This is a genomic window from Pontibacter amylolyticus, assembly GCF_014638845.1.
Taxonomy (GTDB): Bacteria; Bacteroidota; Bacteroidia; order Cytophagales; family Hymenobacteraceae; genus Pontibacter; species Pontibacter amylolyticus.
On sequence record NZ_BMFP01000008.1, the window covers coordinates 84,907 to 200,249 of the forward strand.

Annotated in this window: 86 protein-coding genes; 51 read left to right on the forward strand and 35 right to left on the reverse strand. The window is 51.3% G+C overall.

Annotation, left to right across the window (positions count from 1 at the left end; all coding sequences use genetic code 11):
- Positions 1 to 414 precede the first annotated feature (414 nt).
- Positions 415 to 3,024 (forward strand): FtsK/SpoIIIE family DNA translocase, encoded by a 2,610-nt coding sequence (locus tag IEV97_RS17965; RefSeq protein ID WP_188502878.1) that lies wholly within the window; start codon positions 415 to 417, stop codon positions 3,022 to 3,024.
- A gap of 30 nt (positions 3,025 to 3,054) precedes the next feature.
- A complete protein-coding gene (gene lolA1 / locus IEV97_RS17970; protein WP_188502879.1) occupies positions 3,055 to 3,699 on the forward strand; it encodes an outer membrane lipoprotein periplasmic chaperone LolA1 in 645 nt (214 codons plus the stop codon).
- A 76-nt stretch (positions 3,700 to 3,775) separates the two neighbouring features.
- On the opposite strand, the gene IEV97_RS17975 is transcribed toward lolA1, so the two are convergent.
- Entirely contained in the window at positions 3,776 to 4,174 is a 399-nt protein-coding gene (locus IEV97_RS17975) for a hypothetical protein (protein WP_188502880.1), read from the reverse strand.
- A 173-nt stretch (positions 4,175 to 4,347) separates the two neighbouring features.
- Between IEV97_RS17975 and pyrF the strand changes: the two genes are divergently transcribed.
- From pyrF to IEV97_RS18005, 6 genes are all read left to right on the forward strand, one after another.
- Positions 4,348 to 5,178, forward strand: a complete 831-nt coding sequence (gene pyrF / locus IEV97_RS17980; RefSeq protein WP_188502881.1) for an orotidine-5'-phosphate decarboxylase — start codon at positions 4,348 to 4,350, stop codon at positions 5,176 to 5,178.
- Positions 5,179 to 5,458: 280 nt separating this feature from the next.
- Positions 5,459 to 6,124 (forward strand): DUF6624 domain-containing protein, encoded by a 666-nt coding sequence (locus tag IEV97_RS17985; RefSeq protein ID WP_188502882.1) that lies wholly within the window; start codon positions 5,459 to 5,461, stop codon positions 6,122 to 6,124.
- A gap of 58 nt (positions 6,125 to 6,182) precedes the next feature.
- Complete coding sequence (locus IEV97_RS17990; RefSeq protein ID WP_188502883.1) at positions 6,183 to 6,695, forward strand: hypothetical protein; 513 nt, start codon at positions 6,183 to 6,185, stop codon at positions 6,693 to 6,695.
- An 88-nt stretch (positions 6,696 to 6,783) separates the two neighbouring features.
- A complete protein-coding gene (locus IEV97_RS17995) occupies positions 6,784 to 7,092 on the forward strand; it encodes a hypothetical protein (RefSeq protein WP_188502884.1) in 309 nt (102 codons plus the stop codon).
- Positions 7,089 to 7,742 (forward strand): ATP-binding cassette domain-containing protein, encoded by a 654-nt coding sequence (locus IEV97_RS18000; RefSeq protein WP_188502885.1) that lies wholly within the window; start codon positions 7,089 to 7,091, stop codon positions 7,740 to 7,742. The genes IEV97_RS17995 and IEV97_RS18000 overlap by 4 nt, the downstream gene beginning before the upstream one ends.
- Positions 7,743 to 7,834: 92 nt before the next feature.
- Positions 7,835 to 8,404, forward strand: coding sequence for a hypothetical protein (locus IEV97_RS18005; protein WP_188502886.1), 570 nt, complete (start codon positions 7,835 to 7,837; stop codon positions 8,402 to 8,404).
- 22 nt (positions 8,405 to 8,426) lie between these two features.
- Here the strand turns inward: IEV97_RS18005 and IEV97_RS18010 are convergent, their stop codons facing one another.
- The 3 genes from IEV97_RS18010 to IEV97_RS18020 all read right to left on the reverse strand — a co-directional run bounded on the left by IEV97_RS18010 (position 8,427) and on the right by IEV97_RS18020 (position 11,729).
- On the reverse strand, positions 8,427 to 9,524 hold the full coding sequence (locus IEV97_RS18010) for an FUSC family protein (protein WP_188502887.1): 1,098 nt from the start codon (positions 9,522 to 9,524) through the stop codon (positions 8,427 to 8,429).
- Between the two features lie 93 nt (positions 9,525 to 9,617).
- Positions 9,618 to 11,261, reverse strand: a complete 1,644-nt coding sequence (locus tag IEV97_RS18015) for an ABC-F family ATP-binding cassette domain-containing protein (RefSeq protein ID WP_188502888.1) — start codon at positions 11,259 to 11,261, stop codon at positions 9,618 to 9,620.
- Positions 11,262 to 11,321: 60 nt separating this feature from the next.
- Entirely contained in the window at positions 11,322 to 11,729 is a 408-nt protein-coding gene (locus tag IEV97_RS18020; RefSeq protein ID WP_188502889.1) for a four helix bundle protein, read from the reverse strand.
- 75 nt (positions 11,730 to 11,804) lie between these two features.
- Here IEV97_RS18020 and IEV97_RS18025 point away from each other — a divergent pair, with 75 nt between their 5' ends.
- From IEV97_RS18025 to IEV97_RS18045, 5 genes are all read left to right on the forward strand, one after another.
- Entirely contained in the window at positions 11,805 to 13,094 is a 1,290-nt protein-coding gene (locus IEV97_RS18025; RefSeq protein WP_188502890.1) for a DUF2851 family protein, read from the forward strand.
- A complete protein-coding gene (locus IEV97_RS18030; protein WP_188502891.1) occupies positions 13,091 to 14,434 on the forward strand; it encodes a hypothetical protein in 1,344 nt (447 codons plus the stop codon). The genes IEV97_RS18025 and IEV97_RS18030 overlap by 4 nt, the downstream gene beginning before the upstream one ends.
- Before the next feature lie 40 nt (positions 14,435 to 14,474).
- On the forward strand, positions 14,475 to 15,110 hold the full coding sequence (locus IEV97_RS18035; protein ID WP_188502892.1) for a NeuD/PglB/VioB family sugar acetyltransferase: 636 nt from the start codon (positions 14,475 to 14,477) through the stop codon (positions 15,108 to 15,110).
- Positions 15,111 to 15,328: 218 nt separating this feature from the next.
- Entirely contained in the window at positions 15,329 to 16,297 is a 969-nt protein-coding gene (gene trhO / locus IEV97_RS18040; RefSeq protein WP_188502893.1) for an oxygen-dependent tRNA uridine(34) hydroxylase TrhO, read from the forward strand.
- A 262-nt stretch (positions 16,298 to 16,559) separates the two neighbouring features.
- Positions 16,560 to 17,414: a nucleoside phosphorylase gene (locus IEV97_RS18045; protein ID WP_188502894.1), complete on the forward strand. Its 855-nt coding sequence runs from the start codon at positions 16,560 to 16,562 to the stop codon at positions 17,412 to 17,414.
- A gap of 216 nt (positions 17,415 to 17,630) precedes the next feature.
- Here IEV97_RS18045 and IEV97_RS18050 read toward each other — a convergent pair whose 3' ends face one another.
- From IEV97_RS18050 to IEV97_RS18065, 4 genes are all read right to left on the reverse strand, one after another.
- The gene (locus tag IEV97_RS18050; RefSeq protein ID WP_188502895.1) at positions 17,631 to 17,930 is read right to left on the reverse strand and encodes a hypothetical protein; all 300 of its coding nucleotides are present in this window, start codon (positions 17,928 to 17,930) and stop codon (positions 17,631 to 17,633) included.
- Between the two features lie 155 nt (positions 17,931 to 18,085).
- Positions 18,086 to 18,235: a hypothetical protein gene (locus IEV97_RS18055; RefSeq protein WP_188502896.1), complete on the reverse strand. Its 150-nt coding sequence runs from the start codon at positions 18,233 to 18,235 to the stop codon at positions 18,086 to 18,088.
- A gap of 106 nt (positions 18,236 to 18,341) precedes the next feature.
- Positions 18,342 to 19,127, reverse strand: a complete 786-nt coding sequence (locus IEV97_RS18060; RefSeq protein WP_188502897.1) for a polysaccharide deacetylase family protein — start codon at positions 19,125 to 19,127, stop codon at positions 18,342 to 18,344.
- A 14-nt stretch (positions 19,128 to 19,141) separates the two neighbouring features.
- Complete coding sequence (locus tag IEV97_RS18065) at positions 19,142 to 20,152, reverse strand: acyl-CoA reductase (protein WP_188502898.1); 1,011 nt, start codon at positions 20,150 to 20,152, stop codon at positions 19,142 to 19,144.
- Between the two features lie 108 nt (positions 20,153 to 20,260).
- Here IEV97_RS18065 and IEV97_RS18070 point away from each other — a divergent pair, with 108 nt between their 5' ends.
- The 3 genes from IEV97_RS18070 to IEV97_RS18080 all read left to right on the forward strand — a co-directional run bounded on the left by IEV97_RS18070 (position 20,261) and on the right by IEV97_RS18080 (position 24,266).
- Positions 20,261 to 20,611 carry a 4Fe-4S dicluster domain-containing protein gene (locus tag IEV97_RS18070; RefSeq protein WP_116542782.1) on the forward strand — a complete coding sequence of 117 codons (351 nt, stop codon included), beginning with the start codon at positions 20,261 to 20,263 and terminating at the stop codon, positions 20,609 to 20,611.
- A gap of 194 nt (positions 20,612 to 20,805) precedes the next feature.
- Positions 20,806 to 21,378 carry a pentapeptide repeat-containing protein gene (locus IEV97_RS18075; RefSeq protein WP_188502899.1) on the forward strand — a complete coding sequence of 191 codons (573 nt, stop codon included), beginning with the start codon at positions 20,806 to 20,808 and terminating at the stop codon, positions 21,376 to 21,378.
- A 260-nt stretch (positions 21,379 to 21,638) separates the two neighbouring features.
- Positions 21,639 to 24,266 carry a valine--tRNA ligase gene (locus tag IEV97_RS18080; RefSeq protein WP_188502900.1) on the forward strand — a complete coding sequence of 876 codons (2,628 nt, stop codon included), beginning with the start codon at positions 21,639 to 21,641 and terminating at the stop codon, positions 24,264 to 24,266.
- A 58-nt stretch (positions 24,267 to 24,324) separates the two neighbouring features.
- On the opposite strand, the gene IEV97_RS18085 is transcribed toward IEV97_RS18080, so the two are convergent.
- The 4 genes from IEV97_RS18085 to IEV97_RS18100 all read right to left on the reverse strand — a co-directional run bounded on the left by IEV97_RS18085 (position 24,325) and on the right by IEV97_RS18100 (position 28,417).
- On the reverse strand, positions 24,325 to 24,921 hold the full coding sequence (locus IEV97_RS18085) for a hypothetical protein (protein ID WP_188502901.1): 597 nt from the start codon (positions 24,919 to 24,921) through the stop codon (positions 24,325 to 24,327).
- 50 nt (positions 24,922 to 24,971) lie between these two features.
- Positions 24,972 to 25,487, reverse strand: coding sequence for a hypothetical protein (locus IEV97_RS18090; RefSeq protein WP_188502902.1), 516 nt, complete (start codon positions 25,485 to 25,487; stop codon positions 24,972 to 24,974).
- A gap of 181 nt (positions 25,488 to 25,668) precedes the next feature.
- A complete protein-coding gene (locus tag IEV97_RS18095; protein ID WP_188502903.1) occupies positions 25,669 to 27,042 on the reverse strand; it encodes a dihydrolipoamide acetyltransferase family protein in 1,374 nt (457 codons plus the stop codon).
- 115 nt (positions 27,043 to 27,157) lie between these two features.
- A complete protein-coding gene (locus IEV97_RS18100; protein ID WP_188502904.1) occupies positions 27,158 to 28,417 on the reverse strand; it encodes a competence/damage-inducible protein A in 1,260 nt (419 codons plus the stop codon).
- A gap of 156 nt (positions 28,418 to 28,573) precedes the next feature.
- On the opposite strand from IEV97_RS18100, the gene IEV97_RS18105 reads away from it, so the two are divergent.
- Positions 28,574 to 29,308, forward strand: coding sequence for a DUF4197 domain-containing protein (locus IEV97_RS18105; RefSeq protein ID WP_188502905.1), 735 nt, complete (start codon positions 28,574 to 28,576; stop codon positions 29,306 to 29,308).
- Positions 29,309 to 29,455: 147 nt separating this feature from the next.
- Positions 29,456 to 30,736, forward strand: coding sequence for an erythromycin esterase family protein (locus IEV97_RS18110; RefSeq protein ID WP_188502906.1), 1,281 nt, complete (start codon positions 29,456 to 29,458; stop codon positions 30,734 to 30,736).
- A 66-nt stretch (positions 30,737 to 30,802) separates the two neighbouring features.
- Here the strand turns inward: IEV97_RS18110 and IEV97_RS18115 are convergent, their stop codons facing one another.
- From IEV97_RS18115 to IEV97_RS18140, 6 genes are all read right to left on the reverse strand, one after another.
- Positions 30,803 to 31,510, reverse strand: a complete 708-nt coding sequence (locus IEV97_RS18115; protein ID WP_188502907.1) for a YebC/PmpR family DNA-binding transcriptional regulator — start codon at positions 31,508 to 31,510, stop codon at positions 30,803 to 30,805.
- A gap of 197 nt (positions 31,511 to 31,707) precedes the next feature.
- Positions 31,708 to 32,358 (reverse strand): ABC transporter ATP-binding protein, encoded by a 651-nt coding sequence (locus tag IEV97_RS18120; protein WP_188502908.1) that lies wholly within the window; start codon positions 32,356 to 32,358, stop codon positions 31,708 to 31,710.
- On the reverse strand, positions 32,348 to 33,139 hold the full coding sequence (gene lpxA / locus IEV97_RS18125) for an acyl-ACP--UDP-N-acetylglucosamine O-acyltransferase (RefSeq protein WP_188502909.1): 792 nt from the start codon (positions 33,137 to 33,139) through the stop codon (positions 32,348 to 32,350). The genes IEV97_RS18120 and lpxA overlap by 11 nt, the downstream gene beginning before the upstream one ends.
- A complete protein-coding gene (locus IEV97_RS18130) occupies positions 33,136 to 34,530 on the reverse strand; it encodes a bifunctional UDP-3-O-[3-hydroxymyristoyl] N-acetylglucosamine deacetylase/3-hydroxyacyl-ACP dehydratase (RefSeq protein ID WP_188502910.1) in 1,395 nt (464 codons plus the stop codon). The genes lpxA and IEV97_RS18130 overlap by 4 nt, the downstream gene beginning before the upstream one ends.
- Positions 34,531 to 34,683: 153 nt before the next feature.
- Positions 34,684 to 35,706, reverse strand: coding sequence for a UDP-3-O-(3-hydroxymyristoyl)glucosamine N-acyltransferase (gene lpxD, locus IEV97_RS18135; RefSeq protein ID WP_188502911.1), 1,023 nt, complete (start codon positions 35,704 to 35,706; stop codon positions 34,684 to 34,686).
- Between the two features lie 139 nt (positions 35,707 to 35,845).
- Complete coding sequence (locus IEV97_RS18140; protein ID WP_188502912.1) at positions 35,846 to 37,078, reverse strand: HD domain-containing protein; 1,233 nt, start codon at positions 37,076 to 37,078, stop codon at positions 35,846 to 35,848.
- 228 nt (positions 37,079 to 37,306) lie between these two features.
- Here IEV97_RS18140 and porX point away from each other — a divergent pair, with 228 nt between their 5' ends.
- The 3 genes from porX to IEV97_RS18155 are packed head-to-tail and all read left to right on the forward strand — an operon-like array spanning position 37,307 to position 40,537.
- Complete coding sequence (gene porX / locus IEV97_RS18145) at positions 37,307 to 38,869, forward strand: T9SS response regulator signal transducer PorX (RefSeq protein WP_188502913.1); 1,563 nt, start codon at positions 37,307 to 37,309, stop codon at positions 38,867 to 38,869.
- Complete coding sequence (tsaE, locus tag IEV97_RS18150) at positions 38,862 to 39,308, forward strand: tRNA (adenosine(37)-N6)-threonylcarbamoyltransferase complex ATPase subunit type 1 TsaE (RefSeq protein WP_229734026.1); 447 nt, start codon at positions 38,862 to 38,864, stop codon at positions 39,306 to 39,308. Before porX ends, tsaE begins: the two co-directional genes overlap by 8 nt.
- A 2-nt stretch (positions 39,309 to 39,310) precedes the next feature.
- Positions 39,311 to 40,537 (forward strand): alanine dehydrogenase, encoded by a 1,227-nt coding sequence (locus tag IEV97_RS18155; RefSeq protein ID WP_188502914.1) that lies wholly within the window; start codon positions 39,311 to 39,313, stop codon positions 40,535 to 40,537.
- A 772-nt stretch (positions 40,538 to 41,309) separates the two neighbouring features.
- Here IEV97_RS18155 and IEV97_RS18160 read toward each other — a convergent pair.
- Positions 41,310 to 42,626 carry a M20/M25/M40 family metallo-hydrolase gene (locus IEV97_RS18160; RefSeq protein ID WP_188502915.1) on the reverse strand — a complete coding sequence of 439 codons (1,317 nt, stop codon included), beginning with the start codon at positions 42,624 to 42,626 and terminating at the stop codon, positions 41,310 to 41,312.
- 112 nt (positions 42,627 to 42,738) lie between these two features.
- Between IEV97_RS18160 and IEV97_RS18165 the strand changes: the two genes are divergently transcribed.
- Positions 42,739 to 43,842: an AI-2E family transporter gene (locus tag IEV97_RS18165; RefSeq protein WP_188502916.1), complete on the forward strand. Its 1,104-nt coding sequence runs from the start codon at positions 42,739 to 42,741 to the stop codon at positions 43,840 to 43,842.
- Here IEV97_RS18165 and IEV97_RS18170 read toward each other — a convergent pair.
- Positions 43,808 to 44,404 (reverse strand): GNAT family N-acetyltransferase, encoded by a 597-nt coding sequence (locus IEV97_RS18170; protein ID WP_188502917.1) that lies wholly within the window; start codon positions 44,402 to 44,404, stop codon positions 43,808 to 43,810. The two genes, IEV97_RS18165 and IEV97_RS18170, sit on opposite strands and share 35 nt — an antisense overlap.
- Before the next feature lie 128 nt (positions 44,405 to 44,532).
- On the opposite strand from IEV97_RS18170, the gene IEV97_RS18175 reads away from it, so the two are divergent.
- Positions 44,533 to 45,132, forward strand: a complete 600-nt coding sequence (locus IEV97_RS18175; protein ID WP_188502918.1) for a porin family protein — start codon at positions 44,533 to 44,535, stop codon at positions 45,130 to 45,132.
- A 100-nt stretch (positions 45,133 to 45,232) separates the two neighbouring features.
- On the opposite strand, the gene IEV97_RS18180 is transcribed toward IEV97_RS18175, so the two are convergent.
- Entirely contained in the window at positions 45,233 to 46,057 is an 825-nt protein-coding gene (locus IEV97_RS18180) for an NYN domain-containing protein (RefSeq protein WP_188502919.1), read from the reverse strand.
- 274 nt (positions 46,058 to 46,331) lie between these two features.
- Here IEV97_RS18180 and IEV97_RS18185 point away from each other — a divergent pair, with 274 nt between their 5' ends.
- The 4 genes from IEV97_RS18185 to IEV97_RS18200 all read left to right on the forward strand — a co-directional run bounded on the left by IEV97_RS18185 (position 46,332) and on the right by IEV97_RS18200 (position 50,710).
- Entirely contained in the window at positions 46,332 to 47,066 is a 735-nt protein-coding gene (locus IEV97_RS18185) for a hypothetical protein (protein WP_188502920.1), read from the forward strand.
- 25 nt (positions 47,067 to 47,091) lie between these two features.
- The gene (locus tag IEV97_RS18190; RefSeq protein WP_188502921.1) at positions 47,092 to 48,129 is read left to right on the forward strand and encodes a hypothetical protein; all 1,038 of its coding nucleotides are present in this window, start codon (positions 47,092 to 47,094) and stop codon (positions 48,127 to 48,129) included.
- Between the two features lie 52 nt (positions 48,130 to 48,181).
- Positions 48,182 to 49,177: a DUF1028 domain-containing protein gene (locus IEV97_RS18195; protein WP_188502922.1), complete on the forward strand. Its 996-nt coding sequence runs from the start codon at positions 48,182 to 48,184 to the stop codon at positions 49,175 to 49,177.
- A gap of 105 nt (positions 49,178 to 49,282) precedes the next feature.
- Positions 49,283 to 50,710 carry a M20/M25/M40 family metallo-hydrolase gene (locus IEV97_RS18200; RefSeq protein WP_188502977.1) on the forward strand — a complete coding sequence of 476 codons (1,428 nt, stop codon included), beginning with the start codon at positions 49,283 to 49,285 and terminating at the stop codon, positions 50,708 to 50,710.
- Positions 50,711 to 50,834: 124 nt separating this feature from the next.
- Here the strand turns inward: IEV97_RS18200 and IEV97_RS18205 are convergent, their stop codons facing one another.
- The 5 genes from IEV97_RS18205 to IEV97_RS18225 all read right to left on the reverse strand — a co-directional run bounded on the left by IEV97_RS18205 (position 50,835) and on the right by IEV97_RS18225 (position 57,063).
- Positions 50,835 to 52,049, reverse strand: a complete 1,215-nt coding sequence (locus tag IEV97_RS18205) for an S-adenosylmethionine:tRNA ribosyltransferase-isomerase (RefSeq protein WP_188502923.1) — start codon at positions 52,047 to 52,049, stop codon at positions 50,835 to 50,837.
- A 152-nt stretch (positions 52,050 to 52,201) separates the two neighbouring features.
- A complete protein-coding gene (locus IEV97_RS18210) occupies positions 52,202 to 53,212 on the reverse strand; it encodes a PorP/SprF family type IX secretion system membrane protein (protein WP_188502924.1) in 1,011 nt (336 codons plus the stop codon).
- Between the two features lie 8 nt (positions 53,213 to 53,220).
- Positions 53,221 to 55,842 carry a T9SS type B sorting domain-containing protein gene (locus IEV97_RS18215; RefSeq protein WP_188502925.1) on the reverse strand — a complete coding sequence of 874 codons (2,622 nt, stop codon included), beginning with the start codon at positions 55,840 to 55,842 and terminating at the stop codon, positions 53,221 to 53,223.
- Positions 55,843 to 56,103: 261 nt separating this feature from the next.
- On the reverse strand, positions 56,104 to 56,502 hold the full coding sequence (locus tag IEV97_RS18220) for a DUF2721 domain-containing protein (RefSeq protein ID WP_188502926.1): 399 nt from the start codon (positions 56,500 to 56,502) through the stop codon (positions 56,104 to 56,106).
- A gap of 21 nt (positions 56,503 to 56,523) precedes the next feature.
- The gene (locus tag IEV97_RS18225; protein WP_188502927.1) at positions 56,524 to 57,063 is read right to left on the reverse strand and encodes a hypothetical protein; all 540 of its coding nucleotides are present in this window, start codon (positions 57,061 to 57,063) and stop codon (positions 56,524 to 56,526) included.
- 836 nt (positions 57,064 to 57,899) lie between these two features.
- Between IEV97_RS18225 and IEV97_RS18230 the strand changes: the two genes are divergently transcribed.
- Both IEV97_RS18230 and IEV97_RS18235 read left to right on the forward strand, forming a co-directional pair.
- Positions 57,900 to 69,356, forward strand: a complete 11,457-nt coding sequence (locus IEV97_RS18230) for a T9SS type B sorting domain-containing protein (protein ID WP_188502928.1) — start codon at positions 57,900 to 57,902, stop codon at positions 69,354 to 69,356.
- Between the two features lie 27 nt (positions 69,357 to 69,383).
- A complete protein-coding gene (locus IEV97_RS18235; RefSeq protein ID WP_188502929.1) occupies positions 69,384 to 70,337 on the forward strand; it encodes a PorP/SprF family type IX secretion system membrane protein in 954 nt (317 codons plus the stop codon).
- A gap of 905 nt (positions 70,338 to 71,242) precedes the next feature.
- Here IEV97_RS18235 and IEV97_RS18240 read toward each other — a convergent pair.
- Both IEV97_RS18240 and IEV97_RS18245 read right to left on the reverse strand, forming a co-directional pair.
- Positions 71,243 to 73,825, reverse strand: coding sequence for a M14 family metallopeptidase (locus tag IEV97_RS18240; protein ID WP_188502930.1), 2,583 nt, complete (start codon positions 73,823 to 73,825; stop codon positions 71,243 to 71,245).
- Positions 73,826 to 73,963: 138 nt separating this feature from the next.
- Positions 73,964 to 74,776: an Ntn hydrolase family protein gene (locus IEV97_RS18245; RefSeq protein WP_188502931.1), complete on the reverse strand. Its 813-nt coding sequence runs from the start codon at positions 74,774 to 74,776 to the stop codon at positions 73,964 to 73,966.
- A 710-nt stretch (positions 74,777 to 75,486) separates the two neighbouring features.
- Between IEV97_RS18245 and IEV97_RS18250 the strand changes: the two genes are divergently transcribed.
- Entirely contained in the window at positions 75,487 to 83,838 is an 8,352-nt protein-coding gene (locus IEV97_RS18250; RefSeq protein WP_188502932.1) for a PKD-like domain-containing protein, read from the forward strand.
- Positions 83,839 to 83,901: 63 nt separating this feature from the next.
- Here IEV97_RS18250 and IEV97_RS18255 read toward each other — a convergent pair whose 3' ends face one another.
- Entirely contained in the window at positions 83,902 to 84,612 is a 711-nt protein-coding gene (locus IEV97_RS18255; RefSeq protein ID WP_188502933.1) for a TIGR02117 family protein, read from the reverse strand.
- 204 nt (positions 84,613 to 84,816) lie between these two features.
- On the opposite strand from IEV97_RS18255, the gene IEV97_RS18260 reads away from it, so the two are divergent.
- The 4 genes from IEV97_RS18260 to IEV97_RS18275 all read left to right on the forward strand — a co-directional run bounded on the left by IEV97_RS18260 (position 84,817) and on the right by IEV97_RS18275 (position 89,819).
- A complete protein-coding gene (locus tag IEV97_RS18260; RefSeq protein WP_188502934.1) occupies positions 84,817 to 87,360 on the forward strand; it encodes a M14 family metallopeptidase in 2,544 nt (847 codons plus the stop codon).
- A 175-nt stretch (positions 87,361 to 87,535) separates the two neighbouring features.
- Complete coding sequence (locus IEV97_RS18265; RefSeq protein WP_188502935.1) at positions 87,536 to 88,060, forward strand: DinB family protein; 525 nt, start codon at positions 87,536 to 87,538, stop codon at positions 88,058 to 88,060.
- Between the two features lie 100 nt (positions 88,061 to 88,160).
- Positions 88,161 to 89,600, forward strand: a complete 1,440-nt coding sequence (locus tag IEV97_RS18270) for an SLC13 family permease (protein ID WP_188502936.1) — start codon at positions 88,161 to 88,163, stop codon at positions 89,598 to 89,600.
- Positions 89,601 to 89,636: 36 nt separating this feature from the next.
- Positions 89,637 to 89,819 carry a hypothetical protein gene (locus tag IEV97_RS18275; RefSeq protein ID WP_188502937.1) on the forward strand — a complete coding sequence of 61 codons (183 nt, stop codon included), beginning with the start codon at positions 89,637 to 89,639 and terminating at the stop codon, positions 89,817 to 89,819.
- 866 nt (positions 89,820 to 90,685) lie between these two features.
- Here IEV97_RS18275 and priA read toward each other — a convergent pair.
- Entirely contained in the window at positions 90,686 to 93,217 is a 2,532-nt protein-coding gene (priA, locus tag IEV97_RS18280) for a replication restart helicase PriA (protein ID WP_188502938.1), read from the reverse strand.
- 345 nt (positions 93,218 to 93,562) lie between these two features.
- Between priA and IEV97_RS18285 the strand changes: the two genes are divergently transcribed.
- Positions 93,563 to 93,955, forward strand: a complete 393-nt coding sequence (locus tag IEV97_RS18285; protein WP_188502939.1) for a hypothetical protein — start codon at positions 93,563 to 93,565, stop codon at positions 93,953 to 93,955.
- Between the two features lie 36 nt (positions 93,956 to 93,991).
- On the opposite strand, the gene IEV97_RS18290 is transcribed toward IEV97_RS18285, so the two are convergent.
- From IEV97_RS18290 to rpsF, 5 genes are all read right to left on the reverse strand, one after another.
- Positions 93,992 to 96,058 carry a thioredoxin domain-containing protein gene (locus tag IEV97_RS18290; protein ID WP_188502940.1) on the reverse strand — a complete coding sequence of 689 codons (2,067 nt, stop codon included), beginning with the start codon at positions 96,056 to 96,058 and terminating at the stop codon, positions 93,992 to 93,994.
- Between the two features lie 123 nt (positions 96,059 to 96,181).
- Complete coding sequence (locus IEV97_RS18295; protein ID WP_188502941.1) at positions 96,182 to 97,162, reverse strand: GSCFA domain-containing protein; 981 nt, start codon at positions 97,160 to 97,162, stop codon at positions 96,182 to 96,184.
- 96 nt (positions 97,163 to 97,258) lie between these two features.
- Entirely contained in the window at positions 97,259 to 97,702 is a 444-nt protein-coding gene (rplI, locus tag IEV97_RS18300) for a 50S ribosomal protein L9 (protein WP_188502942.1), read from the reverse strand.
- A gap of 13 nt (positions 97,703 to 97,715) precedes the next feature.
- Positions 97,716 to 97,967, reverse strand: a complete 252-nt coding sequence (gene rpsR, locus IEV97_RS18305; protein ID WP_068838643.1) for a 30S ribosomal protein S18 — start codon at positions 97,965 to 97,967, stop codon at positions 97,716 to 97,718.
- Entirely contained in the window at positions 97,967 to 98,335 is a 369-nt protein-coding gene (gene rpsF / locus IEV97_RS18310; RefSeq protein ID WP_188502943.1) for a 30S ribosomal protein S6, read from the reverse strand. Before rpsF ends, rpsR begins: the two co-directional genes overlap by 1 nt.
- Positions 98,336 to 98,946: 611 nt before the next feature.
- Here rpsF and IEV97_RS18315 point away from each other — a divergent pair.
- From IEV97_RS18315 to IEV97_RS18390, 16 genes are all read left to right on the forward strand, one after another.
- The gene (locus IEV97_RS18315) at positions 98,947 to 100,179 is read left to right on the forward strand and encodes a c-type cytochrome (RefSeq protein WP_188502944.1); all 1,233 of its coding nucleotides are present in this window, start codon (positions 98,947 to 98,949) and stop codon (positions 100,177 to 100,179) included.
- A 38-nt stretch (positions 100,180 to 100,217) separates the two neighbouring features.
- The gene (locus tag IEV97_RS18320) at positions 100,218 to 103,220 is read left to right on the forward strand and encodes a TAT-variant-translocated molybdopterin oxidoreductase (protein ID WP_188502945.1); all 3,003 of its coding nucleotides are present in this window, start codon (positions 100,218 to 100,220) and stop codon (positions 103,218 to 103,220) included.
- 20 nt (positions 103,221 to 103,240) lie between these two features.
- Complete coding sequence (gene nrfD, locus IEV97_RS18325; protein ID WP_188502946.1) at positions 103,241 to 104,659, forward strand: NrfD/PsrC family molybdoenzyme membrane anchor subunit; 1,419 nt, start codon at positions 103,241 to 103,243, stop codon at positions 104,657 to 104,659.
- A gap of 2 nt (positions 104,660 to 104,661) precedes the next feature.
- Positions 104,662 to 105,186, forward strand: a complete 525-nt coding sequence (locus tag IEV97_RS18330) for a DUF3341 domain-containing protein (RefSeq protein ID WP_188502947.1) — start codon at positions 104,662 to 104,664, stop codon at positions 105,184 to 105,186.
- The gene (locus tag IEV97_RS18335) at positions 105,186 to 105,809 is read left to right on the forward strand and encodes a c-type cytochrome (RefSeq protein ID WP_188502948.1); all 624 of its coding nucleotides are present in this window, start codon (positions 105,186 to 105,188) and stop codon (positions 105,807 to 105,809) included. Before IEV97_RS18330 ends, IEV97_RS18335 begins: the two co-directional genes overlap by 1 nt.
- Positions 105,810 to 105,835: 26 nt before the next feature.
- A complete protein-coding gene (locus IEV97_RS18340; RefSeq protein WP_188502949.1) occupies positions 105,836 to 107,122 on the forward strand; it encodes a quinol:cytochrome C oxidoreductase in 1,287 nt (428 codons plus the stop codon).
- A gap of 21 nt (positions 107,123 to 107,143) precedes the next feature.
- Entirely contained in the window at positions 107,144 to 108,202 is a 1,059-nt protein-coding gene (locus IEV97_RS18345) for a cytochrome c oxidase subunit II (protein WP_229734027.1), read from the forward strand.
- 18 nt (positions 108,203 to 108,220) lie between these two features.
- Positions 108,221 to 110,047 (forward strand): cytochrome c oxidase subunit I, encoded by a 1,827-nt coding sequence (locus IEV97_RS18350; protein WP_188502950.1) that lies wholly within the window; start codon positions 108,221 to 108,223, stop codon positions 110,045 to 110,047.
- Between the two features lie 5 nt (positions 110,048 to 110,052).
- Positions 110,053 to 111,129 (forward strand): COX15/CtaA family protein, encoded by a 1,077-nt coding sequence (locus tag IEV97_RS18355; RefSeq protein WP_188502951.1) that lies wholly within the window; start codon positions 110,053 to 110,055, stop codon positions 111,127 to 111,129.
- A complete protein-coding gene (gene cyoE, locus IEV97_RS18360) occupies positions 111,129 to 112,025 on the forward strand; it encodes a heme o synthase (protein ID WP_188502952.1) in 897 nt (298 codons plus the stop codon). The genes IEV97_RS18355 and cyoE overlap by 1 nt, the downstream gene beginning before the upstream one ends.
- A gap of 3 nt (positions 112,026 to 112,028) precedes the next feature.
- Positions 112,029 to 112,619, forward strand: coding sequence for a cytochrome c oxidase subunit 3 (locus IEV97_RS18365; RefSeq protein ID WP_188502953.1), 591 nt, complete (start codon positions 112,029 to 112,031; stop codon positions 112,617 to 112,619).
- A 24-nt stretch (positions 112,620 to 112,643) separates the two neighbouring features.
- Positions 112,644 to 113,390 (forward strand): cytochrome c oxidase subunit 3, encoded by a 747-nt coding sequence (locus IEV97_RS18370; protein ID WP_188502954.1) that lies wholly within the window; start codon positions 112,644 to 112,646, stop codon positions 113,388 to 113,390.
- 75 nt (positions 113,391 to 113,465) lie between these two features.
- The gene (locus IEV97_RS18375; protein ID WP_188502955.1) at positions 113,466 to 113,813 is read left to right on the forward strand and encodes a cytochrome C oxidase subunit IV family protein; all 348 of its coding nucleotides are present in this window, start codon (positions 113,466 to 113,468) and stop codon (positions 113,811 to 113,813) included.
- 53 nt (positions 113,814 to 113,866) lie between these two features.
- Positions 113,867 to 114,493, forward strand: a complete 627-nt coding sequence (locus tag IEV97_RS18380) for an SCO family protein (protein ID WP_229734028.1) — start codon at positions 113,867 to 113,869, stop codon at positions 114,491 to 114,493.
- Positions 114,471 to 115,025, forward strand: a complete 555-nt coding sequence (locus IEV97_RS18385) for a DUF420 domain-containing protein (protein WP_188502957.1) — start codon at positions 114,471 to 114,473, stop codon at positions 115,023 to 115,025. The genes IEV97_RS18380 and IEV97_RS18385 overlap by 23 nt, the downstream gene beginning before the upstream one ends.
- 32 nt (positions 115,026 to 115,057) lie before the next feature.
- Complete coding sequence (locus tag IEV97_RS18390) at positions 115,058 to 115,327, forward strand: CAMCR motif-containing small membrane protein (protein WP_229734029.1); 270 nt, start codon at positions 115,058 to 115,060, stop codon at positions 115,325 to 115,327.
- Positions 115,328 to 115,343 lie beyond the last annotated feature (16 nt).

Sequence of the window (115,343 nt, forward strand, 5' to 3'; positions counted from 1 at the left end):
CCCGGTATAACAAAACAGAAACAGCATCGCTTATACCTGTAAATTGGCAACGGTTAATTCCCCTCTTAAGAGGGGCAGGGGTGTGTTATAGCAACTGCCTGTTCTCCCTTCAATCAAGATCCTTTCAGGATGACAGATGGAGAACCCAAAGTTACCCTGGGGCAGGGGGATGACGGTCGTGCACTAAAATCCTGTCAAACCACTAATCCTGTCAATCCTGATCCTGACAATTAAAAAACGGCATAGCTTTGCCTTTATCACCCCCTCTCCTGTTTTGGGGGTAGGGGCCCTCGACAAAAGGAGGGGGCCGGGGGGAGGTTCATCTTTTTAGCACATTTCCTGAAAAGCCTTCGGATTTGCTGAGCGGCATGTGCCGAAAAAATGTAAATTTGAAATCTTAATTAGTCGAAGGGTATGGCAAAGAACACTTACAGAAACGATGCGGTGAGCACGGGAAGGGCGAGGAATGAGGTGCGTGGACGTAATGAACCACGCGGGACTGCCCCTGCCACTGAAAAAACCAAGCAGAAGAAACCAAAGAAGCCTTTTTTTAAGCTACCGTCTTTCCGGTTCAACCTGAAGGCACCCGCTTTTCTGACGGACCGCCGCTTCAAGCTGTTCATCGGCTTTACCTTTTTGCTCATAGCCTTCTTCATGACCATCGCGTTCGTGTCTTACCTGTTCACAGGGCAGGCCGACCAAAGTGTGGTGGAGTCGGTGCAGGGGACAGGCCTGAAGGAATCGGGGCAGGAGGCGGAGAATTGGCTGGGCCTGTTCGGGGCCTGGGTTTCCCATTATTTTATCTATGACCTTTTGGGCGTCGGGGCTTTCTTCCTGATCCCGATCGCTTTCTTTGCCGGCAGTCGCATTGTGTTCCGCTGGAAGACTATCTCTATGTCGTACGTGCTGGGCCTCTGCACCTTCTCGATGCTGTGGCTGAGCCTGACGCTGGGGTACATCGTGCTGACTACGAATACGGTAGGTGACCTGGGCTTTTTGGGCGGAGGTATAGGTATAGAAACCGCCACCTGGCTGAGCAGCCTGATCGGTTGGGGCAGTGGCCTGCTGCTGGGCTTCCTGTTGCTTGTCTTCCTGGTGTTCTTTTTCAACATTACGAGCATCAACTGGAGCAAACCTGCTACTGAAGAGGCCGGTGATGTGGAGGTTGAGCGCGGAGGCGCTTCGTCGCTGCGCGATGTGGTGCACGGATCAGCCCGCAACATCAACCACAATGCTGACCCGACCGCTTCGCTTGATGCCGAGGAAGAAGAGGACCTATACCTGGCCGAAGAGGAGGAGGAGGCGATCAACCGTGCCCTGGAAATGGAGCTGAGTGCGCTCAAGCCGGAGCCGCCAAAACCTGCCACACCAATGCCTACTTTGGAGCTCGACATCGAGACAGAGTTTGAGGAAGAACTGGCCGAAGCTGAATTCGATACGGCCGATGGTGAAGATGACGAGCTTGACCTGCAGATCGAAAAGACGCCGGAAGAGGAAGCCGCCGACGTGCTGGCCACCGAAAACTACGATCCGACGCTGGACCTGGCCCGTTACCAGTACCCGACCATCGACCTGCTCAACGACTATGGCGCCTCCAAGGTGTCGGTGACCAAAGAAGAGCTCGAAGCCAACAAAGACAAGATCGTGGCCACGCTCGGTCACTACAACATAGGTATAGCGAGCATCAAAGCCACCATCGGGCCGACCGTGACGCTCTACGAGATTGTGCCGGATGCCGGGGTGCGTATCTCCAAGATCAAGAACCTGGAAGACGATATTGCCCTGAGCCTGGCTGCCCTGGGTATACGCATCATTGCACCTATACCTGGCAAGGGAACGATCGGTATAGAAGTGCCCAACACCAAGAAAGAGATGGTTTCGATCAAGTCGATCCTGTCGACTGAGAAGTTCATGAAGAGTGAGATGGACCTGCCAATCGCTTTCGGTAAAACCATCACCAACGAAGTGTTCATTACGGACCTGGCTAAAATGCCACACTTGCTGATGGCAGGTGCCACCGGTCAGGGTAAGTCCGTTGGCTTGAACGCCATCCTGACCTCGCTACTCTACAAGCGCCACCCTTCGCAGCTCAAGTTTGTGCTCGTGGACCCGAAAAAGGTGGAACTCTCGCTGTTCAACAAGATAGAGCGCCACTTCCTGGCCAAGTTGCCGGATACTGACGAGGCGATCATCACCGATACCAAAAAGGTGGTGAACACGCTCAACTCACTCTGTATGGAGATGGACATGCGCTACGACCTGCTGAAGGACGCCGGCTGCCGTAACCTGAAAGAGTATAACAAGAAGTTTGTAGAGCGTAAGCTGAACCCGAAAAAAGGGCACAAGTTTATGCCCTACATCGTGCTGGTAATTGACGAGCTAGCCGACCTGATGATGACAGCCGGCAAAGAGGTGGAAACGCCGATTGCCCGTCTGGCGCAGCTGGCCCGTGCTATCGGTATACACCTGGTAGTCGCCACGCAGCGACCTTCCGTGAACGTGATCACGGGTATCATCAAAGCGAACTTCCCTGCGCGTATCTCCTTTAAGGTAACTTCTAAGATCGACTCCCGCACCATTCTGGATGCCGGCGGTGCCGACCAGCTGATCGGTCAGGGCGACATGCTCTTCTCGATTGGATCGGACATGATCCGTATTCAGTGCGCCTTTGTGGACACGCCGGAAGTAGACCGCATTTGCGACTTTATTGGCGGACAGCAGGGCTACAGTGATGCCTACTTGTTGCCGGAGTTTGTGGGCGACGAGAGCGGCAACGAGAAAGCTGACTTCGACTCGAGCTCCAAAGACCCTATGTTTGAAGAAGCCGCCCGCATTATTGTGCAGCACCAGCAGGGCAGTACCTCGCTCTTGCAGCGTCGCCTCAAGCTGGGCTACAACCGCGCCGGCCGTCTGATCGACCAGTTGGAGTCCGCAGGTATCGTGGGGCCGTTTGAGGGAAGCAAGGCCCGCGAAGTTTTAATTCCGGACGAGTACAGTTTGGAACAGTTATTGAATACGCTCTAGGAAAGAAAGCCAAGACACTTAACTACTAACATGAAACGAGTATTATCCCTTTTGCTGGCCCTGATGCTATTTGCTAACCTGGCGCATGCGCAGCAGGACCCTAAAGCAGGCAAAATACTGGACCAGATGAGCCAGAAGTACAGAAGTATGAAAGCTTTTAAAGCGACTTTTGCACAGACACTGGAGAATCCTTCTTCCAAGGTAAAAGAGACGATGGAGGGCGACATCCTGGTGAGTGGCCCGAAATACAGACTGGCCGTGAGCGGACAGGAAATCATCAGCGACGGCAAACTGATGTGGACTTACCTGAAAGAAGTGAACGAAGTGACCATAACGGAGACCGACGCGGAAGCCGAGGCCATGGCACCGAGCAAGATCTTCGACATGTATAAGAAAGGCTACAAGTATGCCTACGCCGGTACCGAGAAGCAGGGTGCTGATACCTTCGATGTGATTGAACTGGCTCCGGAAGACCGCAGCAACCCGATTTTCAAGGTGCGCCTGTTCATTAACCAAAAGGACAAATCGCTGAAAAGCTGGCAGATGTTCCGCAACAACGGCAACCGCTATACCTATACTATCAAAAACTTCCAGGCCAACCCTGCGTTGGCTTCCGACGCCTTCAGCTTTAACAAAGCCAAGTACAAAGGCGTGCAGGTGGTGGATTTACGATAACCTAACTAGTTTCGACTAGGAAAAGAGCTGCTCCGATTGGGGTAGCTCTTTTTTTGTTGTTGGATTATAAGGATGCTTAAGGAGTATTGACTTCTATGGTTGCAATTATAAACCCCACTTGAGTGGTGGAGCGGAACTTTAAGGTATAGGTCCCAGCCTCGGTCGGGCGGAAGGTATAAGTGGCTTTTCGGATAGGCAGATCATCGGTGCACATGTTCCCCTTATACTTCGCCACAACCCGTATGGTCATTTCCTTGCCGGAAGAACTTACATCAAAAGAGCCAAATTGGCCGCAGCCGCCATTCACCTGGAAGTAAACATCAACCGTTACGGTTTCACCTGCTTGTGCCGTGGCAGGGGCATCTATGCGTACGATGGGAGCAGGGCGCTCCTGTACGGCAGGTTCGGCTTCCTCCTTAGAGCAGCCGGAGGTGAGCACAAGAATCAGAGCGAAGAGGCACAGGAGTCGTTTCATAGTTTTTATGCTATATGTCTACTTTACCGAGCCCTTTTATGATAAAATGGTTGCAAGGCCTGGTAGATTTGGTAATGCAATTCAATTCATGGCCTGTGCAGGTATAAAAAATTTGTAGCTGCCTCTAAATAAACTAGCTTTGCTATACCTGAACCATAGCTCCTATACCTATCATGACCAGAGAAAAGCTGTTTGAGCAGATACTCCAGAAAAAGTCCTACCTGTGCATTGGCCTCGACACCGACCCCAAGCGCCTGCCCGAGCACCTGCTCGACCACGAAGACCCGGTGTTTGAGTTCAACCGCCAGATCGTGGAAGCAACTGCCGACCTGTGCGTGGCCTACAAGCCAAACATTGCTTTTTATGAAGCCCAGGGACCAAAAGGATGGGTGAGTCTGGAGAAAACCCTGGAAGTGATACCGGAGGAGATTTTCACGATAGCCGACGCCAAGCGCGGCGACATCGGCAATACCTCGGAACTGTACGCCCGCGCCTTTTTCGAGACCATGAATTTCGACTCCATCACAGTGGCCCCTTATATGGGTGCTGATTCGGTGAAGCCGTTCCTGGTGCAGCCGGGCCGTTGGGTTATTTTGCTGGCACTTACGTCTAACCCAGGCAGCAAGGATTTCCAGATGCTGAAGCTGTCGGACGGCAACGAAGAATATTTATTTGAGCAGGTGCTGCGCGAGAGCGCCAACTGGGCCAGCGTAGGGCAGATGATGTATGTGGTAGGTGCCACGCAGGGTGAGTATATTGAACGGGTGCGGGCCATCGTGCCAAACCACTTCCTACTGGTACCGGGTGTGGGCGCGCAAGGCGGCAGCCTCGAAGAAATCTCCCGTCTGGGTATGAACCAGCAGTGCGGCCTTTTGGTAAACTCTTCGCGCGCCATCATCTACGCCTCCTCCGGCCGCGACTTTGCTGACAAAGCCAGAGCAGCCGCCCTGAAAGTTCAGAAAGAAATGGAGCAGTACCTGGAGCAGTATGTGACGCATTTGTAAGACAGCACGATTTGATAAGGGACCGCTATACCTAAGCCATGCAGCTGGGTATAGCGGTTTTTTGTTTTGTGTTGGTACTGAACAGCTTCTAATTCTTCTTAGCTGTTTAAGAGACTCGGATATAATTTGGGAATTATATATATTGAATTAGAAAGTTCGATCTGAGATAAGGTCTTAGAGCTCACGAACTGCAATTGCACTCCAGTAAAAGCTCCACCCATTGTGCAGCTGGTAGGAGTAGGTACTCCTGCTAGCAGATAGTTGAGTAACATTTATAAAAATGAAAATAAAACAATCCCTCATCATCCTCTTTCTATTGGTAGGATGCCAGCCTTCAATTGTAAGCACATCGCACACAGCAATCCAGGAAGAGCAAGCGGATTACGCAGTGCTAGCAAAAGAATTGGAAGAAATCTATGACATTGACCAAAGTATTCGAAGTATAGATTGGGACACCATCAGCAGCCCAGAGGCAAGTGTTGCGTTCTCTATGAAAGTGATGGCCCTCGACTCGGTAAATCAGACCAAGGTTATACCTATACTGGAACAGCACGGGTGGCTGCCGAGGAGCAAGGTGGGCGATAAAGCCGCTAAAGCAATTTTTTATGTGGTGCAGCATTCTAACTTGGCCACTATAGAAAAGTACCTGCCCCAGATGGAGCAACTGGCAAAGCACGGGGAGGCAAGTGCCACGGATGCGGCCAAAATGCGGGACAGGCTACTCATGTTCCAGGGAAAGAAGCAGATTTACGGTACGCAGACAGCGGGTTGGGTACGAGCAGAAGGCGGGCAGGTTATCTGGCCTATAGAAGATGTGAAAAATGTGAACAAGCGAAGGAAAGAAGTGGGATTTACAACCACAGTGGAGGAGGACGCAAAACGGCTAGGTGCTCAATTCGATCCCAACGAAGAACTGCCGAAGAAAAAAACCGATACTCAACAATAGCTTTACGTTAGCTACGCCAACGCAAAGCCCAGCACGTTACCAGTAGATTGAATCAAGAATGAAAAGAATTTTACAACTGAAGCACTGGCAGATTTTTCTAATCTTGTTGGTTTCAATGCTGGTAGGTAATACCACTATAGAAGGCTACCCAGCCGTTAATGATGTATTGGGAGTCATTGGTGCGGTTCTTTTCTTCACAATTCTGATTGCCTACGGACATTACCTATATGACTACCTGCCAAGGAAAGTAGAGTTAAGCTACAATCTGTTTATTATAAATGCTTTTCTGACTACAGCTACGCTAATAGCAGTAGCTGTCCTTACTGAGTCTAATGAAGTAAGTTTTACCGGGATCTATGCTCTGCCAGGCTTCTATATCAGTTATGCTTTTTTACATACAATTGCTTTTCCAGTAAAAGTATTGAAGTCAATCGAGCTTAATAGGGAGGCAAAATTTGGTGAGTACATCGCACTTTTCTTCGGGATAATATTCTGGCCTTTCTGTATCTGGTTTATCCAACCAAGAGTGAACAGAATAGCAAGAGAAGAACAAGCCGTAATTGAAGTATAAAGAACGTTTTCTGCTAACTAAGCAAGGGTTATATGATTGCCTAATGCCTCGCCTATTGGCTTTATGAGCCGTTAGAAGGCTCCATCTAATGAAACTAAATAAAACAGCAAGACTAATCTGGACTTTTTACCGAAGCTTTGTGCTGGCTTCGGTGGTGATCACGATTTGCTGTATCAAGCTACTCTGGGATTACGACTTCATGATATTCGGTTTGCTGTTCTGGTTTAAAGTAGCCACCCTTGGTTTGGTGTTTTACTTTATTAACAGCTATAAGAGCAACCACTACTATTATTACCAGAATTTGGGGGTGTCCAGGGCCGTGCTCTGGGCAACTACCTTGGGCTTCGACCTTTTCCTGTTTATATTTCTCACTGTGCTAGCCTACAAAATCAGATGAGCCACAAACTGGAAGCCGACAGTATTCAGTTGGCGTTTGATGGCAGAAGAATACTTTCCGACATCTACCTGAAATGCGAAACTGGGGGAATAACTGGTCTGTTGGGCAGAAACGGGCAGGGCAAATCCTGCCTGATGAAAATCATCTACGGCAGTCTGAAGTGTGACAAGTCCATCAGGTTCGATAACAAGACTCAGTTCGAAGCTTTCAAGCGTCCCGACTTACTGCTATACCTCCCTCAGTTCAACTTCATACCACCGCATATTAGTCTGAAAAGGGTTTTCAGTGATTTTGAATTGGATTTCCCAGCCTTTGTGCATCAATTCCCGGAGTTCACGACAAGGTATAAGTCATCGGTAGGCAAGCTGTCAGGTGGTGAGCGAAGGCTGGTAGAAATCTACTCCATTGTGAAATCGGCCTCTCAGTTTGCCATGCTCGATGAGCCTTTCACCCACCTGAACCCCATACAGATTGATAAGGTAAAGGACTTCCTGTCGGAGGAAAAGCAGAACAAAGGGCTCATCATTACCGACCACATGTTCAGGCATGTGTTGGATATTTGTGATACTTTATACGTGCTGACGAACGGGAAGACCCATCTGGTAAGTACTGTTGAAGAGATCGAGGAACTTGGCTATGCCAGGGTATAACTCCTGCCAACAGCGCCTAAAACACTCTAGGGCAAGGCTTAGCCGTGACGATTGCAGCAGAATTATACTTTAGAATTTTGAACCGAACATTAATGAAAAGAATAACAGGGAGGATACTTCTTTTCTTAGTACTGGCGCTTCCAGGATTCGGATGCAGCGATGAAGAAAATTCACCAAGCCAGTGCAATCAGACGGAACTCTCGATTAATAGAACTCCTTACGAAACTTCGAGCACGCGTGCTGCTTTCATGGAGCGGGGCAACAGGCTTCGGCTGGATCTGTACAGCCAGGCCGGTCAAGACACGCTATACCTCATCATGTATATGGAGAATTGGAATTTGATCGGTTCGACTCCCGACGCAGCCTTTGTTACCACATTCAAAAAGAAAGCTGAGTATCTAAACTGCAGAACTTCCGATAAAAGCTTTGAGAATTGCGCTGTACAGGCAGGGCACGGGGCTATTATAAGTAAAACGTATACCTATATGATGCTGGAAGATAACCCGGAAGGCCAAATCAGAATACTGCGCTTCAACAGGTCAGAGAAAATAGTGTCTGGGGACTTCAATTTCAAAGCAGTAAAACTCTATCAGAATGGCTTGGGCGATACAGTAGAGGTTGCCGGAAGCTTTACGGATGTATGCTTTATACCTTACCAATGAGCAGGATACTTCCAGCGCTTTATCACTGCCCCCACCGTTCCTTTCTTAAAATAGCTACTCGAGTTTTACGGAGCTGACGAACTGTATTGTGCCGTAGTTTTTGGTGGTACAGGAACACCCCGCCCACAGCCCCGATCAGGCTGCCTAGTACAATGTCCACGAAGCGGGTATAGATGAGCGCATTGGGATCAGCGGTCATGGCACTGCTGGCCTCCGCCAAAAAGAGGGTCATAGGCGTAATAAAAATCACGGCCAATCCATAGTGCCGCACCACGAGCATCTCAATGACAAACTGCAGAGCGATGATTCCAAAGCAAAGTGCCAGCGGCGTGGTGGTGTAAGGAAGCAGCAGCCAGGTAAGCCCCAACCCCAGGAAAGTCCCCACTATACGTTGGAAGCTGCGCTGCCACACGTGGCGTACACTCACCCCCTGCATCACGGCCAGGCAGGAGATCGGTACCCAGTAGGGGTTTTCCAGTTGCAGCAAATGGCCCGTAAGCAGCGATGCCCCCATGAACACACCTACCACCACAGACTCGACCAGGTTGGAGTAAACGCTCTTCCGTACGACCAGCAACTCAGTCACGGGCTTTTGCTTCCGGAGCATGAGCAGGCTGTAGAAAAAAGCCAGCACACAGGCCAGCATCGTACCAATGCCTATCAACCCGATCCGGGTCGGAATGATTTCCAGCTCGAAGGGCATGACGCTGGCAATGGAGGCGATCATGATAAAGAAGAAACTGCCCGGCGGCTTCATGGCGAAATAGTTGGCAATCCAGTGAATCCCGAGCGCAAACAGGCCCAGCATCAGTGAAGAAAGGTAGGGATTGAAGCTGAAGGCTACACCAACCGTGAGCGACACCATAAAACCGAAAGAGCAAGCGATCAGGGTGATCATGCGATGGGCCAGCGTGGCATGGGTCGGCAGGTATAGGATCACGAGGCCGCCAATACAGCCCAGTATCCCAAAGTCGAGGCGCCCGATGGCATAGCCTGCCAGCAGGGGCAGGCCGGTGCACAAAGAGGCCAGCACAGGGATGTGCCAGAGCCGCTCGGTTTTCTTGAGTTCGAACAGCGCCCTCGCCTCTGTGCGTATAATTTGTCTGATCTGCTGCATCATCTGAATTGCATACTGCTGAGCCTTTTAAGAGTTGCCACCAGGTAAAGCGGCGCACGAAAAAGCCCCGGCTTCTCGACCGGGGCTCTTGTTTTTTTATTTGGCTACGGTACGCTCAATCTCCCGCAAGTTTTCCATTTTCTTGTTTTTGAGGAAGCCATTGATGTCCTCGAAGTGTTCGCGCACGCGCTTGTTGCCGAACTCAAATACCTTGTCAGCCAGTCCGTCCAGGAAGTCGCGGTCGTGCGATACGAGTATGATGGTGCCGTCGAAAGCCTTCAGTGCATCTTTCAGGATGTCTTTGGTCTTGATATCGAGGTGGTTGGTCGGTTCGTCGAGGATGAGCAGGTTGACTGGTTGCAGCAACAGCTTGATCATGGCCAGTCGGGTCTTCTCGCCGCCAGAAAGTACTTTCACCTTCTTCTCGATGGTATCGCCGCTGAACATGAAGGCACCCAGCAGGTCCTTTACGCGTGTACGGGCATCGCCCACGGCAATTTCGTCGATGGTCTGGAAAACAGTCAGCTCGCCGTCGAGCAGGGCGGCCTGGTTCTGGGCAAAGTAGCCGATCAGGCAGTTGTGGCCCAGTTGCAGCTTGCCCTCAAAGTCGATCTCGCCCATAATGGCTTTCACCATCGTCGACTTACCCTCGCCGTTCTTGCCCACAAAGGCCACTTTCTCGCCGCGGTTGATGGTCATGGAAGCATCTTTGAACACCATGTAGTCACCGTACTTTTTGGTGAGTTCCTCCACAATAACCGGATAATTGCCTGAGCGCGGCGCTGGTGGGAACTTAACATTCAGAGCGGAGGTATCCACTTCGTCCACCTCCACGATCTCCATCTTCTCGAGCATCTTCACCCGTGACTGCACCTGTAGGGTTTTAGAGTAAGTGCCCTTAAAACGGTCGATGAAAGTCTGGATATCGGCTATTTCTTTCTGCTGGTCGTCAAACTGCTTTTGCTGCTGCTCGCGGCGCTCTTTGCGCAGTTGCAGGTATTGGCTGTAAGTAACCTTGTAGTCGTAAATGCGGCCCATTGTCACCTCAATGGTACGGTTGGTGATGTTGTCCACAAAGGTTTTGTCGTGCGAGATCACGATCACGGCCTTGGCATTGTTCACCAGAAAATCCTCGAGCCACTGGATGGACTCAATGTCGAGGTGGTTGGTCGGTTCGTCGAGCAGGATCAGGTCCGGCTTCTGGAGCAGGATCTTGGCCAGCTCGATGCGCATGCGCCAGCCACCGCTGAACTCAGTGGTAGAGCGGGTGAAGTCTTCGCGGGAGAAGCCCAGGCCTTTGAGGGTTTGCTCTACCTCGGCGTCGAAGTTGATCTCCTCAATAGAATAGTATTTTTCGCCCAGCTCCGATACCTGCTCGATGATCTTGTAGTATTCGTCAGAGTCGTAGTCGGTGCGGGTTTCGAGTTCCGCGTTGAGGGCATCCATCTGCTTTTTCATATCGAGTACTTTGGCAAAAGCCTTGGAAGCCTCCTCGAATACGGTACAGTTGTCTTCGGTGAGCAGGTGCTGCGGCAGGTAGGCGATCACGGCATCCTTTGGGGCCGACACCTTGCCACGGGTAGGCTTGCTGGCGCCCGCTATAATTTTGAGCAGCGTAGACTTACCCGCTCCGTTTTTTCCCATGAGGGCAATGCGGTCGTTTTCGTTGATGTTGAAAGAAACATTGCTGAAAAGGGCTGCACCATTGAACTCCACGCTCACCGCGTCAACTGAAATCATAATCGTTTAATTTTAAGGGGGCAAAGATACAAAAGTTTGGGAGTTTAAGGGTTTGAGAGTTTAGGAGTTGATGCGTTTATAGGATGATTTTCTGATTGTCACTAATATGGCGGTTAGTTCATTGGCCTCCTGCTTTAGAGATGCAAGACGGCTCGCTGTTACTATTTCTGCTTCTTCCAACAGCTCAATCCAGAAAAGCGATTCGTCAGCTTCTTCAAGGGCTATACCTATCTTTGCTACGAACTCAGCGTTGGAGCGTGCCCGGCAAGCAGCGCGGTAATTAGCAGCAACCGATGTGGCTGATCTTAATAACTGTTTCCCCAAAATGTAAGCATCCGCTTGTTTAGGTAGTGCCCTGAACAGACGGATACACCGCAGTGCAAATTCCTTTGTCCGCTGTTTCAGGCTTTCCCCAAAAGCAAAATTGCTAACTCTTTCGATACTCTCTATTCTTAAATCATCATTCATAATTCTCAAACTCCTAAACTCTCAAACTCCCAAACTTATAAACTCGTAAAACTTCCGCAACCACAACCAAGGCGCATGAAAGAAGAGTTCCTGCACTACATCTGGCAGCATCAGTATTTCGACAAATCGGATTTATACACAGTAGAGGGGGAACTGGTACAGGTGCTGCGGGTGGGTATGTACAACACCGACGCCGGGCCTGATTTCAAAGAGGCCATCATCCGGGTGGGTGAGGTGGAGTGGTCAGGGAGTGTGGAGATACACCTGCGCGGCTCGGACTGGCGACGGCACCAGCACCAGCTCGACTTTAAATACAACCAGGTGGTGCTGCATGTGGTATGGGAGGCCGATGAAGCTGTGAAACGGTCTGACGGCACTGCTATACCTACATTGGAGCTAAAAAAAAGGGTAAACCTAGCCGTGCTGCAAACCTACGAGCAACTGCGGCGGGCACCTTACGCTATACCTTGCGCCGGCTTCTGGCCGCAGGTACCGGACATCACCAAGACCATGATGCTGGGCCGCGCCCTTACTGAGCGGCTGGAGCTGAAAGGGGAGGAGGTGCTACAGGTATACAGCCAACTCGGCAACGACTGGGAAGCCATTGCTTTTCAGATGCTTTGCAAGGGCTTCGGCTTCAAGATCAACCAGGAGCCTTTTGAGCGACTGGCCCGGGCGCTGCCCATGCAGGTGCTGCGTAAGCATCAGTACAGTTTATTTCAATTGGAGGCCCTGCTGTTCGGACAGGCCGGCTTTCTGACGGAGCCTGCGGACGATTATAGTACTAAACTGGCCAAAGAACATGCCTATCTCAGCCATAAGTATAACCTGCAGGAACTCACAATGCAGCGGCACCACTGGAACTTCCTGCGCATGCGGCCTGCTAATTTCCCTACAGTGCGATTGGCACAACTGGCGGCACTGTTGCACAAGCACAAAAGCCTCTTTTCCACCATTATCCAAACCGAGGGAGTCAAAAACTACGATGCGCTGTGGCAGGCGCCCGTGTCGGCATATTGGCAAAAACATTATACCTTTGGAGCGGAGTCGAAGGCGGTGCAGGTGCAACTGGGCAAGTCGAGTGCGCAGAATCTGACCATCAATGTGGCTGCGCCGCTGCTGGCGGCCTATGCCGTGCACACTGATCAGCTGGAGCATCTGGGCAAAGCGGTGGATCTGCTGGAAAAGGTGAAAGAGGCTAGCAACCGCATCACGCGGCAATATGAGGAACTGGGCTGGAAAGCCGCCTCGGCCGCCGACAACCAGGCAGCCCTCGGACTCTACAAGCGCTATTGCCAGCCGGTCAATTGCCTGCGCTGCGCCATTGGCAACAAGATTATGAAGCAAAATCTACCAACTACGTGAGTGTACTGATCTACGGCCTGAACCTGCTGGTGCTGGCTGGGCTAATCTGGTGGCTCTGGAAACAGGACTGGAACCCCCGGTTGCGGCCTTTCTTTTTCCCGACGCTGCTGCTCAAACTTGCCTGCGGACTCCTGATCGGGGTGCTGAGCTTTCACGTGTACGATAAAGGCGACACGCAGCTCTACTACCAGCGGGCCCTGATGATGACCGACCTGGCCCACGAGCAAGGTATAGGCACTTACCTGCATTACCTCTTTTTCAACGACCCAACAGGCACACCGCTCCAGGGCTTGCAGAAGCCGTTCTACGAAAGCGCCTGGAACATGCCGCGCCTGCTGAGCGTGCCCCTGCTGCTGACAGACGGAAATTACTACCTCAGTTCGCTCTACCTGTCGCTGTTCAGTTTTGCCGGGCTGTGGTTTTTTGTGAATGCCCTGGCCCGGTATTTCCCAACAACAGCTATACCTGCCGTCGTGGCGTTTCTGGCTTTCCCCTCTGTGATGTACTGGTCGTCAGGCGTGCTCAAAGAGAGCGTACTGATGGGAGGCATGGGGCTGCTGCTGGGCAGTAGTCTATACCTGATGTTCGGGAAACTGAGACGCAAGCCGGTGCTATACCTGTTGCTGGCATTGCTGGGCCTATACCTGATCTGGCTCGTGAAATACTTTGTGGCCGTGGCCATTGCGCTGACGCTGGCCTTGGCCCTGCTCCTGAAGCTGATCTTCTACAATCCGAAGCTGGCGCACATCCACTGGCTGCTGAAAGGAATAGCCTTACTAGCCCTATTCTCAGGTATAGCCTGGCTAGGTACGCAACTCAATCCTAACCTGAACCTGGAGGTACTGCCGGATGTGGTGTACAAGAACTACCAGGTCAGTCTACTGGCCTCGCAGGGCAAACCACGTATTGATTTTCCATTCCTGGAGCCGACTTACCTGAGTTTCGTGCTCCACTCGCAACTGGCCTTCATCGGCATGCTGTTCCGCCCCTTTATCTGGGAAGCATATAATATACGCACCTTTGCAGCGGCACTCGAAAACACCTTGCTGTTGGTGCTGGCCTTCGGTTTTCTGCGCGACCTCTTCGAGGCGGGCCGGGTCAAGTGGCGCTATGGCTATCTGCTCACGGCACTGCTCGTTTTTGTATTTGTGATGGGCGTTTTACTGGCTTACAGCATGCCGAACCTGGGGACACTCAACAGGTATAGGGTGGTGGTGCTACCCTTTGTGGTATACCTGCTGTTGCTCTGCAAAACCAACTCGGAGTTGCTGCGCTACCTGCTTCCCGTTCGAAAGCATCAGCCCGAGGAAGACGAGCCCGTACAAATCGCTGCAGATTAGCGCTAATCTTCGTACCTTTGCACCTTATTTGAAATAGGCTATGCAAAATCCGGTAATCATACTTGGTGCCCAGAAACTGGGTACGGCAGCTCTCGATATCTTCAACAGCAACAACGTGGTGGTGTACTGCTTCCTCGACGACAGCAAGGACCTGCAGCAGCAGGAACTCAACAACGTGTCGGTGATGAGCAGTACTGAAGACAGCGAATTCCTGAAACTGATCGGCAAAAAATGCGACGTGTTTGTAGCCGTAGAGGACTCAGCCGCCCGCAAAGGTCTCATCAAAATGCTCAAAGACGAGTATAAAGTGGTGCCTGTCAATGCCATTCATACATTCAGCGCCGTGTCAGAATTCGCCTGGCTCGGCCACGGCAACATGGTGGGTTCAGGTGCCATTGTGAACAACAATGCGAAAATAGGCAACTACAACATCATCGAATCCCGTGCGCTGGTGGACACCAAAGCCGAGATCGGCGACAACGTGCAGATCGGAGCAGGTGCTATCATCAACTCGGAAGTGGTGGTGGAAGACGGTGCTTTTATCGGCACAGGCGCTGTAATCGTGTCGGGTGTGAAGATCGGTAAGAATGCCCGTGTAGGCGCTGGCTCTGTGGTCGTAGCCAACGTGCCCGCCAAAGCCACTGTGTTCGGCAACCCCGCCGCACCGGTTAAGTAATTTTATACCTGTCCTGTTTTCGAAAACCGAACTGACCAAAGTCATTTTTGGTTAAAAAGAAAAGCAGGAAATTTGAAAAAGTTTTAAAGTTAGAAAGGTATAAGTTAGAAAGTTGAATTGTAGGGAAGGTCGCGATCTGTCTAATCGTGCACAAACAACAATTTAACCATCAACAATTAAACAATTTAAATCAAACACTTAGTTGAACCTAAGCAGTTATGAACAAGCCATACAGCATACTACTGTACTACTGCTACACACCGATAGCAGACCCCGAGGCGTTCCGGGAGGAGCACCATTTACTTTGCCTGGAGCTCAATTTGCTCGGCCGCATCATCATCTCCAAAGAAGGCCTCAACGGCACCGTTTCCGGCCTGAAAGAAGACTGCGACAAGTACATGGAGATTGTAAAAGCCGATCCGCGCTTCGCTAAGGTTGACTTTAAGGTAGACGAGTCCGATAAGCATGCCTTTGCCAAGTTGCATGTGCGCACCAAAGTTGAGATCGTGCACTCCGGCCTGCTGCACATCGACCCGAACGTGCGCACAGGTATACACCTGGAGCCGAGGGAGTTCAAGGAAATGAAAGACCGCGACGACGTGGTGATCATGGACATGCGCTCGGATTACGAGTACAGCGTGGGCCGCTTCAAGAATGCTGTGACGCTGGACATTGAGAATTTCCGTGAGTTTCCGGAGAAGATCGATGCGCTGAAGGAAGAGCTGAAAGGCAAGAAGATCCTGACCTACTGTACTGGCGGTATCAAATGCGAGAAGGCCAGTGCCTTCCTGTTGGAGCAGGGCTTTGAGGACGTGTACCAGCTGCATGGCGGCATCATCAAATACGGCAAAGAGGCCGGCGGCGAAGATTTCGAGGGTAAGTGCTACGTGTTCGACAACCGCGTGGCTGTGGACGTGAACACCGTGAACCCGAAAGTGATCTCTAAATGTCACGTATGCGGCACCGTGGAAGACCGCATGGTGAACTGCGCCAATCCGGTGTGCAACCTGCATGTGCCGATCTGCGAGAAATGTGGCTGGGAACTGGAAGGAGCCTGCTCTACGGAGTGCAAAGAGCACCCGGAAAAGCGTGCTTATGATGGCACAGGCTATTACCAGAAAAACCTGAATGGCTACAATCCGCTAAAAGGATTCAACCGTCGCAAGACTTCTACCGTATCTAACTAAGTATTCTCTAAAGCAAGGAAAAGCGTGCGCTCGTCAGCCACGCTTTTCTTTTTTAAAAACGTATCACGTATTTCGTATCACGTAGCACGATGCCTTCAGAGAGTGCCGGAATAAGGACTGATTGACAAAGGACAAAAGGTTTCTCGGAAACGGTTATACCTTCGGCGCACAGTCCTTTGTCTTTTGTCAAAATATCTTTCGTCTACCTTCCCGAAAGTCGTGCTACGTGATACGTTAAAAGTGATACTCAAAAAACAACCACATGGCAATTCCAGCTTCAGAACTGATCATCAATAAGAACGGCACCATTTACCACCTCAACCTGCAGCCGGAGCATATATCGGATACCATCATCACGGTAGGCGATCCCGACCGCGTGCCGATGGTGAGCAAGTATTTCGACGAGATGGAGGTACAGATCACCAAGCGTGAATTCGTAACCCACACCGGCTACTACAAAGGCAAGCGCCTTACGGTTATCTCCACAGGTATGGGCACCGACAACATCGACATTCTGATGAACGAGCTGGACGCCCTGGTGAACATTGATTTCCAGTCGCGGGAGCCAAATGAAGAGAAGATCGCGTTGAAGATCGTGCGGATTGGCACCTCAGGCTCGCTGCAGTCGGATATTCCGCTGGGCAGTCATTTGGCGTCGCATTTTGGTGTCGGGCTGGACTCGCTGATGGAGTTTTACCCGCTGGAACAGGACGAGAACGAGCAAAGTATCTCCAAAGCCCTGCAAGAACAATTGGGAGTGGGTTTCCGACCTTATGTGGTAAATGGCTCGAAGAGTCTGATCGAGAAAATCGCCTTTGACATGATTCCGGGGAACACACTCACCTGCCCGGGTTTCTATGCACCACAGGGCCGTGTGCTGCGTGGCGGCCTTCGCAACCCGGATTTGCTCCAGGTATACCAAAACTTCCGCGTGTGCGATTTTCAGCTCACCAACTTCGAGATGGAGACAGCCGGCTATTACGCCATGGGCCGTTTGCTGGGCCACGAAATGCTGTCCCTCAACGCCATTGTCGCCAACCGCATTTCACAGGAGTTCGCTACCAATGCGGAGGAGGTGATTGACAGCCTGATTGTGAAGGTGTTGGAGAGAATCTGATCAGTTAGAAAGTTTAGAAGGTAGAAAGTTAAAAAGTCGGGTAAGTCGCAGCCTGTCCGAATCGTGCACGGGTAGCTATTCTTTTAATCTTTTGCTATACCCACAGAACCAAAACAGCCCGCAGCGAAGTTTTACCTTCTGTCGCGGGCTGTTTTGGTTCTGCTACATTTCGTTTAAAAGTATAGCGAAGTGTCAGGTGAGTAGGGTGTTGCGCCATTAGCTGTTCTCAATCTTCAGGATGGATTTCAAGGGCAGAAACATTCCCGATTTCAGCAGGACGAACTTATCGTCGTAGCACCAAACAGTGGTTTCCACTTTCTTCACATCGCCATCGTCGGTGCAAAAGGTAATGGTTGCTTTGTTGCGGTAAGCGTTGCCTAAAATAGTGGCGCGGTTAGCTTCGTAGTAGCGGATACTGCGGGCAGCGGGGTCTTGCAACACATCTTCGGTGCTAAAACGCAGCATCGGGATCCGCTCCTTTTCGATCAGGCTGGCTCTCTTCTCGGTCCTCTTCATAGTCGTAAAATTTTAGTGTTGGCAGGTTTATAACCACAAAACATGCCACACTGTTATTTTGGTTCTAAGAAGAGCGCACTTCAAAAAGAATGTTCTCCGAGTGTAGTCCTAACTTTAAAAGGGATAAATAGTGAAGTAGAGGAACGAGATTAGTTCTACAGGCGCATCTTTTCAGTAGTTTCTGCAGCCTTTTTAGATGCTTCTTCTCTCTGTTCATCGCTCACGAAAAATATGCCTACCGTAATTATAACGATGCATAATACGATAGCAATAAATGACCATTTAACGATTTTGTCTGATTTCATATAAGATAGAGTTAAATAGATTAAATGAATTATATAACAATATACAAATATCAGTATTAACTGCAAATTGGTAAGTTTATTTACCAAAGCTATTGAGGGAGAGGTTTTACAAAATCAGTTCTCTAAAAGTGAAGGAGGTTAGTTTGTGTTTTTGAGCAAGTTGAAAGACAGCTTCAAGTGTTTGAGGGGATAAGCTGTAGCCCGTAGTGTCCTCCGAAATGTTGTGGGCATAAATAAGGATGGCCTCTTTGTTCTGGGCTGCCCGTTTGAAGCCTGCCTCCAAATCCTGCAGCGTAACTCCGCTGTTGCTGTCTATACCCAGGCCATGTACCAAACGGCTGCCATCGTATTGGTAAAAAATTCTGTCCACTTCGTCTATACCTTTTCCTGCCACTTTCCAGGAATCGCCGCGCAAAAGATGGAAGTATTTGGTTAACTCCCTATCAGACGTAAGGGAACGGGCTCCATAAGGATAGGCAAAGGTAGAGGGGGTAAATCCAATTGACTGCATAGCCTGAATGGCAGGCGTGATTTCACGTGCAACATAGGCAGCCATACCATGCTCTTTGATGAATTTAGATGAATTTTCGTGAAGAAAACCATGGGAGGCAATCTCGTGCCCATCTGCCGCTAACTCCTGCAGCATTTGTATTTCAGCTGGAGTAAGCTGATGCGGCATGGTAAGAAAGAAGGTTGCCCTTACCTGATACTTTTTGAACAGCCCTCTGTGTTTATGCCATTCACTGACGTACTTATCATCGAAACTGATTGAGAAAGCAGGTTGAGCAGGACGATTGTAGGTATAAGTAGGCTCAAATAGAAAATATACAGTCCAACTCGAGGCTGTGGCTAATGTAAGCGCAAGTATAGCCCAAAGGATATGTGTCCGCATAAATCAGGTTATACCTACAGCCTCTGCAAAAAAGCCATCGTGTCCACACCATCCGCATAATCCCAGGGCATGGGGCACTGGGCGTCACCGAAAGGTATGGAGCCCTCGAGCCAGCCATGGGCAGAAACCACGCATTGTGTCTTGTTCTTTACCGCAGCCAGTTTCTGGCGCAGGTCCGGCAGGGAAGTAAAGGTTTCAAAGAACAGTACCGAGATAGGGGAGACCAGTTGCTCACTTTTCTGAATTAACAGGAAGCCATTATCGAAGTGCGGCACGCGGTTGACCAGCATGATGGACTTGTTGTAGTCGTAGTTGTTCTGGTACTTGTGGTGGTTGAGAATCGTTTGGTGGTGCTCGTTAGCTTCGTACAGTTTGTCGAAGGTATAGCCCTCGGGCACGAATACCTTGGAAACGTTGCGGCAGCCTAAACCATAATACTGGAAAATATCGTTGCCCAGGGCACGCAGGTCTTCCTCTTCTTCGTGACCCGTCAGGATGCCGATGCTGGTGCGGTTCTTCCGGATGATGTGCGGGCGCTTGGCAAAGTAGTACTCAAAATAGCGGGCCGTATTGTCGGAGCCGGTCGCGATGATGGCGTCAGCTTCTTTGAGCATGTCCACGAACTCAAACTGGTTGGCGAAGGCAGGCTCTATACCTACCAGCATGCTGGCAAGACGGCGCATGAGCACATCGTCGTCGGAGCTCAGCTTGGCCAGCAGGAAGTGGCCACTCAGCAAAACCGACATAAAATCGTGGAAACCGACCATCGGAATGTTGCCCGCCATCACCACGCCAACCTTTTTGGGTGTAACCTGTTTGAGGTGGTACGGGTAAAGCCATTCACGGAGATACTGTTCATCGAGCAGGGTCGTGACGCCCTGCAGGGCCGCCGCAACGTTGTCCTCGTCAAACCACGGATTCTTGGCCTGGGCAATCAGGGACAGCGCCTTGCGCTCTTCCGGCGTCAAATCCTGCAGTTGCTTTCCCAATTTCACGAAAGCTTCGATTCTGTTCTCTAATGTCATGGCAAACCGCTGTGTTAAAAATTATTTGATAAGGATACTTAATGTTCCTAATTTTGTTCGGTAAATAAAGCGATACAAAAGTACTAAAAATATACAGGAGATACGATTATGGCGATAATGATCACGGATGAGTGTATAAACTGTGGCGCCTGCGAACCGGAATGTCCGAACACTGCCATTTACGAGGGCGGTGCGGAGTGGACCTGGGGCGGTGGCACGGCTCTGAAGGAAGTTGAGATTGACGGTGGCGAAATCATACCTGGTGATGCCGCGCAGCCTCCGATTTCGGACGAGTTCTATTACATTGTATCAGATAAGTGTACCGAGTGCATGGGCTTCCACGAAGAGCCTCAGTGTGCCGCTGTCTGCCCGGTGGATTGCTGCGTCGACGACCCGGACTACCGCGAGACAGAAGAGGAGCTATTGGCGAAAAAAGACTGGCTGCACCAGGCCAGCTAAGGTATAGCCTACACCAAAAGCACAAAAAACCTGTCTCTTGCGACAGGTTTTTTATTTTTAGCCTTTTCAACCTTAAAAGAGGATCAGAATTTATTGCGTAGGGAGCTATGGGTACTTGACTTGAAATCAATCCTTCACTATTCAGGCGTCCTTTATCCTTTGTCAAAATTTCTTTTGTCTAAGTACCTATACCCATGGAAGAGCAACTGCACCAGGACAAGACTTTCGAGAAGATCATTTACCCAAGCAAAGCCATCAAAGGGCGTGAGTTCGAGGACTGCGTGTTCAAAAACTGCGATTTCTCAAACGGCGATTTCTCCAGCAACCGCTTCACCGACTGCGAGTTCATTGGCTGCAACCTGGCCATGCTGAAGCTGTGTGGAGCAACCCTGAACACCGTAACCTTCAAAGAGTGCAAGCTAACAGGTATAAACTTCGGAGAGTGCGAGGAGTTTCTGTTCACCGTCGGTTTTGAGGGTTGCCTGATGGACTATACCTCATTCCTGAGACGCAAAATGCCGAAAACGCACTTTATCAATTGTTCTCTAAAGAATGCCGTATTTGAGCAGGCCACCCTCACGAAGGCCAGGTTTGGCAATACCGACCTGGCCGGGGCAGTCTTCGAGCGAACCAACCTGGGCGAAGCTGATCTGGTCACGGCTTACAATTACATCATCGACCCGGAACAGAACATCATCAAAAAAGCGAAGTTCTCGCAAAACGGTCTGTCGGGCTTGCTGGTCAGGTATGATATCCGGATTGAGTAAGGTATAGCAAGGTATAGAGGTAGCTAAAGCTGTTAAGTAAAGTCAAAGCAGCTTACTGTCATTTCGAACGCCAGTGAGAAATCCGGATTATTGAGAAAGTAATTGATTCAGATTTCTCACTGGCGTTCGAAATGACACAGAATACCTGTATGGGGCAACTTCAGGTATAGCCCACAACAATCCACAATTAGCAATAAACAATTAGCACAAAATCCCTAATTTTGCCTTTTGGCGCAAATAGTAGAAATAATCCGTTTAAGATGTCGATTTCAACGAAATATAACCCCAGAGAAGTAGAAGAGAAGTGGTACAGCAGCTGGATGCAGCGCGGCTTCTTCCGTTCTACGCCTAACCCGAAAAAGGAACCTTACACCATCGTGATTCCGCCGCCAAACGTAACGGGCGTGCTGCACATGGGCCACATGCTCAACAACACGATTCAGGATGTGCTGATTCGTCGTGCGCGCATGAAGGGCAAGGAGGCCTGCTGGGTACCGGGCACCGACCACGCCTCTATCGCCACGGAGGCGAAAGTAGTGGCCATGCTCAAGGAAAGAGGCATTGAAAAGAAAGATATTTCCCGCGAGGAGTTCCTGGAGTACGCCTGGGAGTGGAAAGAGAAGTACGGTGGCATCATTCTGGAGCAGCTCAAAAAACTGGGCGCTTCCTGCGACTGGGACCGTACCCGCTTCACGATGGAAGACGACCTGAGCGAAGCCGTGATCGAGGTGTTTGTGGACCTGTACCGCAAAGGCCAGATCTACCGCGGTGTGCGCATGGTGAACTGGGATCCGCTGGGCCGTACAGCCCTTTCGGATGAAGAAGTGGTGCCAAAAGACACCATGGCCAAGATGTACCACCTGAACTACGAAGTAGTGGGTGGCGCAGAGCCGACTTACATCACCGTAGCAACCTCACGTCCGGAGACGATCATGGCCGACGTGGCCGTGGCCGTGAACCCGAACGATGAGCGCTATACCCACCTGCACGGCAAATCAGTACGCATACCTTTGCTGGGCAAAGAGATTCCGGTGATTCTGGATGAGTACGTGTCGATCGAGTTTGGTACGGGTGCCCTGAAAGTGACGCCGGCGCACGACCTGAACGACTACGAACTGGGCCAGAAGCACAACCTGCCGACCATCGACATCCTCAACGACGACGGTACGCTGAATGAAAAGGCGCAGCTATACGTTGGTCAGGACCGTTTCGCGGCCCGTCGCAACATCGTAAAAGACCTGCAGGAAGCTGGTTTGCTGGTGAAAATCGACGAGTATGCGAGCGTGCTGCAGACGTCAGAGCGAACCGGCGCTGTGATTGAGCCACGTTTGTCAATGCAGTGGTGGTGCAAGATGGAGGAGATGGCAAAGCCAGCCCTCGACGCTGTGATGAACGACGAGATTCGCCTGCACCCGCCAAAGTTCAAGAACATGTACCGCTCCTGGATGGAGAACGTGCACGACTGGTGTATTTCGCGACAGCTGTGGTGGGGACAGCGTATACCTGCCTACTACCTGCCAGATGGCTCGTTTGTAGTAGCAACTACGCCTGAAGACGCACTGGAACTGGCCCGCAAGCAAAGCGGCAACGCGAACCTGCAGGCAAGTGAGCTGCGACAGGACGATGACGTGCTCGATACCTGGTTCTCTTCCTGGCTGTGGCCTATTTCTGTTTTCGACGGCTTCAAAGACCCGGATAACAAAGACATCCTATACTATTACCCGACCAACGACCTCGTGACGGCGCCTGAGATTCTGTTCTTCTGGGTAGCGCGTATGATCATGGCGGGCTACGAGTTCCGCAAGGAAGCGCCTTTCCGCAACGTATACCTGACCGGTATCGTGCGCGATGCGCAGGGGCGCAAGATGTCCAAATCGCTGGGCAACTCACCGGACCCGCTCGACCTGATCGACCAGTACGGTGCCGACGGCGTGCGTGCCGGTATGCTGTTCAGCTCCCCGGCCGGTAACGACCTGCTGTTCGACGAGAAACTGGTGGAGCAGGGCCGTAACTTCAGCAACAAGATCTGGAACGCCTACCGCCTGATCAAAGGATGGGAAGTGGACGAGAGCCTGCCGTGCCCGAACGAAACGGCCATGGCTTGGTTTGACTCACGCTTCAACGAGGCCTTTGTACAGTTGGAAGACCACTTCAGCAAATTCCGTATTTCGGATGCCCTGCTGACGGTGTACAAACTGGTATGGGACGACTTCTGCTCGAGCTACCTGGAGATGATCAAGCCGGCCTACCAGCAGCCGATCGACAGGCAGACGCTCGATACGACCATCGTATACCTGGAGAAAATCCTGAAAGTGCTGCATCCGTTCATGCCGTTCATTACAGAGGAGATTTGGCAGGACCTGAAAGAGCGCAAGGACAAAGAATACCTGATTGTGGCAGCCTGGCCAAAGCAGGACAAGTTCGACAAGGAGCTAAACGAGAAAATGGAGGCTGTGCTCAAAATCGTAGCCGCTATCCGCAACATCCGCAACTCGAAGAATATATCACCGAACAAGTCGCTTGATCTGGCCATCAAAGTGATGAACCAGGATGGTTACGATGACTTTATCAGCATCATTCGCAAGCTGGCCAACATCAATGAAGTAACGCTCGTGCAGGAAAGCGTGGAAGGCGCTATCAGCTTCGTAGAGGCCGGCGACGAGTTCTTCATCCCGATGGAGGGCAATATTGATGTGGAAGCCGAGAGGGATCGTCTGCAGAAGGAACTGGAGTACACCAGAGGCTTCCTGAACTCGGTGGTGAAGAAGCTTAGCAACGAGCGCTTTGTGAGCGGCGCCCCGGAAGCGGTCATCGCCAACGAGCGCAAGAAGCAGGCGGATGCCGAAGCGAAGATTCACGCCATTGAGCAGAGTCTGGCCTCGCTTTAAGGTACAGCGACTTATAATGGCAGCGGCCGTTCTCGTGAGGGAACGGCCGCTGTTGTTTTTACTCCTTGCTCAACTCCACTACCAACCTGTCCAATTCATCTTTTACCTTCGGCATGACGTCACTAAGACCTAGCTTTTTCTTCGAATACACAAGTTCCACGTGGCGATCGTCGATTTTGTACTCGAGCAGGCCCTGCTCGTCTTCGGTGAGGTAGTAAAGTTTGATAAGCGCATCGGTGGTGGAAACAGCGTAAGTACGAAACTTGAAGTTGTTCTGAATGCGCTGTTGCGTGGGGGCCCGGTTTTCGAGGTAGCGTTGGGTCACGACTGTGTCAAGTGCTATTGTGGTTTCGATTTGGCGAATGGCTTTGATGTTGCCCTCGCTGAAGCGCCACGTCTGTATATGGTGCCTGCCCTGCTGCCTGGCGCTGTATTTACTTTCTGAAAGGTTGATGCTGGCTATCAAATAGAACAGCTCCAGATCGCTTTCAATCGTCCGCATAGAAGGGCTTAACGTAGCGTTGTCGCTGATAAAGACGGACGTGCTGGCCAGTATCTTAGAATCTTTGCGAAGATCCTGGCCCAACTGCAGATTACTGTCTTGGTTAAATAAGAAAGCGAAGAGTACAGGAAACAGAAGCGAGAGTGGGGTCATAGCATTTGGTTTTATACCTGTTTTCCTATACTCAAATACCGTGCAGAAAGCTACAAAGCGGAGCTATCCACCACCCGCCAGGTAATATTCCCGTTGTTCACTTCGTATTTCAAAATCATGTAGCCCCCGATGTGGCCATCTTCGTAATAGGCCATCGCATAGCGGTCGTTCAAAATGCGGCTGTCACGGATGGCCATGGTGCCGCCCGCTACGCCCTCTCTAGGTATAAGCTGCCTTTGCTTGCGGTTCAGGTCATTCAGCAGGTCCACTTCCGGGTTGCGCAGGCCTTTTTTGCGGAGCTTCTGGATATCGCTCTCGCTGAGGCTGCCCATTTCGTCCACAAACTCCACACCGCCCGGAGGCACCACCGCCATCGTATCAGGTGGCAGCACTATCTCTTCCAGCGAGTCAGTTTCGGCTACTTCCTGATCCAGTTGCTGGCTGGTTTCGGCTATTTTGTTGTCGGCAATACGCAGTCGGCTCTCGGCGTCATTTTTTTGCCAGTAGAAATAAATGGCTGCGAACAGAAAGATGGCGGCTACGATCCAGGCGATGGCACTCTTCATAGTTTTGTAGTTGGGTTATACTTCCTCATTAACGGAAGCGCGTTAAAACAGATAGTCCAATATTAGTAAAAAGGTATATGGAATGCTATACCTGCAAAAAAGCCCGCCCCATTTTCTGAGGCAGGCTTTCTATCTATACCTGAAGTCTTTTGTCTTTCGTCAAAAACTCCTTTGTCAAAAGTTAAATCGACTGGTTCACATCGAAGTTCTCGAGGTAATCCGCTACACGGCGCACGAACATGCCACCCAGCGAGCCGTCCACCACGCGGTGGTCGTACGAGTGCGACAGGAACATGAAGTGACGGATACCGATCAAGTCGCCTTCCGGAGTCTCGATCACGGCAGGCTTCTTCTTGATAGCGCCCACGGCCATGATGGCCACCTGCGGCTGCATGATGATCGGGGTTCCCATCACGTTGCCAAATGAACCTACGTTCGATACGGTATAGGTACCGCCTGCCAGGTCGTCTGGCGTCAGTTTGTTGATACGCCCACGGTTGGCCAGGTCATTTACCTTTTTGGTCAGACCGTTCAAGTTGAGCTGGTCGGCGTTTTTGATGTTCGGCACGATCAGGTTACCGCTTGGCAGGGCCACAGCCATACCGATGTTGATGTCTTTGTGGCGGATGATGTTGCCACCGTCCACCGACACGTTGATCATCGGGAAGTCCTTGATCGCTTTGGCAATCGCGTCGATGAAGATCGGTGTAAAGGTCAGGTTTTCGCCTTCGCGTCTCTTATAGTCGTTCTTCCACTTATTTCTCCAGTTCACGATGTTGGTCACGTCGGCTTCCACGAAAGAAGTTACGTGCGGAGAAATGCGCTTGCTGTCCACCATACGGTCGGCAATCATCTTGCGCATGCGGTCCATCTCGATGATCTCCACATTACCACTGTAAGAGGCGGCTGGCTTCGAAGCGGCAGGGACAGCCTGCGTTTGCGGCTGAGCTGCTGGCGCTGGTGCGGCCTGTGGCTGCGTCGTTGCAACAGGAGCCTGTGCCTGCGGCTGGGCCTGTGGAGCGGCAGCTTGCTGCGGCGCGTTTTTGCGGCCCTCTACATAGGTCAGGATATCTTTTTTGGAAACGCGACCCTCTTTGCCGGTGCCTGGAATGTACTCCAGTTCCTGCATCGAGATGCCTTCTTCGCGGGCAATGTTGAGCACCAGCGGCGAGTAGAAACGGCCGGAGGCTGGCTGGTCGAGTTTAACGACGGCGGCGTCAGCAGAAGCGGCTGCAGGCTGTGCAGCTGCCTGTGGCGCCGGAGCGGCGGCAGGAGCTTCTGTAGCGGCCGGGGCAGGAGCGGCAGTGTCTTCGCCGTTGGTAGAGATAATGGCGATCGGGGCGCCCACGGCTACCACGTCACCTTCCTGTACCAGTATCTCCTTCAGCACGCCGCCCTGAATGGCAGGTACTTCCGTGTCCACTTTGTCTGTAGCTACTTCCAGCACCGACTCATCCTGCTCAATCGTGTCACCCACGTTTTTGAGCCATTTCAGAACGGTACCTTCCATGATACTCTCACCCATTTTGGGCATAATCATTTCTACAAGTGCCATATTTTATTTATTCGTTGTTCTATTAAGGGACAGTTTTTGGGCCGCAGGAAACAGAAAAGCAACGCCACGCTATACCTGGCGACCCGAATTTGCAAACAAAGTTAAGGATTTTAGCCTATTCATCAACGGCTATATTCAAACTTTGGCGTACGAGGTTGAGCACAGCCAAGGCAGTATACTCAATATTGAGCTGTCGGTTTTTGTTGTATTGCAAAAGTTTGGCCTTGGCACCGTGCTGGTCGGCATAGGCGATCCAAATGGTGCCGACCGGCTTTTCGGGTGTGCCGCCATCAGGACCCGCAATGCCGCTGGTGGCCACGCCGATGTCCGTTCCCAGCTTCTGGCGCACGTTTTGGGCCATCTCCAGCACGGTGGCTTCGCTCACGGCACCGTGCCGTTGCAGTGTCTCGGGCTTCACGCCGAGCACCTGCATTTTCACGCTGTTGTCGTAGGCTACCACGCCACCCATAAAATAAGTAGAGCTGCCAGGCACGCTGGTGAAGCGGTGTGCCAGGTAACCGCCCGTGCAGCTTTCGGCAACGGAGATCGTGAGACCGCGCTCTTTCAAGAGTTGTCCCAAGGCTTCTTCCAAAGGCACTTCGCCGTAGGCAAAAATATGCTTCGGTACGAGGGCCGATAGTTTGCCTACTTCCGTTTCCAGTTCCTGTTCCAACTGTTCGGCATGTTCGGCTATACCTGTCAGGCGCAGGCGCACGCCGCCGAGGTGGGGCAGGTAGGCCAGCTTAATGTGCGGCGGCAGATTTGTTTCCCACGCGTCCAGCCTTTCGGCCAGCATCGACTCGGGTATGCCTACCGTCTGGATAACTCTGTGAATGATGTGCGGGGTTTTGAAAAAGGCCTTGAGTTGTGGCAGCACAATGTCGGTCATCATGCGCTTCATCTCGTAGGGCACGCCCGGCATCGACACGTATACCTTGCCTGCGTCCTCAAACCACATGCCCGGTGCCGTACCCAGTACATTGCGCACGGGCTTGCATGAAGCGGGCAGAAAGGCCTGCTGGCGATTCAGCTCCGTCAGTTCGTAGCCCCGGCTTTTGAACAGCTCCGTCACATCGGCCAGCGACTGCGCGTCGAGTTTGAGTTCGGTATGAAAGTAGTCCGTGAGCACGTCTTTGGTGAGGTCGTCTTTGGTGGGGCCGAGGCCTCCGGTCATCAGGATGATGTCGGCGCGGGTTTTGGCACTGTCAAGCGCCTCCACAATGTGGCTCGCCTCATCCGACACCGAGGTGATTTGCTTTACCCGTATACCTATTTTGGCAAGTTCCGTCCCCATCCACGCAGAGTTGGTGTCCACTATCTGCCCGTAAAGAATTTCGTCGCCTATCGTGATGATTTCTGCGTGTACCGCTTTCATGTTAAATTTTTTTGGTCTGATTTGTGTGCTGCAAAGGAAAACCCATTCAAGATAAAGATGTTCGCCTGAATTAGCGCATCGCTGCGGTTATTTTCTGTATTTTCGACCCGGCTGTCAGGTATAGGCCTGCATCTTTGTGAATTTAACTCTAAACCCATGAAAAAATTACTCTACACCTCCCTTGTCGCCCTTTCCCTTGGCGCTTCAGCCTGCACGGTGGCCGACATTCAACGGACTGTTGACGGCGTGATGGCCGGAACCGGAACGGGAGTCGCTGTAACCCGCGAAGAAGTGGCTTCGGGCCTGAAGCAGGCGCTGGAGGTAGGCATCACCAAAGGCTCTAACCAGGCATCCCAGACAGACGGATTTTATAAGAACTCGCTGATCCGCATACCTTTCCCGCCTGATGTGCAGAAGGTGGAGAACACGCTGCGCCAGGTAGGTTTGGGCAAAGAGGTGGACCGCTTCGTGATGACGCTGAACCGAGGTGCCGAAGACGCCGCCAAAAGTGCCGTGCCTATTTTCGTGAATGCCATCAAACAAATGACGATACAGGATGCCTGGGGTATTCTGAAGGGCGACAAAGACGCGGCCACCCAGTACCTCAAGCGCACGACTTCCACGCAACTGCAGGTAGCCTTCATGCCGGTGATACGCCAGTCGTTGGAGAAGACCAACGCTACCCGTTATTATACGGAACTTGTGACGCAGTATAACCAGATTCCTATGGTGCAGAAGGTAAACCCAAACCTGGACGAATACGCCACCCAAAAAGCCATGGACGGTCTTTTCACGCTGGTGGCCCAGGAAGAGGCGAACATACGCGAGAACCCGATTGCCCGCACCACGGAGCTTCTGCGCAGGGTGTTTGCCAAAGAAAACCAGTCCTAAGCTATACCTGTTATACCGCTTCAGAAGCCCGCTGTACCGTTTGGTACGGCGGGCTTTCTTTTTTGCAAAACATTAGCACCGGATTGAAAGTACAATACACAAAATTTTAAGAGTGAGTAAGATACACTTTTTCGCCCCCTGTCACCTATGGAAAACAAACGCTTCAAATACAGTCCGATTACGAAAGAGAAAGACCTGGATATCCTGATTGAGGAAATTGGGGATGCCCGGGTCGTGATGCTGGGAGAGGCCTCGCACGGTACATCGGAGTACTATACCTGGCGCACGGCCATCTCGAAGCGTTTGATCGAGGACAAGGGCTTTGGCTTTATAGCCGTAGAGGGCGACTGGCCGGAGTGCTACGCAGTGAACCGCTTCGTGAAGGGCTACCAGAATTCGGGCCGCCGGATTGCCGAGGTGCTGGAGGTATACCGCCGATGGCCTACCTGGATGTGGGCCAACTGGGAGGTAGCGGCCCTGGTGGAGTGGATCCGGGACTTCAACCACCTGCGGCAGGTACAGGACAAGGTAGGCTTTTACGGACTGGACGTGTACAGTCTGTGGGAGTCGCTGGAGCAGGTGCTCAAGTACATGGAGCAGCGCAACGGCAAAGCCGCTGAGGCCGCCCGTGCCGCAGTCCGTTGTTTCGAGCCCTTCCACCGCGACCCGCAAACCTATGCCCAGGCCACCGCCTTCGTGCCCACCGACTGCCAAGACGAAGTGGTGCAGATGCTCGAGCAGGTTTCGCGCCGCCCCGTATACCCCGATGACCCCGAGCACGAGTTCAGCACGACCCAAAACGCGCTGGTGGCGGTCAATGCCGAGAAGTACTACCGCGCCATGATCAGGGGAGGAGCAGGCTCCTGGAACGTGCGCGACACGCACATGATGGAAACCCTGGACCGCCTGCTCGAATTCCACGGACCGAATGCTAAAGCGATTGTATGGGAGCACAATACCCACATTGGCGACGCCCGGTACACTGACATGGCGGACGACGGCATGTTTAACATCGGGCAGCTGGCCCGCGAGCGATACGGCCGGGACCAGGTGAAATTAGTCGGTTTCGGTAGCTACCAGGGCAACGTGATCGCGAGCCGCTCCTGGGGGGCGCCCATGCAGAAAATGGACATGCCGCCTGCCCGCGAGGGGAGTTGGGAGCACATGCTGCACGGGATCAGCACCGACGACAAGATCATCCTCTCCAAAGACCTGAAAGCTATACCTGAACTGCAGCAAACTATCCCGCACCGGGCCATTGGCGTGGTATACGACCCCAAAATGGAACACTTCGGCAACTACGTACCCACCGTTATACCTGATCGGTACGACGCTTTCCTGTACTTCGACGAAACAGAAGGAGTGCACCCACTGCACATGAAAGTGCGCGGTGGCAGAGAGCCGGAGCTATACCCGTGGAATTATTGAGTACAAAAAAGGCTGCCTGCATTTAAACAGACAGCCTTCCGCTATACCTTAAGAATTTGTGAGGGGTTATGCCATATTGTGGTAAACCGCCTGCACATCGTCGTCTTCTTCAATCTTTTCGATCAGGTTTTCAATTTCCTCGGCCTGCTCGTCGGTCAGCTCCATACGGGTGTTCGGCACACGCTGCAGCTCGGCGCTGATCACGTTCAAGCCCTTCTCCTCCAACGCTTTCTGCATGGCTCCGAAGTCAGTAAAGGCAGTCTCCACAATGATCTCGCCCTCGTGCTCGTAGATGTCTTCCGCACCGGCGTCGATCAGTTCCAGCTCCAGTTCCTCGATGTCGAGGCCCTCGGCGGCTATTTTGAAAATGCCCTTGCGGGTGAAGATGAAATCCAGGGAACCGGTTTTACCTACAGCGCCGCCCGCACGCGAGAAGTATACGCGCATGTTGGCGATGGTACGGTTCAGGTTGTCAGTGGCAGTTTCTACCAGTATGGCGATTCCGTGCGGACCGTAGCCCTCGTATACCACTTCCTCGTAGTCTTTCTCTTCTTTGGAAGAGGCACGCTTGATGGCCGCTTCTACGCGGTCTTTGGGCATGTTCACGCCTTTGGCGTTATTGATGGCCGTACGCAGTCGGGAGTTTGTTTCCGGGTTAGGGCCAGCCTCCTTCACTGCCATCACGATCTCTTTGCCGAGGCGCGTAAAGGCCTTCGACATCTTGTCCCAACGCTTAAACTTACGGGCTTTTCTAAATTCAAATGCTCTTCCCATGGTATTTGATTACGTGTATCTATTACAAATTTAGGGAGCTAAACTGTAATTCGGTAATATTTTCGCTGTTCGTTGTCTGTTAATCGTTTTTCGCAGTTTAAGTCACACCAATTGGGGTTTTTTTCAAGGCAAGCACCTGAAAAACTCCTGATTTGAACTTTGCCGAGAAAGGGGATGGCGTATCGGTTGACGAACTATTAAGGCCTCACTGACTTTGGCTGCCTGGCCTGGGCGTGGTAGTCGGTGATGTAGAGGTGCTGGTCGCAAAAACTATACTCGTGCACAATGTTGGACCCCACGATGATGAGCCTGCCCTCTTTATTAGCCGCCACGTGCTCCTGGTACCAGCTCACGCCTTCCTGATCGAGGTTGGTAGTGGGCTCGTCGAGCACCAAAAGTTTGGTGTCAGAGTAGATGGCCAGTCCCAGCTTGAGGCGCTGTTTCATACCCGACGAGAAATCCTTCACATACTTGTTACGGGATTTCTGCAGGCCCATCCGCTCTATCAGGTCATCGTGCGACAGGTTATGGCGCAATGGCTTAAAACGGGTATGAAAAGCAATCATCTCCAGAAGCGTTAACTCCTCCACCAACTCCAGGTAGGGCGCCGTAAGCGAGAGTTGGCGATAAGCTTTGTCCGGCTCGACCGCTTTGCCATCGACCAGGTACGTGATCTCACCTTCGGAGTGCAGGTTGTGGCCGGCTATAACAGTAAGAAGAGTGGATTTACCGGACCCGTTATGCCCCAATATGGCATATGAGGTGCCTGACTCCAGGGTATAGGTCAGGTTCCGGAAAATCCATTCGTAATTGTAGCGTTTACCTAAGTCGCTTAGGTTAATTTGCATCTTTTGAGAAGTAGCTCTTAATGATACCACGGCCCGAGTCACGCACAAAATTGATGATCTCGTCACGCTCCCGGCTAGGGGCCATCTCCAGTTCAATCTTGTCCAGGGCTTCCGTGGTGTTGATGCCGCTCATGAACAGGATGCGGTAGATCTGCTGCACCTCGTTGATCTGCTCGCTGTTGAACCCTCTGCGGCGCAGGCCGATGGAGTTGATGCCGGCATAGGTAAGCGGCTCGCGCGCTGCCTTCACAAAAGGAGGCACGTCTTTGCGAACCAGCGACCCGCCCGAGATCATGGCATGGGCACCGATCTTCACGAACTGGTGCACGGCGCTTGAGCCCCCGATGATAGCGTAGTCGCCCATTTCTACGTGGCCGGCCATCTGCACGGCGTTCACCACGATGCAGTTGTTGCCCACGATGCAATCATGCGCTATGTGCGCGTAGGACATGATCAGGCAGTTGCTGCCTACCACGGTCTTCATCTTGTCGATGGTGCCGCGGCTGATGGTCACGCACTCTCTGATGACGGTATTGTCTCCGATGATGGCGGTTGTCTCCTCGCCGGCGAACTTCAGGTCCTGTGGCACAGAGGAGATAACGGCACCGGGGTATATTTTGCAGTTCTTGCCAATGCGGGCGCCTTCCATGATGGTCACGTTGGGACCAATCCAGGTGCCTTCTCCGATCTCTACATTCTTGTAGATGGTGGAAAAAGGCTCTACGACCACATTCTGGGCAATTCTAGCCTCTGGGTGGATGTATGCTAACGGCTGATTCATGCGTCTTTCTTTACTATACTTGCCGACATCTCTGCCTCCATTACCAGTTGGCCGCCCACGAAGGCCTGACCAGACATTTTGGCAATACCCCGTTTCACAGGGGCAAGCAATTCACATTTAAAAATGATGGTATCGCCAGGAATGACCTTGCGCTTGAAGCGGCAGCGGTCTATGCCCAGGAAATAAGTCCAGTAGTCTTCCGGGTTTTCCACCGTGTTCAGCACCAGGATCCCGCCCGTCTGGGCCATCGCCTCGATCTGAATCACGCCTGGCAGCACGGGGTTGCCCGGGAAGTGACCCTGGAAGAAAGGTTCGTTCATGGTCACGTTCTTAACGCCCGTTACCGTGGTTTCGTCTAAGTGGATGATCTTGTCTATCAGCAGGAAGGGGTAACGGTGCGGCAAGGTGGCCGCAATCTGGTTGATGTCCATTACCGGTGGCTTCTTCGGGTCGTAGGTTGGTACGTTCTTGATCGAAGCTTCCTGTATGAGTTTCTTTACACGGCGTGCAAAAGCGATGTTGGCGGCATGACCCGGTCTTGCAGCCAGGATCTGTCCTTTGATCGGGCGACCGATCAGGGCGAGGTCACCCATCAGGTCGAGCAGCTTGTGGCGGGCCATCTCGTTTTTGAAGCGGAGCTCTGTGTTGTTCAGAATGCCCTCTTCCTCTACCTTCACCTTTTTCTTGCCCAGCAGGTCAGCCAGGTACTCCAGCTCGCCTTCCTCTACCACGCGGTCCACGATCACAATCGCGTTGTCCAGGTCACCGCCTTTGATCAGGTTTTGCTTGTAGAGCGCCTCCAGCTCGTGCAGGAAGCAGAATGTGCGGCAAGGCGCCACCTGCTCCTCAAACTGGCTCATGTCCGTAATGGAGGCATGCTGGCTGCCCAGTACAGGCGAATTATAGTCCACCATCACGGTCAGGCGGTAGTCGTCGAGCGGGAGGGCGGCTATTTCAACGCCACGGTTCTCGTCTTTGTAGCTCACGCCTTCGGTTATCTCAAAGTAGTTGCGCAGGGCGTTCTGCTCCTGCAGTCCTACTTCCAGCAGCGCTTTTACGAACTCGATGGAAGAGCCGTCCATGATCGGAGGTTCCGGGCCGTCGAGCTCAATCAGCACATTGTCAATCTGCAGGCCTACCAGCGCGGCCAGGGTATGCTCCACTGTGTTCACGCGCGCGCCATTCTGTTCGATGGTCGTGCCACGCGAAAGGTCCACCACATTGTCCACGTCCACATTCACAGTCGGCTGACCCTCCAGGTCGATGCGCTGGAATTTGTAGCCATGGTTTGCAGGGGCGGGCTTGAAGGTCATATTCGATACAACGCCCGTATGCAATCCAATGCCCGATACAGTTACCGGACCCTTGATAGTGTGCTGTTTATAATTCATTTAATGTTTCGTTGTTAACTTGTAGCGATACTTTCGCTGCTGTAGCGCACAGAGTATGAGCGGATTTACAGCGGAGGGAGCATTGCGAGTGCAAACTTAAGATTTTATACACTGCCTGCCAATTTTAATTGCTGGCACGGGACAGCGGAAATCTTAATTCTTCTCTTTCAGTTCGTCTAATACGCGCTGTAATTCCGGCAACTTGCGGAACACGGTGATGGCTTTGAGGTTCTGTTTGTAGTCGAAGGCGGGAGAGCCCTGGATGACAGTGCCCGACTCTTTCACGGACTTGGACACGCCTGACTGCGCGCCAATGGTAGTTTTGTCGGCGATGCTGATGTGGCCCACGATGCCTACCTGCCCGGCAATCACACAGTTGTTACCTATCTTGGTAGATCCGGATATACCTGTTTGCGAGGCGATGACGGTGTGCTGACCAACTTCCACATTGTGGGCAACCTGCACGAGGTTGTCGATTTTGGTGCCTTTGCGGATAATGGTAGAGCCCATGGTGGCACAGTCGATGGTGGTGTTGGCGCCGATGTTCACGTCGTCTTCCAGTACCACATTGCCGATTTGCGGCACATTTTTGTAAGTACCGTCAGCCTGTGGCGCGAAGCCGAAGCCGTCGCTGCCCAGCACCACGCCGGCATGCAGGGTACAGTTGGCGCCCACCACGGTGTTGGCGTACAGCTTTGCTCCTGCGAAAATAGTGGTGTTGTCGCCGATAGTCACATTGTCGCCGATGTATACCTGCGGGTAAATGCGCACATTCTGGCCGATTTTGCAATTGTTGCCAATGTAAGAGAAAGCGCCCCGGTAATGGCCTTCGCCTATTTCGCTGCCGGCTCCGATAAAGCAGGGCTCTTCCACGCCTACCTTGGCGGCCAGCACAGCCTGCTGGTAATAAGCCAACAGGGTTGAGAAACTGGAATAGGGATCTGCTACACGGATAAGTGAGGCGGAAACAGGCTTTTTTAGCTCCAGTTTATCCGATACGATCACCGCACTTGCTCCGGTTGTGTAAAGAAATGGTTCATATTTTAGGTTAGACAAAAACGCGAGCGCCCCTGTTTGGGCCTCTTCAATTTTGGCTAATGTGCTGACCTTTACTGTATTGTCTCCTTCAACTTCTCCCTTCAAAAGGTCTGCAATCTGTTGAATAGTGAATTCCATCTTGTAAAATTAGAGCAAATAATAAATTGTGCTAAGCTTCGGGGGCGCAAAATTAACAAAAACTTAACGCTGCATGGCATATTCTGCCGTAGATTATGGAGAGGACAAGCAAATCCCGTGCAAATCCTATAGCCGGTTTCTATAAAGCTGCCACTTCCTTTGGATAACAGACAAAGTATTTCTCCACTTTGTTGCTCAGCGCCTGTATGTTGGGCAGGTCCGAGGCGTCGGCCACGTTTACGACATAGCCTGTTTTGGTCAGCACATCAATCGACTGCCCCTCGGCCTGGTAGGCGTTATTGCTGATGCGGCCCGAGATCATCAGGTATTTCACGTCTTCCGGGTGCACCTGGAAGCGGTCCATCACCAGTTCGCTTATACCCAGCATCATCTCTTCGTCAATCGGTTTGCTGGAGATGTATACCTTGAACAGCTTGCGGTTGAGGATGCTTTTGGAAAGATAGGAGATGACCGGGTCGGGGTGGGAGGACCACTCTTTTATACCGCTCCATACGTCGTGGTCGTCCAGCGAAACAAAGCGCTCCAGGATACTGCCGTCTCTCTGGAAGTCTTCCAGAGTAAGGTTGGAGGACAAAAAGAACTTGAGGCAGGGGCTGGCCGGCACGTCTATGCCTTGCTGCAGGAGCTCGCGGGCACGCTGCACGGTGCGTAACACCATGTGCTCGGCGCTGATCACGGTTTTGTGCAGGTATACCTGCCAGTACATCAGGCGGCGGCTCACCAGGAAGTTCTCGATGCTGTAAATGGCCTTTTCCTCCACCACCAGTTTGTCGTTGGCCACGTCGAGCATTTTGATCAGACGGTCGGCACCGATCTTTCCTTCGTATACACCTGTATAGAAACTGTCGCGGTTCAGGTAATCGAGGCGGTCCACGTCGAGCTGGCTTGAAACCAGCTGGTGGAAGAAGCGACGCTCATAAGTATCCGTGAAAATTTTGATGGCAAGGCTCAATCTGCCGCCAAACTCTTCGTTAAGCAAGTGCATGATGTGCAGTGAGAGGTGCTCGTGGTGCACTTCCTGGAAAATAGCCGTCTCCAGCGCATGCGAAAAAGGTCCATGCCCCACATCGTGCAGCAGGATGGCAATCAGCGAGGCCTCAAACTCGGCATCGGAAATCTCGTTATTCTTGCCGCGCAGCGTGTTCAGGGCCAAGTTCATGAGGTGCATGGCCCCCAGGGCATGGTGAAAACGGGTATGCAGAGCGCCCGGGTATACCATCTCGGTCAGTCCCAGTTGCTTGATCCGGCGCAGGCGCTGAAAGTAGGGGTGGTCGATGATGTCGAACAGCAATTCAGACGGCACCGTGATGAAACCGTATACAGGGTCGTTTAATATTTTTTTCTTATTCACAAAAACCGAGGTTTTTAATTGTTAAATTGCTAATCGTTAATCGGTTGCCCGGGCAGTAGCCGGATCAGCCTAATGCCTCAACCGCCATCTGCACCCTTATGTTTGTGTGCAGGCAATCGGTAACTTTCGGGTGCAGGTATAGTAAACAAATTATACCTGCTGAGGTCTTACTGCTTTGTAACCGATTAAAACCAAGCTATTTAGTAACAGCGCGCAACAAATAAAACTATGCAAAGATATACGATTTTATGGGCCGATGACGAAATCGACCTACTCAAGCCACACATTCTTTTCCTCGAAGAAAGAGGCTACGACATTACCCCCGTGAACAGCGGAACTGACGCCATCGAGAAAGTGCAGGAACAATCCTACGACGTGGTGTTCCTCGACGAAAACATGCCCGGCATCAGCGGTTTGGAGACGCTGAACGAGATCAAAACCATCCGTCCGGCCATGCCCGTGATCATGATCACGAAGAGTGAGGAGGAGCACATCATGGAGGAGGCCATCGGCTCCAAAATATCCGATTACCTGATCAAGCCGCTGAACCCAAGCCAGATTTTGCTTTCTGTGAAAAAGACGCTGGAAAACAAGCGTCTGGTGTCTGAGAAAACCAACATGAGCTACCAGCGCGACTTCCGCCAGCTGGGTATGGCCTTTGGCGAGCGCCTGAGCCCGGGCGAGTGGGCTGATATCTACAAAAAACTCGTGTACTGGGAGCTGGAGATCGACGAGACCGAGAACAAAAGCATGGCCGATGTGATCAACATGCAGAAGGACGAGGCCAACTCCAACTTCGCCAAGTTCATCATGGACAACTACGAAGACTGGATCAACAAAGAATCGGACGACGCGCCGATGATGTCGCACCAGCTGTTCCGGGAGCGGGTTTTCCCGATGATGAAGGAGTCGGACAAGCCCGTTTACTTCGTGCTGATCGATAACCTGCGCTACGACCAGTGGAAGGTGTTGGAGCCTCTTATCTCCGAATACTTCACGGTGGACACAGAGGAGATGTTTTATTCCATTCTGCCTACCACCACGGCCTACGCCCGTAACGCAATCTTTTCAGGTATGATGCCGACCGAGATCATGAAAAAATACCCGAACCTGTGGGTGAGCGATGACGAGGAGGAAGGTAAAAACCTGAACGAGCCGGATTTCCTGGAAATTCAACTGCAGCAAAACCGCATAACGGACAAGCACAGTTACCATAAAATTACGAACCCGGCGGCTGGCAAGGACCTGAACAGCAAGTTCAACAACCTCGACAACAACAAGCTGAACGTGATCGTGTACAACTTCGTGGATATGCTCTCGCATGCCCGCACGGACAGCAACATGGTGCGCGAACTGGCGCCGGATGAGTCGGCCTACCGCTCCATCACGCGCTCATGGTTCATCCACTCACCACTGTTCGAGATGCTGAAGCTGATCGCCGACCGCAAGGCCCGCCTAATCATCACGACTGACCACGGCACGATCCGGGTGAAGCGTCCTTTCAAGATCATCGGCGACCGCCAGACCAACACCAACCTCAGGTATAAGCATGGTAAGAACCTCGGCTACACCGACAAAGATGTGTTCACGGTGCGCAAGCCCGAACGATTTTTCTTGCCAAAGGCCAACGTTTCCACTACGTTTGTATTTGCGATCGAAGATTACTTCTTCGCCTACCCGAACAATTATAACTATTACGTGAATTACTACAAAGACACTTTCCAGCACGGAGGGGTGTCGCTGGAGGAGTGTATTATACCTTTTATTACGCTGACGCCTAAGAATGCATAACATAGGAGTGGAGAAGGCAAGTATCAAGATGTCGTCGTTGGCTGATTTGCCGGCGGCGGCTTCTGTGCTTTTGGAGGAGTCCCGCGAAGAGCCCATTATTTTGTTTGAAGGCCCGATGGGAGCCGGAAAGACAACGCTCATAAAAGAACTCTGCCGCCAGATGGGCGTGCAGGAGAACGTGAGTAGCCCGACCTTCGCGCTTGTGAACGAGTACGAAACGGCCAAAGGGAACCTAATTTACCATTTTGACTTTTATAGGATTAACGAGGAGCGTGAGGCGCTCGGCATCGGGGCGCTGGAGTACTTTGACTCTGGCCGTACCTGCCTGATCGAGTGGCCGTCTATGATCCCAAACCTGTTGCCGGAGCATTACCTGCTGGTAAAGCTGCAGCCCGCCGCTGAAGGCGAGGAGCGCACCATGACCATAAACCGCGTATGAGCATGACGGAGAGATTCGCCGTTGAATTAGGAAAGCTGGCGGCCAGTCAGGCCCTTTACCCAAAGGAGTCGATGCTGGCTGTGGAGGAGCGATACAAGAGCCTGTTTATCGGGCTCCCGAAAGAGTCGTCGTTCCAGGAGAACCGCATTGGCCTCACTCCGAACGCCGTAAAACAGCTCACCGACCAGGGGCACGAAATCTGGGTCGAAACCGGCGCCGGCAGTCCATCCAAGTACTCCGACAACGACTATTCTGAAGCGGGTGCCCGTATTGTGTACTCTGTAAAAGAGGTATACGAAGCCGGCATTATCCTTAAGATCGCACCGCCCACTTATGACGAGATCGAGTACCTGCGCCCCGGCCAGACGCTAATCTCCGCCCTGCATTTCGGCAACCTGACCTCTGAGTACATCAACGCCCTTCTCCGCAAAAAGATAAACGCCATTTCCTTCGAGCTGATCCGCGACAAGTCGGAGTCGAAGCCAGTGGTGCGTGCCATGAGCGAGATTGCCGGCAGTTCTTCCATGCTGATTGCGGCCGAGTATTTGAGTAGTAGCAACGATGGCAAGGGCATTATTCTGGGAGGTATAACCGGTGTGGCCCCGTCCAAAGTGGTGATCATGGGTGCCGGTACCGTAGCCGAATACGCCGCCCGCGCCGCCCTGGGACTGGGTGCAGAAGTGAAGGTGTTCGATAACCACATCTACAAGCTGCGCCGCCTGAAGCATAACATCGGCCAGCCGATCTTTACTTCTACACTCGACAAGACCATCCTGCACAACGAGCTCAAAAACGCGGATGTCGTGATTGGTGCGCTCGTAGCAGAAGAAGGACGCATGGCCTGCATGGTCGAGGAGGAGGTAGTCGCCCAGATGAACCCAGGTTCCATCATCATCGACGTGTGCATTGACCAGGGAGGCTGTTTTGAGACTTCCGAGCTGACTTCGCACAGCCGCCCGATCTTCCGCAAATACGACATCATCCATTATTGCGTGCCGAATATTGCCTCGCGCGTACCTCGCACCGCTTCTACTGCCCTTAGCAATATCTTCACGCCAATCTTCACGGAGATCTCCAAATTCGGAGGCATCAACGAAGTGCTGTTTATGAACGAGCATTACCGCAGCGGCGTGTACATCTACAAAGGCAGTCTGACGAATTCGCAGATCGCTAAGAAGTTCGGGATGCGGTACAAGGAGCTGGGGTTGATGATTGCAGTGAGGAATTAAGGTATAGCGTATAGCTATTAGGTATAACAGAACAGGTCCCGTCTAGGTATAGGCGGGACCTGTTTTGCTTTGTAGCAATTGCTGCCGTTGCAGGTATAGCTTGTATAGCGCGAGCGTCCTCGCTCGTGTCTGCTATGGAGGGGCCTCTGGCCCAGGTATAGCAAGCTACGTTGCTTTGTAGCTTCGCCTGTGCGGCGGGCACTCACTTTTTTCCTTGATGAAAAGAAAGAGGGCCCCTACCCCCAGTAAGCAAAAAAATCAAGACGATTTTAAACTCGCTGACCGCTCAAACACAAAATCGTCAAGAGTGCACCGTGAACTGCTTTCTGCTTCGTAGTGGACGTGCGAGTTAGCCTGCTATACCTGCCAGTGGTGCGAGTGGTATGTGATAGAAACTACAACGCTTATACCTGACACTGGCAACGGTGGGAAAGTCCCCCTTCGAAGGGGACAGGGGGATGACAATCGTGCCCATGAAACTGCTGCTATGAAGCTACACCATTGAACTGGCGGTTACAGACTCCCCTCCTTGGATAAGGAGGGGCAGGGGTGGTTGGACCCGATATTGCAATATAACTGCTAAAGCCACAGAAATTATACCTGTGATTGGGTAGTAGAAAATTCCCTTCTCGAGAGGTGAAGGGGTGTGTTATTGCAGCTGCTTGACCTCCATTCAACCAAGATACTTTCAGGATGACAGACTGGATAGAAGTAGAAAAAAAATCCCCTCCTGTTTTTAAGAGGGGATTAGGGGGAGGTTAATTCAACATCCTTACTTCACCAACGCCTTATCAACCCGCATCGGTGTATCTTCCCCAGAAACAACACCCTGCGCGGCAAGCGCAATGGCGCGGATCATGCTGGTGAAGTGCGGCATATCGAGTAGCTCGAACTCGTCTTTCACAGTGTGGTAGGTTTTATCCTGATCAATCTGCACCGACGAGATGGTATGCGCCGGCACGCCTAAACGGGCAAGCGTGGCATTGTCGGAGCGGTAGAAGAGGTTTTGCTCCGGGTAGGGGTCGGGGTGGATGCTGTAGGTGGTGCCTTCGAGGCGCTTCTGCATCATTTTGCCCAGGTCAGACTTCTCATAACCGGTGAGGTAGGCGCTGTTCGGGCCGAACTTGGAGGGCTTGCCCACCATTTCGATGTTGAACATGGCCATAATCTGGTCGGGGTTGAGCTGCTCGGAGAAGTAGCGGGAGCCGTGGCCACCGATCTCTTCGGCTGTGAAAGCGGCGAAGATCAGGGTGCGCTCCGGTTGCGGCTGCTCTTTGTAGTAGCGGGCCAGCATCATCATGGCCGTAGTGCCGGAGGCGTCGTCGTCGGCGCCGTTGGCAATGCTGTCGCCATCGATGGAATGGTGGAAACCGATGTGATCATAATGGCCGGAGAAGACCACAAACTCGTTTTTGCGCTTGCCTTCGATCATGCCCACCACGTTGGAAAGCGGCAGTTTTTCTACTTTGTTTGCAAACTTCACCTCATACTTCTTCGGGGCTGCCTGGTCAGTGAGCACGTATACCTTGCTGGCCCCGGTCCCTACTTCTTTCTTCACGCCACCTCTTGCAAAGTAGCCTCTGTAGTTGGCGAAAGCTTCGGCATGACTCGGATGCACGAGCACGATTGCGTCCTGCTCTCCTGCGTTCGCTTTTGCGAAAGCGGCTCTGAAATTTTCACCTTCAGGTATAGAAATGATGTTGACCTTGTTTTTGTGTTTCCAGCTGAATGCTTCGTGCGCCGTGTTGACGAACAGGTGCTCTGGCGCAATTGTCTTCTTGCCCAGTTTTACCTCTGTCTGGCTGGGCGTGAGGCGGTGCACATAGAAGGTCTGGCGGTAGGACGGTGCCTGGCTGGAACTGTTGCCATTGAGCGGCACAAGCCCGGCCGCGTGAAACTCTTCCTCAATAAAATCAGCGGCTTTTTCTATACCTGCCGTAAAGGTGGCGCGGCCCTGCATATTGTCGTGGCTGAGGGTTTGCAGCATGCGGGTGGCCTCCTGTTGGTTTATAACGGAGAGATCCTGCGCGGAGAGTGAAGCTCCGAGTAAGAGGGAAAAGGCAGTAGCAAATAGCTTTTGGCGTGTCATGGGTATAGCGGTGTATACGATTAGGATTTTGATGTTTTTTTGGGAATATTGTCGGGGTAATCGCTGTCGCTGCATGCAATTGTACGGAAACAGCAACCCAATATAGCGAAATATGGAAAAGAGCTCCAAAGTAAACTGGCTAAAGTTGCTGCAATACATTTTGCTGGTGGCGGCCTTGCTATACTTCGGACGTACACTTTTTGTTCCGCTCAGCTTTTCGCTCCTGATCAGCTTTATCCTTTACCCGATCGTCAAGTGGCTGGAAGTCCGTGGCTGGAACCGTTGGGGCGCCATCCTGTTTTGTCTGCTGACCCTGCTCGTGGTGATGGGCGGGCTGACCTGGCTGCTGGTGCGACAAATGATCAGCTTTGGGCAGGAATGGCCTATGCTGCAGGAGAAGCTGCTGCAGGCCTGGCAGCAGTTCGGGCTATACCTGGAGCGAGAGTTTGGCGTGGACGATGTGCAGCGCAGCAACTGGATGGAAGGGCTCGTAAAAGACGCGACCTCCACCGTACTCAACGTAGGGCGGGGAGTGCTGTACGCTTCGGTCACCACGGTGGTGCTTTTCCTGCTGATCCCACTCTATGCGGCCCTTATCCTTTACAACCGCGAACAATTGGCGGCCGCGCTTTTCTCCATGTTCCCGCATGCAGAGCACCGCAAGATCCGCAGCATTCTGCAGGAAACCATTACGACTTATTACAACTTCATCAAAGGGATGATCATCGTGTATGCGGTGGTGGGGGTGCTGAACAGTATCGGACTTTTGCTGTTGGGTATACCGCATGCCGTCTTCTTTGGCATTGTGGCCTCCATTCTCACGTTTATACCTTACGTGGGCATCTCCATCGGGGCTATTCTGCCCATGGCCGTGGCCTGGATCACCTACGACTCGGTGTGGTACCCGGTTGGGGTGATCATCGTGTTTTCGGTGGTGCAGTACCTGGAGGCCAATCTGATTTTCCCGCTGGCCGTGAGCTTCCGGCTGCAGGTGAACATGCTCTTCACTTTGCTGGCCATTGTGGCGGGCGGCATCCTTTGGGGAGCGTCCGGCATGATCCTGTTCGTGCCTTTTGTGGCCATTCTGAAACTGATCGCCGACAAGCACGAGGAACTGCGGCCAGTTTCGCTGCTGCTGGGCACAGGGATGCGGCCTACTAAACCTAAGCCAAAGCCGAAGCTTAAGATCGGTCGTTTCCGCCGAAGCCAGGACTAGCTTCGTTCTCCAGCCACTCCCGTTTCAGCAAACTGTATACCTCCAGGTCGATGAACCGGCCCTGCAGCCATTCGCCGTCCCGCTCTATACCTTCCTGTTTGAAGCCCAGCTGCTGCGGAATGCGGCTGCTTTTGTGGTTGCCCACGCCCACCTTTATCTGGATGCGGTTCATGCGCATCTGCTCAAACGCCTGTGCAATCAGGGCGGCGCAGCATCGGATCATGATGCCCTTCTTCTGAAATCCTTCGCCCAGCCAGTAGCCGATCTCCAGTTTCCTGTTCATGCGGTCGATGGTTTTGTAGCCAATAATACCCGCCACTTTGCCCTGAAACCGGATGGTGTATACCTGGTCCTGCAGGTTGCCGGGTGTGGTGACGCTGCGCAGGTATAGCTCGGTGTCGGCGGCGGATTGGCTGAAGTCGATGAAGGGCAGCCACTCCCGTAGGTATAGCCGGCCGCTGTCGATGAGTTGGAAGAGGGCCGTGGCGTCGCTCACCTGCGCTTCTTGCAGGGTTATCTCCGGGGATACGAGCAGTGGTTGTGAAGTTGGAGCAAATCTCATGGTATGGCGGGGCGCTATTGTAAATTTCTAAAAAAGAGTGTGCTAAACATAATGATCTATAAATCAGTTAAATATATTAAGGCTATCGCTGCCACTCTTTTATGAACGCATATATTTATCGCAAGACTATGAAAAAAACGCTACTACTTCTGCTTTTTTTTAGCTTCATTTTTACGGCTTCCGCACAGGACAACAACATTGATCTGGGCGCCAAGCTGGGGTTTAATATCTCCAACATCAGCAAAGATCCGACTTTGGTGGAGGAATCAGCCGGAGTGGGGACAGAATTCGGGGTTTTCGCCCGTATCGGTGAGCGCTTCTATGTGCAGCCGGGCATCGATTTTGTGAACAACAAGCTCACCATTCAGCGCACGGTGCAGCCGCGCTCCGGCGAGCGTGACGAGGTGCGCTTCCGCTATTTCCGGGCGCCGGTGCTGTTGGGTTGGGAGAGTGACTATCAAAAACGTAGCGGCGGCTCCATCCCTTTTCGGATGATGGCGGGCCCGTCTTTTGCCTATAACATTGGGGTGAGCGACAACAACCTGGATGTTCGCCGCCGCCATGTACGCAATGCCCAGTTTGCGCTGCACGGCGGAATAGGTATCAAACTCCTCCGCTTGATCGAGCTGGACCTGATGTACGCCCATGGACTCACCAGTGTGTTCAATGATGACGCTGCCGACGGAAAGTTCAGGAATTTCTCGCTGACCGTGGGCTTTAGTATTTAGCAACCTGCACGAACATCTATAAGATGCCGGAAAAACAAAAGCCTGAAAGAGCTGCTACTGACTCTTTCAGGCTTTTGGATTATTAGGTATAGCTAATGGTTTAGTTGCGCTCGGTGCGTTCTTCTCTGGCTGGCACAGTCTCTTTTGCTTTGGCGGGTTTGCGTCTTTTCTCCGGGCTGCGTCGCTTCACGTATACCGCTGATGAGCCTTTGTCGTCTTCCTTGCGGATCGTGAACAGGTCTTTGTGCGCCTTGATCAATTGTATCAGCTGGCTATACCCGAAGGTACGCGGGTCGAAAGCAGGGTCCAGGGTGCGCAGGCTGGTGCCTATACCTCCCAAATGCGCCCAGCCGTCTTCGCCTACCGCCATTTCAAAAGCCTCTTTCAGCATGGGCACCGGGTTAGGCCGTGGGTTTTCCTTGCCGTTTGGCGTGGATTTGTCTGCCGCCGCTATTTGCTTCTCGCTAATGTCGTCGGTCAGGTTTTCGGTGTAGATGAAGATGTTACAGGCGTTTACAAAGGGCTTGGGCGTCTTGCGCTGCCCGATGCCCATCACAAAAATGCCGGCCTCTCGTATTCGCGTCGCCAGTCGGGTATAGTCGCTGTCCGACGACACGATGCAGAAGCCGTCCACCAGATGACTGTGCAGCAGGTCCATCGCGTCGATGATCATGGCGCTGTCGGTGGCGTTTTTGCCCACGGTATAGCGGAACTGCTGGATGGGCTGTATGGCGTGGTTGTTCAGGCACTCTTTCCAGCCGTTCATCTGCGGAGTGGTCCAGTCGCCGTAAATACGGCGGATGGTGGTTTGACCGTATTTGCCGGCTTCGGCCAGTATTTTGACGATGAGGGTCGGTTGCGCATTGTCGCCATCTATCAGCATGGCCATGCGCTGTTGTTTTTTCTCGTTGAAGGGTCTGCTCATAAAATGATTTGCGCCGGGGTCTTGTTACCCTGTCAGCACTGAATTTGGTATGTTATACTTCTGAAATGAAGATGGGTTGTAAGAAGGTAGGGAATTCCCTATATAAGAGGAGATTGAGTATATTGTGATGTAATTTAAGGATTTTAAATTCAAATGGATAGGGATAAAGCGATTACTTTTGGTTTTTAGCATTGAGTGAAAAACAAATTATCAGAAAACCCACTTTTCAAAGTAATATTTTAAAACGTTTGTATTAGCTGTATACTACTATCTGATGCTTAATAAGTTTGAATTAGAGAAAAGAGTAACTGATGCTTTTTTAAGAAGCAAAGGGTTAATACAATTCAAGCTAATTAAACCGGAGGGAGACCCTCCAGATATTATTGCGCAAATCGGTGATAAGTTGATTGGTATAGAAGTAACACTAATTCATAGCAATCAGTCACAATTAAGATTAGAAAAGAACTATAGTAAAATCTTCATCAGAGTTAAAGAACTATTAGCTAAATCGGGTGTAAATAACTTAGTTATAAGAGTTGAGCCAGAAATAATCAAGGGATTACACAGGGAAAAGTGTAGCGAAGTAATTGCTAATGCTTGTTTAGGTAATTTAGATAAGATTGGGTTTAACAGAACCGAATTAGTGATGAACCCTTTTCTCGGAATAAAGAAGATTGTAGCATTTAGGGCAGTAGAAGAGGGAATAATCATAACATTTGACTCAAGAAGTAATTCATATGGTCCATTACGAAGCAGCAGAATAGAATCTGTTATTGAGGGTAAAATCAATAAGCTAAATAAAGCAAAACAAGAAGCCCCAAAACAACATAGCCTCTTGAATGAAAATTGGCTTTTGATGACTATTGAAGGGACATTTTATTCTAACTATGCTGGAGTAGCTGACGATAGAATCTCAATTGGATTGAAAAACTGTTATGACAGAGTCTTTGTCTATCATGAAAGAAAGAATTGGATTCAAGAACTAGAAGTGATGCTAAATGCTGTGTAAACTTTGACCTCATATCCTAAAACTAATGTATCGACTAATCTTACTTTTGCTGGGGATAGCAGCATTCTCCTGCACTCAAAAACTGGTTAGTCCGGAGCAATTAGTGTTTGACAGGATAGCCTATGTATTCGGTCTCAAACCGGCCATAGCACAAGATATCTGGCCGGGCTTCGATGACAAGCAGTATGACGTTCCCTTGATCTACTACACCGACTCCTCCTCCTTTTTAGCCAATCCCACCAGCAAGTTTTTAAAGATTCATAACCCAAGGCAAGTTTTCCAGAACAGCGATATAGCGGTGTACAAAACGGCTACTCGCCTTGACAGCATTCCCTTTCATATGGCAGTGAACTTCACATTTGGTGATTCCAGTGCGTATGATAACTATGCACCCTTTATGCATTGCAGTAGTCTGGAGGAAACAGGTAAAGTCGTGCAGGATGTGGCTTCAACCGAAACCTGGGTGACCATGGTCGTGCATGAGTATTTTCACGGGTTCCAATTTCAGCACAAGGACTATCTACAGTACTTTGCCGATAGCATCGCTACTTTTCAGAAAGGTAAATTAAAAGATCTTTACAAGGAGCATGTTTGGTATAAAGAAAAAGTGGACAAAGAAAACGGATTCCTGCTGCAGGCTTTAGCTTCTGATGATCGGGATGAGATCAAAGAACTGCTTGCAGCCTTCCTCAAAGAAAGGGGAACTCGCAGAGGTGAAACAAAGCGGAGACTCGAACTTGACATTGAAGCTGTTGAAAAAACATACGAGACACTGGAGGGTACAGCCAGGTATGTAGAGCAGAAGCTATACGAAAAGTTTTCGCAGAAGCTGCCCGATGCTCAATTGCAAAAGTCAGATTCAGCGTATCATGAATACAATGCTTTCAAAGATTACGAATTAGAGAAGGACGAATGGCTATACCTGACGCCAAAGTCCGGAGTGTATTTTTACGCTACGGGCTTTAACATGACAAGGCTCTTCGACAAGCTGAACGTTGGGTATAAAGACAGGCTGTTTAAAGAAAGCCAGCTGTCATTAGAAGATATACTTAGGACGATTTAAGCAGAATAGCGGCTTCAGCTAAAACTCAACCCACTTAAACACTGTACTCCCTATGAAAAAATTATTCTCCATCTTAACCCTCCTTCTCACCGTGACACATTTTTCAGCACAGGCGCAGGTGTTTAAAAGTGAAGAGCCCCTGGCCCATACCTATTCGATTGTAGCCCGCGACGCAAAGACCGGCGAGATGGCCGTTGGCGTGCAAAGCCACTGGTTTTCGGTGGGCACCGCCGTGCCCTGGGTAGAGGCAGGCGTGGGCGTGGTGGCGACGCAGTCTTTTACCAACAAGTCGTTTGGCTTGCGCGGTCTTGCTTTACTGAAAGAAGGCAAGTCGCCGCAGGAGGCGCTGGATATTTTGCTGGCCGATGACGAGGGACGGGAAGTGCGCCAGTTGTCGATACTGGATGCGCAGGGCCGGGTGGCGACCCATACCGGCAAACAGTGCATTCGCTATGCGGGGCACACCATCGGTACCAATTTTTCGGTGCAGGCCAACATGATGCTTACCAACAAGGTATGGCCGGCCATGGCGAAGGCTTTTGAAACGAGCACCGGCAAGCCGCTGGCCGAGCGGGTGTTGCTGGCCATGCAGGCAGCTGAGCGTGAGGGAGGCGATATCCGAGGCAAGCAGTCGGCGGTGCTGGTGGTGGTGCGCGGCAAGGCCACCGAGCAGCCATGGGACGACAAGACCATCGATCTGCGGGTGGATGACCACGAGAAACCGCTGGATGAACTGGACCGCCTCCTGAAGGTATACCGCGCCTACGAGCACATGAATAACGGCGACCTGGCTGTGGAAAAAGGGCAGATGGAAAAGGCTATGCAAGAGTATGGCAAAGCTCAGGCCATGTACCCGAACAACCTCGAAATGAAGTACTGGCACGCCATCGCACTGGCCAACAACGGTGACATCAACGGGGCCACCAAGATCCTGCAGGAGGTATACAAAAAAGACAAAAACTGGAAGGAACTCACCGAGCGTTTGCCTGAAGTAGGCTTGCTCACACTCAGTCCGCAGAATTTGCAGAAGGTGTTGCAGGTGAAGTAGGTATAGCGGGAATTATACCGGATGTTGTTTGTACTTCGAAATGATTTCCTAACTTAAAGCCCCAAACAAATCTACGCTAACCTTTCACGTATTATTCACCTGATGATGTTACTTAAACACAAACTACGTGCCTTTGTGGCCGGGGCAGCTATGCTAGCCGCTATACCTGCCATGGCGCAGCAGAACACCTACAAGTCCGACTCCACCGTCATCCGCAAATTTTACGACGACGCCCTCACCAGCTACGAGAGCTACGAGAACCTGCGCTACCTCACCAAGAACATCGGTGCCCGCCTGAGTGGCTCACCGCAGGCCGCTGCCGCCGTGGAGTGGAGCCGCCAGGTGATGGAGAAGATGGGCCTCGACCGCGTATACCTGCAGGAGGTGATGGTGCCGCACTGGGTGCGCGGCGACAAAGAAGTGGGCCGTATCCTGAGCGGACGCAACGGCAGTCAGGACGTGAACATCCTGGCGCTGGGCAGCTCGGTAGGCACCGGCACGCAAGGCTTGAGCGCGCAGGTAATCGAGGTGCAGAACTTCGAGGAGCTCGAGAAACTGGGTAAGAAGAAAGTGAAAGGCAAAATCGTGTTCTTCAACCGCCCATTTGATAACAAACACGTGCATACCATGGCAGCCTATAGCGGCGCGGTAGACCAGCGTGGCGGCGGCCCCGTGGCAGCCGCTAAACTCGGTGCCGTGGGGGTACTCGTACGCTCCATGGCCAACGATATCCAGGACGTGGCGCACACCGGCAACACCCGCTATGCCGAGGACGTGGAAAAAATACCTGCTGCTTCCATCAGCACCAAAGGTGCCGACGAACTGAGCGCGATGCTGAAAAGCGATCCGGAGTTGAAATTCTACATGCGCATGACCTGCGAAACCCGTCCGGATGTGCTCTCTTATAACGTGATCGGTGAGATCAAAGGCTCCGAGAAACCCGAAGAGATTGTCGTAGTAGGCGGTCACCTTGACTCCTGGGACGTAGGCGAAGGAGCGCATGACGACGGCACCGGTTGTGTGCAGTCCATCGAGGTGCTGCGTCTGCTTAAAGAGCAGGGGATACGTCCGAAGCGCACGGTGCGAGCCGTGATGTTTATGAATGAAGAGAACGGTTTGCGCGGCGGCCGCAAGTATGCCGAAGAAGCCAAAGCGAAAGGTGAGAAGCACGTAGCGGCCATCGAGTCTGACGCAGGCGGCTTTACCCCGCGCGGTTTCGGTTTCGATGCCAATGACGAGCAGTACGCCAAAATACTTTCCTGGAAAGACCTGTTGGCCCCTTACGGCCTGCACGAATTGAACCGTGGCGGCGGCGGTGCCGACATTGGTCCGCTCAAAGGACAGAACAACGTGGTCCTGATCGGTCTGCGCCCCGACTCACAGCGCTACTTCGACTACCACCACACCGAAATCGACACCTTCGAGACTGTAAGCCGCCGCGAAATGCAGCTGGGCTCAGCAGGTATGGCCGCCCTGGTATACCTGATTTCAGAGCACGGCCTGAATGGAGGTACTGCCAAGGCAGGCAGGTAAACAGCTTAAGCTCAGCGAAAAAGCCAGCTCTATACCTAGATAGAGCTGGCTTTTTTATGTCAATGCAAGGGCGCTGCTCAAAAGACCTCGCGGCTCTGAAAGACACCGCTAGGTCATGGCGGGCTTATGGGAGCAGGAGCGAGCTGTCGCCGTAGCTGAGGAAGCGGTAATCATGGTCCAGTGCGTGGCGGTATACCTTTTTCCAATCCTCGCCGATCAGGGCGGCTACTAACAGCAGTAGTGTGCTTTCAGGTTGGTGGAAGTTGGTGACCAGTCCGTTGCACAGCTTAAAGGTATAACCCGGCGCGATGATAATCTGCGTGCTGGCGTGCAGGTGCTCTGTCTGGTGCCGGTCCATGTAGTCGAGCAAGGTTTGCAGCGCTTCTGTGGCGGCAGGTGGGGTTTTGGTATCGTATGGAAGCCATTGGGTGATGTGTAGTTCTTCGGGTCTCAGGTCTGGTTGCAGCAACAGCAAGGCACCCAGCCAGTACAGGCTCTCCAGACTGCGCATCGAAGTGGTGCCCACAGGTATAAGCGGCCGGCCCAGGTGCTGCTGCAGTTGCGCCACCACTTGCCTCGACACCATCAACTGCTCGGCGTGCATTTCATGGGCTTCCATGGTGTCGGCCTTCACCGGTTTGAACGTGCCGGCGCCCACGTGCAGCGTCAGGTAAGTGCTGGCTATACCTCTGGTCTGCAAGGCATTCATCACATTGTCGGTAAAATGCAGTCCGGCGGTGGGGGCAGCCACAGCGCCTTCGTTGCGGGCGTAGATGGTCTGGTATCGGGTGCGGTCTTCTGGCGTAAGCTCGCGGTTCAGGTAGGGAGGTAACGGCAATCGTCCGCAGCGCTCCAGCACCTCGGCGAAGGTCAGTTCGGCAGGCGTCCACGTGAAACGGATCAGGAAGTGTCCGTCCTGCTGCGCATCGCGCTCGGCTGTTACCACGCCTCCCTCAAAGAATATTTTCAGCGGACCCTCTTTCCAGCGCTTGTTGTTGCCCACCAGGCATTTCCAGGTGCAACTGCGTGTCTGTTGCATGGCCAACTGCACCTCGCGGTGCGGCTTCACCGGCTCGAGGCAGAAAATCTCCACTTCGCCACCGGTTGGTTTGCGGAAGATCAACCTTGCCTGTACCACCTTGGTATTATTGAATACCAGCAAACTGCCCGCAGGCAACAGCTCCGGCAAATCCTGGAAGGTATGGTCGGCTATGGTGTGATTCCTACAATAAAGCAGCCTGGACTGGTCACGCTCCGGCAGCGGAAACTTGGCAATGCGCTCATCTGGCAGCTCGTACACAAAATCCTTTATGGCCAGATTTTTCGGGTTGGTATGCATTGTAATTGAGGTAAGAGCTAAACGTTAGAAGCAGGGCGTTTTTTTGTTGTATTTACTTACCCCTAACCTTTAACTTATAACTGATTGGGCACAAAGGTACGCAATCCCGAAAAATATTTACTGCCTTCAGTATTTATCCTCCCTATAGCTTCTTACCAGAGCCATCTTGGACAAATTATCCGGTAAGGATTGTTCAGCTTCAGTCCCAAAACCACTTCGTGGGTGTTAGCACTCACTCGTCTCATATCGGTGGTAGGAATGTCGTGTGAGTAACTGATATCTATTAGGTGATTGACATAGATTCCCACCATAACGGCTACGGCATCCTGGTGCCGGTAGGATGCCCCACCCCAGAACTGTTGCCTGTAGGTAGCTTTTAGGTTTCCATCGAGTGCGACTTTGCCTCCTAAAACTGTTTTTGCCATGAAAGATGGGGTAAGGGATATATCCCTGGAAGCCTGCAGGCGTAGTCCACCGGTCAGATAGTAGTGGGGTAGCATTTTAAGGAATGGCCTGTCAGGATGCTGCTGTATGCCTTTGTCATTCATAAGTAATTGCTTACCTGATGCTCCCAGATAGAAATTCTCACCATAGAGCCATAGGCCCAGGCCCAGGTCGAACTTAAGCATGTTGCTGAAATCAGCATTCAGGAACGGGTCATCGGGATTTTGCAGCACTGCACTGTTTTGGTCCAGGTTAAATTGGGCGATACCGGCCGATGCGCCTGCTGACAAATTGATACCATCTGTCATGGGAAGATGGTAGGCATAGTTCAGATTGAGGGATGAGGCGCGCAGCAGTCCCGCTTTGTCGGTTTGCACAATGGCACCCAGTCCGTGGTGCGAACGGTTATAGAAGCGGTTATTCTTGTTGGCATTGCTACTGTTGCCAAGTGCTCCCGGCAGTCTGTTTAAGGGGAGGGTATTGCGGTCGCCTTTGCCCAATGCAGCATGCACAGTAGCGTAATATGAAACCGGGGCCCCGTCTACACCCACCCACTGGCTGCGGTAACCTGCCCGCACATCCGCATATGGCTCTATACCTGCCACCGCCGGATTCACCAGAAAGCTGTTCTGCATATACTGGGTATAGTTCGGATGAAACTGGGCGATACCTTTCAGGGCCGTGAGACAAAGTAGCAGGATGAGTAAAAGTCTGGCCATAGCTTATACTATTTGATGAGGGTTATACTGCCCGTAATGGGCTTCTCTTTGTCGTCGAGCTCAATGATATAGTAATAGGCTGCCATGGGCAGTTGTTTCCCCTGGTGGGTGCCATCCCAGGGAATACTATAGCCGGTGGATTCAAAAATTTTTGCACCCCAGCGCGTGAACACCTGGATACGGCATTTCGGATAGTGCTCTATATTCTCGATATACCAGGTCTCATTTAGCCCGTCGCCGTTCAGGGTAATGGCGTTCGATGGCTTGATGCGGGGAATAACTTCAACCGTTACCTCGTCGGTGTCGGTGCAGCCGTATTGCGTAGTCACGGTTAGGGTATAGGTAGTCGTTTTATCAGGGCGGGCAATCGGGGTAGCGCTGGTGGGGTCCGACAGGCTTTCGGCTGGTGACCATTGGTAGTTCACGCCGCCTCTGGCGATCAATCCGGCATTGCCACCTTCAATAATGGATACGTCCTCCCCGGCATCGGCTTTCGCTTCCTGCACTCGCACGGTAACTGTTTTTCTTGCCACACTTTGGCACCCTCTGCTACTCGTTGCCTGTACATAGTAATTAGTAGTCTCCTGAAGCACAGGCGTTGTAAAGCTGTTGCCACTACCCAGCGGTCTGCCTCCGGTCGGCTGGCTGTACCATTCAAGTACGGTGTCTGATGTATAGGCCTCTGCATGAAGGGTAGCCTTCCCGCCCCGGCAAATGTCAGCACTGGGTATGTGGCGGACGAGGGGCTGTGGGTCCACCGTGATTACTATTGCTTCGCTCACTTGCTGGTTGCACGGCCCAGACATAGCACGCCTGCGAAACCAGGAGGTTTGTTGAAGCTCCCCGGAGTAGTAGTGCTGTTTGTTGTTTTCACCAGGAGCTGCAGAAAATCCTTGAATGCCATTGAGCGTGCTGATCTCCCAGGTATAGGTATAGGTACCATTGCCACCAGTAGGAACAGAACCAGCAAGGGTGTTGGGTTGGGTGCCGTAGCAGAGCCGTTGGTCCCCTGTTATCTTGTTGTTTAGAATAGGTTTATACCTGGGCCTTATTTCAATAATATCAGTGGCGGTGTACTCCTGTCCGCAACGGGTGGAGGTCACTTTAAAAGCAATCTGGTAGACCTCACGCTCCATGGCCTTGCAATCGATGGGCCAGCTGAAGCTCCCTGTCGAGGTTCCCTGACTGGTGTCGGCGCTGAAAGAAATTGTATGGTCTGTGAGGTTAAATCCTATACCTTCGGCAGAGAGTGAGACCAGGTCATTGTCAGGGTCTCGGCCCGTTACCTCGAATTGCAGCGTTTGGGCTTCAAAGGTTTCCAGCACTTTCGTGCGGGTAGAGAAGGCGATGGTCGGTGGTCGGTCAGGTATAGGCTCGGACCGGAAACTCACACGGACCGTATCCTGTTTCGGTTGTCCGCAGCCCCGGTCCCCATAGTCGCTCACAATCACGTCAATCATATAAACCTGGCCATTTGTATCCATGCACGCATCCAGGCACAGAGCGGCTTTGAGTACATCGGTTGACGAGCCCGTGTTGATGCTGCCAGTAGTCATGCCTGACAGGGAGAAGTAATTACCACTGAAGTTAACTGGTTTTGCTGTAAAGGTAAGCACTTCGTTTCGGTCAGGATCTGTAGCGAACAGATCGATGCATCGTGGACCTGTCTGAGGGATGGTAATTACCTGCCCCGGCTTGTATACCTCTGTCTTACCTTTTTCCCTGACTGTGAGGACGGGGGGCCTGTTTAGAGTGCATTCCTTAACCAGGATGATCATATCACGCCGTACTTCACCTATTTTAACCCCGTTCCGGAACTCCTGGCAACGCACCGTAAAAGTGAACAAGCCTTTTTGGGAGGGACGCACCGTAAGCCTACCGGTGCGGCTGTCGATGGAAAGCGGAACAGTGGCCGGAACAGCGTTGTCTTTGCTGTAGCCTGCCAGCCACTGTATCTCCGGGTACGGACCGGGCCTGGGGGTGGGAATTTCATTAGAGGATGAGCCATTCCCATTGAGCGGGGTCACCAGGTCATACACCAGCTGGTCACCGTCCACGTCTGTAGCCTGAAAATCGTAGGTAAAGGTCTCATCCAGACAGGTATAGTCACTTAAGGGCAGGGCGAGCACCGGAGAAGAGTTTTTAAACAAAGCCCCGTTTCTGACCACAGCCGGAAACTCCAAGTAGTAAACATTGCCAGCCTCCTGCGGTGTGGCAATATTGGCTACGCTCTGGTTGCGGCAGCAGCGATCCCATACGGCGTAATATCCTTGCGGGTGTGTGAACAGGGCCGGGTCCAGGTAGATGTCCTGGTAGTAGAGGAGTTTTGATGTTTTAAGTTCTTCCGAGGCGCAGTCAACGATGGAGTACTTTATTAGCTTCTCTTCCCGCAGCGGCATCGTAACGGTCATCATCACCTTGTTGGTCCCCTTCTCGAAGATGGTTACTTTAATGTCATTGTCTTTGTACTCGGGCAGACCGTGGATCTCATCAAAGTATAGGTTCAGAAACAAGCGGAAGTGGTAGCCATTGCGATGCCTGATCTCCATGTCGCCGCCTGCCAGGTGCAGGGCAGAGGCAGACGTACAGATACACAGGAGTGTAAAAAGTATGGGTAAACGGTATCGCATACTGGGATAGATCCGCAAAGTGTCTGTAAAGTTATAATGGAGAGTATAGTGTTTGTTTTATACTATACATATTTTTTTTATAAATGTTTCTTTTTAAAACTGATTATTGAGAGGAAATTGGGCACAAAAAAAGGCAATGGCGCTACCGTGCCATTGCAGGAACCAAGATGTTAGTTTGAGGGGGTAGGGGGTGGCTAAAGCCGCTGGAATTACTGTGATCTTATGATGCAACTGGCTTGAACACTATTTGAGAAAAGCTGGCTATGCAACATTCTCCTCCAAATCATTCAACTCAAGCTCCAGCGCCTTTACCGATATCAGAATCTCCCGCAAAGCCAGGGCCAGCGAGATCATGAGTAGCAAAAGGCTGAGGCCGAAGGTATACTTGCCTGCTGTGCTATACCCTGCAAAGAGGATGAACATGCAGAACACGCAACCGAACATACTGGCAATGCCGAATGCCTGCATGTTGCGGATCAGGACTAGGCGAATGCGCAGGTTCTCGATCTGTCCGTACACCAGTTGGCTCTGCGTGGAGGCATATCGGGTTTTGAGGCTGCGGATCAGGTTGGCAAGCGCCAAAAAGCGGTTGGTGTAAGCCAGCAGCAACAGCGAGATGGCCGGAAACAGGAGGGCAGGAGTAGTTAGGGTGATTTCCATGGACCCAAAAGGGATGTGGGTTTACTGAATGCTTTTCAGAAAGTCCTCGTCGAGGGGTTCATCATCGTCTTCGTCAGGCTGTGGGGCATCAAAGTCGATGTCCTGCAACGCTTCCAGACCTTCCAGTATCAGGTCGTCCAGTTCTTCTTTAGACGTGGCGTCCAGTGTTTGTTCAAACAGGGCCAGCAGGTGCTCCCGTTCCTCGTTCACAAATATTTCGTGGTACAGGTTGTCGAACAGCCCGATCTTCTTTTGGATGATCTTGTCAATTTCGCGGGTGTTTTTCGCCTTGACAGCTTCCAGCAATAAATGCAGTACATCTTTAGCACCCTCGTTGTCGGCCAGGCGGGCATAGGCCTTGATCAGCGCAATCGCTACACCCAGCCGCAGGCGCTCAAACCGAAAGCCTACTTCCTCCGCCGCTTTTCCTCCCTGGGTGCGCGAATTCCGCAAAGCCTGCTCCAATTGCTGGTACACAGCCGTGGCAGGCCCCTCAAATACATGCGGGTTTTCTGGTGCAAAGGCAGTCTGGAGTAATAGCTCGAAGCTCTTGGCGCTCATATACAATCTATCTTAAAATGGGAGATGTGCAAAGGTAATGGATTGTAGCAGGTTTTGCTAAAAACATGCCGCAACAGGCCCGCTCATAACAAGTAATGAACTATTGACATTTGTAGAAGGCATTCAAATATCGAAAGATATATATACTTCAGTATAAACTTCGAAAAAGTATAGTTACCTTTTGAATGTTTATTCCTTTCTATTAAATAAATTTTGCATAGTTTTGATTTGCCAATTGTTTGAAATTAGATCTGGCTCAAATATAAACACATGTCTGGTAAGCAATAGAAGCTTTTACAGGCATTTCAATTTCGAGATTGGGACTTTCGGATGTGTAACAGTTTTTTAATAGAATATATTTAATTTATTTTTTATATAATTCAATAAGTTCTTTTGCATTTAAAAGATATAATGCTAAAGTGATATTTTAAGATTAGGGTTTAGCCCTAAGTGATGTGTTACTTTATGCGGTTTAACCTATTTTTCCGAATTATGAAGACCCTTAAATCAGTTGGAACATTAACCCTGCCTATATGGAGATAAACTTTACTCAAAAAATTTCCCACTTTCTTGCGATTTTACTCTTAGGGATGTTACAGTTGGTGGCATCCCCTGATGTGTTTGCGCAAAGAACTACACCTATTATTGATGTGGATTTATCAGGAGACCCAAATGCCGTTTGGGATTCCAGGTTTGATACCCAGGATGTAAGCAGATTTGGGCAGCTTTGCGGTGCCGCGAAACAGGAAAACTGTATTCAGTTTCGCGTAAAGTTGCATCCTAACTCAGGCGGTTTAGCTTTGGCTATTGTGGCAGGGCCTAAGCCGGACGGTTCTATGACCTATCGTTTGAACAACGGCAACGATGCCTGTAATGGACGCGTAGCGACCATCGGTGAGCCTATCTGTGCCGAGGGGATTGGACCGCATATCATCACGCTCTGTATGCCAGGTCAGGCAGATCACCAATATAAGCTGATTTCAACAGCCGCGTTTGTTCCAATTGACGATGCTTCTGTAACATTAGGGTGTTCGGCTGTCCTTAACGCACCGGCTTCTTTTTTGGCAGGCACTGTTACCTGGCGAGACAAATCAGGGCAGGGTTACGAGAAGTTTTTGAGCGACCCTACGGCGACCAATCCAACTGTCACCCCTGATGCAACTGCGCCAGCGTATGTGGATTATATTGTAAGTGGTAATTCAAACGCCTCTGAGTGTACGAATATCCCCTATTTTGACGAAGTCAGAGTATACTTCTATCCCGAACCCGTCGTCACCGTCGGGCCACAACCGGCCATTATCTGTCCGGGAGGGAGCAGTGTACAGCTTACTGGGAGTGTAACCGGAGGCGATCAGGCAACGGGTTTTGACTACTTCTGGTACGGGCCAGGCGGAAGCGTGGTCGGTCGTGATATTACGTACACGGCAAACGCTGTTGGAACCTACAAATTCGCAGCGGTTCCGAAAAACTCCTTTAACTGTAAAGAGTTCTCGGCCACGGTCAATGTGGTGACGAACCTCACCGCGAACGCAGGCGCAGATCAGCTGGCGTGTTCTTCGGGCACAGTGCAACTGGCCGGTACTGTAACAGCCGCCCTCGGAGGCCGGTGGAGCACGAGTGGTAGCGGTACTTTCTCTAACAGAGACGACCTGAACGCTGTTTACACGCCTTCGGCAGCAGATATCACTGCCGGGGCTGTTACGCTTACGCTGGAGTCAACCGGAAATGGTAACTGTTCGCCGGTGCGCAGCACAACGCGCATCACCTTCTACAAAATGGAGGTGAACCTGACGGGAACACCCGTTATTTGTAACGGTACATTGGGTACCATTACGGCAAACGTAACAGGCGCGCAGGGTGCCTTGCGCTACCGCTGGAGCAACGGTGCGACAACAGCTACTATAAATGGTCTTTCGGCTGGCACTTACTCAGTGACTGTAACGGATGAAAAAGGCTGTGCTATTACGCAGTCATTTACAGTGACGCAGGTGAATGGCCCGGCTGACTTCACGGCCACGCCAACCAACACCACTTGCGGCAATACCAATGGGCAGATTGTTGTCAATAATGTGACAGGCGGAACGGCCAACTATACCTACAGCAAGGACGGAACGAACTTCCAGACGAGCAATACCTTTACAGGACTTGCAGTGGGCAACCACACCATTACGGTGCGCGATGCCAACGGCTGTACAGTTGCCAAATCCTTCACGCTGACCAATACACCTGGACCGACTGCAGTTGCGGCCACGTCAAATCCTGCCAGCTGTCTTAACAACGACGGCTCCATTACAGCGGGAGAAGTAACTGGTGGTACAGGTACCAAAACCTACTCCATCAACGGCACCAATTTCCAGGCAGGTACAACCTTCACGGGCCTTGCTTCCGGTGACTATACCCTGACGGCAAAGGATGCCAATGGCTGTACCGTAACTACTTCGGTAACAGTGGCGCAGGCTTCCATTACCAACTTTACAGCTACACCAGCCTCCTCTACCTGCGGCAATCCGAACGGTACTGTAACGATCTCCGGTGTAGTAGGAGGTGTAGGCGCACTGGAGTACAGTAAGAATGGACAAACCTACCAGTCATCTACGCTCCTCACCGGCTTTGCTGCCGGTACGCACACGGTTTGGGTGAGAGATTCGAAAGGCTGCGTACTGAGCAAATCAGTGACTGTGCAGAACGTGCCAGGCCCGACCAACTTCACCGCTACGCCAACTTCTTCTACTTGTGGCAACAGCAACGGGCAGATCGTGGTAAGCGACGTGGTTTCCAGCGGAAACAAAACCTTCACTTATTCTATTAACGGTGGAGCTTACCAGTCATCAGCTACCTTTACAGGCCTGATTGCGGGTACTTATAATGTGTCGGTACAGGATGCCAATGGTTGTACTTTCTCCAAGTCTGTTACACTGACGAATGTGGCCGGTCCTACAGCAGTAGCAGCTACTTCCACTTCTGCCAGCTGCCGCAACAACGACGGTACCATTACAGCAGGAGCTGTGACAGGCGGTACTGGTACGAAGGAATACTCCATCAATGGCACTACCTTCCAGGCAGGCACTACTTTCACAGGTCTGGCTTCCGGAAACTATACCCTGACGGCACGTGATGCCAATGGCTGTACTGTAACTACTTCAGTACGAGTAGAGCAGGTAATGCCGACAGACTTCACAATCACACCGACTGCAGCCACTTGCGGCAACCCGAATGGTAGTGTGCAGGTGAGCAATATTGTGGGCGGTGTGTCTCCTTATAAGTATAGCAGAAACGGCACTACTTTCCAGGACAATGCAATCCTGACTGGTTTTGCAGCCGGAACCTATACTATCACGGTGCAGGATGCGCGTGGCTGTACGTTCGCCAAGCAAATCGCCATTACCAACGTACCAGGCCCATCTGATTTTGCTTTCACAGCGGCATCTTCTACCTGCGGCGGCACAAACGGTAGCATTACAGTAGGAACTGTAACAGGCGGCACGGGCACCAAGACCTACGCCATTAACGGCGGTAGCTTCCAGAACTCCAATGTCTTCTCTGGTCTGCTTGCCGACAAGTATAGCATCACCGTAAAAGACGCTAACGGCTGTACGTTCACAAAAGAAGTAACAGTAGGCGATGTGGCTGGCCCTAGCAACTTTGCCGCCACTGTGGACAACACCACCTGTGGTGCTGCGAATGGACAGATCACTGTAACCGGTGTGACAGGCGGAACGGGCACCTATACCTACAGCAAAGACGGTGTGAACTTCCAGAACTCAGCTGTTTTCTCTGGCCTGGCTATAGGCAACCATACCATTACCGTAAAAGACGCCAACAACTGCCGTTTCTCCAGAACCTTCACGCTTACGAATGTGGCCGGTCCAACGGCGGTAACGGCCACCACACAGGCGGCAAGCTGCCAAAATAACGACGGTACCATTACGGTAGGAACCGTGACAGGCGGTACCGGCACTATGAGCTACTCCATCAACGGCAGTACTTTCCAGGCTGGTAAGGTGTTTAGCGGACTTGCTGCAGGACCTTATACTGTAACAGCGAAGGATGCCAATGGCTGTATCGTGACCAGATCGGTGACGGTGGGTACGAACGTGCCAACAAACTTTGCCTTCACCACCAATCCATCTACCTGCGGCAACAGCAACGGTACGATCACGGTGGGTACGGTAACAGGCGGTTCAGGTACCTATACCTATAGTAAAGACAATGTAACCTATCAGACCAGCCCGACTCTAACCGGCTTCTCCGCCACGACGCATACTGTTTGGGTGAAAGATTCAAAGGGCTGTGTGGTATCGCGTCAGATAGCGGTTAGTAACGAAGCAGGTCCTACTGACCTGGTAGCGTCTGCAACGGCATCGAGCTGCGGTAATCCGGATGGTGCACTGACGGTAACGGGTGTAACCGGTGGAAAAGAAGGCTATACCTATAGTATAGACGGCACCAACTTCCAGGCATCAGCTACTTTCACGGCACTGACTGCCAGAACCTACAATGTAACGGTGAAAGATGCCAATGGCTGTACGTACACCGAAGCAGTAGTAGTGACGGATGTAGCAGGCCCTTCTGATTTTACGGCTTCAGTGACTACAACCTCTTGCGGTCGCAACAATGGCAGTATCCGGGTAACAGCTGTAACAGGCGGTACTTCAGGTTATACCTATAGCATCAATGGCGGAACGTTCCAGACGTCTAACAACTTCGGAACGCTGAGAGCGGGTACTTACAATATCGCTGTGAAGGATGCGAAGGGTTGTACTTTCGCGAAAGATGTGGTAGTAGAAGACGTAGCCGGACCAACAGATTTTGTGCTGACAGCGAATACCGCTACTTGTGGTGGCAGCAATGGCTCCATCGTAGTAGGTGCTGTAACGGGTGGTACTTCCGGCTATACCTATAGCAAGGACGGCACGAACTTCCAGGCCTCTGCTACTTTCACAGGTTTGGCAGAAGGCACGTACACCATCACAGTAAAAGACAACAACGGCTGTACTGTTGCGAAACAGATAGCTGTTGCCAACATTGCCGGCCCAACTGATTTCACGGCCACGCTGAAGGCGACCACTTGCGGCGCGGCGAACGGAGAAATCACGGTGACTGGCGTGACGGGCAACACCACGAGCTATACCTATAGCAAAGACGGTGTGAACTTCCAGGCCTCCGCCACTTTCACAGGTTTGACGGCAGGTGCCCACAGCATTACGGTGAAGGATGCGAATGGCTGTACGTTCGCCAAGTCGTTTACGCTGACCAACGTGGCCGGTCCAACAGCGGTGGCAGCCACCTCGGCTGCGGCGAGCTGCGCCAATAACGACGGCTCCATCACGGCTGGTGCAGTTACAGGCGGCACTTCTCCTTATACCTACAGCATCAACGGCACCACCTTCCAGAGCGAAACGGCTTTCACCGGCCTGGCTTCTGGTAACTATACCTTGACAGCGAAAGATGCTAACGGCTGTATTGTGACTAGAGCAGTTACGATCAACAAGAACATCCCGACCAACTTTGCCACTACCACGACAGCCTCCACTTGCGGAAGCAACAACGGCTCGATCACGGTAGGCGCAGTAACGGGAGGTTTCGCTCCTTATACCTACAGCAAAGACGGTGTGAACTTCCAGACGGCCTCTACGCTGACCGGCTTTGTGGCCGGAACGCACACCATCACGGTGAAGGACGCGAAAGGCTGTACCATCACCCGCCAGATTGCGGTAAGCGACGTGGCCGGACCTTCTAACCTGACTGCCTCTGCCAATTCATCGACTTGCGGTAACCCGAACGGACAAGTGGCGGTGACGAACGTGAGCGGTGGCGTGGAGCCTTATACCTACAGCATCAACGGCGGCACTTTCCAGACTTCGGCGACATTCACTGGCCTGGCGGAAGGAACCTACAGCATCTCGGTGCGCGACGCCAACGGCTGTACCTTTGCCAAAGACGTGGCGGTAAGTAACATCGCCGGTCCGAACTTTACGGCAACAGCGCAGGCCTCTACCTGCGGCGCCAGCAACGGACGCATCAGCGTGAGCGAGGTAAACGGCGGCACGACCCCTTATACCTACAGCATCAACGGCGGTACTTTCCAGAGCGGCACAGGCTTTACAAATCTGGCGGCCGGCACTTACACGATTGCCGTGAAAGATGCGAACGGCTGTACAGCTACCCGTGAGGTGGAAGTGACCGATATCGCCGGTCCATCTGACCTGACGCTTGCTTCGAAAGCCTCTACCTGCGGCAGCGCGAACGGTTCTGTTTCTGTGAACAATGTAGCAGGCGGCACGGCTCCTTATACTTATAGTATAGACGGCACCAACTTCCAGGCTACAGCTTCTTTCGGAACGGTGCTGGCGGGAACTTATACCATCACGGTAAAAGATGCCAACGGCTGTACTTTCAGCAAAGCGATTGTAGTGGAAGATGTCGCCGGACCAACCGACCTGACTGCCACAACCAAAGCGACTACCTGCGGCACCAGCAATGGTGAGATTACAGTGACAGGGGTAACAGGCGGAGCGACAGGCTATACCTACAGCAAGGACGGTGTGAACTTCCAGGCTGAAACCACCCTGACTGGCTTTGCAGCAGGCACGCATTCGATCACCGTGCGCGACGCCAACGGCTGTACTTTCACCAAGTCAGTTACGGTAGCCAACATCGGCGGCCCAACGGCAGTTGCAGCTTCAGCTACACCGGCCAGCTGTAACGACAACGACGGCTCGATCACCGCTGGAACGGTAACAGGTGGCACAGCTCCTTATACCTACAGCATCAACGGTACAAACTTCCAGAGCACAACAGCCTTTACAGGACTTGCCTCTGGTAGCTATACCTTGACAGCGAAAGACGCCAACGGCTGTATCGTGACACGCACGGTGACGGTAGGCGAGAACGTGCCAACTAACTTTGCTCACACGACAGTGCCATCTACCTGTGGTCGCAGCGACGGCAGCATCACGGTGGGCACGGTTACAGGTGGTACGGGTACCTATACCTATAGCATCAACAACGGCAGCTTCCAGACGGGCACTACTTTCACCGGACTGGCAGCAGGCGCGCACCGCATCACGGTACGCGATACAAAAGGCTGTACCTTCACCAAGTCAGTTACGCTGGAAAATGTGGCAGGACCACAGTTCACAGCCTCGACCAAAGCCACTACCTGCGGTGCCAGCAACGGCAGCATTATGGTAGGAACAGTTACAGGCGGCGTAGCCCCTTATACCTACAGCATCAACGGCACGACCTACCAGAGTACGACTACTTTTGCCAATGTAAGGGCAGGGGAGTACTTTGTTTCGGTGAAAGACGCCAACGGCTGTATCGGTACGGTAACAGTTGAAGTACAGGATATCGCCGGACCAACTGACTTCACACTGGCTGATGCTTCCTCGACCTGCGGTAACAGCAATGCGAGCATCAGCATTAGCAATGTGGTAGGCGGCACGGCTCCTTATACCTACAGCATTGACGGCAATAACTTCCAGACTTCAGCCAACTTCGGTTCGCTGGCAGCAGGGGAGTACACCATCACGGTGAAGGACGCCAACGGTTGCTTGATTACTAAGACCATCGAAGTAACGGACATTCCGGGACCAGGCGAACTGACACTGGCCAGCACGGCCTCTACCTGCGGCAGCGCCAACGGTGTGGTAACCGTAAACGGCGTGACCGGTGGAACAGCCCCGTATACTTACTCGATCAACGGTACAACTTACCAGGCCGGAACCCGCTTTGAGTCTGTGCTGGCAGGGAAGTATACCGTGACGGTGAAGGACGCGAATGGCTGTACCCTGAGCAGAGAGATCACCGTGACCGATATCGCTGGTCCATCTGATCTGGTAGCCACTGCCAAAGCCTCTACTTGCGGCGCGGCAAACGGCGAACTGACCATCACAGGCACAACAGGCGGAACAGCTCCTTATACCTACAGCAAAGACGGTGTGAACTTCCAATCGGAGCTGACACTCACTGGGTTTGCAGCGGGTTCGCACACCATCACCGTGCGCGACGCCAACGGCTGTACTTTCGAGAAGGCTTTTGATGTGACCAACATTGGCGGACCTACTGCAGTGGCGGCAACGTCAGGTGCAGCAAGCTGCGCCGACAACGATGGTTCCATCACGGCCGGTGCGGTAACGGGCGGTGTAGCTCCTTATACCTACTCAATTAACGGCACCACCTTCCAGAGCGGAACGGCTTTCACAGGCCTCGCCTCCGGAAGCTATACCCTGACGGTGCGTGACGCCAACGGCTGTACAGTGACCCGAGCCGTGACCATCAACAAGAACATCCCAACCAACTTCGCTACTACCACGACAGCCTCTACTTGCGGAAGCAACAACGGCACGATCACAGTGGGTGAAGTTACCGGTGGATTTGCTCCTTATACCTACAGCAAGGACGGTACGACCTTCCAGACCTCGGCTACGCTGACTGGCTTTGTGGCCGGAACGCACACCATCACGGTGAAGGATGCCAAAGGCTGTACTTATACTGCACAGGTGCAGGTGAGCGATATCGCGGGTCCGTCGGCACTGGCGATTGCGCCAAGAGCAAGCACCTGTGGCAATGCAAACGCTTCGTTCGCCATCAATGGCGTGACTGGCGGAACGGCTCCGTATACCTTCAGCATCGATGGTACCAACTTCCAGAGCGCGACTACTTTTGCTTCTCTGGCTGCCGGTACCTACCAGGTGACGGTGAAGGATGCGAACGGCTGTACCTATACCCAGGCAGTAACGCTGGAGAACATCCCGGGTCCGTCTGACTTCGTAGCTTCGGCCCAGTCTTCGAGCTGCGGTCGTGCGAACGGAAGCATCACGGTAAGTAACGTAAATCCGGGCACAGCGCCTTATACCTACAGCGTCGATGGTACCAACTTCCAGACTTCAGCCACGCTGACAGGTCTGCTGGCCGGTAAGCACACCATCACCGTGAAAGATGCCAACGGCTGCGTGGTTTCGAAAGAAGTGACGATAGAGAATGTGCCTGGTCCGAGCAACATGACGCTGGCCAGTACGGCTTCTACCTGCGGCAGCGCGAACGGTGCCATTACGGTAACAGGTGTGACAGGCGGAACAGCCGGCTATACCTACTCCATCAACGGTAACAGCTTCCAGGCAGGCACCAGCTTCGAGGCTGTATTGGCAGGAACCTATACCATGACAGTGAAAGATGCCAACGGCTGTACCTTCAGCAAGGAGATCGTGGTGACGAACATCGCCGGACCTTCCGACCTGATCGCTTCTGCCAAAGCATCTACTTGCGGCGCGGCAAACGGTGAGCTGACCCTGACGAATGTTTCAGGTGGAACCGCTCCTTACAGCTACTCCATCGACGGTAAGAACTTCCAGGCGGCAGCTACCTTTACAGGTCTACTGGCCGGAAGCCACAACATCACGGTGAAAGATGCCAATGGATGTACGTTTGCCAAAGCCTTCACGGTAACGGATATCGCAGGTCCTTCTGCGGTAGCGGCGAGTGCGCAAGCGGCAACCTGTGCTGACAACGACGGCCGCATTACGGCTGGCGCAGTAACGGGGGGCACGGCTCCTTATACCTACAGCCTGAACGGCGGCGCTTTCCAGTCCGGCACAGCCTTCACGGCACTGGCCTCAGGAGAGTATACCCTGACGGTGCGCGATGCCAACGGTTGCGAAATGACGACCACAGTGAAAGTTGAGAAAGACGGTCCGGGCAGCTTTGTTGCCTCAACCAGCAGCTCAACCTGCGGCAGCGACAATGGCAGCATCCGGGTTGCTTCGGTGAACGGCGGCGTGGCTCCTTATACCTACAGCCTGAATGGTGGTGCCTTCCAAAGCGCAGCCAGCTTCTCAGGTCTGATGGCAGGGGCGTACACGGTGACTGTAAAAGACGCCAACAACTGTACGCACACCGAGACCATCACGATCAACAACGTGGCCGGTCCATCTGACCTCACTGCTTCAGCTCAGAACACCACGTGCGGCAACAGCAACGGACAGATCAGCGTGAGCAACGTGACGGGCGGAACAGCCCCTTATACCTACAGCATCAACGGTACCAACTTCCAGACGTCAGCCAGCTTCACGGGCCTGGCGGCTGGCGAGTACCAGGTGACGGTGAAAGATGCCAACGGCTGTACGTTCGCCAAAGCGGTGACGGTAACGAACACTAACGGTCCGTCAGCATTTGCGACTACAACCAAAGCCTCTACCTGCGGCGCCAGCAACGGCAGCGTGACGATTGGTGCGGTAACCGGCGGCAAAGCTCCTTATACCTACAGCAAGGACGGATCAACTTACCAGCCTACAGCTGAACTGACAGGTATGGCGGCAGGCAACCACACGGTATACATCAAAGACGCCAACGGCTGTACCTTCAGCAAAGCAGTAGTCATTGAGAACATTGCCGGCCCGACGGAATTTGCGCTGACGGCCTCTACAGCAACCTGTGGCGAAGCCAACGGTGGCATCGTGGCAAGCGGCGTGAAAGGCGGAACAGCTCCTTATACCTACAGGCTGAACGACGGTGCCTTCCAGAGCGACGCGGCCTTTACTTCAGTAGCGGCAGGTGAGCATACCATCACCGTGCGCGATGCCAACGGCTGTACAATCGAGAAGAAAGTAGTGGTAGATAACGTAGCGGGTCCTTCGGCCCTGACTGCAACTGCAACTGCTGCCTCTTGCGACGCGAATGATGGTAAGATCACAGTAAGCCAGGTAACTGGCGGTGTGGCACCTTATACCTACTCTATCAACGGCGCTGCTTTCCAGGCTTCCACTGCCTTCGCGGCACTTGCTCCGGGTGAGTACGAAGTGATGGTGAAAGACGCTAACGGCTGTACCACTTCTACGACGGTAACAGTTGGTCAGAAAGGTCCGAAAGAAGCGACCGTAGCGGCCAAACAAGCGGCCTGCGGCGAGGCAAACGGTTCTATCACGGTAACGGCAGTAAACGGTGGCACAGCCCCTTATGCCTACAGCCTGAACGGTGGCAGCTTCCAGGCTTCGGCTACTTTTGCTAACCTGGCGGCAGGTGCTTATACCATTACCATCAAAGACGCCGAGGGTTGTGCCATCAGAGTAGAGCAAGCGGTGACAACGAGCGGTGGTGTGGAAAGCTTTACAGCGACTGGCACCGATGCCAGCTGCGGTGAACGCAACGGACGCATCGCCATCAGCGCGATCGTAGGCGGCACGGCTCCTTATACCTACAGCATCGACGGAACTAACTTTGTGACTGATGCCACCTTCACCGGTCTGGCCGAAGGCGACTATACAGTAACGGTGAAAGATGCCAGTGGCTGTATCCAGATCCAGAAAGTGACCCTTCAGAATAGCCCGATGCTGACCGATGTGAAGTTCACCGTATCGGCTGCCACTTGTGGCGATAAAGCCGGTGAAGTGAAAGTAACCGAGGTAAAAGGCGGTACGGCTCCTTACAGCTACTCACTGGATGGTGCTAACTTCTCTGCTTCAGCCACACTGGCGAACGTAGCGGCCGGAAGCTATACCTTGATCGTGAAAGACGCCAAAGGCTGTACCTTCTCTGTGCCGGTAACAGTAGCTGGCCTGTCGAGCAAAGTGGCCAATGTTAGTCACATCAGCTGCTTCGGCGAGAAGAACGGTACGATCCTGATCGAGGCGACCGGCGGCGATGCGAACACAGAGTACAGCATTGACAACGGCAAGACCTTCCAGAAAAAACCAGAGTTCACGGGACTGGCCAAAGGAACCTACCAGGTAGTAACCCGCTTCTCTTCTACTTGCACCATTACACTGGGTGCCGTGGAAATTAAGGAGCCGGCTGCCCTGCAAGTGGAGATGGCTGTGACGGATGGCAAACCAGGCAAGCCAAACTCAGGCAGCGCCAAAGTAAGCGCGATCAGCGGAGGAACGGCACCATACGTCTACTCACTGAACGGTGGAGATTTTGTAGCCGAGTCAGAGTTCCTGAACCTGCGCGGTGGCAAGCACTACCTGAAAGTGCGCGATGCCAATGGCTGTATCACCGAAGTTGAGTTTGATGTGACAAGCTTAGGCGAGTTGGACATCCCGAATGGTTTCACACCGAACGGCGACGGCATCAACGACACCTGGGTGATCCGCAACCTGCCGGAAACCTACCCTAACTGCAGAGTAACGGTTTACAACCGCTGGGGCAGCCCGGTATTCGAATCGAAAGGATATGGCAACGAGTGGGACGGTACGAACAAAGGCAAACGACTGCCTGACGGTACTTACTACGCCATCATTGAGTTCGGTGACGATACGCCGGCTGTCAAGACATCAGTGACCATCATGCGTTAAGTTTCGCCATTTTAGAAAGAGACCGTTATGAAAAATAATATATTAATTCTCTGCTTCCTGCTGATCGCCTTCACAGCTTCGGCCCAGCAGAAAGCCCTTTACTCGCAGTACATGACCAATTACTTCATTCTCAACCCGGCCGTAGCCGGGTTTGAGAAGGATGTAAGCATCAAAATGGGCTACCGCAATCAGTGGGTTGGCTTCGAGGGGGCTCCCAAAACCTTTTACCTGAGTGGAGAAGGCGCTTTGTTTAACAGGCAGCTGAAGCGCAGTCGCAAAGCACAGGGCTTCCATGGGGCTGGCGGTATGGTCTATACTGACCAGACTGGTCCAACCACTCGTACCGGTGCCCTGGCTTCCTACGCTTACCACGTGCCTTTGAACCGAAGCATCTTTCTGTCCTCTGGCTTCTCTGCCGGCTTCCAGCAGTTCCGCTTCGACCCGGCCAAGGTGCGCCTGGCAGACGGTTCCAACGAGCGTGACCCCGTGACCAACCACGGCCGCGTGGACGCTTTTATGCCCGACCTGACGCTTGGCACGTTCATGCACTCAGAAGACTTCTACTTCGGTATTTCTCTGTTTCAGGTGCTGGGTAATAAGATACACGAAGTGGATGGGGGAGAAGAAGTGAGCCGCCTTTCGCGCCACTTGTTTGTATCCGGTGGATATAACTTTGATGTGCACGACAAGATCCGCCTGATGCCTTCGGCTTTGCTCAAGTATGTGCAGGGTGCCCCGATTCAGGCTGACTTTAACCTGAAAGGCGCCTACCACATGAGCAAGCGCCGTCAGAAGTCAGTGTACGATGACCAGGTATGGGCAGGCATCTCTTACCGCACCCAGGACGCCATCGTAGGTCTAGTGGGTGTACAGTTCCAGGAGCAGTTCCAGCTGAGCTATACCTACGACATCACCGTGTCGCCTGTGCGCCACCACAGTGCAGGTTCTCACGAAATCGTACTAGGTTACCGCTTCAAATAAGATCCAAGTCCATCGTTCACAAAGCAGAAAGGCCAGCGCATTTGCGCTGGCCTTTCTGCTTTATAGGAGCTCGTTTACTGCCATGAAGTTTGCCTTTTGATGGCAGGTATAGCGAAGCATGATGGCGCGAGCGTCCTCGCTCGTGTCTGGTATCGTGGGTCTGGCCCAGGTATAAGGTATAGCAGGTATAGCAACTTCTTTTATTTTATAGCTTGCCCTGGCCGGGCGGGCCCTACTTTTTTACTTGATAAAAAAAGTAGGCAAAAAAATCAAGACGCTCCAAACTCGCTGAACGCTCGAACAGTGGAGCGTCGTAAAGTGCACCTGGTTAGTGTGATTTGTTTCATAGCCTCCGGGGCAAGTTAGTCTTGCTATACCTTTCAGTGTTTGTCATTTCGAACGCTAGTGAGAAATCTGAATCTTGAAGCTAGCTTAACTTCGAAGCTATACCTGAGAAGTGCAGTTACAGACTCCCCTCCTTAGACAAGGAGGGGCAGGGGTGGTTGGACCCGGTACGGCAAAAGAATTACTGCAGCTACAGCACATATACCTTTAAAGAAGTAGATGTATAAGATTCCCCTCTAGGGAGGGGCAGGGGTGTGTCATAGCAACTGCCTGACCTCCCTTCAACCAAGATCCTTTCAGGATGACAGGTAGCAGGGGGATGTCAATCGATCCTAGTTTCCCCTCTGGGAGTAGAGGCCCTCTAAAAAGAAATGGGCAGGGGATGTATTTAAATGAGCTGAACAACCGACTGAAACTACGCAGCTATACCTGAAAAATGGCTATGGCGGAAATGCTCTCTTTTGCGAAGAATGGAGTGGACACCGCGTCATCTCAGGCATCCCCAATGAAAAAGGCCGATGCATGTTCATCGGCCTTTTTCATTGGGGATTTATACCTTATTAATGGGCAGCTTCCTCGGCACGGGCAGAGCCTCCGCTGATGATCTGGCCGAAGAAGATACTATTGAGGAATAACTTGTTGGTGCCGAACCAGAAGGCGCGGAAGTTTGGATTGTCCGTCATGCCGATCACTTTGCCGCCTCCCAAAGCTGATACTGAAATGGCAGCCGTGTTGCCAAGCTGCTTCAGGTTTGGCTTCGAAATGTAGCCGCTCAGCAGCGGATTGGCGGTATATATCACCGGGTTGGCATAAGGGCTTTTGGAAGGCTCCATAAACAAGCGATTGTCGCGGAACACGGGCAGTTTACTGTTGTAGTAGCCATAGCCCAGCGGGTGCGTCAGGTCGAGGTTGGTTTCAAAGATGGCACCGCCGATCACCTGCGCACCGGTTGTGTTGCTCATGCTGGCGTATGGCAGTCGGGTAGTGTCCGCCTTCTCGCCCTGCTTAAAGCTGAAGTTACCGATCTTGTTATCCGCTAGCCAACGGGTGGCATTGCCCATACCTATCAGCGTACCGCCCTGCTGCACCCAGGTGCGCAGTCTCGTTTTTCCGATCTCCGAAATGCTGCCATAAGAGCCATCTGCCATCACGATCACATTGTAACGGCTCAGGTCAATGCGGTTCACAGACTCCGCATTCACCAGGCTGGTGTTAATATTGAAACGGTGGTCGAGCAGGTGCCAGGCCTCGCCGGCATCGTTGCTGTTCACGCCATCTCCGATCAGCATCGCCACCTTAGGTTGCTGCAAGGTATAGATGCCCGGACTCCCAAGGTTGATGCCTTCGGTGAAGCCAGTGCTGATGGCGTGTACGGTGATGCCGTTATCTTTCGCTATCTGAGCCATCAACTCGTGTATGCGATCGGCACTGACTGGCTGCCCCATCACAGGTATAAGAATCGTACCGTAGTCGAACTGTTTTCCATCACCTGTAAACTTATTCGTAGCCACCCGGGCCTGCAAGCCGTGGTTGAAAAGCGTGTTCAGGGCTCTCGGGGCATAGTAGCCGTGCCACTCAAAAGCGTAGGCATAGGCGCTGTTGCCACCCACTACCTGACCCATAGGAAAATCAACGGATGCGATTTTCTGGCCCAGCATGTTGCGTTTGAACTGGCCGGACTTCAGGTTAGCATGCTCCAGGTTAAAGGCAAGCGGCAGCGTCCAGGACGATACGTCGTAGAAGAGGCTGTCCTGGAAGGAAGTGCGGCGCTCGAACATCCCTTCGATCAGTTTGTACTGCGGCTGGTTCGTGGGCACGATGTAGCTGTTCTCCGGGGTATAGGTCACGTTGTTGACCGTGAATTTTTCCTGCGGACGGTAAATGTCGATCTGGTGCTGGTGGATGATCTCAGCCAGGTGGTAGGCACGGGCCGGGTCTTTTTCAGCACTGAACACATAGGCACCGAACGGAGCCTTCGCGGACTCTTTCAGGGCATCGCGGTAAAAATCACGCTGATGGGCCAGCAGTTCTTCGCGCATGTTCTGCGCGGCCTCTAAAGTGGAAAGGGTAGTCGTGAACTGGTTGCGGATGGTAAAAGGAAAAGTCAGCACGCCGTTCACGCTCTCCTGCGCATGGCCTCTGGAACTGGCCTGCTCAAACAAGATGCCGATGGCACCATTCACATCCGGGTAAGTGGAGCCTTTGCCGTAGTAAAAGTCATCGAAACTCTCCTCGGTATAGTAGAACGAACCGATCTTGTCGAGGGCCTTGGCATGGAAGCCGGCGATCTTTTTGGTCAGGTCGTAGTTGCGGGCCGGCGTGAGCGGGTGGTTGCGGCTCGGTATACCTGGCTGGAAAAAGAAAGTAGAATTGGTGCCCATTTCGTGGTGATCGGTCAGCACGTTCGGTTTCCACTCATGGAACTTCACCAGCCTACCTCTTGATTCCGGGTGCTGGAGCGGCAACCAGTCGCGGTTCAGGTCGAACCAGTAGTGGTTGGTACGGCCCCGTGGCCAGGCCTCGGCAAACTCCTCGCTGTTCGGGTCCGTTACCAGGTTTTTGCCCCGGTGCGTGTTCACCCAGCTTGCAAAACGGTTCAGCCCATCCGGGTTGATGGAAGGGTCAACCAAAATCACTGTTTCGCTGAGCAGCTTGTCGATCTCTGGTCCCTGCGCGGCGGCCAGGTGGTATACGGCCAGCAATGAGGCATTGCTGCCGCTCGGTTCGTTGCCGTGCACGCTGTAGCCCATCCACACCACGCCCGGCATGTTCTTGATGTCGAGCTTGCCGGATGCATTTGGGTCGGTCAGCTGCCGGTGCTGCTCCTTGATGCGCTGGATGTTTTTGTGGTTTTCGGGGGAGGTGATGGTGAGCAGGTATAGCGGACGGTTTTCGTGGGTGCGCGCATACTCCTCGATGGTGATGCGGTCGGATAGCTCTGCCATTTGCCGCATGTACATGGCCAGCTGGTCATGGCTCACGTGCCACTCGCCTACGTTGTAGCCCAGAATGTCTTTGGGTGTCGGAAACTCTTTGTTGTAGGTTACATCCTGCGGAAGGTAGTAGGAGAGGTCTGCCTGCGCCATGGTCCACTGGCTCAGGAAGAGCAGGGCCGCCGTGGCGAGCGCATAGATTTTTCGCATAAGTAAGGTGGCTTTAAGGGTGATCGTGAATTAAGGTTAGGTATGCAATTTCCCCTTTTGCTTCGCCTTTTCCAAAAATAAAAGCCCTGCCGGCAAGGGCAGGGCTCGGGTAGTGAAGGTATAGCAAGCTGTTGCAGCTTATCCGATAACTGGTCGCCTCCGATCGTGTGGTCTCACCTTGTTTTTGCGGGATGCGCCGTTGCTCACAAAAAAGAGCGCAAAACCAGACAGGATCGTCACGATACCGGCGATGGAAAACACCCGAAGCAGCAGATTGCCGAAGTTGTCACGGCCTTGGTAGTCCATTGTGTGCAGCATCCAGAGGAAGTCGAACACACGCCACTTGTCGTTCCGGAACTTCGTAACCACGCCTTGCTCAGCGGCCACATACACGGTGGTTTGGGTAGGGTGCTCCATGGTGACGGCCCAAGCGGGCAGTGCGCTGCCCCGGTATTCATGGTGCCCGGTCATGTTCTCCTGCGTGATATACTCCACTCTGGCTACTCCAACCGAATCCACGAAACTCTGGCGGGCGAGTTCGGTCGCCTCTTCTTCGCTGAGGGCAGGGCGCAGTTCGCCGGAAGCTGCAACAGCGAGTTGTGTACGGGCCGCCGCCTGGCCTTGGTCGTGTCCGCTCCCGTGCGCAGCGTGGTCATCCGACGCATGATACGTGATCTGGTAATGCGGCGTGCCCAGGATGTCTATCAGTTTGAGCGACGTAATCATGGCGGTGCCAGGCAGTTGAGTCATCACCTCAGCAGGAGAAACCAGTTCCAGATTGCTCTCAAGTGCCATGCCGCCCGGCTTGCGCTGATGGTCACCGTGAATCTCATCTATGTCGCTGAAGCTGAAATAGATGCCGCCGACGGTCCACATAACAAATTGTATACCTGTGACAAGGCCCAGATAGCGGTGCGTTTTTCGGATGCGGAGATGGGTCGTTCTCTTCATAAAGTAGGTTTTACCGGCTATTAATTTACAGCATGAAATCTCTTGTTGCAAGAGCCACTTGTGTCAGGATTCATGAGATTTTTGATTTAGTGTGAGTTTTAAGTAGTGTACCCATCCTGAAGTGCTTGAGCGTATTGTCAGGGAAAACAGTGCAATTTTAAACTTAAGCTATCCTATATATAAGTATTTATATTTAAGGTTGTTTGACTCACAGAGGCCTGCTTTGCGAATTTCCTTAAGAAATCAACATTTAACACGGGGTATACAATAGTGCAATTTGTTAGATTATTATTTTAATAAATTAAACTATTTTTATTAAAATTTATTAATATTATACCTAAAGTATGAAACTTTTATATTTAATAAAGGTATCATAAGTTCAGTACGCTACCCTAAATAGTAAAGCCTGTGAGTAATTTAGCCGAAAGTTTGCCAGGGCCATGCCTGTTCAAAGCAGCTGGTCTATGCGAGTCAGCGTTACCTGGCTCATCAGTGCCCTTCATTCCCCCACCACAATGACAAAGCCCGGCTAACTGCGCCTGCTGGGACAGTACAAGCCTTTTTCTTTCCAGGTAATTCCATTTAGGAATCCTATACCACCCCCGAAGCTCCTGCTGAGCCTTCGCACGATCCCTATTGCCTTTTGTAGCCAGAAAACAAGCACCGAAACCCTAATAGCGTGCTCGCATCTCACCTTAACCTTTGAGTATATGAGAAAGAATTTTACACGATTGATTAGTAGTGTCACACGCACTAAAAGCTTTGTAATCGCCCTCACCAGCCTGATGATTCTGGCTGGTTCTGTGTATTTGATGGCGGCGGTAGGGATTAGTATTACAGGTCAGGCAACCTATACACTAAATGCTGATTTAGCTACCACAACATTTACCCCTCTAACAAATACCAGCATTAAAGTTACGGAAGGTTTGACTGGTGACTTTGCAAGTGGGCAGACTTATCGCATTAGATTAACAGCCCCTACAGGCTGGATTTTCTCAAATAGTGGAGCGAATGCAGTAAGGAATAGTGGCGGTGAGGTAAATTTAAATACCACACCAACTTACACTACAGATGCCTTAGGTGTCAGGTATATAGAATTCAGCTTAACCGCTGGAGGAGGCAACCAAAATAAATCGGATGAAATTACAATTACAGGTCTGAGCGTCAAGTCAACAAATGGAGTCATAAACCCTGCACAGCCGAGTTATATTAACGTTCAAGTACTTTCGGGAACTACTGGTACTACGGAAGTTATTTCTTCCGCACCAATAGCACTTTCTCAAAGTCCTGGCACCGCTCGTAAGTTAGGCTTCAGCCAACAGCCTAGCGCCACAAACATATTCACTTCTATCTCACCTGCTCCTACTATTCTCATACAAGACCAGTTCGGTAATACAGTAACAGGTGCCTCTAGTAATGTATCAATTGCATTAAATAAGAATGCTAACATTGGAGAATTAGCAGGAACCAGGACGGTGGCTGCGGTTGGAGGTGTAGCCACATTTCCTGATTTACAGGTTGATGCATCAGGATCAGGGTATACCTTATCAGCATCAAGTGTCTCATTGACTCCTGTGACCAGTAATAACTTCAATGTTACCAGCACAGCGCCAGTGTTAGATGAAATTATTGCGGGGTGTCTTACAATCGGATCGGGTGAGCAAACTATTACGCTACGAGGTTCCAACTTTGCACGGAATGCTACGGGTCGAATTGGATCCACTGCAAGACCTACCACCTTTATAAGTTCAACCGAACTGAGAATGACATTGCTAGCATCTGATGTAGCGGTAGCTGGGAATAAATCAGTTAGTGTTCTCAATCTTGCCCCTTCTGCTGCAGCTTCAGGAAGTCAAACAGTTGTAGTTCATAATATAATTGAAAACCTTACTATTGGCGGTAGCACTGTTAGTCCAATGTGTACCGGAAGTAGTAGAACATATAGTGGACCTGCGGATTATACTGATTATGAATGGACTGTGTCTGCTGGTGCTACTATAGTATCAGAAAATCCGAATTCTAACACTTTTAGAGTAACATATGACGCTGTTGCGCCAACTTCAGGGAAGGTAACCATTACTGTCAAAGCTAAGAATCCATGTGGAATACTTAGTTCCCAATCATTTGATATCCAAGTTAACCAAACTCCTCCTGATCTCATCACCTATGATACACCCACTACATTCTGTGAGGGAGGTTCTGTGATTCTTAAGGCTCCTGTGGCTGCATCAGGTGAGCCTGCCTATGGTTATCAGTGGCTGCTCAATGGAGCTGCGATTCCCGATGCAACTTCCTCAACGTATAAAGCAGAGGCAGCAGGAGGCTATAGAGTTACTGTTAGGGCAGCCGACCCAAATGTCTGTAGCAATACATCCACTACAGTTACTGTATCCATCACATCGCCGCTTACACAGGGAGCTATAACGGGCGGTACAGCCTATTGTCAACTTGCTACTGTTACATCAGCAACCGCACTTACCGCATCAATTGAAGGGGGCGTTACAAATACGGGTGCAACTCCCGGAAGAACTTACCAGTGGCAGCAGAGCTCTTCAGCTAGCGGGCCCTGGACAAATGCGACAGGTACGACAAGCATCGCGGCAAATTACCTCCCTTCCACAGAAGAAACTGGCACAACATACTATAGAAGAATCGTGTATGCGGGCGGCTGCGAAAACGCTTCTGATCCAATAGCGGTTACTGTAAAGCCAAATCCTATAATTGAAGTCGAGACAAATAAAGCTGCGATTTGCCAGGGTGAAACCGTTGAACTGACTGCATCCGGTGCCGATAGCTATATCTGGTCTGGAACAGGAATACCCGTGGAAGCTACTGGAGCCAAAGTTACAGTTACACCAACTGCCACAACAACATACACTGTAAGAGGAATAACCAATGACTGCCAGTCAGCGCCGCAAACGGTTACCATTACAGTAACACCAACTCTTACACAAGGTGCTGTAACCGGTGCCACTCAGTACTGCCAGACGCCTGGTGGTATAGGAACAGCATTAAGTAGCACAGTAGGTGGTGGCGTATCAGCTAAATCATACCGCTGGGAGCAAAGCGAGGATGCTAATGGCTCTTGGGAAGACGCAGTCGGTACGAACACTTCGGCGACATATACTCCTTCTATCGCTACTGCGGGTACTACATACTACAGAAGAGTGGTAGAGTCAGGTAGCTGTGTTTCTCTTGGGGAACCGGTTGCTGTAACGGTGACGCCAGCTATCACCAACACCATTACGACAGCTGACCAGATAGTATGCTCTAATGAGACGATCAATCAACTGACCGGTGTTGTTTCCGGGGGAAATCCAGGCGATGTAAGCTATCAGTGGGAGCAGAGTCCTACTGGCACAGGCAACTGGACAAATGCGCCGGGAGCAAGCACTGCAATCAATTATTCTCCAGAAGCTGAACCAACTATAGCCACTTCTAAAACCACCTATTACAGACGCAAAGTAACTTCTGGTAACTGCATCAGCTTTACCGAACCGGTAAGTGTCAGAATCGTGGCAATGCCACTGGCTGTTATTACGGATGGTCCGAACGATTACTTCTGTCCGCCAGCCTATGCTACGCTAACCGCCCGCACAGGTGCAGGTTACAGCTATACCTGGTTTAGAGTTGTGCCAGGAGGAAACGATGAACAAGTTGGGACAGACCAGAATACCTATACGACTAATGAAGAAGGCTCTTACTATGTCGTAGTAAAGGGTGAGAATGACTGTACATCCACGTCTGCTCCTACACAGGTGAAGTCAACCATCATGTACACCAATATCATTTCTGGTGAGCAAACGATCTGCTATAACACTGTACCCGCTACTCTGGAAGGGGAGGAGTCAACTTCCGATTTGGGAACGGTGACATACCAATGGCAGGTTAGTACCAATGGAACTGACTTCTCCAACATATCCAGTACCAATGTTCAGAACCTGACTCTGACAACTGCACTGACGGCTGACCGTTGGTACCGCAGAATCGCCAGAGTTGGTTCAGGATGCTCTATTACCAGTGATCCGGTTAAGGTGACAGTTAAGCCGTTGCTGCGTGTTACGAATCTGCCAGGTACAGTACCGGCCATCTGCAACAACACAGCTTATACCTTTACTCCAGAGGGAAGCGAAGGAAGCCAGACAATAAGTTGGACACGTGCTGAAGTTGCAGGCATCAGCAATGATGCCGCCAGCGGCACAGGTGCTATCAACGAAACATTGGTTAACACGACCACTGCACCAATAAACGTAACCTATGTATATACCACTAGTGATGATGAAGGATGTACCGGGCCTACACAAAACCTGATAGTACGCGTCAACCCAACTCCTGTATTAAATACCTCCCTAACACCTCCAGCTATTTGCGGAGGGTCTGAATTTGACTATACTGCTCGAAGTGCTACTTCTGGTACAACATTTAGCTGGGTACGGCAACCTGCTGCAGGTATAACAACAACCGCAGATGCTAGTGGCACCGGAGCGAGAGTAGAACATGTGCTAACGAACACTACTGCAGATCCAATAGATGTAACCTATACCTATACCCTGACAGCGAACGGTTGCTCCAATACGCAGGATGTAGTTGTACGGGTTAACCCAAGACCACAACTGAGTAGCACGCTTTCTCCTGCTGCCATCTGCAGCGGAGCCACCTTCAACTACATACCAGCCAGCGCTACAGATGATGCCGCTTTCTCCTGGACCAGGTTAACAGCCACAGGAATAACAAGCGATGGCGGGACAACAGGAGTCGGGACTATCAACCAATCGCTCACGAACAGTGGCACTGCTCCCGTAAATGTGACTTACCGCATCACGACCACTGCAAACGGCTGCGCCGGCGCTGCCCAGGATGTTGTGGTAACCGTTAACCCAAGTCCAAAATTAAGCACACCACTTACAAGGAGCGTATGTAGTGGCAGTAGATTCATATACGAACCTGCCAGTGCGACTACTGGAGCTACGTTCACCTGGACTAGGGCAGCTTTTGGAGGTAATGCGGCTTCAAGCGGAACTGGCGATATCAGTGAAGTGCTCACCAACACGACCACAGCGCCGATTACAGTAACTTACGAAATCACTACAAGGGCCAATGGCTGCAACGGGGAGAGACAGGACTTGGTAGTAACCATTAATCCGAGACCACAACTGAGCAGTCCACTTACCGCCACAGTTTGTAGTGGTGTGGCCTTCAGCTATACGCCTGCAAGCGCTACAACAGGAGCAACCTATACCTGGACAAGAGCTGCTGTAGCAGGTATATCCAATGCTGCCGTAACAAACGGAACCGGTGCAGTAAACGAAACGCTGGTGAACATAACTGCTAATCCGGTTGATGTTACATACGTTTATACAACAACGGCTAATGGCTGTGCAGGAAACTCAACTCAAAATGTTGTGGTAACTGTTAACCCAAGACCGTCACTTAGTAGTACTCTCACACCTACTGCTGTGTGTAGTGGTACACCGTTTAGCTATGAACCTGCAAGTGCTACATCGGGTGCCACATTCTCCTGGACTAGAGCGGCTGTAACAAACATCAGCAATCCAGCTGTAACTACGCCGGTAGCAGGCGCTGTAAATGAAACATTGGTGAATACTGGCACTGATCCTGTTACCGTAACTTACCGTTATACCACTACTTATGCATCGAATGGTAACTCATGTGCAGGTAATGTGCAAGAAGTTAAAGTAGTTGTGAACCCTTCGCCAAGACTGAGCAGCACATTAACGCCAACAGCAGTGTGCAGTGGTTCAACCTTTAGCTATACTCCTCAAAGCGCTACATCAGGCGCTACCTATACCTGGACCAGAGCAGCGGTACTGGGCATTAGCAACACGGCCGTCACAACGCCGGTAGCAGGAGGTGTGAGTGAAGTGCTAGAGAACACTACTGCTAGTGCAATCGATGTAACTTATGTATTCAACACTACAGCCAATGGTTGTACAGGCGCTTCACAGAACGTAACTGTAAAAGTGAATCCAAAACCTGTAGCAACTTTCAATGGTGTTACAGATGGCCAGATAGTGTACTCAGACGGTGGAACTATCACTCTTACACCAACAGTAGCAGGAGGAACTTTCTCAATCGTATCCCCATCAGGCAATGCCGGCCTGTCTACAGGTGGTGTTTTGACTCCTTGTACTGCACTGGGCTCAGCAACTGAAAAGGAAATCACCATCCGCTATACCATAACTCCATCCTCTAATGGCATTACTTGTACAGCTTCCGAGGAAAAGAAAGTACTTCTGAAGCGGTCAAGATACGTTGTTGTAATCGAAGCAAACCCTTTCCCAACTTGTAGAGGTCAGAATACAACTTATAGAGCGGTAGTTTACAAAGATCCTGTATCTGTTATGTATCCTTATTTGGTTAACAGTGAAGGCCAACCTGTAGATAGAAATGGAAGTTTATTGGGCGCCAAGACCTATCCTATACCCAATCCAGCTTACCCTTACCCAGCAAATGCTCCTCAGATTCTAAAGGATAATGCCTACAGATATTACCAACCCATTGTAGTGGGCGGTGAGAGAGTGAACGATGGAGCAGATGCAGCGAAGTTTACTTACCGCTGGACCAAAAACTTTGATGTTTATCCATTTGGCAACACGGTTGAAGCCGGAAACGCAGGCCTTTCATCTGAAGACTATTATGCAGTTTCTATAACTGCCGGTCCTGCAAATAGCTGTATTTCCTCTATTCCAACGGGTCCAGAGGGTCCAGCGAACGGCATATGGTCAAACAGAACCTATACTGCGGCTCCGATAAACTACGTGGTTAATCTGGGTACAGATAAAACTACTATTTGTCAGGGAGGGGAGATAACCATGTCTGCTAATCTTGACGCAGCCTTTGCTTTCTGGAAAGACATCGAATTGACGCTTTATTGGATGGTGCAACGTCCTGGTGTACAAACTCCGATAGAGTTAGGCTCTACGAAATATACAACAGGAAATATTGTGACATATAGTACTACTGGACCCGATGGAGGATTCCGTGACGGTGATATAGTTTATGTTGAATTCAGTTCTGTAATAGACAGGCAAAACAATGTGAGCAGTAAGTGTTCCAGAGGCTTTACAACAAATCAGATTCCGATTACTGTAGTTGGTACTCAGACAATGGCCGGTGGCGGTGCATTCTGTGCGGGTGGTACGGGAGTACCTGTAAGCCTTGCCAGTTCACAGCTAAATGTGTTCTACCAACTGATGCGTGATGGTCAACCTGTTGGCAGCCCTGTAGCGGGTACGGGTAACGCACTGCCCTTTGGTAACCAAACAGTGGCTGGTTCTTATACCGTACAGGCATTAGCTACCACTACTGCAACAGCTTGCCTCACTTACGGACCTGTGAATGTGTATGTCACACCACAGCCTGTAGCTCAGACATTGACAGCAGCCAACAATGGGGAATATTGCGCAGGAGGTGCTGGCGTAGCAATTACGCTTAACGGGTCTCAAAGTGGTGTGAAATACCAGTTGCAGCGCACAGTGAGTGGTTCAACCTCAAATGTAGGCCAGGAAGTTTTAGGCGATGGACAGCCAATTGTTTTTCCAAATCAGACCGTTGCCGGTGAATATCGTGTATTGGCTACCACAGTTGCACAGGATGGCACAGTAGCTGCCTGTCCGCTACCGATGGGCAGAGCGACTATCACCATCAATCCTATACCTACCGTTGCCGTAAACAGCCCGTCAACCTGTGCGGGAACACCAGTGCAGGTTACTGCTACTCCAGTAGTGGGTACTGCGCCGTTCACCTATACCTGGACCGTACCATCGGGTTGGACAGGACCTGCTCCGACTACTGCCAGCTTTATGACAACGGTACCGGGCACCTATACGGTAGCGGTGAGAGACGCTAAATCCTGCGCCATGAGTACGCCTGTCAGCACTACAGTGGTTGTGAAAGAACTGCCAACTGTAACTGTGAACGACGTGACAGTATGTGCCGGTACAGCTGCCACAGTAACAGCTACGCCAGTTGATGGAGTAGGACCATACCGCTATACCTGGACAGTACCAGCCGGAGCCACTAATCCTGGTAACGTAGCAAGCTTCCCAACTACAGTCGCAGGTCAATACAGTGTGCGCATCCAGGATAGCCAGTCCTGCTCGAACAGTGAAGCCGCAGTAAGTACTGTTACTGTTAACCCAATTCAACAGGTTACCGGTAGAATCCTAATATTCGATGAAACAGACACTCAGATTGAGGATGAATCCAAAATGGAGTTCGGTATGAAATATACCTTTAAAGTCGAATCGAATATGATTGATCTTGATGGAGCAGACATTGCCTCTATTAAATGGTGGATGGGCGATGGTACAGACGGTAGTTGGGAAATGGTTGAGGAGGGAGTAACCGAGTTCACTATGAAAGAACCGATGGGAGCACTTCGCGTGTCCATTAGATGTGATATCCCAGCCAAGGAGGGAACATGCTTTGCATTGGACGCAAGCAACATATTCTCTCTTGCAACCGATCCTATCATTCCTCTCCCAGTAGAACTCCTCTACTTCAACGCCACCAAACGCGGCAACGACGTAGTCCTCGATTGGGCGACGGCTTCCGAGTTGGACAACAAGGGCTTCGAGGTGCAGGTTTCCAGTGATGCGAAAAACTTCAGGGTGCTGGGCTTTGTGGAGTCGAAGGTGAATACGACCAGCCTGAAGCAACTCTATACCTTCGTGGACAAAGAGAACGGCAAGCAGGGCGTGCGCTACTACCGACTGAAGCAAGTGGACCTGGATGGTAAGTCTGAGATCTTCAACATCAAGGCGGTGCACTTCGATGTAGTGTCAGCCAACAAGGTGAAGGCTTATCCGAACCCATTCCACTCTGAAGTGGAGCTGAGCATCGATGCGGAACTGGACGGTGAACTGCAGATTACGGTGACAACGGCTACTGGTCAGCAACTGCTACAGCGAACTGTGCAGGTGGCGAAGGGCACCAACATCGAGAAACTCACGCTTGATCCGAACCTGCCGCGCGGGGTGTACATCATCTCCACCCGCATGGGCGATTTCAACAGTCATTTCAAATTACTCAAACAATAGACTATTAGGGTTTAACAGAAAACCCCGGGTATCTTACCCGGGGCTTTTATTTTTATACCTGGTTCATTCCCGTACCTGCCGCATCACCATAAATGAAAAGGGAGCCCAGAGAGCGGCCCGGTGTCCCATGGCTTTGAGTCCGCCGTTTACCCAGCTGTTGCAGGTCTTGAAGAGGTGGAACTTGCCGTTGGCTTCATAGAAATTGTCGCGGGTATGGTAGCCTTTGCCCTCAATCAACAGGAACTCACCGTTGGGTTGTTGTTGGAAGGTGTCCAGGATGTACTGCACCAATGCCCGGTACTGCGCCTCGGTTATGATAACGGGTTGCTGGTACTTGTTTTGCCGCAGCGGCTGTGCGATGTACTCCACATGCATGGCCGTGCGGGTGGGCCAAAAGAGCGAGGTGATGGCGGTGGTGAGCGTGAGGTCTTTCCATTCAGGCGTTTCCATGTAAAACTGCCGGTCGCCCCAGCCGAAGCCCACATGGGTAAAAGAGCTGTCGGCACCGGCGTAATCCCTCAGGTATAGCTTGTCACGCCAATCAATAATATCGGTTTTGACAGGCAGCACCAGGTCCGTGTGCACGCCATTATCGGTCACGAAGATCTCAATGCCTTCCGTAGTTTGGGCATAGCTGCTGTTGACAGGTATACTGCCCAGTATAAGTCCGGCCAGTACGTAGAGCACAGTCATCAGGGCCAGCCCTGTTAAAAATGCCAGAAGGCCTTTGCCAGTCTTTCGCCAGAACAGATACATCGCTATAGGTACGCACATAAGCGGATTGATGGCAGGTATAAAAAATAAACCGAAGGCTGGCTACTAAAATTCCACACTGATTTCGCTGTTCGTTTTCTTATTCAGGTATAGCAAGCTTTACAGGCATAAAATTGTCAGATTCAGCTTTTTTGCGCAGATTGTGCCTTTATTTCCTATACCCTCAACATACCCTCTCTAAAGAGATACATCATGCAAAACACCATGAAGCGATTACTCGCTTTTGCCCTCGTGTTGCTGAGTATGCAGACCGCCCTGGCGCAACAGGCTTTGCAGACTCCAGCGCAGTTCCTGGGCTATACCCTGGGCGAAGAATTTACCACGCATGCCCGCATCACAGACTATGTGCTATACCTGGCAAAGCAGGCCCCGAACCGTATCCGGGTGCAGGAGTACGGCAAAACCTACGAAGGCAGACCCTTGCTGCTGGTTTATGTAGCCAGCGACGAGAACATGCCGCGTCTCGAGCAGATCCGGGAGAACAACCTGCGCCAGGCAGGTATAGCCAAGGGACAGGTACAAGGCAAGCAGCCCGCCATCCTCTGGATGAGCTACAACATCCACGGCAACGAGTCGGTGAGCAGCGAGGCGGTGCTGCAGGTGCTCTACGACCTGGTAGACCCCAACAACCAGCAGACCAAAAAGTGGCTGGAGAACACCGTGGTAATCCTTGACCCGTGTGTGAACCCCGATGGACGCGAGCGATACGTGCAGTGGTATAAGCAAACCCAGAACCAGGGCGGCAATGCCTCGCCGTATGCCTGGGAGCACTACGAGCCCTGGCCGGGCGGCAGGCCCAACCACTACTACTTCGACCTGAACCGCGACTGGGCCTGGCAGACACAGATCGAGTCGAAGCAGCGCATGGCGCAGTACAACCAGTGGCTGCCGCAGGTACACGCCGACTTTCACGAGATGGGGCCGGAGCAGCCTTACTATTTCTCGCCGGCCGCCAAGCCGCTGCACGAGAGCATCACGCCCTGGCAGCGTGATTTTCAGTACACCATCGGCGACTACAACCGCCAGTACTTCGACCAGAACAACTGGCTCTACTTCACCCGCGAAAACTTCGACCTGTTCTACCCAAGCTACGGCGACACCTGGCCTACCTTTAACGGCGCCATTGGCATGACCTACGAGCAGGGAGGCTCCGGCCGTGCCGGTCTGGCTTATAAGAAACAGGACGGCGATACACTCACGCTGACTGACCGCATCGCCCACCACCACATCGCCAGTCTGGCCACGCTACAGGCTACGGCTGAGAAAGCCGATCAATTGACGCAGGAATTCCGCAAGTACTACGACAACAACCTGAAAAAGCCGGGCGGCGATTACAAGACCTTCGTGTTCCGGGCCGATGACCGCAGTGCCGGTAACCTGAAGGCGCTCACGAACTACCTGGACCAGCAGCAGATCCAGTATGGCTATGCCGGCAAGAGCAGTTCAGGCAAAGGCTTTAACTATGCGACTGGCAAAGAAGAAAACGTGCGGGTGAACCAGAATGACCTGGTGGTGAGCATGTACCAGCCGAAGTCCACGCTCGTGAAAGTGCTGTTTGAGCCGAACTCGAACCTCGAAGACTCGCTTACCTACGACATCACTTCCTGGGCCATGCCTTACGCATTTGGACTGCAGGCCTACGCCCTGAAAAGCCGTCTGGAGCCAGGCAACCAAAAGCCAGCCAAAGCAGCCAATGCCATTAAAGTAGAGCGGCCGTTTGCCTACCTGGCCCGCTGGAACAGTCTGCAGGACGTGAAATTCCTGACAGAACTGATGGCCCAGAAAGTAAAAGTGCGCATGTCGGAGAAGCCCTTTGAGATGGATAACCGCCAGTACGATGCCGGGACCCTGATCATCACCCGAACCGGGAACGAAGGAATGGGCGACAAGCTGGATAGCGTGGTACGTGCCACCGCCGAAAAACATGGCGTTACGCTACAGGCTTCCACAACGGGCTTTGTGAGCAGCGGTGCAGATTTCGGTTCGGGCAGTGTGCGCTTCCTCAAAATGCCGAAGGTGGCTGTGCTGTCCGGTGAGGGCGTGTCGCCTTACGCTTTCGGGGAGATCTGGCACTACTTTGAGCAGCAGATTGGTTATCCGGTGACGGTGCTGGGTACTGGGTATTTTGGCAGTGTGCCGCTGCACGAATTCGATGTGCTGATTCTACCAGCCGGCTCTTATGGCCGCGTGTTGAACGATCAGGCACTGGAGCAGGTGAAGAACTGGGTGCGCGGTGGCGGCAAGCTGATCGCGCTGGAGAGTGCCGCCGGCTTCCTGGCCGGTAAGAAGGATTTCAATCTGCAAAAGAAAAACGGCGACGAAGCAGCTGAAAAGGAGAAGGCCAAGGAAACGAAGGAAGACCCTTACAAGCTACTGCGTGCCTACGGCGACCGCGAACGTGACGCGATTTCGGAGGATGTGCAGGGCAGCGTGTTCCGTGTAAACCTCGACAAAACACACCCGCTGGCCTTCGGCTACGGTGATACGTACTACGCGCTGGTGCGTACCTCCGACACTTTCAGCTTCATGAAAGATGGCTGGAACGTGGGCGTGCTCAAAAAAGACAACTATGCCACCGGCTTTGTGGGTACCAAGGCAAAAGAGCGACTCAAAGACGCCCTGATACTGGGTGCGCAGCCGATGGGCAGGGGACAGGTGGTATACCTGGCCGACAACCCCCTTTTCCGTGGTTTCTGGCACAACGGCAAGCTGCTCTTCGGCAATGCCGTGTTCCTGGTAGGGCAGTAAGGGTTTTGCTGATTTATCCCTACATACAGTTTCTACGATAGCACATCACATGACAACAGCAGGGTCCTGGCTACTCAAAGCCAGGACCCTGCTTTTTATCGTGACTGCTTATCTGTGTACGCGTATAATTTGTACCTTCACGTATACCTATCATCCTACCACAAAACTTAAAACTATGGATAGAATCATCGGCGCGCCTAATCCGGCTGAATACGACGAGTTTTTTAACAGCTACATTGGCAACGCCAAAACCGACGATCTGCTGTCGGCACTGGCGGCAAGCGAAGAGTACATTGTCAACTTCATGCTCTCGCTCAAAGAGCAACAGCTGAGCTACCGCTACCAGCCCGGCAAGTGGACTATTAAACAAATGCTGGTGCACATGGCCGACACAGAGCGCATTTTCGCCTACCGTGCCCTCTGCTTTGCCCGCAACGATAAAACGGAGTTGCCCGGCTTCGACGAGAACGCTTACGCAGAGCACAGCAAAGCGGATGCAAGACCGATCACGTCCATACTGGCCGAATACGCCGCCGCCCGCCAGGCTACTATCGAGCTATTCAAAGGTTTTGACGACGAAATGCTCAGCCACACAGGTATAGCCAGTGGTCGAAGCGTGTCTGTCAGGGCTTTGGGCTTTGCCATTCTGGGCCACGAGATCCATCACCTGAACATCATCCGGGAGCGTTACCTGGTTTAGCATAGTCTGATAAGTCTGTGACAGGTATAGCAATCACAAATTGCTGCATGCTATACCTTGGTTTGGCAGTTTATTCTGGTTTATAGCTATATTTATATCCATGACTTTAACCAGAAGAAACATTGGCTTGCTGCTGGCCCCTTTGCTGGCCGTGATGATGTGGGGCCTGACGGACGGGCTTGAACCTCAGGCGCGCAAGGTGGCGGCCATTATGGTTTTTTGCCTGGTCTTCTGGATGACGGAGGTGATCCCGCTCTCCATGACAGCCTTCCTGGGGGTGGTGATGGCGATCCTGACAGGTATAGCCGATGTCAACACGGCTTTCCAGAACCTGGGACACCCGATTATTCTGCTCTTTATCGGCAGTTTTCTGCTGGCCCGCTCCATGACCCGCCACGGCCTCGACAAGCGTCTTGCGCTCTTTATCCTGGCCCGGCCGTTTTTCCAGAAGAGCCTGTTCAGTATGTTCCTGGGTTTCTCGCTGGTTTCGTATGTGCTGTCGATGTGGGTGAGTAACTCGGTGACGGTGGCCATGCTGCTGCCGCTCACGATTGGGGTGCTGCAGTTGATACCTGATCCTGCCGCACGCAAAAGTTCGGCTCCCTTTTTCCTACTAGGTATAGCGTATAGTGCCTCCATCGGGGGTGTTAGTACGATCATCGGGTCGCCCCCCAACCTGATCGGAGTGAATTACCTGGCCAAGGAAGGCATCAGCATTGATTTCCTGCAATGGATGATAATGGCCCTCCCCATTTCGCTCTGCATCTATGCCTTTATGCTGGTGTACGTGCGCTGGTACTTCAAAAAATTTAACTTCAGTCCCGAAGGTATAAGGACATACGTCGAAACCCAAAGTCGTGAGCAGCCACCCATTTCGAAAGGTGAGCGGATCACGATGGGCGTGTTTTTGCTGGCGGTGGTGCTGTGGCTGAGTCCGGGCGTGTTTAACCTGTTGGGGATGGAAGCGGCCTATACCTTTATGAGTACCTATTTCGCCGAGAGCACAGTCGCTGTACTGGCCGCGCTGCTGCTGTTCCTGATTCCGCCGGGGCAGGAGAACGAAGGAGAGGGGACGCTCACAACCGCTGACCTGGTGCGCATCGACTGGGACACGATCCTTTTGTTTGGCGGAGGTATGGCGCTGGGGCAGTTGGTGGTCAGTTCTGGCCTGGCCGACGTAATAGGCGCCAGCATTACCACTTTCGTTAATCCGGACCAACTGCTTCTACTGGTGTTTGTGCTGGTAGGCGGTGTGATCATGGTAACTGAGGTAAGTTCCAATACAGCCATTGCGATCACTTTCGTGCCGATCGTCATCGGGATTCTCAATCAGTTGCACTTGCCGGAGCTATACCCTGTGCTGGGTGTCGTGATAGCGTGCAGCATGGCATTCATGCTGCCTGTGGCAACACCTCCAAATGCCATTGTGTACGGTAGTAAACAAGTGCCCATCGGTACCATGATGCGGACAGGTATGTTCCTGAACGTGGTCAGTACTGTTATCATTACCGCCTGGATTGTTTTCTACATGTCACGCTAATTTTATACTTTGTAATTTGCACCTTAATTGACACATATGGCTAACCGACGATTATTCAGAATTTTGCTCGCCATCGCCTGCTTTGTATTTGCAGGGGTAAAAGGCTGGCAGATATGGCAGGGAGAGTACGAATGGATAGATGTCTTTATCCTGGTTGCTTTTCTGGCCTTTGGGATTATGTATGTAGTGATACTGACCAAGAACACACCGCAGGAATAGGCTAAAAAGAGAAAAGCCTGAAAATTAAAAAATATCTTGGCAGACATTCTCAACTTTCAGGCTTTCAACTTTTAGCCAAAGGTACTCATTATACGCCCCTGTTTTTGATAGGGTTACGATTGCTCCGGAAAAGCGAAATAATTTTTAGCATGCTTCGTTAGGAGAAGTTTTGCCAGAAAAAAATTGCACTGATTTTCTGGTGTTTCGGGTGAAGCTCAGAAAGGAGAGGGGGCAGTAGCTAGGGACTTTTTTGGCAAGGGTCGCTACCCCTGAGGTGAATTACCTCCCCTAGCTCCTCCTTTTTTCGAGGGCCCCTACCCCCAGAGGGGAGTTCCTGCTACTGCTCTTGCAGGGTATAGCTTTGTAGCTACAGCAGCTTCATTGCGGTACCGGGTCCAACCACCCCTGCCCCTCCTTATCCAAGGAGGGGAGTCTGTAACCGCTAGTTCAATGGTGTAGCTTTGTAGCTGCAGTTTCATGTGCATGATCGACATCCCCCTACCCCCTTCAAAGGGGGAGTTCAGCCATTACCTGTATCAGGTATAATCCCTGATGAGAGTATCACGGACCACTGGCAGGTATAGCAAGACTTACTTGCACTTGGGCTACAAAGCAGAAAGCGGTGCACGGTGCACAAAACGACTACCCACTGTTTGAGCGTTCAGCGAGTTTGGGGAGTCTTGATTTTTTTGCTTACTTTTTTCATCAAGGAAAAAAGTAAGGCCCGCCCGGCCAGGGTATACGGTGCCCGCTGCACAGGCGAAGCAATGAAACAAAATCATTTGCTATACCTACGAACCAGCCACGCCGGCCAGGCAAAAAGCCCTGGCTATACCTACAAAAACCAGAATTAAGCTAGCATCAAATCAAGCCGGATCCACATCCGCAACTACCCGTATCCCCTTAAAATCGGGCAACAGGTACAGCTGCTGTATCACCTTGGAGATGGCCTGTTTGGCGGCGCGAAGGTTCACATTCTCACGCGGGAGCTTCACATGGATCTCGTTCAGGAAAAGATTCCGGATCTTGAAAATGTACGGCACTTCCGGCCCGAGCACCAGTTGCGTACCTAGCTGATCCGTCAGATCCTTGGCCAGCACGATGGCGGCATTTTCGGATATTTTTTCGTCAGGGTGCTTCACCGTGATGCGGATCATGCGGGCGAAAGGCGGGTAGCCGAAGCGCATGCGTTCCTCGATCTCATGCTCGTAAAGCGAGGTATAGTCGTTACTATGCACCTTCCGGAAGATCGGCTGCAGCGGGTCGCGGGTTTGGATCAGTACCGTGCCAGGCTTGCCTTTGCGACCGGCGCGCCCGCTCACCTGCACAAACAGCTGATAGGCCCGCTCGTGTGCCCGGAAATCAGGGAAGTGGATGATGCTGTCGGCGTTGAGTATACCTACCAGACTTACATTCTCGAAGTCCAAACCCTTGGTGACCATCTGGGTGCCGATCAGCACATTGGTTTTGCCACTCTCAAAGTCGGCGATGATTTGCTGGTAGCTGTTTTTCTTCTTGGTCGTGTCCAGGTCCATGCGCTGTACCTCGGCGTTAGGCAGCATCAGTTTCAGGTCGTCCTCCACCTTTTCGGTGCCGAAGCCCATGCTCCGGAGCGTAGTTGCGCCGCAAGCGGGGCAGTCGTGCGGCATGCGCTCGTGGTAGCCGCAGTAGTGACAGCGCAGCTCGTTGTTATACTTGTGGTAGGAGAGGCTCACGGCACAATGCTGGCACTTGGGAATCCAGGAGCATTCGTCGCAGCTGATGAAAGGCGCGTAGCCGCGGCGGTTCTGGAACAGGATCACCTGCTCGTTTCGTGCCAGCCGCTCTTCGATGGCCGTCACCAGTTTGCCCGAAAAGTGGTTGTGCATGTTCTTCCGCTGCTGCTCTTCCCGCACGTTTATCAATTCGATGGTAGGCATCTGCGCCTCACCGAAGCGCTTGTGCATGTTCACCAGGCCCCAGCGGTCGGTCTTGCAGTTGTAGTAGGTCTCGATGGAAGGCGTGGCAGAGCCGAGCAGGGTTTTTGCCCCCTGCAGGTGCGCCATCATCAGGGCCGTTTCGCGGGCGTTATACCGGGGGGCTGGTTCGTATTGCTTGTAGCTGGGCTCATGCTCCTCATCTACTATCACCAGCGACAGGTTATGGAAAGGCAGGAACACCGCCGAACGTACGCCCACCACCATTTGAAAACGACCCGAAAGCACGCCCTGCCATACCTCTGCCCGCTCGTTGTCGGAGAACTTGGAGTGGTAGATTCCCAGCTTATCGCCAAACACTTTGATCAGACGGGTTACGATCTGGGCCGTGAGCGCAATTTCGGGTAGCAGGTATAGCACCTGCCCGCCAGCCTCCAGCGCATGCTTGATCAGGTCGATGTATACCTCTGTCTTGCCACTTCCCGTCACGCCATGCAGCAGCACGGTGTCTTTCTCTTTGAAGAGGCCCAGTATTTCGTCTTTGGCCTGTTCCTGGTGTTCCGACAGCTTCATGGGCTGCAGCGACACCGTGTTGTCAACGGGGAATCGCGAAATGATCTGGTCAAACTGCTCGAACACGCCTTTTTTGATCAGCGAGTCGATGGAGGATTTGGAAAGGTGCGGGTTATTGGCCAGCACACTCTTCTCTATACCTGCACTGTTGAGGTGGATGTTCTGGTGCACTGGTACCTTTTGCAGGTAGTTGAGCAGAATGTCGAGCTGCTTGGGCTTGGTGGCCAGCTGGTTGAAGAGCTCCTCCAGCATACCTTCCTCCTGTACGAAATGCTCCGTCAGGCGAATCTTCTTGACCACTTTAGGCGAAAAGCGGTCGCTCACCTGCTCAAATATGATGATCGCCTCTTTCTGGATTAGGGATTTGATGTACTTGTGATAACTCTTCAGCTGCAGCAGGTTGCCCACTTCCGTAAAGGTAAGGGCGGGGTTTTGCTGCAGGGCGTAGATGATTTTGACTTCCTGCGACGCCAACGGGATGTCGTCTTCTTCGGGGTTGAAGTGCGGGTGCAGCTGTATGCGCGACTCGCTGCTGAGTTTGAGCGCCGAGGGCAGGGCCGCATTGATCACCTCACCGATGGTGCACATGTAGTAGTCGGCAATCCAGCGGAAAAGCTTGAGCTGTGGGGCCGTTACGATCGGCTTATCATCCAGCACATCCAGAATATACTTGGCCTGGTAGTCTGCAGGAGCGTTTTCGTGGATATCGGCCACGATGCAGCTGAGTACCCGCTTGGCGCCGAACTGCACAATTACCCGTGCGCCCACCAGCACCTCGTCGTTCATCTCGAAGGGGATGCGGTAGGTATACAGCTTCGGGAGCGGCAGGGGCAGGATCACGTCGGCAAAAAGCGTGACGCGGTCCACGGCCGGCTCCGGTGGGTAATTGAAATTGAGTAACTCAGACAAGGGCGCAGGTATAGGTTGTACATGCAAAGGTCGCAAAAAAGCGTGTAAATCCCGAAAGTATAGCCATACCCGTTAACTCACTTTTTCATGGGGTATAGCTTTTGCCTTGGTGCCTGCATCAAAACAAACCTGGCTCTTTGGAAAGGTATGGCGGTATGCTTATACATGTCTGGCATGGTGTGCTTTGTGCCTGCATTCCTAGGCGGTTTCTCTTTTTCTCCTTAATATTGGTTACTAGTCGGTTCCTTGCTGGGAGAGGGGCTTGAGGACAATTTGAAAGATGTGCTGGAGAAGCGGCTACATAAGAGATGCACAGAGCATAACGAGAAACAATAAGACTCTTTTATGAAGACAACTGCTATGATCACGATTGCCCGGGTGCTGCTGGGCGCCATCTTCACCTTTGCCGGGCTCAACGGCTTCCTCTTCTTGTTTGACATCGATCCGATCGGCGCCACCTCGCTGCACGTGCCTTTCATGCAGGTGCTGGTGAGCACGCCTTTCGTGTTTATACCTCTAAAAGCGCTGGAGCTCGTGGCAGGTGTAATGCTGCTGGCAAACCGCTATGTGTTGCTGGCCCTGCTTGTTTTGCTGCCACTAGGGGTAAATATTCTTCTTTTTCACTTATTTGCTGACCCATCGCTTCTGATCAATGGCATCGTGGTGATGCTCCTCCTTGGGCTGCTGCTTTTCCACTACAGAAAGCATTACGCCGGTTTACTGGTGCGCAAGTTGTAGGTATACTGTTCCCTACGGGTGGTCGAGGCGGCAAAGTTAGAGGGCCGGGAAATTGGGATTTTGGCCAGTGCGGTTTTGCAACTGCTCGAGTGCCTCGGCAGCCGTTTGCACCGGTAGCTGACAGGTCCTGTTATAGCATACATAAACGGTGGTTTTGCCGTTTATGGCGCTGCGATCCTGTAGTAAGGGCAGCTCACTTTGGCCTTCAGTGCCAGCCAGCAGCATGTTGGGGATGTAAAACGAGCTGAGCTCGGAGCGCATCTCCGGTGCCTGATGCCCCACAATGGCCACCTCGGCGGTGGGCTGCAGCTTGTGGTAATACAGAGTGGCCCAGTTGCCCATGTGGCCGGGTTCTCTCACCACAAGCTCTTTCACCTGCGCGAGCATGGCATCTGCAAGTTGCTGGTAACGCTCCTCATCAAAGTAAAGCCCCAGCAGGTATAGGTTGGTGGCCATCACCGAGTTGGAGGACGGAATCACATTGTCGAGTAGCTCTTTTTTGCGGGCCACCAGCTTTTCTGCGCTCTGGTCTGTGAAGAAGAACAATTGCTCCTGTTCATCCAGGAAGTTAGCCAAGGTATAGTCCGTCAGCTGCCTGGCCTCCTGCAGGTATTTTTCGTCAAATGTGATCTCGTATACCCGGATCAGTGCTCGGATCAGCAAGGCATAGTCTTCCAGAAAACCGTCTATGGAAGCCTTTCCTTCCTTATAATTATGGTATAGCCTATCGCCCTGCTTGAAGTGCCGGAGTATAAAGTCTGCATTGCGGACGGCCAGGTGCAGGAAGCGCTTGTTGCCGAAGGTATAGTAGGCATCTGCCAGGCCTTTGAGCATGATGGCGTTCCACGAGCAAAGGATCTTTTCGTCCAGACCCGGACGAATGCGCTGTGACCGGACTTCCATCAGCTTGTCTTTCCAGGTCTTCACCATCTCCTCCAGCACCTCCAGTTCCAGCTCGTTTTCCTTGGCAAAATGCGCATCGCTAATGCGGCGGTGCAGGATGTTCTGCCCATGCTCAAAATTACCGGTCGTGGTCACGTGGTAGTATTTCGACAGGATGGGCTCTTCTGCCCCGAACAGGTCCTGCAGTTCCTGACGGGTGAATACATAGAACTTGCCCTCCACGCCTTCGCTGTCTGCATCGAGCGACGAGTAAAAGCCGCCTTCTTCGCTCATCAGCTCACGCTCCGCAAACGCGATCGTTTCGTGTACCACGTCTTTGTAAAGTGTTTCTTTTGTGAGCAGATACGCTTCTGCGTATAAACTGATCAGCTGCCCGTTGTCGTAGAGCATCTTCTCAAAGTGCGGTGCCAGCCATTTTTCATCGACAGAATAACGGGCAAATCCGCCTCCGATCTGGTCGTAAATGCCGCCATAAGCCATCTCGTGTAGCGTGAGGTTGATGTGTTTCAGGGCGGCTGCATTTTCGGTGTGGGCGTAATAGCGTAGCAAAAACAGCAGATTGGCTGGCATCGGAAACTTGGGGGCAGCACCAAAGCCGCCGTGCTTCTTGTCGAACTGCCGGGCCAGGTTGCGGTATAGCTCCTCAAACTCCTCTTCACTCACTTCCGTCTGGCTTTGCTGAATCCCGAATCTTTTCAGTTCGCTCAGGTTGAGGTGCTTCACGAACTGCTCCGCCGATTGGTCGAGTTTCTGCCTGTCCTTCGCGTAGGCTTCCGCGATGTTAAGGAGGAGTTTTACCCACTGTTGGGGTGTGAAGTAGGTGCCGCCATAAAACGGCTTGGCCTCCGAGTTCAGGAAGACATTCAGCGGCCAGCCTCCCTGCACACCCATGGCCTGCAAAGCTTCCATGTGCACGGCATCCACATCCGGTCGCTCCTCCCGGTCCACCTTGATGCACACAAAATGCTCGTTCATGACGCTGGCAATCTTTTCGTTCTCAAACGACTGATGCTCCATGACGTGGCACCAATGGCAGGCCGCGTAGCCAATACTCACCAATATAGGTTTGTCCTCCTGTCTGGCCTTTTGCAAAGCTTCCTCTCCCCACGGGTACCAGTCCACCGGGTTGTAGGCGTGCTGCAACAGGTAAGGGCTGCTTTCGTTGATCAGTTTGTTCGGTGTCTTCTTGTTTTGGGCCATGGTCGTCGTGTTGCGGGCTTCTGGAACTCTATACCTACGGACAAGGCAGGTAAAAGTATGTTGACGACGGGCTGTTCGGAAGAATTAAGAGAGCAGTAGAGAAGCAATGAGCTATACCTGAATTTACTTAACCAGCTGTTGCTTCAGGGCCTTTTCTTCTTCTGAAACATCCAGTTTATACCTGTCAGCGAGCTGCTGTAGCTGTTGGAGGGTGGTTTTCAGGAAGCTTTGGTGTGCATCAGACCCGGGATGAAAGGGCCGGTGGGCAATGGCCCGTCGCATTTTCTCCCACACTGTCAGAAAACCCCTGAAATCCTCGCCCAGGTAGGTGTTCACAAACTTGTTCCAGATGTAATCCTCTGCCACTTCCGTCGGGTGCACCATGTCACGTCCATAGAAACGGTAGTCGCGCAAGTCGTCCATCATGATCTCGAAGGCGGGAAAGTAGTGCGCCTGCCTGTTGTTAGTAGTAATTTCATGGCATAGGAGCCGCAAAATGGATTTGCTGACGCTGTTTACCTCAATCGTTTCCTTGATGTGGCGCACGGGGCTTACCGTGAGCAAGACCTGCAGTGCGGGGTTGAAGCGCCACAGTTCCTCTAAGGTCTGCTGCATATCGGCACGCAAGATGTCAAAGGAGAGGAGTTCGCGGCTAAACTGGCGGGCGGGCAGTTTATGACAGTTGGCCACTACCTCGCCGGAGCTCTGCAAACGGTAACCCACCGCCGTGCCGAGCGTCATGACCAGTAGGTTGGCCTGCTGCAAGGTATGGTGGGTCAGAAAAAGCCGCTCTTCGATGTTCTGCAGCAAGGTATCGCGGGAAGGGGAGGAGAGGGAGGAGTGCAGGTCATAGCCATACCAGATGTTCTGGTGTTGCACCAGGTTATCAGCAATCGGATGTGAGTCGCCGATGGAGGCCCGAAGCAGCTTGCCTACGGATAGCGGGTTAAAGATCGTTCCGAAAGGGTTCACTAATACCTGCGCCTTGTTTTCCTGCAGCTTGCGGCCAATTACCTCGGCAAAGCAGGAACCAATGGTCACGATGCCACTCGCCAGACTCAGGTCAAGGCCACTGGCAGGTATGTTGAGTTCAGTCCGGAACATAGGTATAGGTATAGCGCAAATTAACCCGAAGCGGGAAATAAAAAAAGCGCCCTGCTTTTAGGGCAGGGCGCTTTGTATGCTTGGTAGCGGCTAAGATTACTCAGCTACTACATTGAAGCGGATCTGGTGCTTCACTTCTTTGTGCAGGTTCAGCGTGGCAGTGTACTCACCAGCTGTTTTCACGTCCTGATCGAAAGAAATGCGCTTGCGGTCTACATCGTGACCTTTAGCCTTAAGGGCCTCAGAAAGCTGGTTAGTGGTAACAGAACCGAAGATCTTACCGGTCTCACCTACCTTAGCAGGGATTTCCAGTGTGATATCACCGATCTTGTTGGCCAGTTCCTGCGCATCGCTCTGGATTTTCTCCAGTTTGTGGGCAGCCTGACGCACGTTCTCAGCTACGATCTTCTTGTTGGTTTTGTCAGCCAGCACTGCCAGACCCTGTGGGATCAGGTAGTTACGGCCATATCCTGGCTTTACAGTAACGATATCGTTCTTGTAACCAAGGTTCTTAACGTCATCTTTAAGTATTACTTCCATGTTCGTTCCCTCCTTATTTTAAAGAATCAGTTACATAAGGTAAGATAGCCAGGTGACGTGCGCGGGCAACAGCCTGGGCAACTTTACGCTGGAACTTCAGGCTGGTGCCTGTCAATCTTCTTGGAAGGATCTTGCCCTGCTCGTTTACAAACTTAAGCAGGAAGTTGCCGTCCTTATAGTCGATATACTTGATACCGCTCTTTTTGAAGCGGCAGTATTTCTGACGATTTTCTTGTTTGTGTACTCTTTCGTTAACTAGGCTCATTATGCTTTAACCTCCTCTTTTTTAGCCTGTGATTTGAATTCACCTTTTCTTCTGCGCTCGTTATAAGCAATAGCATGCTTATCAAGTGCAGTGGTCAGGAAGCGAACAACTTTTTCGTCGCGGCGATAAGCCAGCTCAAGCACGTCTACTACAGAAGTAGGGGCCATAAACTCGATGAGGTGGTAGAAACCAGTAGATTTCTTCTGGATTGGGTAAGCAAGCTTACGCAGGCCCCAGTTCTCTTCGTGGATAATGTCGGCGCTATTTTCCTTAAGCACCTGTCTGAACTTCTCGACCGTTTCCTGCATCTGCGTCTCGTTCAACAGAGGCGTCAGAATGAAGACCGTTTCGTAATTTTTTAATTCCATTTGGTTATGAGAATTTTTTTGTTTTAGGGTGCAAATATACGCCAATGATTCTGTATTCCAAAAACTTGCACCAAAATAAATGCGTGATCCTTCAGAGGGTAGGCTACAGGGCTTCAGCATTGGAGGGTTGCTCTACTGATGATAACACCAGATAGCGGATGCGCTTCATAATTCCGCGGTTTCTATATATATAATAAAGAGTGCAAAAAATCGGTGGGCGCGAGTGTGGCAACCAAAAAAACGGTGCCAAAAATAAAAAGAAGCTAACGACAACAAAATCAGGATTTTATAAGTTCAAGTGTGGGTGCGTCCGTGCAGGGGGTTAAAGCAAGATGAAAGTGGATAATTTTGTGCAGAAAACACTGAGCATTCACGTGCTTATTTAGAATAATTTTAAATAAAATAGCCGATTCCGTTAAAAAAAAGCAGAAAGTGTTCCCTAAGTGATTGTACTTAAGGGGATATTGTCTATAGGGGTAAAAATAAGCACATAATATTTGATTAATGGGTTTCAGGTAGTAGATTTGTGCCCGTAAAGTAAATTCACCATTATACTAAACACAAGCGTCCTGGCTATGATTAGCTGTATACAAAGAGCAAAAACCAAATTCTTGATTGCCTTCTTGTTTACCCTGGCGGCCTCTTTCGGAGTGTCGACTACAGGGTTTGCACAAGGCGCAAGTCTGCCTGTTGATGATGCAGGTATTGTAAGTGCAGGCGAGTCCCTGTATAAGAACAACTGCGTGGTTTGCCACTCTGTGGGAAGCGATGTAGTGGTTGGCCCTGGTATGAAGGGTGTAAACGAACGCAGAACGCAGCCCTGGCTACTCAGCTGGATCAAAAACTCGCAGGCTTTGATCGCTTCCGGCGATAAGGACGCTGTGGCTATTTACAACCAGTTCAACAAGCAGGCGATGCCTTCCTTCGCTTTCTCAGACGAGGAGATTGTGTCTATCCTGACCTACATCAAGTCTGCTGAGTCTGCCGCTGCCGAGGCTCCTGCCGCCGGCGCTACAGCCGCTGCCGCTCCAGGTGAAAACGTGGGTACAGATGCTATCGGTGCAGTTGGAGGTTATCTGGATATTATACTGGTAGTGCTGATCGTAGTGTTGATCGTGCTGGTTGTGACGCTTCTTTTGATCACATCGGTACTGAAAAACTACCTGAACAAGAACAAACAGCTGGATGAATACGACAATGAAATCGTAAACCAGCGCTTCGATTTCTCTAAGATATACAAGTCCAAGGCCGTAAGAACGTTGGTGGTGCTTATCTTCGTGGTAGTGCTCATCGACCTGACGCTGGACAAAGCGATGGGTATTGGTATACAGCAGGGATATGCTCCTACGCAGCCAATTGCCTTCTCACACAAACTGCACGCTGGTGAACACCAGATCGACTGTAACTATTGCCACACAACAGTATACGAGAGCAAGAGCGCCAGTATCCCTTCGGCTAACATCTGTATGAACTGCCATAGCCAGATCAAAGCAGAGTCGCCTGAAATTCAGAAGATTTACAAAGCGATTGAGCGTAATAAGCCAATTGAATGGGTGCGTATCCACAACCTGCCTGACCTGGCGTACTTTAACCACTCTCAGCACACGCAGGTGGGTGGCGTAGAGTGCCAGACCTGTCACGGTCCTATTCAGGAAATGGAAGTAGTGTCTCAGTACGCACCGCTCACAATGGCCTGGTGTATCGACTGTCACCGCGAAACTCCTCTTAACACAGAAGGAAATGCCTATTATGACAATCTGGTGAAACTGCACGAGTCAACTACGAAGAGTGCCTTCACAGTGTCGTCAAACGGTGGTGCAGAGTGTTCTAAGTGCCACTATTAATCAGTTATAATTAAGGGTTCGAGTTTTCTAGATATAACATGCAAGACAGAATAAAATACTGGAAAGGAATAGAGGAGCTTGAGAATACTCCTGAATTCGCGAAACATGCTCACAATGAGTTTCCAGAATTCCTGCCGATAAACGAAGCCAGAGGCGAGAGCGCATCCACAGGTTTGGCAGCTCCGCGCAGAGACTTCCTGAAACTGCTGGGCTTTGGCCTGGCTGCCGCTACATTGGCCTCATGCGAGGCCCCTGTAAGAAAGGCCATCCCATACCTGAACAAACCGGTTGATGTGGAGCCTGGCGTAGCAAACTGGTACGCTTCTACTTATTTCAACAACGGCGACTTCAACAGCATCCTTGTAAAGACACGCGAAGGTCGTCCTATTAAAGTAGAGCCAAACCCTAGCTCAACGCTTACGCCGATGGGTACAAGCCCGAAGGCGCAGGCTTCTGTGCTAAGCCTGTACGATAATAACAGACTTCGTACGCCGCTTATCAAAGGCAAAGAGGCTAAGTGGGAGCAGGTTGACAGCGAAATCCGCTCAGCACTTGCCAGAGTAAACGGCAAAGTTGCTTTTGTTTCCTCTACTGTAATCAGCCCATCCACCAAGCAACTGATCAATGAGTTCGGCGCAGGACTTGGTAGCTTTGAGCACGTAACCTACGATCCGAACTCGGCTTCAGCCCTGATCGGCGCCAATGGTGGTGTTGTACCCGGCTACGACTTCAGCAAAGCCAACATTATTGTAGGCATCAGCGCTGACTTCCTGGGAACATGGGTTGCTCCAATTCCATTTGCAAGCCAGTACATTCAGAAAAGAAAAATCACGGCTGAGAACTCCGACATGTCTCGTCACTACCAGTTTGAGACGATCATGTCGCTTACAGGTGCCAACGCTGACGTGCGTGTTCCTATCAAGCCGTCCGAAGAGCTGGCGATCGCGACAGCGATTTACAATGGCCTGTCTGGTCAGGGTGTAAACGCTCCAGCTAACGTTGACAAGAAGGCCCTAGAGAACGCTATTAGAGACCTGCGTGCCAACAACGGCCGCGCTTTGGTAGTATCCGGCTCTAACGACCCAGCTGTACAAACACTGGTAACAGCTATTAACAAAACGATCGGTGCAGAGGGCACAACCATCGATACCGCTTCTCCATACCTGGTGAAGCAGGGTAACGATGCCCAGATGCTGCGTCTGATCGAGGAAATGAACAATGGTAGCGTAGGTGCAGTGTTCTTCTACAATGCCAACCCTGTTTATGACCATCCGCTGGCAGACCGCGTGAAGACCGGTTTAGCGAAAGTGGCCCTGAAAGTTTCTTTTGCCGATAGAGTAGAAGAGACTGCCGCGCTTGCAGACTACGTAGCACCGGACAGCCACTACCTGGAGTCCTGGAACGACTACGAGCCGAAAAGAGGCTTCCTGAGCCTGGCACAGCCAGTGATCAGCCCAATCTTCATGACGCGCCAGGCACAGGACAGCTTGCTGACTTGGAGCGGTAACAAAACGACATTCTACGATTACATCCGCAATAACTGGAAGAAAGGCGCAGCAGGTACTGATGCGCAGTGGGAGAAAGTCGTTCACGACGGTGTACTGGAGAATGGAACCAGCATGCTGGCCCTGAGCCCGGCTAATGCCAGCACGATGACTGCTGCCGATGCTGCAGGCAGAGCCCCTAGAGCTGTTGCTGGTGGTAGTATAGAGGCTGTAGTTTATGAAAAAGTGGGTATCGGTACAGGTTCAGAATCCAACAACCCATGGTTGCAGGAAATGGCTGACCCGATTACGAAAGCAACCTGGGACAACTACATTACGATGCCACGCAAGATGGCTGAGGAGATGGGTGTTTCTCAAGGTAACGTGCTGAAAGTAACTTATGCCAATGGCAAGACACTGGAGCTTCCGGCGCTGGTACAGCCAGGCCAGGCACAAGGCACTGTAGGTATCGCCATGGGCTATGGCCGTCAGCTGGACTCTATGCCAACTGCTAAAGGACGTGGCGCTAATGCTTTCCCAATAGCGACTGTAGCTGACAACAGCATCCTGTTCACAGGTGCTGTAAAGCTAGAGAAAACAGGTTCTACAGTAGAGATTGCACAGACACAAACGCACCATACCATCATGGACCGTATTGTGGTACAGGAAAACACACTGGCGAACTACAAGGCCAATCCGAAAGAGGTAACTACATATGTGCGTATCGCTACGCACGAAGGTCCTGCTAAACCTTCTGCTATCTCGCTTTGGGATGACTATGAGTACAAGAACCACCATTGGGGTATGGTCGTTGACCTGAACTCTTGCATTGGTTGCGGTGCTTGTACCGTAAGCTGCCAGGCTGAGAACAATATTCCGGTAGTAGGTAAGGAAGAAGTGCTGATGCGTCGTGAGATGCACTGGATGCGTATAGACCGTTACTACAGCGCGGTTGAGCACGAGCCGAAAGATTACAAGACAATGGAAGATCCGGCGGAGAATCCAAGTGTCATCTTCCAGCCGATGATGTGCCAGCACTGTAACCACGCTCCATGCGAGACAGTATGCCCGGTTGCCGCTACCATGCACAGCTCAGAAGGCCTCAACCAGATGGCTTACAACCGTTGCGTAGGTACTCGCTACTGCGCAAACAACTGCCCTTACAAAGTGCGTCGTTTCAACTGGTTCGCTTACGCCAACAACGACAAGTTCGACTTCAACATGAACAACGACCTTGGCAAGATGGTGTTGAACCCGGATGTAACGGTTCGTTCAAGAGGCGTTATGGAGAAATGCTCTTTCTGCGTACAGCGTATTCAGTTAGGCAAGCTCGAAGCGAAGCGTGAAAGCAGAAGACCGGTTGACGGTGAGATCGTGACAGCCTGCGCGCAGTCATGCCCTACCAATGCAATCATCTTCGGTGACATGCTGGATCCGGAAAGCCGCATCTCAAAAACACTGGCACGCGAGAAAGGCGAAAGGGCCTTCCACGTACTGGAGGAAATGAACGCGCAGCCGAACGTGACGTACCTGACAAAAATTAGAAACTTAGCTTAATTTATAAAATAGATAGCGCTATGCAGCACGTATCTCCGATAAGAGAGCCTCTGGTAACGGGGGGTAAAACATACCACGATGTCACTGAAGATGTCTGCAGACAGGTGGAGGCCAAGCCCAACGCACGTTGGGCCGCAGCCCTTGCTGTAGCTCTTGTAGGTCTGGCTATTTTCATTTATTCCACTTACCGCACGCTGTGGTACGGTATAGGTGAGTGGGGACTTAACAAAACTGTGGGTTGGGCCTGGGACATCACCAACTTCGTGTGGTGGGTGGGTATCGGTCACGCCGGTACACTGATCTCAGCCATCCTTCTCCTGTTCCGTCAGAAATGGAGAACTTCCATTAACCGCGCAGCAGAGGCGATGACGATCTTCGCCGTAATATGCGCCGCTATGTTCCCGGTTCTGCACATGGGCCGTCCCTGGCTGGCATACTGGGTACTCCCGCTGCCAAACACCTTCGGCTCGCTGTGGGTTAACTTTAACTCACCGCTCCTTTGGGACGTATTCGCGATCTCTACTTACTTCTCTGTTTCGCTCGTTTTCTGGTACATCGGCCTGATTCCTGACTTTGCTACCATCCGGGACAGAGCAACAGGTCCAATTGCCCGTAGAGCCTACGCCGTTCTTTCCATGGGCTGGACTGGCTCCGCAAAAGCATGGTCTCGTCATGAAACTATCTCCTTGATCCTTGCTGGTCTCTGTACACCGCTGGTACTTTCTGTACACACCATCGTATCCATGGACTTTGCAACGTCAGTGATTCCAGGCTGGCACACCACTATCTTCCCTCCATATTTCGTAGCTGGTGCGATCTTCTCTGGTTTTGCAATGGTACTGACGCTGATGATCATCACGCGTAAAGTATTCAAACTAGAGGATTACATTACACTGGAGCACGTGGAATCCATGAACAAGGTAATCATCCTGACCGGTTCTATCGTGGGTGTGGCTTACATTACAGAGTTCTTCATCGCTTGGTACTCAGGTGTGGAGTATGAGCAGTATGCCTTCATCAACCGTGCTACCGGTCCTTACTGGTGGGCTTACTGGTCCATGATGACCTGTAACGTAATTACGCCGCAGCTTTTCTGGTTCAGAAGCATCAGAAGAAGCCTGACAGCTACTTTCATTATCTCCATCTTCGTGAACATCGGTATGTGGTTCGAGCGATTCGTAATCATCGTGACCTCACTGCACAGAGACTTCCTGCCGTCTTCCTGGGCTATGTTCTCTCCGACCATCATCGACATTGGTGTTTATGTAGGAACGATCGGTCTGTTCTTCACCCTGTTCCTGTTGTTTGCCAAGTTCTTCCCAGTAATCAACATGTTTGAGGTGAAATCAATTCTGAAGTCTTCATCTGAAGTGAAGCACCACCCGAATGGTGCGATGCACGGTACTAATAAGGATTCGCACACTAATACACATCCATAGCAATGACTAAAAAATTCGTTCTAGGTATCTACGATGATGAGGATGTCCTGCTGCAGGCCATCGAGAACGTCCGGGCTGCCGGTACTAAAATTTACGAAGTTTTTTCGCCGTACCCAATTCACGGAATCGATGATGTATTAGGTATCAAGCGTTCAAGACTTCCAATCGTAGCGTTCTTCTGCGGTCTGTTCGGAATGTCTTTCGCGCTCTGGATGCAGATCTGGATGCTGGGTTTCGACTGGCCGATGATCATCGGTGGTAAGCCGCACATCGCCTTACCTGCATTCATCCCGGTAACATTCGAACTGACCGTTCTATGCTCCGCATTCGGTATGGTAATCACTTTCTTTATTGTTACTAAACTGAAGCCTTCCCTAAAGGTGAACGTTTTTGACAAGCGCTCTACAGACGACAAGTATGTGATGGCGATAGAGGTAAAAGAAGGTGTAACTGATATTTCAGCCCTTAACAACCTGCTTCGTTCCAACGGTGCTATCGAAGTAAATGAGAAGGAGGTAACAAAATAATGAAAGGTTTACTAAAACTAGGCATCAAAGCCTCTGCCGTATTATTCTCAGGTGCCATGCTGGTAGCCTGCAGCAATGAGAAAGACCCAGGTCTTGAGTATGCTCCGGATATGTATCACTCTGTGGCACTGGACCCTTACTCTCAGGTAAAGGAGAACTTATACAACCCAGGCGGCATGAACATGCGTGAGCCGGCTCCAGGCACAGTAGCGCGCGGTAAAATGGGCTACAACATGTACCTGTCCAAAGACGAGGCTGAAGTAGCAGGAGTTGAGCTGAAAAACCCGCTGGAAAAGAATGAGCTTAATCTGGCAGAAGGACAGGTGCTTTACACCAGGTTCTGTGCTCCTTGCCATGGTGATCAGGGCGACGGACAAGGTCTTGTTGGTCAGAAGTTCAAAGGCGTTCCTTCATACTCCGCTGGCCGGGTGGCAACTCTTCCGGAAGGTCACATCTACCATGTCATTACAAATGGACGTGGCCGTATGTTACCGCACGGTTCACAGGTTAACCCGACGGAGCGTTGGAAAATTGTGATGTATGTGCAGCAGTTACAGGGTGGCGAAGTGCCAGCTCCTGCAGCGGCAGATACGACAGCAACAGGTACTACACCTACTAACTAAGTCTAAGGCATAATATCAAAAGGATAATGACAGAAGAAAGACTCATCATTTCCAGAAAAACGAATAATAAGTTTTTCTTGATGATAGCTATAGGTGTTGTATTGCTTATAGCCGGTATAATCATAGCTGCGCTGAGCGGTGGCCACCAAGCTGAAGGGCATGGTGAAGCGGCCGCCGCCGGACACGAGGCAGCTCATTGGTCCAAAAGGCTCTACATGAACCTTTGGCTGAATAACGTTTACTTTACTGGTATTGCGCTGGTAGGCGTGTTCTTCGTAGCCGTACAATATGTGGCTTACGCAGGATGGTCTGTTCTGATCAAGCGTATACCTGAAGCCATGGGTTACTACCTGCCAATAGGTGGTGCCGTGATGCTGATCACATTCCTTTTAGGTGGTCATGACATTTTCCACTGGACACACGATTACCTGTACAACCAGTTCCTGGAGGATGGTGTGACGCCGAACCCTCAGTACGATCCGATCATCGCCGGTAAGGCCCCTTACCTGAACTTCTGGTTCTTCCTGATCAGAATGGTGGCTTACTTCGTGCTGTGGATCTTATTCTTCAACTGGTTGAGAAGAAACTCTCTTAACGAGGACCTGAACGGAGGCACTAACTACTACCACAAGAGCATCAGAATCTCTGCCATGTTCCTGGTGGTTTTCGGTGTGACTTCTTCTACTTCTGCCTGGGACTGGGTGCTTTCTATTGACACGCACTGGTTCTCCACCATGTTTGGCTGGTACGTATTCGCCAGCTGGTGGGTGTCTGGCCTGGCAGTGATAACGCTGGCTGTGATCATACTAAAGCAGAACGGCTACCTGAAAATGGTAAATGCGAACCATTTACATGACCTGGGTAAATTCGTATTCGCTTTCTCCATCTTCTGGACATACATCTGGTTCTCTCAGTTCATGCTGGTATGGTATGCCAACATTCCGGAAGAGTCAATTTACTTTATCGAACGCCTGGGTGGAAACGGCGGCCATTTCAAGTGGATATTCTTCGTTAATCTTTTAATTAACTTTGCATTCCCTTTCCTTGTTCTAATGACAAGAGATGCAAAACGTCAAATGATTATGTTGAAGATCGTTACAATCGCAATCCTGATTGGCCACTGGCTGGACTTCTACCTGATGATGATGCCGGGTACATTGCGTACAGATGCGGGTATCGGATTTATTGAGATTGGCACCACATTGATCTTCCTGGGAGTTTTCCTGATTACATTCACAAAAGGGTTGACAAAAGCCTCTCTTGTGCCAGTAAATCACCCTTTCCTGGAGGAGAGTGTTCACCATCATGTTTAGTCATACTAAAAGCATTATACAATGATTACGTTAGCCATAGGTTTATCCATCGTCCTGTTACTAGTAATACTGTTCCTGCTATTCAGGATCGGGACGCTAGCCTCCATTTTCAGAGGATCGACACAGCGCGCTGCAGGAACCACCAAGACAAGTAACAAAGTAAACAGCATTCTGATGCTCCTCTTCCTGATAGTGGGAGGGGCGGCATTTGCCTGGTCCTTTGCTGATGCATGGGATGATATGAATCAGCCTATTGCCTCTGTACATGGTGCCTGGACAGATAGTCTTTTCTGGACTACGATGATTGTGATCGGTATTGTGTTCGTGATCACACAGATTCTACTTTTCTGGTATTCTTACAAATACCAGCATAAGGATGAAAAGCGTGCTTATTACTACCCGCATAATAACAAACTGGAGATTGTTTGGACCATGATCCCTGCTGTGGTGATGGCGCTCCTGGTGTTTGCCGGTTGGAAAACATGGACGAACATCACTAGTGCTGCACCTGCCGACTCTGTGGTTATAGAGGTGATGGGTAAGCAATTCAGCTGGTTGGTGCGTTACCCAGGTCCAGATGGAAAATTAGGAGAAGCCAATGTGCATCTCATTGACGCTACCAACGAAATTGGCGTCGACTTCAGTGATCCAAACTCAATGGACGACTTTATGCCACGTGAGATCCATGTGCCAAAAGGTAAGCCCGTGCATTTGAAGATTCGCTCACGAGACGTTATTCACAGCGTGTTCCTGCCGCATTTCCGTGTTAAAATGGACGCCGTGCCAGGTATGCCGACTAAATTCTGGTTTGTGCCTACTAAAACAACTGCTGAAGTACGCACCGAAACCGGAAACCCTGATTTCAACTTTGAATTGGCTTGTACTGAAATCTGCGGACGTGGCCACTTTGCGATGCGTTTTATCTTAGTTGTTGATGAACCTGAGGAATATGAGGAGTGGTTAGCTTCGCAGACGCCTTTTATCGAGCAGAACCCACAGCTTCTTACAAAGTTCACCCAAGATTCAAAAGATCAGGTGGTACTGGAGAAGAGTACAGAAGAAGTAAAAACAGAGTTGTAGCATTAACTAAAATCAACAATGTCGAGTACAGATATCTCTCTAAATAAGGATGTACATCATGCTCACGACGAGCATGATCATCATCACGACCAAAACTTCTTTGAGAAGTACATCTTTAGCCAGGACCATAAAGTAATTGCAAAACAGTTCCTTTTTGCAGGCATCTTCTGGGGCTTTATTGGTGGTTTCCTGTCTATTATCTTCCGTTTACAACTTGGTTGGCCTGAAGCTACCTTTACATTCCTGGAGCCTATTATGGGTAACTGGATTGTGAATGGCAAAATTGATCCGGAGTTTTACCTGGCACTCGTTACCATGCACGGTACGATCATGGTGTTCTTCGTACTGACAGCGGGTCTGAGCGGTACGTTCAGTAACTTCCTGATTCCGCTGCAGATCGGTGCACGCGACATGGCGTCTGGCTTCATGAACATGCTTTCTTTCTGGGTATTCTTCCTGGCAAGTGTGATCATGTTCTGGTCTCTGTTTATCGAAACGGGTCCTGCCGGTGGTGGCTGGACGGTTTATCCGCCACTAAGTGCATTGCCACAAGCTATCTCTGGCTCAGGTCTGGGTATGACACTATGGTTGATAAGCATGGCATTGTTCATTGTATCGCAGTTGCTGGGTGGTGTAAACTACATTACCACTGTGATCAACCTGAGAACAAGAGGTATGTCGATGACGAAGCTGCCTTTGACAATCTGGTCTTTCTTCCTGACTGCCATATTGGGTCTGCTTTCTTTCCCGGTTCTATTGTCAGCTGCACTGCTTCTGATCTTTGACCGTAGCTTCGGTACAAGCTTCTTCCTTTCTGATATCTACATTGCAGGAGAGGCTCTTTCAAATACTGGTGGTAGCGCCATCCTGTTCCAGCACTTGTTCTGGTTCCTTGGTCACCCAGAGGTATACATCGTTATCCTTCCAACTTTCGGTATTGTTTCCGAAGTAATAGCCACCAACGCCCGTAAGCCAATCTTCGGTTACAGAGCGATGATCGGTTCCATGTTGGGTATTGCGGTGCTATCGTTCGTAGTGTGGGCGCACCACATGTTCGTGACAGGTATGAACCCGTTCCTAGGATCAGTCTTCATGTTCCTGACCCTCATTATTGCAGTTCCGTCTGCGGTGAAGGTGTTTAACTGGATCGCTACCCTGTGGAGAGGTAATATCCGCTTCACGACGGCCATGATGTTTGCGGTTGCTTTCGTATCGCTCTTCATCTCGGGTGGTTTGACTGGTATCATCCTGGGTAACTCTGCACTGGACATTCAGCTGCACGATACATATTTCGTAATCGCTCACTTCCACCTTGTGATGGGAGCTGCAGCCTTCTTCGGTATGTTCTGCGGTATCTACCACTGGTTCCCTAAGATGTTCGGCCGCATGATGGACGAGAAACTGGGAGCCGTTCATTTCTGGTTGACATTCCTGTCTGCTTACCTGGTGTTTATGCCAATGCACTACATTGGTATCGCTGGTTTCCCAAGAAGATATTATTCCTGGACAGGTTTTGATGCGTTCAACACCTTTACTGACTTGAACAGCTTCATCAGTATTGCGGCCATCCTGGGCTTCAGTGCCCAGTTGATCTTCTTGTTTAACTTCGTCTACAGCATTTTCAAAGGTCGTCGTGCTACTGCTAACCCATGGCACTCTAACACATTGGAGTGGACGACCCCTGTTAATCCGGGGCACGGCAACTGGCCAGGTGAGATCCCAGCTGTTTACAGATGGCCTTACGATTATAGCAAACCAGGTGCTCCTGAGGATTATATTCCACAGAACGTACCTTTCTCTCAGACGCAGTCTTCAAACCTGCCTTACGAGAGAGATTTAGAATAGCTTAAATGACAGATAAATCTTTTCCATACAAAAGGTTTAGGAATATTGGAGTACTAACAGTATTAGCTGTTTACTTTCTAATATTGGTTGGAGGAATCGTGCGGAGCACGGGCTCAGGAATGGGATGTCCGGACTGGCCCAAGTGTTTTGGCAGTTGGGTTCCTCCAACTGATGTTAGCCAATTACCAGATGATTATCTGGAAGTCTACAAGGAACAACGTGTAGAAAAGAATCAGAGGCTAGCCGGGTTTCTGGATAAGGTAGGTTTGGACAAAGCGGCAGGCGAATTACGCGATCACCCACTGCAGCACATTGAAACGGATTTCAATGTGACAAAGACATGGATAGAATATATCAACCGTCTGGTAGGGGCCGTGATCGGGATTCTGATATTCCTGACGGTGCTGTATGCTATACCTTACCTGAAAACTGACAAGTCTGTTTTCTATCTCTCACTGCTAAGTTTTGTGCTGGTAGGTTTCCAGGGTTGGCTGGGCTCTATTGTGGTGTCTACAAACCTGCTGCCGGTTACTATTACGATACACATGGCACTGGCCCTTGTGCTGGTAGCATTGCTGCAGTATGCGGTTATTCGTTCACAGGCTGCTTTTATTACACCACGGTTTAAAGCTTCGGGACACCTGTTTTTTGTCATCGGACTCGTAGCCGCCGCTACCTTTGTTCAGATACTGATCGGAACGCAGGTGCGTGAAGAAGTGGATGTCGTAGCTTTTGAAATGAATGGAAGTAACAGAGATCTTTGGGTAGATCAGCTCGGGCTGAGTTTCTATATCCATCGCTCTTTCTCTATCCTGTTACTGGCGATGCATGTTTACATGGCTTATTTGATTTATAAGCTAAAAGACCGCCAGTTGAATATGATGGTAAACTGGATGATGGTGCTGCTCGTTGCTGAGATCGCATTTGGGGTAATCATGGCTTATTTTGCTATCCCTGCATTTCTGCAACCACTGCACCTGACGATTGCTACCCTGCTATTCGGCGTTCAGTTTCTGATATTGATTTTTTATTACTACGCCTCTAAAAAGGCGGTCGAAAAACCGGTAGTGGTTCTTAATTAATGATTACAGATAGATCAGAATCGGTAGTGACTCTAGCTAGTACGGCAGAAAAGGCTTCAGCATACTTTAAACTCCTCAAGTTTAGACTGAGTTTTACGGTGGCTTTCTCCAGTGCCATAGGCTATATACTAGGTCACCCGGGTGGAAGTTGGGTAAAGATTGCATTGGTGATGCTGGGTGGGTTAATGGTCACAGGTGCCGCCAACATTGTGAACCAGATCCTGGAGAAGGACCTCGACAAGTTGATGAAGCGCACGGCAAACAGACCGCTTCCAACAAGTACGCTGAGTGTGGCGGAAGCCGCCACTTTCGGTGTGCTGATAGGAGTAGGGGGTTTGTTGATCCTCGCTGGTTTCTTTAATACGCTGACGGCAGCCATTGCGCTGTTGTCGCTCATTCTTTACGGATTCATTTACACGCCACTGAAGCGTATCAGCCCCATCAATGTTTTTGTAGGGGCCATACCTGGCGCATTGCCTCCACTGATTGGTTGGGTGGCTGCAACTGGAGTTGTGAGCGTGGAAGCCTGGATTCTTTTCGGGATACAGTTTATCTGGCAATTCCCGCATTTCTGGGCGATTGCCTGGGTGCTGGACGAAGATTACAAAAGAGCAGGATTCAAAATGCTTCCAATGGAAGGAGGAAAGAATCTGAAGACTGCGATCCAGATCATGATCTATACCTTGCTTCTGATTCCGCTTAGCTTGTTGCCTTTGCAGTTTGGCATGACAGGCACTACCTCAGCGCTGATCGCTGTGATCTGTGGCGTCTTGTTTTTGGCTCAGACTTTTCATTTGATGCGCACTTGTACCAACAAGGCAGCTATGAACATTATGTTTGGGTCCTTTTTGTATTTGCCTATCGTACAGATAGCTTTCGTTTTAGATAAAATTTAGGGTATGGATATGGTTGCCAAATCATTGGGGGAAGAGAACAACACAGGAGGAATTCATCCATTAAAATTCACACTGTCGTTGCTTATTATTAGTATAATTATGATGTTTGCAGCCTTTACGAGCGCATATTTAGTGCGTCGTGCGGAAGGCAACTGGTTAGAATTTGACCTGCCGAACATCCTGTTGATTAACACGGTGGTTATCGCCCTGAGCAGCGTTACCATGCAGCTCGCCCATAACGCTGCCGCTCAGGACAATATAGCCAGGCTGCGTCTTATGTTGTACTTAACGTTCGGGTTAGGCATCACATTTCTGATCGGACAATGGAACGGATGGGCTGAACTGGTGAGCAATAATGTGTACTTCGGAGGAGAGGCAAGTAACCCTTCCGGTTCATTCATGTATGTATTAACAGGTGTACACGGTTTTCACCTGATCACTGGCCTTATTTATGTGGCGGTGGTAATAATGTCAAGTTTGCGTTACAAGGTCCACTCCAAGAACATGCTGCGTATTCAGCTATGCACCATTTACTGGCACTTCCTGGGTGGCCTTTGGCTATACTTGTATATATTTTTGAGATTAAATCACTAAACACGTTTTTTTCAATACTAAACTATGTCTACATCAACTACGCTGGAAGAACCTAAAACAGGTACATGGGACGGTGGCAATGAACCACTAAAAGCGAGCTATGGAAAACTCATGATGTGGTTTTTCCTGCTCTCTGACGCATTTACTTTTGGGGCATTCCTGATCGTTTATGGTTTGTCGCGTCACAGTCACCTGCCTTACACAGGACGTCCGGAAGACTTTCAATTCTCAACGGAATGGTGGCCTATACCTGAGAAAGTGTTCAATGCTTTCCCTGGTTTTCATGGTGTAGACCTGCCGCTGGCATTCGTGGCCTTGATGACCATGATCCTCATCTTGAGTTCCGTAACAATGGTACTGGCTGTGGAAGCCGGTCACCGCATGGACAAAAATGATGTTCAGAAGTGGTTGCTTTGGACAATCTTGTTTGGTGGTACTTTCCTTGGCTGCCAAGCCTGGGAGTGGACACACTTTATCACCGGTACTGACGAAGGCATGCTATTGGCTGACGGCACCAGGGTTTTTGGTGCTAACATGACCATGAACCAATACGGCCCGCCCTTGTTCGCCAACCTGTTCTTTTTTATCACTGGTTTCCACGGCTTCCACGTAACCATTGGATGGGTACTTCTGGTTATTGCCTTCATCAGCACGGTAAACGGCGTATACCATAAACGTGGCCATTATGAGATGGTAGAGAAGATCGGTCTGTACTGGCACTTTGTAGACCTGGTATGGGTATTCGTATTTACTTTCTTCTACCTGATCTAATTAATAAGTCAAACTTTAAAACAGATGCAGTATCCGTGAAAAACCGGATACTGCCTTATAAAAATAAAGCATACTATGGCAGCTCACTCGGATCACTCCAACGATTTTCACCAGACAGGTGAAATCCCTAAAGCGCAGACAAAGGTTATCTGGAAAACATTCTTTATCCTGGTAGCCTTGACAGCGGTTGAGTTTCTTTTCGCTTTTACAATGGATGCAGGTACACTGCGTAATGCTATCTTCATTGTGTTGACCATTTTTAAAGCATTCTACATTGTAGCAGAGTTTATGCACTTAAAGCATGAAACGAAGGCGCTGATCTGGTCTATCATTATACCTCTGGCCCTTATCATGTGGCTCATGGTAGCACTTATTTCGGAAGGAAGCTATTACTTCGATTCCATTACAAACTACTTCAACTAAGTACACTGATTATGAGTAACTCAAAGGCACTAATATTAGGGATCCTACTATTAGTGCCTCTTCTTATTTTTATATTTATCGGTAGTTTTGGTGAACACCACTACACGCTCCGTAAATATTTTCCGCAGGTCACCGCTACCGGCGATGTTGTTCGGGATGCACAGGGGGATACCCTTTTCAAGCAGGTACCTGTCTTCGAGTTCACTTCCCAGCAAGGGCAGGCAATCTCTCAAAACGAGCTGGATGGCAATATCTATGTAGCTGACTTCTTCTTTGCGACCTGTCCGGATATTTGCAAGGAAATGTCGTCGCAGATGGTTCGAGTGCAGGAGGCCTTCCATGATGAAGAGCAGGTAAAACTGGTATCCTTTTCTGTTAACCCGGAGCACGACACCCCGGAAGTGCTGCGTGAGTACGGCGAGCGCTACAACGCCGATCCTGCCAAATGGTACTTCCTGACCGGGGACCGCGAAAAAATTTACAACCTGGCACAGAAAGGTTTTTACTTGCCTGTGATGAAGGTGGAAGGTCAACAAGACTTTATTCACAGCGAGAAGTTCATGCTGGTGGATAAAGACAGGTATGTGAGAGGTATCTATGATGGTACCGACAAGGAGGATGTGGATCGCCTGATACTAGAAATTAAAGTTCTTTTAGATGAATACAGCAAATCAAAATAGCCCTGCTGCTGGCAATGACAAAAAGTTTTTAGTAGTAATAGCTATTTTGTCGATTGCTATACCTGTGGTGGTGGCCATGCTTTTCTTTATGCCAAAGGAGGGTTCAGATGCAGTTGATGTGTCGTTCCTGCCAACGCTGCATGCCATTTTGAATTCTCTCACAGCCATTCTTCTGGTGATAGGTTACTACAATATCAGAAAAGGCAATGTAAGAGTCCATCGCACGGCCATGGGCACCGCTTTCGGTCTATCTGCTATTTTCCTGATATCATACGTTACCTACCATTTTCTGGGTGAGCGCACGATATACGGCGGAGATGGTATACTGAAGCTCTTCTACTACTTTATACTGCTCACACATATTGTGCTTGCCGTGGTGATCGTCCCATTGGTACTCCTCTCGGTGTACTTTGCCTTGTCTGAGCAGTTTGCACGTCACCGTCGTATATCAAAGTGGACGTTCCCGATCTGGTTGTATGTGGCCGTGACGGGTGTACTTGTCTACATGTTGATTTCTCCGTATTATAGTTAGAACTAGGAACATTAAACGCTTGTTTTAAGATTATGAAACGTCACTCATTCAGAATACTTTTTGCGGGCCTGCTGATGCTTACGCTGAGTTTTGTGTCCACTGAGGCCTATAGCCAATGTGCCATGTGCCGTGCCACGGTAGAGTCTAACGTTGGAACCGGCAAAACAGACTCTGATTCACAGGTAGGAGCGGGGTTGAACACAGGCATCCTATACCTCATGCTGATTCCTTACTTACTGGTTGGTACAGTAGGATTTATGTGGTATAAGAGTAACCGCATGAAAAAAGCGAAAGCCGCTTAGGGGAAAACTTCTCACA

Coding starts and splice junctions, on each gene's coding strand:
- IEV97_RS17965 (WP_188502878.1), top strand. CDS start 415: ATGGCAAAGAACACTTACAGAAACGATGCGGTGAGCACGGGAAGGGCG.
- lolA1 (WP_188502879.1), top strand. CDS start 3,055: ATGAAACGAGTATTATCCCTTTTGCTGGCCCTGATGCTATTTGCTAAC.
- IEV97_RS17975 (WP_188502880.1), bottom strand. CDS start 4,174: ATGAAACGACTCCTGTGCCTCTTCGCTCTGATTCTTGTGCTCACCTCC.
- pyrF (WP_188502881.1), top strand. CDS start 4,348: ATGACCAGAGAAAAGCTGTTTGAGCAGATACTCCAGAAAAAGTCCTAC.
- IEV97_RS17985 (WP_188502882.1), top strand. CDS start 5,459: ATGAAAATAAAACAATCCCTCATCATCCTCTTTCTATTGGTAGGATGC.
- IEV97_RS17990 (WP_188502883.1), top strand. CDS start 6,183: ATGAAAAGAATTTTACAACTGAAGCACTGGCAGATTTTTCTAATCTTG.
- IEV97_RS17995 (WP_188502884.1), top strand. CDS start 6,784: ATGAAACTAAATAAAACAGCAAGACTAATCTGGACTTTTTACCGAAGC.
- IEV97_RS18000 (WP_188502885.1), top strand. CDS start 7,089: ATGAGCCACAAACTGGAAGCCGACAGTATTCAGTTGGCGTTTGATGGC.
- IEV97_RS18005 (WP_188502886.1), top strand. CDS start 7,835: ATGAAAAGAATAACAGGGAGGATACTTCTTTTCTTAGTACTGGCGCTT.
- IEV97_RS18010 (WP_188502887.1), bottom strand. CDS start 9,524: ATGATGCAGCAGATCAGACAAATTATACGCACAGAGGCGAGGGCGCTG.
- IEV97_RS18015 (WP_188502888.1), bottom strand. CDS start 11,261: ATGATTTCAGTTGACGCGGTGAGCGTGGAGTTCAATGGTGCAGCCCTT.
- IEV97_RS18020 (WP_188502889.1), bottom strand. CDS start 11,729: ATGAATGATGATTTAAGAATAGAGAGTATCGAAAGAGTTAGCAATTTT.
- IEV97_RS18025 (WP_188502890.1), top strand. CDS start 11,805: ATGAAAGAAGAGTTCCTGCACTACATCTGGCAGCATCAGTATTTCGAC.
- IEV97_RS18035 (WP_188502892.1), top strand. CDS start 14,475: ATGCAAAATCCGGTAATCATACTTGGTGCCCAGAAACTGGGTACGGCA.
- trhO (WP_188502893.1), top strand. CDS start 15,329: ATGAACAAGCCATACAGCATACTACTGTACTACTGCTACACACCGATA.
- IEV97_RS18045 (WP_188502894.1), top strand. CDS start 16,560: ATGGCAATTCCAGCTTCAGAACTGATCATCAATAAGAACGGCACCATT.
- IEV97_RS18050 (WP_188502895.1), bottom strand. CDS start 17,930: ATGAAGAGGACCGAGAAGAGAGCCAGCCTGATCGAAAAGGAGCGGATC.
- IEV97_RS18055 (WP_188502896.1), bottom strand. CDS start 18,235: ATGAAATCAGACAAAATCGTTAAATGGTCATTTATTGCTATCGTATTA.
- IEV97_RS18060 (WP_188502897.1), bottom strand. CDS start 19,127: ATGCGGACACATATCCTTTGGGCTATACTTGCGCTTACATTAGCCACA.
- IEV97_RS18065 (WP_188502898.1), bottom strand. CDS start 20,152: ATGACATTAGAGAACAGAATCGAAGCTTTCGTGAAATTGGGAAAGCAA.
- IEV97_RS18070 (WP_116542782.1), top strand. CDS start 20,261: ATGGCGATAATGATCACGGATGAGTGTATAAACTGTGGCGCCTGCGAA.
- IEV97_RS18075 (WP_188502899.1), top strand. CDS start 20,806: ATGGAAGAGCAACTGCACCAGGACAAGACTTTCGAGAAGATCATTTAC.
- IEV97_RS18080 (WP_188502900.1), top strand. CDS start 21,639: ATGTCGATTTCAACGAAATATAACCCCAGAGAAGTAGAAGAGAAGTGG.
- IEV97_RS18085 (WP_188502901.1), bottom strand. CDS start 24,921: ATGACCCCACTCTCGCTTCTGTTTCCTGTACTCTTCGCTTTCTTATTT.
- IEV97_RS18090 (WP_188502902.1), bottom strand. CDS start 25,487: ATGAAGAGTGCCATCGCCTGGATCGTAGCCGCCATCTTTCTGTTCGCA.
- IEV97_RS18095 (WP_188502903.1), bottom strand. CDS start 27,042: ATGGCACTTGTAGAAATGATTATGCCCAAAATGGGTGAGAGTATCATG.
- IEV97_RS18100 (WP_188502904.1), bottom strand. CDS start 28,417: ATGAAAGCGGTACACGCAGAAATCATCACGATAGGCGACGAAATTCTT.
- IEV97_RS18105 (WP_188502905.1), top strand. CDS start 28,574: ATGAAAAAATTACTCTACACCTCCCTTGTCGCCCTTTCCCTTGGCGCT.
- IEV97_RS18110 (WP_188502906.1), top strand. CDS start 29,456: ATGGAAAACAAACGCTTCAAATACAGTCCGATTACGAAAGAGAAAGAC.
- IEV97_RS18115 (WP_188502907.1), bottom strand. CDS start 31,510: ATGGGAAGAGCATTTGAATTTAGAAAAGCCCGTAAGTTTAAGCGTTGG.
- IEV97_RS18120 (WP_188502908.1), bottom strand. CDS start 32,358: ATGCAAATTAACCTAAGCGACTTAGGTAAACGCTACAATTACGAATGG.
- lpxA (WP_188502909.1), bottom strand. CDS start 33,139: ATGAATCAGCCGTTAGCATACATCCACCCAGAGGCTAGAATTGCCCAG.
- IEV97_RS18130 (WP_188502910.1), bottom strand. CDS start 34,530: ATGAATTATAAACAGCACACTATCAAGGGTCCGGTAACTGTATCGGGC.
- lpxD (WP_188502911.1), bottom strand. CDS start 35,706: ATGGAATTCACTATTCAACAGATTGCAGACCTTTTGAAGGGAGAAGTT.
- porX (WP_188502913.1), top strand. CDS start 37,307: ATGCAAAGATATACGATTTTATGGGCCGATGACGAAATCGACCTACTC.
- tsaE (WP_229734026.1), top strand. CDS start 38,862: ATGCATAACATAGGAGTGGAGAAGGCAAGTATCAAGATGTCGTCGTTG.
- IEV97_RS18155 (WP_188502914.1), top strand. CDS start 39,311: ATGACGGAGAGATTCGCCGTTGAATTAGGAAAGCTGGCGGCCAGTCAG.
- IEV97_RS18160 (WP_188502915.1), bottom strand. CDS start 42,626: ATGACACGCCAAAAGCTATTTGCTACTGCCTTTTCCCTCTTACTCGGA.
- IEV97_RS18165 (WP_188502916.1), top strand. CDS start 42,739: ATGGAAAAGAGCTCCAAAGTAAACTGGCTAAAGTTGCTGCAATACATT.
- IEV97_RS18170 (WP_188502917.1), bottom strand. CDS start 44,404: ATGAGATTTGCTCCAACTTCACAACCACTGCTCGTATCCCCGGAGATA.
- IEV97_RS18175 (WP_188502918.1), top strand. CDS start 44,533: ATGAAAAAAACGCTACTACTTCTGCTTTTTTTTAGCTTCATTTTTACG.
- IEV97_RS18180 (WP_188502919.1), bottom strand. CDS start 46,057: ATGAGCAGACCCTTCAACGAGAAAAAACAACAGCGCATGGCCATGCTG.
- IEV97_RS18185 (WP_188502920.1), top strand. CDS start 46,332: ATGCTTAATAAGTTTGAATTAGAGAAAAGAGTAACTGATGCTTTTTTA.
- IEV97_RS18190 (WP_188502921.1), top strand. CDS start 47,092: ATGTATCGACTAATCTTACTTTTGCTGGGGATAGCAGCATTCTCCTGC.
- IEV97_RS18195 (WP_188502922.1), top strand. CDS start 48,182: ATGAAAAAATTATTCTCCATCTTAACCCTCCTTCTCACCGTGACACAT.
- IEV97_RS18200 (WP_188502977.1), top strand. CDS start 49,283: ATGTTACTTAAACACAAACTACGTGCCTTTGTGGCCGGGGCAGCTATG.
- IEV97_RS18205 (WP_188502923.1), bottom strand. CDS start 52,049: ATGCATACCAACCCGAAAAATCTGGCCATAAAGGATTTTGTGTACGAG.
- IEV97_RS18210 (WP_188502924.1), bottom strand. CDS start 53,212: ATGGCCAGACTTTTACTCATCCTGCTACTTTGTCTCACGGCCCTGAAA.
- IEV97_RS18215 (WP_188502925.1), bottom strand. CDS start 55,842: ATGCGATACCGTTTACCCATACTTTTTACACTCCTGTGTATCTGTACG.
- IEV97_RS18220 (WP_188502926.1), bottom strand. CDS start 56,502: ATGGAAATCACCCTAACTACTCCTGCCCTCCTGTTTCCGGCCATCTCG.
- IEV97_RS18225 (WP_188502927.1), bottom strand. CDS start 57,063: ATGAGCGCCAAGAGCTTCGAGCTATTACTCCAGACTGCCTTTGCACCA.
- IEV97_RS18230 (WP_188502928.1), top strand. CDS start 57,900: ATGACCTATCGTTTGAACAACGGCAACGATGCCTGTAATGGACGCGTA.
- IEV97_RS18235 (WP_188502929.1), top strand. CDS start 69,384: ATGAAAAATAATATATTAATTCTCTGCTTCCTGCTGATCGCCTTCACA.
- IEV97_RS18240 (WP_188502930.1), bottom strand. CDS start 73,825: ATGCGAAAAATCTATGCGCTCGCCACGGCGGCCCTGCTCTTCCTGAGC.
- IEV97_RS18245 (WP_188502931.1), bottom strand. CDS start 74,776: ATGAAGAGAACGACCCATCTCCGCATCCGAAAAACGCACCGCTATCTG.
- IEV97_RS18250 (WP_188502932.1), top strand. CDS start 75,487: ATGAGAAAGAATTTTACACGATTGATTAGTAGTGTCACACGCACTAAA.
- IEV97_RS18255 (WP_188502933.1), bottom strand. CDS start 84,612: ATGTGCGTACCTATAGCGATGTATCTGTTCTGGCGAAAGACTGGCAAA.
- IEV97_RS18260 (WP_188502934.1), top strand. CDS start 84,817: ATGAAGCGATTACTCGCTTTTGCCCTCGTGTTGCTGAGTATGCAGACC.
- IEV97_RS18265 (WP_188502935.1), top strand. CDS start 87,536: ATGGATAGAATCATCGGCGCGCCTAATCCGGCTGAATACGACGAGTTT.
- IEV97_RS18270 (WP_188502936.1), top strand. CDS start 88,161: ATGACTTTAACCAGAAGAAACATTGGCTTGCTGCTGGCCCCTTTGCTG.
- IEV97_RS18275 (WP_188502937.1), top strand. CDS start 89,637: ATGGCTAACCGACGATTATTCAGAATTTTGCTCGCCATCGCCTGCTTT.
- IEV97_RS18285 (WP_188502939.1), top strand. CDS start 93,563: ATGAAGACAACTGCTATGATCACGATTGCCCGGGTGCTGCTGGGCGCC.
- IEV97_RS18290 (WP_188502940.1), bottom strand. CDS start 96,058: ATGGCCCAAAACAAGAAGACACCGAACAAACTGATCAACGAAAGCAGC.
- IEV97_RS18295 (WP_188502941.1), bottom strand. CDS start 97,162: ATGTTCCGGACTGAACTCAACATACCTGCCAGTGGCCTTGACCTGAGT.
- rplI (WP_188502942.1), bottom strand. CDS start 97,702: ATGGAAGTAATACTTAAAGATGACGTTAAGAACCTTGGTTACAAGAAC.
- rpsR (WP_068838643.1), bottom strand. CDS start 97,967: ATGAGCCTAGTTAACGAAAGAGTACACAAACAAGAAAATCGTCAGAAA.
- rpsF (WP_188502943.1), bottom strand. CDS start 98,335: ATGGAATTAAAAAATTACGAAACGGTCTTCATTCTGACGCCTCTGTTG.
- IEV97_RS18320 (WP_188502945.1), top strand. CDS start 100,218: ATGCAAGACAGAATAAAATACTGGAAAGGAATAGAGGAGCTTGAGAAT.
- nrfD (WP_188502946.1), top strand. CDS start 103,241: ATGCAGCACGTATCTCCGATAAGAGAGCCTCTGGTAACGGGGGGTAAA.
- IEV97_RS18330 (WP_188502947.1), top strand. CDS start 104,662: ATGACTAAAAAATTCGTTCTAGGTATCTACGATGATGAGGATGTCCTG.
- IEV97_RS18335 (WP_188502948.1), top strand. CDS start 105,186: ATGAAAGGTTTACTAAAACTAGGCATCAAAGCCTCTGCCGTATTATTC.
- IEV97_RS18340 (WP_188502949.1), top strand. CDS start 105,836: ATGACAGAAGAAAGACTCATCATTTCCAGAAAAACGAATAATAAGTTT.
- IEV97_RS18345 (WP_229734027.1), top strand. CDS start 107,144: ATGATTACGTTAGCCATAGGTTTATCCATCGTCCTGTTACTAGTAATA.
- IEV97_RS18350 (WP_188502950.1), top strand. CDS start 108,221: ATGTCGAGTACAGATATCTCTCTAAATAAGGATGTACATCATGCTCAC.
- IEV97_RS18355 (WP_188502951.1), top strand. CDS start 110,053: ATGACAGATAAATCTTTTCCATACAAAAGGTTTAGGAATATTGGAGTA.
- cyoE (WP_188502952.1), top strand. CDS start 111,129: ATGATTACAGATAGATCAGAATCGGTAGTGACTCTAGCTAGTACGGCA.
- IEV97_RS18365 (WP_188502953.1), top strand. CDS start 112,029: ATGGATATGGTTGCCAAATCATTGGGGGAAGAGAACAACACAGGAGGA.
- IEV97_RS18370 (WP_188502954.1), top strand. CDS start 112,644: ATGTCTACATCAACTACGCTGGAAGAACCTAAAACAGGTACATGGGAC.
- IEV97_RS18375 (WP_188502955.1), top strand. CDS start 113,466: ATGGCAGCTCACTCGGATCACTCCAACGATTTTCACCAGACAGGTGAA.
- IEV97_RS18385 (WP_188502957.1), top strand. CDS start 114,471: ATGAATACAGCAAATCAAAATAGCCCTGCTGCTGGCAATGACAAAAAG.
- IEV97_RS18390 (WP_229734029.1), top strand. CDS start 115,058: ATGAAACGTCACTCATTCAGAATACTTTTTGCGGGCCTGCTGATGCTT.